Origin of the sequence: Mesorhizobium sp. M6A.T.Ce.TU.016.01.1.1, from assembly GCF_003997065.1 — a bacterium.
Lineage (GTDB): Bacteria > Pseudomonadota > Alphaproteobacteria > Rhizobiales > Rhizobiaceae > Mesorhizobium > Mesorhizobium mediterraneum.
The window spans coordinates 57488-172830 of record NZ_RZTJ01000003.1 but is presented as its reverse complement, the minus strand read 5'-3'; the positions used below and the strand labels follow the sequence as shown (position 1 = coordinate 172830).

At 61.4% G+C, this 115343-nt stretch carries 93 protein-coding genes and 1 pseudogene (2 of these 94 running past the window's edge); 57 read left to right on the top strand and 37 right to left on the bottom strand.

All coding sequences use genetic code 11. From position 1 onward, the window contains the following. The 6 genes from EOC94_RS06960 to EOC94_RS06935 all read left to right on the top strand — a co-directional run. A protein-coding gene (locus EOC94_RS06960) for a biotin-dependent carboxyltransferase family protein (RefSeq protein ID WP_127289384.1) crosses the window boundary here: on the top strand, window positions 1-838 show its 3' portion. Its footprint begins 134 nt before the window's first position; the window shows 838 of its 972 coding nt (coding positions 135-972); its start codon lies off the left edge, out of view; the stop codon is at window positions 836-838. Between the two features lie 249 nt (window positions 839-1087). Beyond that, entirely contained in the window at window positions 1088-1840 is a 753-nt protein-coding gene (locus EOC94_RS06955) for an ABC transporter ATP-binding protein (protein ID WP_095483665.1), read from the top strand. Beyond that, on the top strand, window positions 1837-2571 hold the full coding sequence (locus EOC94_RS06950) for an ABC transporter ATP-binding protein (protein WP_013533157.1): 735 nt from the start codon (window positions 1837-1839) through the stop codon (window positions 2569-2571). Before EOC94_RS06955 ends, EOC94_RS06950 begins: the two co-directional genes overlap by 4 nt. Before the next feature lies 1 nt (window position 2572). Beyond that, window positions 2573-3478: a branched-chain amino acid ABC transporter permease gene (locus EOC94_RS06945; RefSeq protein ID WP_095483664.1), complete on the top strand. Its 906-nt coding sequence runs from the start codon at window positions 2573-2575 to the stop codon at window positions 3476-3478. A gap of 4 nt (window positions 3479-3482) precedes the next feature. After that, a complete protein-coding gene (locus EOC94_RS06940) occupies window positions 3483-4574 on the top strand; it encodes a branched-chain amino acid ABC transporter permease (protein WP_095483663.1) in 1092 nt (363 codons plus the stop codon). A 43-nt stretch (window positions 4575-4617) separates the two neighbouring features. Then, window positions 4618-5811 (top strand): ABC transporter substrate-binding protein, encoded by a 1194-nt coding sequence (locus tag EOC94_RS06935; RefSeq protein ID WP_095483662.1) that lies wholly within the window; start codon window positions 4618-4620, stop codon window positions 5809-5811. Window positions 5812-5966: 155 nt separating this feature from the next. Here the strand turns inward: EOC94_RS06935 and EOC94_RS06930 are convergent, their stop codons facing one another. The 9 genes from EOC94_RS06930 to EOC94_RS06890 all read right to left on the bottom strand — a co-directional run bounded on the left by EOC94_RS06930 (window position 5967) and on the right by EOC94_RS06890 (window position 17780). Beyond that, a complete protein-coding gene (locus tag EOC94_RS06930) occupies window positions 5967-6635 on the bottom strand; it encodes a nuclear transport factor 2 family protein (protein WP_127203904.1) in 669 nt (222 codons plus the stop codon). Further along, window positions 6632-8014: an aspartate aminotransferase family protein gene (locus EOC94_RS06925; protein ID WP_127289382.1), complete on the bottom strand. Its 1383-nt coding sequence runs from the start codon at window positions 8012-8014 to the stop codon at window positions 6632-6634. The genes EOC94_RS06930 and EOC94_RS06925 overlap by 4 nt, the downstream gene beginning before the upstream one ends. A 95-nt stretch (window positions 8015-8109) precedes the next feature. Beyond that, the gene (locus EOC94_RS06920; protein ID WP_127289380.1) at window positions 8110-8841 is read right to left on the bottom strand and encodes a LamB/YcsF family protein; all 732 of its coding nucleotides are present in this window, start codon (window positions 8839-8841) and stop codon (window positions 8110-8112) included. A gap of 12 nt (window positions 8842-8853) precedes the next feature. Then, on the bottom strand, window positions 8854-11202 hold the full coding sequence (locus EOC94_RS06915) for a xanthine dehydrogenase family protein molybdopterin-binding subunit (RefSeq protein WP_127289378.1): 2349 nt from the start codon (window positions 11200-11202) through the stop codon (window positions 8854-8856). After that, window positions 11195-11692 carry a (2Fe-2S)-binding protein gene (locus EOC94_RS06910; protein WP_127289376.1) on the bottom strand — a complete coding sequence of 166 codons (498 nt, stop codon included), beginning with the start codon at window positions 11690-11692 and terminating at the stop codon, window positions 11195-11197. The genes EOC94_RS06915 and EOC94_RS06910 overlap by 8 nt, the downstream gene beginning before the upstream one ends. Next, window positions 11689-12540 carry an FAD binding domain-containing protein gene (locus EOC94_RS06905; protein WP_127289374.1) on the bottom strand — a complete coding sequence of 284 codons (852 nt, stop codon included), beginning with the start codon at window positions 12538-12540 and terminating at the stop codon, window positions 11689-11691. Before EOC94_RS06905 ends, EOC94_RS06910 begins: the two co-directional genes overlap by 4 nt. A 157-nt stretch (window positions 12541-12697) precedes the next feature. Next, a complete protein-coding gene (locus EOC94_RS06900; protein ID WP_095483655.1) occupies window positions 12698-14665 on the bottom strand; it encodes a hydantoinase B/oxoprolinase family protein in 1968 nt (655 codons plus the stop codon). Between the two features lie 3 nt (window positions 14666-14668). Next, complete coding sequence (locus tag EOC94_RS06895; protein WP_127289372.1) at window positions 14669-16696, bottom strand: hydantoinase/oxoprolinase family protein; 2028 nt, start codon at window positions 16694-16696, stop codon at window positions 14669-14671. A 103-nt stretch (window positions 16697-16799) separates the two neighbouring features. After that, window positions 16800-17780 (bottom strand): helix-turn-helix domain-containing protein, encoded by a 981-nt coding sequence (locus EOC94_RS06890; protein WP_127289370.1) that lies wholly within the window; start codon window positions 17778-17780, stop codon window positions 16800-16802. Window positions 17781-18284: 504 nt separating this feature from the next. On the opposite strand from EOC94_RS06890, the gene EOC94_RS06885 reads away from it, so the two are divergent. The 4 genes from EOC94_RS06885 to EOC94_RS06870 all read left to right on the top strand — a co-directional run bounded on the left by EOC94_RS06885 (window position 18285) and on the right by EOC94_RS06870 (window position 28321). Continuing rightward, window positions 18285-18986 (top strand): 4'-phosphopantetheinyl transferase superfamily protein, encoded by a 702-nt coding sequence (locus EOC94_RS06885; RefSeq protein ID WP_164897473.1) that lies wholly within the window; start codon window positions 18285-18287, stop codon window positions 18984-18986. Window positions 18987-19066: 80 nt separating this feature from the next. After that, window positions 19067-25390: a non-ribosomal peptide synthetase gene (locus EOC94_RS06880; protein WP_127289366.1), complete on the top strand. Its 6324-nt coding sequence runs from the start codon at window positions 19067-19069 to the stop codon at window positions 25388-25390. After that, entirely contained in the window at window positions 25383-27077 is a 1695-nt protein-coding gene (locus EOC94_RS06875) for an AMP-binding protein (protein ID WP_127289364.1), read from the top strand. Before EOC94_RS06880 ends, EOC94_RS06875 begins: the two co-directional genes overlap by 8 nt. A 185-nt stretch (window positions 27078-27262) precedes the next feature. Further along, a complete protein-coding gene (locus EOC94_RS06870) occupies window positions 27263-28321 on the top strand; it encodes an alpha/beta fold hydrolase (RefSeq protein ID WP_127289362.1) in 1059 nt (352 codons plus the stop codon). 341 nt (window positions 28322-28662) lie between these two features. Here the strand turns inward: EOC94_RS06870 and EOC94_RS06865 are convergent, their stop codons facing one another. The 3 genes from EOC94_RS06865 to EOC94_RS06855 all read right to left on the bottom strand — a co-directional run bounded on the left by EOC94_RS06865 (window position 28663) and on the right by EOC94_RS06855 (window position 31612). Beyond that, the gene (locus EOC94_RS06865; protein ID WP_095483648.1) at window positions 28663-29496 is read right to left on the bottom strand and encodes a DeoR/GlpR family DNA-binding transcription regulator; all 834 of its coding nucleotides are present in this window, start codon (window positions 29494-29496) and stop codon (window positions 28663-28665) included. Between the two features lie 61 nt (window positions 29497-29557). Continuing rightward, window positions 29558-30331, bottom strand: a complete 774-nt coding sequence (locus EOC94_RS06860) for an SDR family oxidoreductase (RefSeq protein WP_127289360.1) — start codon at window positions 30329-30331, stop codon at window positions 29558-29560. Window positions 30332-30343: 12 nt separating this feature from the next. Continuing rightward, entirely contained in the window at window positions 30344-31612 is a 1269-nt protein-coding gene (locus EOC94_RS06855; RefSeq protein ID WP_127289358.1) for an ADP-dependent glucokinase/phosphofructokinase, read from the bottom strand. 398 nt (window positions 31613-32010) lie between these two features. On the opposite strand from EOC94_RS06855, the gene EOC94_RS06850 reads away from it, so the two are divergent. From EOC94_RS06850 to EOC94_RS06825, 6 genes are all read left to right on the top strand, one after another. Beyond that, complete coding sequence (locus tag EOC94_RS06850; RefSeq protein WP_127289356.1) at window positions 32011-33027, top strand: hypothetical protein; 1017 nt, start codon at window positions 32011-32013, stop codon at window positions 33025-33027. Between the two features lie 128 nt (window positions 33028-33155). After that, window positions 33156-34439 carry an extracellular solute-binding protein gene (locus EOC94_RS06845; RefSeq protein ID WP_127289354.1) on the top strand — a complete coding sequence of 428 codons (1284 nt, stop codon included), beginning with the start codon at window positions 33156-33158 and terminating at the stop codon, window positions 34437-34439. Between the two features lie 62 nt (window positions 34440-34501). Beyond that, window positions 34502-35440, top strand: a complete 939-nt coding sequence (locus tag EOC94_RS06840) for a sugar ABC transporter permease (protein WP_095483991.1) — start codon at window positions 34502-34504, stop codon at window positions 35438-35440. Beyond that, window positions 35440-36273: a carbohydrate ABC transporter permease gene (locus EOC94_RS06835; RefSeq protein WP_127289352.1), complete on the top strand. Its 834-nt coding sequence runs from the start codon at window positions 35440-35442 to the stop codon at window positions 36271-36273. Before EOC94_RS06840 ends, EOC94_RS06835 begins: the two co-directional genes overlap by 1 nt. A 4-nt stretch (window positions 36274-36277) precedes the next feature. Then, entirely contained in the window at window positions 36278-37408 is a 1131-nt protein-coding gene (ugpC, locus tag EOC94_RS06830; protein ID WP_127289350.1) for a sn-glycerol-3-phosphate ABC transporter ATP-binding protein UgpC, read from the top strand. A gap of 53 nt (window positions 37409-37461) precedes the next feature. Then, window positions 37462-38190: an SDR family oxidoreductase gene (locus EOC94_RS06825; protein WP_126103579.1), complete on the top strand. Its 729-nt coding sequence runs from the start codon at window positions 37462-37464 to the stop codon at window positions 38188-38190. Window positions 38191-38207: 17 nt separating this feature from the next. On the opposite strand, the gene EOC94_RS06820 is transcribed toward EOC94_RS06825, so the two are convergent. The 5 genes from EOC94_RS06820 to EOC94_RS06800 form a co-directional block, all read right to left on the bottom strand. Continuing rightward, window positions 38208-39029: an ATP-binding cassette domain-containing protein gene (locus EOC94_RS06820; protein WP_095483640.1), complete on the bottom strand. Its 822-nt coding sequence runs from the start codon at window positions 39027-39029 to the stop codon at window positions 38208-38210. Then, on the bottom strand, window positions 39029-40015 hold the full coding sequence (locus tag EOC94_RS06815; RefSeq protein ID WP_095483639.1) for an ABC transporter permease: 987 nt from the start codon (window positions 40013-40015) through the stop codon (window positions 39029-39031). Before EOC94_RS06815 ends, EOC94_RS06820 begins: the two co-directional genes overlap by 1 nt. Window positions 40016-40154: 139 nt before the next feature. Beyond that, complete coding sequence (locus EOC94_RS06810; RefSeq protein ID WP_348627391.1) at window positions 40155-41126, bottom strand: substrate-binding domain-containing protein; 972 nt, start codon at window positions 41124-41126, stop codon at window positions 40155-40157. Between the two features lie 244 nt (window positions 41127-41370). Next, complete coding sequence (locus EOC94_RS06805; RefSeq protein WP_127289348.1) at window positions 41371-42966, bottom strand: FGGY-family carbohydrate kinase; 1596 nt, start codon at window positions 42964-42966, stop codon at window positions 41371-41373. Continuing rightward, window positions 42963-43169: a hypothetical protein gene (locus tag EOC94_RS06800; RefSeq protein WP_095483636.1), complete on the bottom strand. Its 207-nt coding sequence runs from the start codon at window positions 43167-43169 to the stop codon at window positions 42963-42965. Before EOC94_RS06800 ends, EOC94_RS06805 begins: the two co-directional genes overlap by 4 nt. A gap of 223 nt (window positions 43170-43392) precedes the next feature. Between EOC94_RS06800 and EOC94_RS06795 the strand changes: the two genes are divergently transcribed. Both EOC94_RS06795 and EOC94_RS06790 read left to right on the top strand, forming a co-directional pair. Continuing rightward, on the top strand, window positions 43393-44634 hold the full coding sequence (locus tag EOC94_RS06795) for an ROK family transcriptional regulator (protein WP_095483635.1): 1242 nt from the start codon (window positions 43393-43395) through the stop codon (window positions 44632-44634). Between the two features lie 80 nt (window positions 44635-44714). Continuing rightward, window positions 44715-45266 (top strand): iron-containing alcohol dehydrogenase, encoded by a 552-nt coding sequence (locus EOC94_RS06790; RefSeq protein WP_127289346.1) that lies wholly within the window; start codon window positions 44715-44717, stop codon window positions 45264-45266. 162 nt (window positions 45267-45428) lie between these two features. Here the strand turns inward: EOC94_RS06790 and EOC94_RS06785 are convergent, their stop codons facing one another. After that, window positions 45429-45995, bottom strand: a complete 567-nt coding sequence (locus tag EOC94_RS06785) for a TetR/AcrR family transcriptional regulator (RefSeq protein WP_126103584.1) — start codon at window positions 45993-45995, stop codon at window positions 45429-45431. A 111-nt stretch (window positions 45996-46106) separates the two neighbouring features. On the opposite strand from EOC94_RS06785, the gene EOC94_RS06780 reads away from it, so the two are divergent. The 6 genes from EOC94_RS06780 to EOC94_RS06755 all read left to right on the top strand — a co-directional run bounded on the left by EOC94_RS06780 (window position 46107) and on the right by EOC94_RS06755 (window position 53422). Next, the gene (locus tag EOC94_RS06780) at window positions 46107-46952 is read left to right on the top strand and encodes an SDR family oxidoreductase (protein WP_127289344.1); all 846 of its coding nucleotides are present in this window, start codon (window positions 46107-46109) and stop codon (window positions 46950-46952) included. 3 nt (window positions 46953-46955) lie between these two features. Beyond that, window positions 46956-48050, top strand: a complete 1095-nt coding sequence (locus tag EOC94_RS06775; protein WP_127289342.1) for an alkene reductase — start codon at window positions 46956-46958, stop codon at window positions 48048-48050. After that, on the top strand, window positions 48047-48580 hold the full coding sequence (locus EOC94_RS06770) for a DUF2147 domain-containing protein (protein ID WP_245465513.1): 534 nt from the start codon (window positions 48047-48049) through the stop codon (window positions 48578-48580). Before EOC94_RS06775 ends, EOC94_RS06770 begins: the two co-directional genes overlap by 4 nt. Window positions 48581-49789: 1209 nt before the next feature. Further along, window positions 49790-51004 carry a glycosyltransferase family protein gene (locus EOC94_RS06765; RefSeq protein WP_095483629.1) on the top strand — a complete coding sequence of 405 codons (1215 nt, stop codon included), beginning with the start codon at window positions 49790-49792 and terminating at the stop codon, window positions 51002-51004. A gap of 1 nt (window position 51005) precedes the next feature. Beyond that, a complete protein-coding gene (locus EOC94_RS06760) occupies window positions 51006-52250 on the top strand; it encodes a glycosyltransferase (protein WP_095483628.1) in 1245 nt (414 codons plus the stop codon). Beyond that, complete coding sequence (locus tag EOC94_RS06755) at window positions 52247-53422, top strand: glycosyltransferase family protein (protein WP_127289340.1); 1176 nt, start codon at window positions 52247-52249, stop codon at window positions 53420-53422. Before EOC94_RS06760 ends, EOC94_RS06755 begins: the two co-directional genes overlap by 4 nt. Before the next feature lie 111 nt (window positions 53423-53533). On the opposite strand, the gene EOC94_RS06750 is transcribed toward EOC94_RS06755, so the two are convergent. After that, window positions 53534-54205 (bottom strand): class I SAM-dependent methyltransferase, encoded by a 672-nt coding sequence (locus EOC94_RS06750; protein ID WP_127203924.1) that lies wholly within the window; start codon window positions 54203-54205, stop codon window positions 53534-53536. Window positions 54206-54329: 124 nt separating this feature from the next. Between EOC94_RS06750 and EOC94_RS06745 the strand changes: the two genes are divergently transcribed. The 4 genes from EOC94_RS06745 to EOC94_RS06730 all read left to right on the top strand — a co-directional run bounded on the left by EOC94_RS06745 (window position 54330) and on the right by EOC94_RS06730 (window position 59002). Then, window positions 54330-54653: a hypothetical protein gene (locus tag EOC94_RS06745; protein WP_127289338.1), complete on the top strand. Its 324-nt coding sequence runs from the start codon at window positions 54330-54332 to the stop codon at window positions 54651-54653. A 17-nt stretch (window positions 54654-54670) separates the two neighbouring features. After that, on the top strand, window positions 54671-57385 hold the full coding sequence (locus EOC94_RS06740) for an ABC transporter ATP-binding protein (protein WP_127289336.1): 2715 nt from the start codon (window positions 54671-54673) through the stop codon (window positions 57383-57385). 191 nt (window positions 57386-57576) lie between these two features. Then, window positions 57577-58026 carry a cyclic nucleotide-binding domain-containing protein gene (locus EOC94_RS06735; RefSeq protein ID WP_095483624.1) on the top strand — a complete coding sequence of 150 codons (450 nt, stop codon included), beginning with the start codon at window positions 57577-57579 and terminating at the stop codon, window positions 58024-58026. Window positions 58027-58147: 121 nt separating this feature from the next. Further along, on the top strand, window positions 58148-59002 hold the full coding sequence (locus EOC94_RS06730) for an MBL fold metallo-hydrolase (protein WP_127289334.1): 855 nt from the start codon (window positions 58148-58150) through the stop codon (window positions 59000-59002). A 114-nt stretch (window positions 59003-59116) separates the two neighbouring features. On the opposite strand, the gene EOC94_RS06725 is transcribed toward EOC94_RS06730, so the two are convergent. Both EOC94_RS06725 and EOC94_RS06720 read right to left on the bottom strand, forming a co-directional pair. Further along, window positions 59117-59893 (bottom strand): polysaccharide deacetylase family protein, encoded by a 777-nt coding sequence (locus tag EOC94_RS06725; RefSeq protein WP_127289332.1) that lies wholly within the window; start codon window positions 59891-59893, stop codon window positions 59117-59119. After that, window positions 59890-60978 carry a glycosyltransferase family 4 protein gene (locus EOC94_RS06720; RefSeq protein ID WP_127289330.1) on the bottom strand — a complete coding sequence of 363 codons (1089 nt, stop codon included), beginning with the start codon at window positions 60976-60978 and terminating at the stop codon, window positions 59890-59892. The genes EOC94_RS06725 and EOC94_RS06720 overlap by 4 nt, the downstream gene beginning before the upstream one ends. A 92-nt stretch (window positions 60979-61070) precedes the next feature. Between EOC94_RS06720 and EOC94_RS06715 the strand changes: the two genes are divergently transcribed. The 8 genes from EOC94_RS06715 to EOC94_RS06680 all read left to right on the top strand — a co-directional run bounded on the left by EOC94_RS06715 (window position 61071) and on the right by EOC94_RS06680 (window position 71888). After that, complete coding sequence (locus tag EOC94_RS06715) at window positions 61071-62231, top strand: DUF3095 domain-containing protein (RefSeq protein WP_127289797.1); 1161 nt, start codon at window positions 61071-61073, stop codon at window positions 62229-62231. 114 nt (window positions 62232-62345) lie between these two features. Beyond that, on the top strand, window positions 62346-63689 hold the full coding sequence (locus EOC94_RS06710) for a nucleotide sugar dehydrogenase (protein WP_127289328.1): 1344 nt from the start codon (window positions 62346-62348) through the stop codon (window positions 63687-63689). Window positions 63690-63786: 97 nt separating this feature from the next. After that, window positions 63787-65127, top strand: coding sequence for an adenylate/guanylate cyclase domain-containing protein (locus EOC94_RS06705; RefSeq protein WP_095483620.1), 1341 nt, complete (start codon window positions 63787-63789; stop codon window positions 65125-65127). Between the two features lie 163 nt (window positions 65128-65290). Continuing rightward, window positions 65291-67186 carry an ABC transporter ATP-binding protein gene (locus EOC94_RS06700; protein ID WP_127289326.1) on the top strand — a complete coding sequence of 632 codons (1896 nt, stop codon included), beginning with the start codon at window positions 65291-65293 and terminating at the stop codon, window positions 67184-67186. Further along, window positions 67183-69081, top strand: a complete 1899-nt coding sequence (locus EOC94_RS06695) for an ABC transporter substrate-binding protein (RefSeq protein ID WP_126103593.1) — start codon at window positions 67183-67185, stop codon at window positions 69079-69081. The genes EOC94_RS06700 and EOC94_RS06695 overlap by 4 nt, the downstream gene beginning before the upstream one ends. Before the next feature lie 2 nt (window positions 69082-69083). After that, window positions 69084-70082, top strand: a complete 999-nt coding sequence (locus EOC94_RS06690; protein ID WP_095483617.1) for an ABC transporter permease — start codon at window positions 69084-69086, stop codon at window positions 70080-70082. After that, window positions 70079-71260 carry an ABC transporter permease gene (locus tag EOC94_RS06685; RefSeq protein ID WP_095483616.1) on the top strand — a complete coding sequence of 394 codons (1182 nt, stop codon included), beginning with the start codon at window positions 70079-70081 and terminating at the stop codon, window positions 71258-71260. The genes EOC94_RS06690 and EOC94_RS06685 overlap by 4 nt, the downstream gene beginning before the upstream one ends. Before the next feature lie 148 nt (window positions 71261-71408). After that, complete coding sequence (locus EOC94_RS06680) at window positions 71409-71888, top strand: class I SAM-dependent methyltransferase (RefSeq protein ID WP_127289795.1); 480 nt, start codon at window positions 71409-71411, stop codon at window positions 71886-71888. A gap of 82 nt (window positions 71889-71970) precedes the next feature. Here EOC94_RS06680 and EOC94_RS06675 read toward each other — a convergent pair whose 3' ends face one another. Then, window positions 71971-73386, bottom strand: a complete 1416-nt coding sequence (locus tag EOC94_RS06675) for an adenylate/guanylate cyclase domain-containing protein (RefSeq protein WP_127289324.1) — start codon at window positions 73384-73386, stop codon at window positions 71971-71973. 206 nt (window positions 73387-73592) lie between these two features. On the opposite strand from EOC94_RS06675, the gene EOC94_RS06670 reads away from it, so the two are divergent. The 5 genes from EOC94_RS06670 to EOC94_RS06650 all read left to right on the top strand — a co-directional run bounded on the left by EOC94_RS06670 (window position 73593) and on the right by EOC94_RS06650 (window position 80890). Next, window positions 73593-74438: a hypothetical protein gene (locus EOC94_RS06670; protein WP_095483613.1), complete on the top strand. Its 846-nt coding sequence runs from the start codon at window positions 73593-73595 to the stop codon at window positions 74436-74438. Window positions 74439-74486: 48 nt separating this feature from the next. Further along, a complete protein-coding gene (locus tag EOC94_RS06665; protein WP_127289322.1) occupies window positions 74487-75011 on the top strand; it encodes a GNAT family N-acetyltransferase in 525 nt (174 codons plus the stop codon). A gap of 203 nt (window positions 75012-75214) precedes the next feature. Beyond that, window positions 75215-76600 (top strand): hypothetical protein, encoded by a 1386-nt coding sequence (locus EOC94_RS06660; RefSeq protein ID WP_127289320.1) that lies wholly within the window; start codon window positions 75215-75217, stop codon window positions 76598-76600. Between the two features lie 291 nt (window positions 76601-76891). Then, window positions 76892-80191, top strand: coding sequence for an adenylate/guanylate cyclase domain-containing protein (locus tag EOC94_RS06655; protein ID WP_127289318.1), 3300 nt, complete (start codon window positions 76892-76894; stop codon window positions 80189-80191). An 18-nt stretch (window positions 80192-80209) separates the two neighbouring features. Continuing rightward, window positions 80210-80890, top strand: a complete 681-nt coding sequence (locus EOC94_RS06650) for a redoxin domain-containing protein (RefSeq protein WP_095483609.1) — start codon at window positions 80210-80212, stop codon at window positions 80888-80890. Window positions 80891-80939: 49 nt separating this feature from the next. Here the strand turns inward: EOC94_RS06650 and EOC94_RS06645 are convergent, their stop codons facing one another. Beyond that, the gene (locus tag EOC94_RS06645; protein ID WP_127289316.1) at window positions 80940-83801 is read right to left on the bottom strand and encodes a trifunctional glycosyltransferase/class I SAM-dependent methyltransferase/polysaccharide deacetylase; all 2862 of its coding nucleotides are present in this window, start codon (window positions 83799-83801) and stop codon (window positions 80940-80942) included. Between the two features lie 909 nt (window positions 83802-84710). Here EOC94_RS06645 and EOC94_RS06635 point away from each other — a divergent pair. From EOC94_RS06635 to EOC94_RS06620, 4 genes are read left to right on the top strand one after another with little or no spacing between them, the layout of a single operon-like run. Then, the gene (locus EOC94_RS06635) at window positions 84711-85376 is read left to right on the top strand and encodes a hypothetical protein (protein WP_095483607.1); all 666 of its coding nucleotides are present in this window, start codon (window positions 84711-84713) and stop codon (window positions 85374-85376) included. A 7-nt stretch (window positions 85377-85383) separates the two neighbouring features. Beyond that, the gene (locus EOC94_RS06630) at window positions 85384-88038 is read left to right on the top strand and encodes an OmpA family protein (RefSeq protein WP_127289314.1); all 2655 of its coding nucleotides are present in this window, start codon (window positions 85384-85386) and stop codon (window positions 88036-88038) included. Window positions 88039-88053: 15 nt separating this feature from the next. Continuing rightward, complete coding sequence (locus EOC94_RS06625) at window positions 88054-88545, top strand: Rab family GTPase (RefSeq protein WP_245465512.1); 492 nt, start codon at window positions 88054-88056, stop codon at window positions 88543-88545. 3 nt (window positions 88546-88548) lie between these two features. After that, complete coding sequence (locus EOC94_RS06620) at window positions 88549-89619, top strand: adenylate/guanylate cyclase domain-containing protein (protein WP_127289310.1); 1071 nt, start codon at window positions 88549-88551, stop codon at window positions 89617-89619. Between the two features lie 511 nt (window positions 89620-90130). Here the strand turns inward: EOC94_RS06620 and EOC94_RS06615 are convergent. Then, window positions 90131-91027 (bottom strand): LysR family transcriptional regulator, encoded by an 897-nt coding sequence (locus EOC94_RS06615; protein ID WP_127289308.1) that lies wholly within the window; start codon window positions 91025-91027, stop codon window positions 90131-90133. Between the two features lie 268 nt (window positions 91028-91295). Between EOC94_RS06615 and EOC94_RS06610 the strand changes: the two genes are divergently transcribed. From EOC94_RS06610 to EOC94_RS06580, 6 genes and pseudogenes are all read left to right on the top strand, one after another. Then, entirely contained in the window at window positions 91296-92030 is a 735-nt protein-coding gene (locus EOC94_RS06610; RefSeq protein WP_127289306.1) for an SDR family oxidoreductase, read from the top strand. Window positions 92031-92157: 127 nt separating this feature from the next. Continuing rightward, window positions 92158-92787 (top strand): NADPH-dependent F420 reductase, encoded by a 630-nt coding sequence (locus EOC94_RS06605; protein WP_281032963.1) that lies wholly within the window; start codon window positions 92158-92160, stop codon window positions 92785-92787. A gap of 235 nt (window positions 92788-93022) precedes the next feature. Next, complete coding sequence (locus tag EOC94_RS06595) at window positions 93023-93526, top strand: SRPBCC domain-containing protein (protein WP_095483601.1); 504 nt, start codon at window positions 93023-93025, stop codon at window positions 93524-93526. A gap of 143 nt (window positions 93527-93669) precedes the next feature. Continuing rightward, the gene (locus EOC94_RS06590) at window positions 93670-94482 is read left to right on the top strand and encodes an SDR family oxidoreductase (protein WP_127289302.1); all 813 of its coding nucleotides are present in this window, start codon (window positions 93670-93672) and stop codon (window positions 94480-94482) included. 10 nt (window positions 94483-94492) lie between these two features. After that, window positions 94493-94620: pseudogene (locus EOC94_RS34495) on the top strand (alpha/beta hydrolase); the annotation flags it as partial. A gap of 798 nt (window positions 94621-95418) precedes the next feature. After that, window positions 95419-95790: an AlpA family phage regulatory protein gene (locus EOC94_RS06580; protein WP_127289300.1), complete on the top strand. Its 372-nt coding sequence runs from the start codon at window positions 95419-95421 to the stop codon at window positions 95788-95790. 34 nt (window positions 95791-95824) lie between these two features. Here the strand turns inward: EOC94_RS06580 and EOC94_RS06575 are convergent, their stop codons facing one another. The 5 genes from EOC94_RS06575 to EOC94_RS06550 all read right to left on the bottom strand — a co-directional run bounded on the left by EOC94_RS06575 (window position 95825) and on the right by EOC94_RS06550 (window position 99880). Beyond that, window positions 95825-96163 (bottom strand): hypothetical protein, encoded by a 339-nt coding sequence (locus EOC94_RS06575; protein WP_127289298.1) that lies wholly within the window; start codon window positions 96161-96163, stop codon window positions 95825-95827. 10 nt (window positions 96164-96173) lie between these two features. Continuing rightward, a complete protein-coding gene (locus EOC94_RS06570; protein ID WP_127289296.1) occupies window positions 96174-97283 on the bottom strand; it encodes an epoxide hydrolase family protein in 1110 nt (369 codons plus the stop codon). A gap of 260 nt (window positions 97284-97543) precedes the next feature. Continuing rightward, window positions 97544-98164 carry an NAD(P)-binding domain-containing protein gene (locus tag EOC94_RS06560; RefSeq protein ID WP_027152442.1) on the bottom strand — a complete coding sequence of 207 codons (621 nt, stop codon included), beginning with the start codon at window positions 98162-98164 and terminating at the stop codon, window positions 97544-97546. Window positions 98165-98238: 74 nt separating this feature from the next. Then, window positions 98239-99192 (bottom strand): SDR family oxidoreductase, encoded by a 954-nt coding sequence (locus EOC94_RS06555; protein ID WP_127289294.1) that lies wholly within the window; start codon window positions 99190-99192, stop codon window positions 98239-98241. A gap of 46 nt (window positions 99193-99238) precedes the next feature. Then, on the bottom strand, window positions 99239-99880 hold the full coding sequence (locus tag EOC94_RS06550) for an NADPH-dependent F420 reductase (RefSeq protein ID WP_348627390.1): 642 nt from the start codon (window positions 99878-99880) through the stop codon (window positions 99239-99241). Window positions 99881-100014: 134 nt separating this feature from the next. On the opposite strand from EOC94_RS06550, the gene EOC94_RS06545 reads away from it, so the two are divergent. Beyond that, window positions 100015-100602, top strand: a complete 588-nt coding sequence (locus tag EOC94_RS06545; protein WP_127289290.1) for a TetR/AcrR family transcriptional regulator — start codon at window positions 100015-100017, stop codon at window positions 100600-100602. A 133-nt stretch (window positions 100603-100735) separates the two neighbouring features. Here the strand turns inward: EOC94_RS06545 and EOC94_RS06540 are convergent, their stop codons facing one another. After that, on the bottom strand, window positions 100736-101335 hold the full coding sequence (locus EOC94_RS06540; RefSeq protein WP_127289288.1) for an NADPH-dependent F420 reductase: 600 nt from the start codon (window positions 101333-101335) through the stop codon (window positions 100736-100738). A 72-nt stretch (window positions 101336-101407) separates the two neighbouring features. Continuing rightward, complete coding sequence (locus tag EOC94_RS06535; protein ID WP_095483593.1) at window positions 101408-102142, bottom strand: SDR family oxidoreductase; 735 nt, start codon at window positions 102140-102142, stop codon at window positions 101408-101410. Window positions 102143-102370: 228 nt separating this feature from the next. Between EOC94_RS06535 and EOC94_RS06530 the strand changes: the two genes are divergently transcribed. Then, window positions 102371-103264 (top strand): LysR family transcriptional regulator, encoded by an 894-nt coding sequence (locus EOC94_RS06530; RefSeq protein WP_095483592.1) that lies wholly within the window; start codon window positions 102371-102373, stop codon window positions 103262-103264. Window positions 103265-103705: 441 nt separating this feature from the next. Here EOC94_RS06530 and guaA read toward each other — a convergent pair whose 3' ends face one another. The 4 genes from guaA to EOC94_RS06510 all read right to left on the bottom strand — a co-directional run bounded on the left by guaA (window position 103706) and on the right by EOC94_RS06510 (window position 107837). After that, window positions 103706-105268 carry a glutamine-hydrolyzing GMP synthase gene (gene guaA / locus EOC94_RS06525; RefSeq protein WP_127289286.1) on the bottom strand — a complete coding sequence of 521 codons (1563 nt, stop codon included), beginning with the start codon at window positions 105266-105268 and terminating at the stop codon, window positions 103706-103708. A gap of 53 nt (window positions 105269-105321) precedes the next feature. Next, a complete protein-coding gene (locus EOC94_RS06520) occupies window positions 105322-105987 on the bottom strand; it encodes a 5'-methylthioadenosine/S-adenosylhomocysteine nucleosidase (RefSeq protein WP_126107241.1) in 666 nt (221 codons plus the stop codon). A gap of 4 nt (window positions 105988-105991) precedes the next feature. Next, window positions 105992-106450: a PaaI family thioesterase gene (locus EOC94_RS06515; RefSeq protein ID WP_126103611.1), complete on the bottom strand. Its 459-nt coding sequence runs from the start codon at window positions 106448-106450 to the stop codon at window positions 105992-105994. 97 nt (window positions 106451-106547) lie between these two features. Then, window positions 106548-107837, bottom strand: a complete 1290-nt coding sequence (locus tag EOC94_RS06510) for an RsmB/NOP family class I SAM-dependent RNA methyltransferase (protein WP_127289284.1) — start codon at window positions 107835-107837, stop codon at window positions 106548-106550. Between the two features lie 337 nt (window positions 107838-108174). Between EOC94_RS06510 and EOC94_RS06505 the strand changes: the two genes are divergently transcribed. Then, on the top strand, window positions 108175-108852 hold the full coding sequence (locus EOC94_RS06505) for an aquaporin (RefSeq protein ID WP_127289282.1): 678 nt from the start codon (window positions 108175-108177) through the stop codon (window positions 108850-108852). 77 nt (window positions 108853-108929) lie between these two features. Here the strand turns inward: EOC94_RS06505 and katG are convergent, their stop codons facing one another. Beyond that, entirely contained in the window at window positions 108930-111131 is a 2202-nt protein-coding gene (gene katG / locus EOC94_RS06500; protein WP_127289280.1) for a catalase/peroxidase HPI, read from the bottom strand. A gap of 144 nt (window positions 111132-111275) precedes the next feature. On the opposite strand from katG, the gene EOC94_RS06495 reads away from it, so the two are divergent. The 3 genes from EOC94_RS06495 to EOC94_RS06485 all read left to right on the top strand — a co-directional run bounded on the left by EOC94_RS06495 (window position 111276) and on the right by EOC94_RS06485 (window position 114017). After that, window positions 111276-112184, top strand: coding sequence for a hydrogen peroxide-inducible genes activator (locus EOC94_RS06495; RefSeq protein ID WP_127289278.1), 909 nt, complete (start codon window positions 111276-111278; stop codon window positions 112182-112184). Window positions 112185-112370: 186 nt separating this feature from the next. After that, a complete protein-coding gene (locus EOC94_RS06490) occupies window positions 112371-112895 on the top strand; it encodes a hypothetical protein (protein ID WP_127289276.1) in 525 nt (174 codons plus the stop codon). 255 nt (window positions 112896-113150) lie between these two features. After that, window positions 113151-114017, top strand: coding sequence for a haloacid dehalogenase type II (locus EOC94_RS06485; protein WP_127289274.1), 867 nt, complete (start codon window positions 113151-113153; stop codon window positions 114015-114017). 26 nt (window positions 114018-114043) lie between these two features. On the opposite strand, the gene EOC94_RS06480 is transcribed toward EOC94_RS06485, so the two are convergent. Continuing rightward, window positions 114044-115343 carry the 3' portion of an AMP-binding protein gene (locus EOC94_RS06480; protein ID WP_127289272.1) on the bottom strand. Its footprint extends 473 nt past the window's final position, so only the last 1300 of its 1773 coding nucleotides appear in the window; the start codon falls outside the window, past its right edge; it ends in the stop codon at window positions 114044-114046.

Genomic DNA, 115343 nt, shown 5'->3' with positions numbered 1-115343 from the left:
CGGCAACGATCCGGATGCTGCGGTGCTCGAAGCCACCTTCATGGGCCCCGAACTCGAATTCACCCAATCCGCAATCATCGCCGTCACGGGAGGAGACCTCCCACCCAAACTTAATGGCGAGGAACGGCCGACCTGGGAAAGTTTTCCGGTGAAGGCGGGTGACCGGCTTTCCTTTGGCTTCCTCAAGGGCGGCGCGCGCGCTTATCTGGCCGTCTCCGGCGGCATCGACGTACCGGTGGTTCTCGGTTCGCGCTCAACTTACATTCTGGGCGCACTCGGCGGCCATCAGGGCCGCACGCTGAAGGCGGGCGATGAGCTTCCCGTCGGCGAAGGTTTCGGCAAAGCCGGTCTTTCGCTGCCTGCAAATCTGCGCCGCGCGCGGAGTAGTTTGGCGGAACTCAGAATGCTGCCCGGCATGTACTGGCATCGGATCACTGAAGCTGCCGGCAACCGGTTCTTTGAGGAAACCTGGAAGGTCGCGCCCGAAGCTGACCGCATCGGCTATCGCTTCCGTGGCGGAACGGCGCTGGAGTTCGTTGAGCGCGAGCAGCCTTTCGGTGCAGGCTCCGACCCCTCGAACATCGTCGATGCCTGCTATCCTTATGGATCCGTCCAGGTGCCGAGTGGCACAGAGCCGATCGTTCTTCACCGGGACGCAGTTTCGGGTGGCGGGTACATGATGCTGGGCGTGGTAATATCGGCCGACATGGACCTGATCGCCCAGCTCCAGCCGCACACTCCGGCGCGCTTCGTTCCGGTGACGCTGGAAGACGCGCTTGCCGCGCGAACCGAACAGCGCGCCGCGCTGGCGCGTGCTGAAGGGCATCTGGCCGGCTGACGTCAGCCGGGAAAATGCCGGCAGAGGAGCCGGAGGCGAGGAGATCGGTCGGCCAAAACCGACCGCGCGTGGCGGAAGACAAAATCCGGTGCGCGAAACGACAAGACGACGCCGGGCAACGGCGTGAATTTGGCATCCGAGCAGTCCGCTAGAGACCGCCGGAACCGACAGGGGAAGACATTTGCAACGTGACTGGCCGCAAGGCTGGATGCTTCGCGCCTTTCCGTCGGTAAAAAGAAGGAAAGGGACATGAGTCATCTGAGCGCGGAGAACGTCTCGGTATCGTTTGCGGGGCTGAAGGCCCTGTCATCGGTAGACCTCCAAATCACGCCCGGCCGCATCAGTGGCCTTATCGGCCCGAATGGCGCCGGCAAGACCACGCTCGTCAACGTGCTGACCGGCTTCCAGGCACCGACGGAAGGCACCATCAAGCTCGACGGGGCAGCACTCACGGGTCTCAAGCCGCATCAGGTCCGGCGGCGCGGCATTGCCCGCACCTTCCAGGGTGGGCGGCTCTTCCGCGACCTGCCTGTGCTGGACAACCTGGAGGTAACCGGCGTTGGTCTGGGAATGAGCCGGCGCGCTGCCATCGCCGAAGCGGAAGCGATGCTCGACTGGATAGGCATCGGTGCGCTGGGCACCCGCATCGCCGGGACGTTGCCATATACGGACGAGCGCCGCGTCGCCATTGGCCGCGCCCTGATGGGACGGCCCGCATACATCCTGCTCGACGAACCCGCGGCTGGCATGAGCGCGTTGGAGGCGCGGGAGCTTTCGGCCCTGATAAGACACATCGCCGCCGATCTCGGCTGCGGTGTCCTGCTCATCGAGCACAATGTTGGGCTGGTGCTCGGCCTTTGCGAGCATATCGTCGTGCTCGATTCCGGAGCGATCATCGAGGAAGGCCCGCCTGCCGCGATCCGCGACAGCGAGAAGGTGCGCCACGCCTATATGGGCACGGCCGCGAACACCGACCTGCCTGTGCTGGAGGCGATGGAATGAGCCTGCTCGCCCTTTCCGATATCACCATCCGCTACAGCCGTCTCACGGCGGTCCGCAATGTCTCCTTCTCCATGGACGAGGGAGAAATCCTGTTCATCACCGGCCCGAACGGAGCCGGGAAGTCTTCACTGCTGCGCGCGATCGCCGGTGTTACGCCGGTTGCGGGCGGCCGAATCGATCTTGCAGGTCATGAGATCACCGGCCAGGCGCCGGAGAACATCGCCCGGCTCGGATTCTCCATGGTGCCGGAGGGGCGCGATGTCTTCGGCTCGCTGACGACCGAAGAGAACCTCCTGGTCGGAACTGGCATGCATGCCCGCGAACGCGGCTGGCGCAGCCGAGCTGCCGACGAGCTCGAGGCCGTCTACGCAACCTTCCCGATGCTGAAAGAGAGGCGGCACGGGCAGGCGGGATTGCTGTCCGGCGGGCAGCAGCAAATGCTGGTCATCGGACGCGCGCTGATGACCAATCCGCGGCTTGTAGCCATCGACGAGCCTTCGCTGGGCCTCGCCCCCAACATCAACGACCAGGTCTACGAGCGGCTGATCGCGCTGCGTGCGCAGCGCCAGCTCACGCTCCTGATCGTTGAGCAGAGCTCGGCCCGGGCGATGATGGTGGGCGGGCGGATGATCCTGATGCGTGGCGGACAGATCGTGCTCGATGGCGACGCCCGGACGCTCGGCAACGGCGAGGCGATCCAGGCTGCTTATTTCGGTTACGAGGACAATTGAGATGCTTCAGATCCTGTTCGACGCACTCTCGCTTGGTTCGCTCTACGCGCTCGGGGCGCTCGGCATTGCCCTCATCTTCGGCGTCATGCGGCTCGTGAACTTCGCGCATGGCGACGTCATCGCGTTCTGCGTCTTCGCCCTGTTGTGGCCGTCTACGGACGCAATGGCCATCGTCTTCGCTGGCCAATTGCCGTGGTACCTGCTGGTGCCCTTCGTGCTCCTCTGCGGGGCCGGGCTGTCGGTGCTGTGCGAAATCGTCGTTTTCAGGCGGTTCCGCCAGGCAAATCCGGCAACCATGATGATCGCCTCCTTCGCGCTCGGTTTCGTAATTCGCTACTTCCTGCTCATGCTTTTCTCCAGTCGGCCGAAATCGATCTCGCTGTTGCCCGAACTGTCCCAACCGGTGGAGATCCTTGGTGCCCGGCTTCCCCTCCTCCAGCTCATAACGATCGTCACTACGATGGTCATCCTGATCGGCCTGACACTGTTCCTGCGTCAAACCCGCTTCGGCCTGGAGATGCGGGCGGCGGCCGAGAACTTCTCGATGGCCCGCATGCTGGGTGTGCGTGCGAACCGGGTTATCATGGGAGCGTTCGCCCTCTCCGGCGCGTTGGCCGCCGCCATTGCGCTGATCTTTGGCGCCCAGACAGGCACGCTGGACATCCAGATGGGCGCCTCGATCATGTTGATGGCCTTCATCGCCACCGTCATTGGCGGCCTCGGCAGCCTCGGGGGGGCCGTGCTCGCCGGCTTCCTGCTGGGTGCCGCCTCGGTGATCATGCAGGTCATGCTGCCCATCGACGCCCGGCCATTCCGCGATGCCTTTGTCTATGGAGCGGTCATCCTCGTTCTCCTCTTCCGCCCGCAAGGGCTCATTGCCGCGCGCGGCACCAAGGAAAGGGTCTGATTTCATGGCTGTCGCCGCCTCCCTTGCCAACTCTACCGCTGCCGGTGCCGCGGCTGCCGAGCGAAAGCCCGCCCGCTTCGCGCTTGCCCGCCGCACAATCCTGACGCCGGTCCTGCTTTCTCTGCTGCTGCTGGCCATCGCGCTGATCACGGTGACGACCGGATCGCGGCCCTTCAACCAGACTGTGATCGACGTGTTCGTCCGTGTCATCCTCGTCGTGGGCCTATACATCTTTATCGGAAATTCGGGCGTTCTCAGCTTCGGGCATATCGGCTTCACCTGCCTTGGCGCCTACGCGGCCGCGTGGCTCACCATCAATCCGATGATGAAACGCGGTTCGTTGCCGGGACTGCCCGAATGGCTGCTGGCGACCCGTTTGCCGTACTGGCAATCGGCTGTGCTGGCGGCGTTGTTCGCCGCCCTCGCCGCTCTCATTTTCGGGCGGGTGCTGATGCGGCTATCGGGCATCGCAGCATCGATCGCGACCTTCGCGATGCTCGCCATGATCAACACAATTTATTCCAACTGGGAGAGCGTGACCGGAGCGACCTCATCGGTCGTCGGCATTCCGATCGTGCGCGTGATCTGGCCGTATCTCATCGGCGCCGTGGTCGCAATCTTCATCGCCTGGGCGCACGCGATCTCCCGGTCCGGCCTGGCCCTTCGTGCTGCCCGCGACGAGCCCACCGCCGCCGCGGCTTCCGGAGTCGACATTCCCAGGGAAAGACTGGTGGCGTTCGTCGTATCAGGCGCGGTGATGGGACTGGGCGGTGCGCTCATGGCTCATTCCATCGGCGTGGTCACACCCGATACATTCTATCTCGGTCTCACCTTCATCACCCTTTCCATGCTCGTCGTCGGCGGCATGGGCAGCCTGTCGGGGGGTGTGGTGGGTGTCGTCCTGCTGTCCGCCCTCATCCAGGCGCTGCGCTGGCTGGAGGCAGGCGTATCGCTCGGCGAGTCCACTTTCGCCCTCCCGAAAGGGGTTCAGGAAATAGCCCTCGGCGTCATCATGATCGTGATCCTCGCGCTTCGCCCATCCGGACTCATGGGCAACCGCGAGCTCGCCTTACCCCGCAGCAGTCGCAACAAGTGACCGGCGGCACAAGCCCGACCGGAAAACAAAAAAGGAGACGTGCATGACATACAAAATGAGAATTGTCGCAACCGCTCTGGCCTCGATGTCCATCGCATACCCGGCCCTGGCCGATGACGAGACTATCGTCATCGGCTTCGCCACTGCGGAGTCGGGCTTCATGGAAGCCTATGACAAGCCTGCCCAAGAGGCGGCCTTGATTCGCATCGACGAGATCAATGCGGCTGGCGGTCTGCTTGGAAAGCAGATCAAGGTTGTCAAGGCCGACACCAAGTCCGACCGGGCCGAAGGCGCCAAGGCGGGCCTCTCCGTGCTCGACCAGGACGCCGATCTCGTGGTCGTCTCCTGCGACTACGACTTCGGATCGCCGGCTGCGCTCGCGGCCGAGGACGCGGGCAATATCTCCTTCTTCCTGTGCGCGGAATCGGTCAAGGCCGGTATCCAGGGTGTCGGCCCGCACAGCTTCTCTGCGTCGGTGCTGGCGGCAGTGCAGGGAGCGACCATGGCCGAGTGGGCATTCAAGGAAAAGGGCGCAAAGGACTTCTACCGTCTGCTCGATACCTGGACGGCCTACAACAAGGGCATCTGCGACGGCTTCGACTGGATGATGCCGAAGCTCGAAGCCCAGGGCGCGAAGCTTGTCGGTGAAGACACCTTCAAGAACGAGGACGCCTCCATCGCCGCGCAGATCACCCGCATCAAGTCTCTGCCGAAGGAGCCGGATGCGATCATGCTTTGCACGATGATGCCGGGCGCTGTCTCGGCCATCAAGCAGCTTCGCGCCGCGGGTATCAACTCCATGATCCTGAACGGCTCGGGCGTCGACGGTAGCTATTGGCTCTCGGCCGTGTCCGATCTGACGAACTTCTACGTCCCCGTTCAGGGATCGATCTATGGCGACGATCCCAATCCGGCCGTGCTGAAGTTCAATGCCTCATACAAGGAGAAGACAGGCGCCGATCCCTCGAGCCAGTATGTCTTTCCGGGCTACGTCATGGTCGACGTCTGGGCCAAGGCGGTGGAGCGTGCAGGCACGACCGATGCCGACGCAGTCGTCGCGGAACTGGAAAAGATGAAGGATGAGCCGACGCTGTTCGGGCCTCGCACCTTCACGCCGGAACTGCATCACCAGAACCAGACGCGCTACCTGATCGTCGAGACCAAGGCCGGCAAGCCGGGTGTTGTAGGCAACTGGACGATTTCCGAGCCGGTACCGATGGAAGCCTTGCTCAAGTAGGAGAAGATGGGGCGGATAATCCCGCCCTTGATATGCGAAAGGCCCTGTTGCTTTGGGACTACAGGGCCTTTCGTCTTTTGAGTATCTTGCCTTTGAACAAAAAAGGAGGGCGGCCCGCTTGGACCGCCCTCATTGCCGATGAATTCAGATTTTCGCTACCCTCGCGCTTTGCGGTAGGAATCCTTGAGCGCTATGAGCTCCCCCGAGAAAGCGAAGATATCGCAGCCGTCGACTTCGATTTGCGGCCCGGCTGCCGTGGTGCCGACGAAGCGCCATGATGAAAGTCCGGTGTCGCCCGTCACGACGTGCCGTCCCCTGGTCCACACGGCTTTCGGGAAGGCATCGAACAGCGCTGCATAGGCGACGCGCACGGCGTCACGCCCCATATGCTTGCGCCCTTCGGCATCGGGGCCGGCCGAGCCGTGGAAAGCGCAATTCTCAGCCATGCAGTCCATCAGCGCGCCCACGTCGCGGGCGTTCCAGGCCGCGAGGAACCGGTCGAGCACGGCGAGCCGCCTGGCTGTGAGGTCGCCAGCCTCCACGACCTCAACCTCCAAGAATGCGAGCGGCGCATTGCCGGCATTGATGACGTTGTGAGCCACACCTGTCCGCCGCGAATAGGGCACCCCTTGGGTGAGAGCGGCTTGCGATTGCGCGCCGTCCGGGCCTTCGAGACCGAGCTTGCCGTCCGTAAGCGGCACGATGACGTAGTCATAGCCATGGATGTGCCAGCCGGTCTCGGCCCCGGTGGCAAACCGCCATTCGGTGACCCGGAAGCGTTCGTCGTCGATATGGACGACCGGTTCGGCTTTCATACGGGTCATTCAAGTCCCTCCTTGGCAACCGCACCGGTCAGGCGCTCAAGCGTCCGGCCCATGCGCGTCATGATTTCCTTCACATCGTCTTCTGTCGAGATCATCGGCGGACAGAGCGCGAGCTGGTCGCCGATGGCGCGGAAGATGAGGCCTTCCTCGTGGCCGATCCCTCCTGCGATAGTCCCTGCGCACCCAACCTTGGCGAAGGGGCGTTTCGTCGCCTTGTCTGCCACCAACTCAACGGCGCCGATAAGACCGGTGCCCCGCGCTTCGCCGACAAGTGGGTGATCGGCGAATGAGCGGATGCCGAGCTGGAACGACGTCTCAAGGCGGGCCGCGTTTCCGATCAAGTCCCGCTCCTCGAAGATGGCGAGGTTTTCGAGACCCACTGCCGTGGCGACCGGATGACCCGACGCCGTGAAGCCGTGGCCGAAATTGCCGATCGTTGCGGTGTTGTCGGCGATCGCCTGGTAGATCGCCTCCGAGAACACCACCGCGGCCAGCGGCATGTAGGAGGAGGTGATCTGCTTGGAAAGCGTCATGATATCAGGCGTGAAGCTGAATTTCTGGCAGCCAAAGGGCGTGCCGAGCCGCCCGAAGCCACAGATCACCTCATCTGCTATCAGAATGATATCATTTGCCCGGCAGATTTTCTCCACGCCTTCCCAGTACCCGACCGGCGGCGGCAGAACGCCGCCGGCTGCCATAAGCGGCTCTCCTATGAAGGCTGCGATGGTATCAGCCCCTTCTTCCGCGATCACCGCCTCCAGCTCGGCGAGCAGACGCGCCGTGAAGGCGGCCTCGTCTTCGCCTTCCATGCCGAAACGATAGAAGTGCGGGCAGGTCAGGTGGCGAACGGGAAGCGCCGGCAGGTCGAAGTCGCGATGGTTGATCGGCAGGCCCGTCAGGCTGCCGGAGGCGACGGTGATACCGTGATAGCCCTTGGTCCGCGCCAAGAATTTCTTCTTCTTGGGCCGGCCGAGCGCGTTGTTCATGAACCACATCATCTTGACGATGCTGTCGTTGGCTTCCGAACCCGACGACGTGAAGAAAACACGTGTCAGGTTTTCCGGCGTCATCTCCACGAGTTTCTCCGCGAGCCGGATGGACGGCTCATGCGCCTTGGAGGAGAAGGTGTGGTAGTAGGGCAGCTTCAGCATCTGCTGATAGGCAGCGTCGGCCAACCGTTTTTCCGAAAAGCCGACGGCCACCGACCAGAGCCCGGCGAGCCCTTCGATATATTCCTTGCCGCGTTCGTCATACACACGGATGCCGTCGCCGCGGCTGATGATCAGCGGCCCGGCTTTTTCGTGCTGACGCAGGTTGGTGTAAGGATGCATGGTGGTAGCGATGTCGGCGGCGGCGAGAGAGTTGGAAAGCGCTTCCATGGAAGTCCTCAGCGGCTTGTGGAAATGGTTTGGGCTGTGAGTTCGAGATAGTCCTCGATCCCATGCGTGGAGCTTTCACGATTCGGAAAAATGAATCATGGGAGGCTTTTGGAATGGGTGTCGATGATCCGCCGCATCAGCGCGGCGACGTCGCGCGCATTCGGCGGATCGGAGTGGATGCAGACGGTGTCGAAGTCGACCGGGCGGACCGTGCCGTCTGTGGTGACGAGTTCGCGTCGGGTAAGCGCCCCCACCATGCGGTGCTCGGCAAGCGTCAGGTCGATGGCCGACTGTACGCGCGGGATGATCAGGCTGCCGCCGGGAGCGTAGGCAAGATCGGGAAAGAACTCGCCCACGAAGGCAACGCCGAGTTCAGTTGCTGCCGTCTCGTGACAGGTTCCTGCCATGCCGAAGAGCGGGATGCCGAACGGCTTGACCGCCGCGGCAATCGCCCGGGCAGTGTCCATGTCGTGCGCGGCCATGCCGTAGATGATGCCATGCGGTTTGACATGGCTGAGTTGCCCGCCCTCGGCGGCCAGCATTCCTGTCAGCGCACCGATTTGGTAGAGGAAGGCGGCTGTCAGTTCCTCCGGCTGAAGTTTCATTTCGCGCCGACCGAACCCCTCGCGATCGGGAAGGGAAGGATGCGCGCCAACCTGCTTTCCATGAGAAAGCGCGAGCCGCACGGTCTTCAGCATCGTCCATGGATCGGAGGCGTGGAAGCCGCAGGCGATGTTGGCGCAATCGATATGAGGCATGATGCCGGCATCGTCGCCGAAGCGCCAGTTGCCGTAACTTTCCCCCATGTCGCAGTTCAGGGTGACCATGGTTTGCTTGCCTCAGCCCAGAGTGTTTGCTGCCCAGCCGGGGGCGATGTGCGGGAATTCCGGCGGTGGTTCGCGCTCGTGCAGCAGTCGAAGCACGCGCGGCGGCGTCAGTGGCAGTTGCTGCACCGGCTTGCCGATGGCGCGCGCCACCGCACAGCCGATCGCCGCGCCCACGGCCAGGATTGGGACCTCGCCCGCGCCCTTGGTGCCTAGAGGCCCCATCGACGGCGCGCCCTCGTAGAGGTCGGCGGCGACCGGAACCACGTCCTGCACCAGCGGCAGGCGATAGGTCTCGAAATCGTCCTGTGCGATGCGTCCGTCGGCGGTGAGCGTCACCTCCTCATGCAACGCATAGCCCAGCCCCTGCACCACGCCGCCCTGTATCTGGCCCAGGATGGCGCGTGGGTTGAGCGCGCGGCCGACATCTTGAACCACGCGATAGGCCAGCACCTCGACATGACCGGTGTCCGGATCAACCGCCACCTCGGCCTCGTGAACGACGAAGACGGGGATGTCGAGCGCATCGATGAAATGCCCCATGGCGCAGCCGGACATTGCCGGAGTGTTCCTGGCGGTAAAGGCTCCACTTCCTGTGATCGGGCCGATGGTGGCCTGCGCATGGGCGACGACGGCGGGGATCGACATGCCGGAACCGGGACGTCCGGTGATCTCGACACGACCGTCCCGCAGCACCAGGTCTTCCGGTCGGGTCTGGAGCATCTCGCCGGCGGTCCGCAGCAGCTTCTCCCGCACCTCTGCACAGGCGGCGATGCTCGCAGCACCAATGGACACGGTGGTGCGCCCACCGCCAACGCCGACATCGAGGCCGGCGGCATCTGTATCGGCTTCGCGCACGATCACCTGGTCGGGAGCGAGGCCAAGCTGCCCAGCCACCATCTGCGGCAGGGATTGCACCATCGTGCCCGATCCGATCTCCACACCCGACGTGACCAGCGTTGCGCTGCCGTCGGCGTTCAAGTTCACCGTTGCCGCCGAGGGTCCGACAAACACGAACCATGTGCCGACCGTGGTCGCAATTCCATAGAGCCTGCCGTCGGCCTTCGCTTCGGATGTGCCGGTACTGGCACGCAACGCCTCCATACGATCGAGCATCGGACCCAGCACGTCGGCCTCGAAAACCTGGCCCGTGGCACCGAGATCACCATCTCCCAGGACATTTTTCTTCCGGAACTCCATTGGGTCGAAGCCTAGCGCACCGCAGATTTCGTCGGTGTGTCGCTCCAACGCGAATGTGTTGTAGACGCCGTTGCAAGCTCGGAAAGCACCGTTGGGTGGTGTGTTGGTGTATACGGCGCGGCTGACGAGCCGCGTTGCGCCAACCCTGTAATTGCCGCCCAGCGTGTGCGCCGTCATCGTCGTCAGGAAGACCTGCTCACCGCCATACGCGCCGCAATCCATTAGCACGACCGCTTCGCGCCCGGCGATGTATCCTTCGGCGGTGACAGCGGACCGAATGCGGATTTCCGCATTCTCGCGGCAGAGGCAGGTTGCCATCTCTTCCTGCCGGGTGTTTTCCAGGACCACCGTGCGCCCGGTCATCCGCGCCAGAAGTGCCGTGATAGGCTCGATGGACGCATCGAACTTCAGGCCGAACCCGCCACCGACAGGGGGTACAGTGACCCGCACACGCCCGGGTGGAAGCTGCATGACCCTTCCGGTGACGTTGCGCACGGTCCAAGGCACCTGCGTCGAGGTCTGGATGTGAGCACGGCCGTCCTCCCAGGAGCCGATGGCAACGCGCGGTTCGAAGGGCACATGGCTCTGCCGACCGACGGTGAAGCTGCTCTCGACAATGCGTATATCGGGACGGGCGAAGGCTGCATCGACGTCACCGCGGCTGGATTTTGCCTCCCATGCGATGTTACCGGCACGTGCACCGCCCTCCGTGATCACCTCATAGCCGCGCCAGCCCTCGTGGACGAGGCGGGCGGCGGGCTGGAGCGCTTCGGCCATGGCGAACACCGGTGCCAGCGGCTCCACCTCGAGCATGATGGCGGCAAGTGCCGCCCGCGCCTGCTTCTCCGTCTCGGCGGCGATGACGGCGATTGGCTCGCCGTGATAGCGGATCGTGTCGACCGCCAAGAGCGGATGATCGGCAATGCCGATGCCGTAGAGTCCCGGCGCATCGGCGCCGGTCGCCACCGCGCGCACGCCAGGACAGCGCAGTGCCGCCGAAACATCGAGCTTGCGGATACGCCCCGCGGGAACGGTCGACCGCAGCAGCACGGCATGCAACATGTCGGGGCGAATCCGGTCGTTGGTGTATTTCGTCCGCCCGCGCAGCTTGTCCTGCGCATCGCGGCGGGGAAGATTCATCACCGTGGCGGACAGCTCAGACATGGATGCCTCCCACCAACTGGCCAGCCTTCCGCGCTTGGTCGAGGCATTCGGCCACGGCGTCGACGATCCGCTCATATCCTGTGCAGCGGCAGATGTTGCCGACCATCGCCGCCTTGATTTCGGGACGGCTCGCATGCGGATTGTCACGCACGAACGCCGAAAGGCTCATGACCATTCCCGGAAAACACATGCCGCATTGCACGGCATCGGCCGCCTCGAAATTGACCTGGAGCGGGTGCAGCGCCTGGTTTCCAGAACTCATTCCCTCGATGGTCGTCACCGCGCATCCATGGACGAGTCCAACCGGCTTCAGGCAGGACGGCACCGCTTCGTCGTCGACATGCACCGTGCACGCGCCGCAAAAGCCTTCGCGGCACACGGCTTTGGTCCCCGTCAGGAATCGTTCCTGCCGCAAGATGTCGACGAGCGGCGTCATCGGATCGCCATCAAAGCGGCAGTCCTCGCCATTCAGCTGGAATCTCACGGTCATGCCACGCCCCCGGTCTTGAGAAGTGCGGCAACACCGCGCTTGACCAGCGACGGAAGAACCTGGCGCCGGTACCAACCCTCCGCTTCCTTGCCGTCGCGGCCCTGAAAATCATTGTGCTCCAGTGCAAGCTCGGCGGCGCGTTCCGGATCGAGCGCGGAGGCCGGGCCTGCCCTCATGGCCTGTTCGAGCGCCGTCCAGCGCCGCGCTACCGGCTCCACCGAGCCGACGGCGATGCGACATCGTTTGTCCTTGTCCACCCCGAGGGAGACGATGGCGACCGGATAGTCGCCGGCTTTCCGAAGCGGCAGGCGGATATGAGCACTTGCGACCAGGTCGCGGCGCAGATGAATTTTCGTCACAATCGCTTCGGCCAGCAGCGTATGCCTGTCTTTGAGGAAATCCGAAATGCCAAGGAGTTTTGGCCCTTTGAACGTCTCCAGTTCCACCGTCGCCTCACAGACGAGAAGCACAGGGGCGAGATCGGCGGCGGCAAAGTCGAGGGCACAAAGGTTGCCGCCCACGGTGGCGACCCTTCGGATGCCGGGATTGGCCGCACCCTCCGCCGCTGCAACCAAACCTTCGAAACCCGCTGCCCCGTGCAACTCGCGACCAAGTACTGCGTGGGTAACAGCTGCGCCGATCACGACATGGTCCGAGCCGATTTCGACCTTGGACAAGGCCGGTATTCGGTGGAGTGCGACCACCGCCTCGGGAAGGTCGACCCCACGCCGTGGATCACGCATCATCCAGGTGCCGCCGGCAAGCACCGCCGCACCTTGCCGGCGTGCGGCCATTGCCTCTTCAATAGTGCTGGCTGCGGTGAACAATCGTCCCACGCTTGTTGCCATCTGTCATACCCCTCGGAAGCAGCCGACTTTCGCAGCGTTGCAACATTGTTGCTCCAGCTTTAGGCTCCTGTGAAATAGTAATTCCTTGAAAATGGTATCTAAAAAACAGATAACTCCCTGCGAGCGCCCGCAAGGTTTGGGGCGCGCTCTCTAGCGCTCAGGCCCAGTGACTGACCGTCCGTTTCTCAAAGCTCTCACGGAACTGGGCGGTGGTTTTGGGAAGGAGTTCGCCAGTCTCCCAATCGAGGATCACGGCATAGTGCCGAACCGCATCGAGCGTATCGATCTCGCCGGAGCGGTATTTGCGCGCGACCTCCTCAGGATCCATGCGTGCCCAGTCCTTCCGTTTCGCCCGAATGTCGGCACGGCAGGCTTCGGTAGCCATATCGTCGATTTCGTACTGGCACAGGTCGCGGTCGATTTCGCGGATCACCACGCCGTAGTCAATTTTGGCGCGCTCCAGAGAAACGTAGTCGTCGATCACGTCCTCCATCACCTTGCGGGGCTCGCGCTCCAGTGGATCGCCGAAACCGCCGCCGCCGGCCGTCGGACGAGCGAACTGGTCGCCTGTGTGGACGGAGTAATCGGAGAACACGGAGCCGAGCCAGATCTCGGTCTCTTCTCCCGCGCGCTTCATGGTCAAGCCGTGTGGCATCGACGGCAGGCCTCCTTCGACACCCCAGACGACAGCGCGCTCGCGGTCGCAAATATAGGACATGACGGCATTTTCAGCCTCAAGCAACAACGAGGTTTTCTGCACGCCGACGCCGCCCCGCCATTTGCCGGGCCCGGCTGAATCCTGCTTGATCTGGAACTCGATCGTCCGAGTCGGATTCACCCGCTCGTTGCCTTCGTTCGGTTGCGACATCAGCCCGGTTCCGAAGCAGGCGGTGGTGACATCGGCACCATCCTTGCCGTTGCGCCCGCCCCAACCGCCGGGCAGCCATTCGTAGAACATGAAGATCGGCTTTTCGGGTTTGCGCGCGTCCCGTCCCCCGGCCAGCAGATATTCTAGGTTGAAGGCGCAGGCGATAGCGCGTTCGGGCATGATCTTCGACCACATCTCGAAGATCGCGTTCATGATCTTTTCGAACGGCATCAGGAACCCGGTCACCGCCACCGGCCATTCCGCGCTGACGACGCTGTTCTTCGGCGCGGTCACCTCGATCATCCGGTAAAACCCACTGTTGAGTGGAAGGTCCGGGAAGAAGGTCTTCATGCCGGCGACCACGGCCGAGAAGGTCGCGCCCGGCGCGGAATTGTACATCGAGGCAATGGTCGAATGGCTTCCCGTAAAATCGTAGTGGATCGTGTCGCCCTTGATCGTCATCTTGATGCGGATCGGGATCATGCCTTCGCCGGCACCGAGATCCCGGTCGATGTAGTCGACCGTCTCCCAGGTGCCGTCGGGCAGCTCCGCGAGACGCTTTCGCACGGCACGTTCGACGTAGTCCTGAACCTCCTCCATACCGCGCATGACCTGGCCGCGCCCGTACTTCTTGACCAGCCGCAACAGCTCGCGTTCGGCAGCCTGCGTCGCCTGCGCCTGGGAATGGATGTCGCCAATGATCGATGCCGGATCGCGCGTGTTGGCCGCAATCATGTTGGCAACGTCGGAGCAGAAGCGGCCGCGCTGGAAAAGGCGCAACGGCGTGATCCGCAGGCCTTCGCGGAACATGTCTCGGGCGGTGACGTCGAAGGAACCCGGCACCGAGCCGCCGAGATCCGACCAGTGTCCGTTCGACTGAGAAAAGCCGATCAGTTTGTCTTCGTCGAAGATCGGCCGGACGAGCCGAACATCGCTGAAATGCGTACCGCCGGCATAAGGATCGTTGATTGCGTAGACGTCGCCGGGTGCCATATCGCCTTCGAAGACTCGGATCACCTCCTTGCACGTGTTGTGAAGCGTGCCGACATGGACCGCGATGTCATAGTTGCCCTGGGCGACTGAGTTGCCATCGGCGTCGTGCAGGGCGTTCGAAAAGTCTCGGTTGTAGATGACGAAGGAATAGCAGGTGCGAAGCATCTGTTCGGCCATCTGGTCGACAGTGGTGATGAAGGAGTTCTTCAGCACCTCGAACGTTACCGGATCGAGGCCAGGGCTCGTTTCAATCAGCTTTGTCATGTCTCAGCCTTTCGTCACGATGAGAATGTTCAGGAAGCCATCGACGGTCGCGCTCATTCCCGGCGGAACCACGGTGGTGGAATCGAACTGTTCGACAATGGCGGGCCCTGTGAAGGCAGCGCCGGCGCTGAGTTGCTCACGCTCATACACGGCCGCGTCATGGGATGCGCCGTCGAACCAGACGCTGCGGCGGCCAACCGGATCTGGCTCATGCGGCGAGACTTCGTGCCGCGGAATCTCGGCTTTCGGAACGATGCCGATCGCCTTGACCGCGATGCGGAAGATCGACACCGGCGCCTCTTCGCGGCGGTAGTTGAACTCGCGTTCGTGCTCGTTGTGGAATGCCTCGATCAGCGAGCAGATGCTCTCGATCCGCGCCGGCGCTGACACCGCAAGCGAGCGCCACTGTCCCTGGTACATCATCTCGACCGTGCGCTGCAGCGCCATGTCTTCCCGCGCCACGCCCTCATGGGTCAGACGCTCAACGGCCTGTTCTTCCATCAGAACAAAGGCTGTCTGCATCTCGGCGGGCGAGACCGTCGAAGCATCGGCCATGAAGCTTTCGGAGAAATCGTGCTGCACGTCGACGAGAAGGCAACCGAGCGCGGAGGTGACGCCGGGATTGGGCGGCACGATCACGGTTGGAATCGAAAGCTCCTTCGCCACGGCAGCTCCGTGCAAGGCGCCTGCACCGCCGAATGCGACGAGCGCAAAGTCGCGCGGGTCATAGCCTCGGCTGATGGAGAGAAGCCGGACGGCATTGCCCATATTGGCGTTGGCGACGGCGATGATCGCCTCGGCCGCTTTGTGGATTTCCATGCCGAAGGGTGCCGCCACCGTCTCCTGCACCGCCTGGGCGGCCAAGGCGGGGTCGAGCGTGATCTTGCCGCCCGCAAGGCTGGTGCCGAGACGGCCGAGCACGACATTGGCGTCGGTGTTGGTGGCAGTGCGGTTGCCATTCTTGTAGCAGGCCGGACCTGGAAAAGCGCCGGCAGACTGCGGTCCGTTGCGTAAGCTGCCGCCTTCGTCCTGCCATGCCAACGACCCGCCGCCTGCACCGATGGTCAGCACCTCGATGGAGGGGAAGCGGATCGGATATCCGAATTCGATGTACCAGTCTTTTGTGATGCGCGACTCCCCGTTCCATGCGAGCGAGACGTCGGTGCTGGTACCGCCCATGTCGAAGCCGATCGAGTTCGGGAAGCCACAGAGATTTCCGATGAAGCGGCTTGCGATCGCGCCGGCAGCGATGCCCGATCCTGCGAGCCGAGCTGAGAAATCCCTGACGCTTGCGGGTGTCATGACCCCGCCACCGCTGTGCAGCAACAGGAGATCTCGCTTGTATCCGGCCGCTGCAAGCTTTTCTCCGAGACGCGACACGTAGTCGACGACGACCGGGGCGCAGACGGCGTTCGCCATGGTGGTGGAAAAACGCTCGTGCTCGAAGATTTCCGGCATCACCTCCGAGGAGATCGAGACCGGCAGATCCGGCATGGCCTCCTTCAGGATCTCACGCATGCGGCGCTCATTGGCGCCGTTGACATAGGAGTTCATGAAGCAGACGGCTACGGACTTGACCTGCCGTTTCACGAGAATTTCCGCGACGCGGCGCGCAGCCTCTTCGTCCAGCGCTTCCAGGATCGTGCCCTCGGCACTGACCCGTTCCCGGACTGTCAGCCGGTCGCGGCGCGGGATATAGGGCTTGGCGACATCCTTGTAGGTGTCCCAGAGGTCTTCCTTGTTGGCGCGACGGATCTCGACAACGTCACGGAAACCCTCGGTGCAGACCATTGCGGTGCGTGGCAGGCGGCGGGTGATCAGCGCATTGGTGGCAACCGTCGTGCCATGAGAGAACATCGTCACCTCGGAAAGATCGATGCGGCCCTGCTCCACGCCATTCATGATGGCCTGCATGGGATCATCAGGCGTGGAGGCGGTCTTCTCGATGCGGATCGCGCCGCTATCTTCGTCCATGATACAGATGTCGGTGAAGGTCCCTCCGACATCGACGGCAACTCTTATTCGGCTCATGACAGTTCCTTCGTAGGGTCTTTGCGGGCAAAGCCCGGCCCCATCGCCCCTTGCCGGGGTGACGTCGCAGTAAATGGTGGAATTGGCCCAGACTTCGTCGGGTCTAGTGCCGCTCTCTCGAGGTCGAAGCGCGACCCGCCCGGCTCGCTGCTTCGCGACGGGTATCGGTCGGTGCGCAGCCGAACCGCGTCCGGTAGTGCTTGCAGAACTGAGACTGGTCGGCGAAGCCCCAGCGGTAAGCGATCTCGGCAACGCTGCTGATGTTGGTCACCGACATCAGCTCCTCGGCGCAAAGTTCAAGCCGGGCGTCGCGGATGAAGCCGTTGATCGACTGGTTGCTGTCCTGAAAAAGAACCTGCAGGTAACGCAGGGAGATGCCGCAGGCATCAGCCACAGCCTGCGGGCCGAGGCCGGAATTCTTCAGGTTGTCGCGAATATACTGCTCGGCGCGATGCAAATGGCCGGCCCGGATCGACGAGATGCTGCTGTCCAGCACGCGATCGTCACTCACGATCGACAGGCACAGCATTTCCAGGATGTGCCTGCCCATCATCTCACGGGCAGCTTCACTAATGTCATCGACATGGCCGATCGTGGTTCGCACCGTGTCGAGGAAGAGCGCGGCGATGCCTTTGGTCGCGTCGAAACTGAGCGCGCTGAGCCGTTCGGCGGATCCGATCCGTGCCCGAACGCTCGATGACGGCACCTTCAGGACCCACAGCGCGTTTGGCTTGCCGTGCCAGAATTCGTAAGGCGCATCTCCCCTCTCAACGAGGAAGCCCCCCGGACCGCAATTGACGGTCCTCGACCCTTGCGAGAAATTCACCTCCGATATCTCCGGGATGGTGATGAGCAGGCTGGCGTCACGCTCGTTGAGGAAGTGGCGGCGATGGCGACGATAGCTTACAGCATCGCAGCGCATTTTAGACACGCTGACGAGCCCGAGAGAGAAGGTTTCCAGCGTGCCTGAAAATTCGCGACGGTTCCGATACTCGGTGTCGAGCGGAAAATAGGCTTCGGTAACAGCGGCTTGCCAGGCATCACCGCCTGCGGGACCGCCGATCGTATCGACGACGTATTTCATTCCCCGACCTTTCTGGTTGGCCCGGTTAGCCCGGTGTTTTTCTGAAGATTACAGGAATTCGCCGGCGCGTATTGGTCAAAAACGAATAAACTTATGTGGTCGTTTGGCAGTTGGCTCGCTTTCGGCAGGTTCGCGTGGAGAGCAGTATCCCGGCTTGGTTCCCTGCGGCTACGCTCCCAGGAAAGTCCCGGGACCGAAGCCAGCAGGGCACGCGTGTAGTCGGATTGAGGATGCGCAAGCACCCGCTCCACGGACCCGTTCTCCACGATCTTTCCACCTTGCATGACGACAACGCGGCTGGCGATTACCGACGCCACGCGAAGATCGTGGGCGATGAAAAGCATCGACAGGCCGATTGCGTCATAACCGATCCACTACGATGACGCGCACCTTGGCGGGCGGGCCTCGCTAAACGGGTGCCCTGGGCAACCTGGCGTTGCCCGGTTCGTCGACGTTCTGTTACAACGCAAGACAGCAGCAGTTTGGATCGGTGAAGGAGTGGTATTGCCTGGTGAACCGAAAGTCCGCGACGACTCTTCGCCAGTCCGCCTGATAGCAGCCATTCGACAATTGGTTGCGGATGGCATCGTCATCGAGGGCGGCGATTTCAAACCAGCAGATCGAGATTGGCTGCTCGAAGAAGAACTGTCTCTGGGCAATGTCGTGCCGGCGCGACGTCGTGAGTTTCGCGCCGGACGCATTTACGCAAGGCAGGCATTGCGGGGCCTGGGCATTCCTGAAAGCGTCATCCCGATTGGACACGATCGGGCGCCGGTCTGGCCGACAGGTATTGTCGGTTCAATCTCTCATACCCGAAGCCTGTGCGCTGTCGCCGTCGGATTGTCCGCCGATTGCCTCGGCATCGGAATCGACATCGAGGAAGATTCTCCGCTTTCCGACGAACTGACAAAACTGGTGTCGCTTGCTTCGGAATTGAAAGAGCGGGACGTGATCGAAGGGCGCCTAGGCTACGACCTGCCAAAGCTTCTGTTCGTGATAAAGGAAGCCTTCTACAAAATGCATTTCCCGCTCAACCGGCGCTTTTTGACGTTTCATGATGTTCGTATCGAACTGGATGTGGAGAACGCCAAAGCCATGGTCATTCGATCAAGCCGCCTGGCGGCGGCCGACAATGGCTGCTTTGAAGGCCGCTTCGGCAACAGCGATGGAACCTTGTTCTCGTGTTTTGACGTCTCTGCGCATTGACAGCCACGCAGCCAGCCAGCACTCAGTGAACCCGGCATGGGCTCTATTCCTAATCAACCTCGATCCCGGAGCGGTATCTGATGGACACTATACGTGGCCATGTGGACCGCCATGCCGGACACAATCCGCAATCGGTGGCCGTTCTGGCCGCGGGACGCCCACCCCTCACCTATGAAGGGCTGGGGCGCCAGATCCACTATGTCGGCGAAAAGCTGGCGCTGGAAGCTGTCGGGCCAACGGGCCGCGTCGCGCTCATCCTGCCCGAAGGAGCGGAAGCAGCGGTTGCGATCGTGGCGGTGGCAGCCAATGCGGCATGCGCTCCGCTGAACCCGGCATGGCCCGCATCTGAGCTTGAAGCACAGCTCAGCGCGCTAGGTGCCCAAGTCCTGATCGTGCCGCACGGCTGGGAATCGCCGTTGCTCGCCTTGGCGGCGTCTCTGAACATCCGGATCCTGCAACTCGTTTCGCAGCCCGATGCGGCGGCCGGGACCTTCTCGCTGACAGCCGCTGGTCGAGGGCATCGCGGTGACCAGCCGTTGGCTGCGCCTGACGATGCCGCACTGCTCTTGTTCACATCGGGCACGTCTGCGCGGCCCAAGCTGGTACCGCTGACACATCGAAACCTTTGCGTTTCGGCGCGCAACATTTGCGCGGCGGTGGATCTCCGGCACACCGACCGGTGCTTGGGCATGATGCCCCTGTTTCATATCCATGGCATCAGCAGCCTTTTGTCATCGCTGGTATGCGGAGGCTCTTATATCAGCGTGGAGGGCTTTTCCGCCGACCGCTTCTTTAGCTGTCTCAGCGACCTCAAGCCGACCTGGTATACGGCTTCCCCGGCCGTGCATCGCACGATCCTCGATCAGATCCGTCTCTGCCGCGAAGACCCGCGCCAGAGCGGATTGCGCTTCATTCGCTCGGCTTCGGCGCCAATGCCGCCACAGCTGATCGCGGATACCGAAAGCGCGTTCGGCGTACCGTTTGTCGAAGCCTACGGGATGACCGAGGCGGCGCCGCAGATTGCGAGCAATCGCCTTCCGCCGTTCGAACGCAAGCCAGGCTCCGTGGGCAAGGCTGCCGGTCCAGAAATTGCCATTATGGATGAAGCCGGACGTCTGTTGCCGCCCGGCGGGAGTGGCGAGGTGGTCATTCGCGGCCCAAATGTCATGCACGATTATGATGATCGCACTGACAACCAAGCCGCTTTCATCGATGGCTGGCTGCGGACAGGCGACATAGGCCACCTCGATGCCGAAGGTTATCTGTTCGTCACCGGCCGCCTGAAGGATATCATCAATCACGGCGGCGAAAAGATCTCGCCGCGGCTGGTGGAGCAGATCCTGCTCCAGCATGCCGCGATCGGACAGGCGGTTGTTTTCGGCGTTCCCCACCCGGTGCTCGGCGAGACGGTCGCCGCAGCGGTCGTGCTCAAGGCGGGGCAGAAACAATTTACGCCGGTTCAGCAGATCCGCGGCTTTGTCGCCGAGCGGCTGGCACGCTCGAAGGTGCCGCAGTGGATCGTTGTGGTGGATGAGATCCCCGCCGATTCCAGCGGAAAGGTCAATCGCAAACATCTGGCCCTGACGCTCGATCCGCAACAACAGAACGCTCAACGCGATCCGCCACGGACTGGCAAAGTGATTGCCCGAACCGCCACTGAGCGCCGGGTGGCGGCGGTTTTTGCCGAAGTTCTGGGAATCGAACCGCCCGGCATTCATGACGATTTCCTCGACCTGGGCGGTCATTCACTTATCGCCATGCAGGTTCTCGCCAGGTTGCAGGAGATATTCCAGGTTACGTTGCCGATCGATTGCATGTTTGAACGCCCGACCACTGCGCGACTTTCGGAGCGCATCGGCGAGCAGATGGCCGATCTCGTCGCGGATGGCAGAGCGCGACTGGAGCAAGGATCGACGACCCGTGCGCAGGCCACGAAACACATTCCCCGGCGCCAAGAGGGCACGCTCGCACGGCTCTCCTCCGCACAACAGCGCGTCTATTTTCTCGATCGAATGGGTGCCGGCGGCGCCTACAACATGTCGGCCTCGCTCCGGCTGACAGGACCGCTCGACGAGCGTGCATTGGCACAGAGCCTCGATGAAATTCGCCGACGTCACGACATCCTGCGCACGACCTTTTACATGCGCGAGGGCGGACCAGTGCAAGTGGTTTCCGAATTTCAGGAAACCAGGCTGGTGACGATTGATCTGTCCGGCCACAAAGCGGACGCACGAACCGCCGAGGCAAAGCACCTCGCCAGCCAGGACGCTGGCGAACCGTTCGACCTGGCGCAAGGTCCCCTGTTTCGCGCCAAGCTGATCCGGCTGACATCCGACGAGCACGTCCTGCTTCTGACGATGCACCACATCGTTTCCGACGGCTGGTCGATCGGCGTGCTCTACACCGAGTTGAGGCAACTGTACGAAGCATTTTATGACGACAGGGCGTCGCCGCTCGACGACTTGCCGCTTCAGTACGGCGACTTCGCAGCCTGGCAGCAGCACGGCGTCGAGGCCGGCGAATTCGAGCGCCAGACCGGTTACTGGATCCGGCAGCTCAACGAGATGCCGCCGGCCTTCACGCTTCCGACGGACCGCCCTCGCCCGGCCATTCAATCCTATCGCGGCGGCACCATACAGGCCCTGATCGACCGTCAAACGACGGATCGACTGAAGGCGCTGGGTCAAAGCCATAACGCGACCGTGTTCATGACGTTTCTGGCGGCCTTCAAGACATTGCTCCATCGCTACAACGGGCAAGACGATTGCGCCGTCGGCGTGCCGATCGCAAACCGCCCGAGCAAGGAGTTGGAGCCGCTGATCGGGCTCTTCGCCAACACGCTGGTTTTGCGAACGCCGCTTGCGGGCGACCCGTCATTCCTGGAATTGCTCGGCCGCGTCCGGTCGACGGCGCTTGACGCCTACGCGCACCAGGATGTTCCTCTCGAGCGCATCGTTGAACAGTTGAATATCCCGCGCGATCCCCGCCACGCGCCGTTGTTCCAAGTCATGTTCGCGTTTCAGAACATCCCGGGGTTGCCAGGCTCGGTCTTGCCCGCTCAGTCGGCAACTGATCACGTGGCGGGACCTTGCTTCGATCTCGCGCAAGGTCTCTCAGCGCAACCTGTGCGCATCGACAAAGTGACGGCGAAGTTCGACCTCACTCTGTACCTGTCGGAAACCCCGGAAGGGATGTCCGCGACTTGGCAATTCAACGCTGATCTGTACGAGCCGGCCACGATCGACCGGCTGGCACGGCATTTCCAGACCTTGCTCGAAAGCATAGGAAGCGATCCCGGGCAAAGACTGTCGGAACTGTCCCTGTTGCCTGAGGTCGACCGCCGCCAGATCGAAATCGACTGGAACCACACCGAAGCCAGCGAATTGCTGGGGCAGGATTATGTCCAGCTGTTCGAGGCGCAGGTCGAGCGAACACCTGATGCCACAGCCGTGCTGGGCGGGGACCGGCAGTTCACTTATCGGGAGCTCAACGAGCGAGCCAGCCGGTTCGCGCGGTATTTTCGCAGCCGCGGCGTTGCCCGCGAGACATTGACAGCGATCTGCCTGCCGAGGTCTGCCGAGATGCTGGCGGTGCTGCTCGGGGTGTGGAAGGCCGGCGGTGCGTTTCTGCCCCTCGACCCCGAACATCCGTCCGAACGTATTGCTTTTATGCTGCGTGACGCCGGCGTGAGCTTGCTCATCACCGAGACATCGCTGCTGGCAAAGTTCCCCGCCGCGTTCCAGATGGCGAGCGATCATCCAGAGCCGGGCCGGACGATCTGCCTGGACGCCTGCCAAGCCGGCGTGGCGCAGGAGAATCCGCGCAATCCCGGCGTCCTCTCCGCGCCGAATGCACTTGCCTATGTGATCTACACGTCTGGCTCGACCGGTGAACCCAAGGGCGCGATGATCACGCAGCCCAATGTCGGCCACTACGCGCAGGCGATGGTCCGCGCTGTCGCAATCCGTCCGGACGACATCTACCTGCACACGGCTTCGTTCTCGTTCTCCTCCTCGATACGGCAGTTTGCCGTTCCGCTCTCCTGCGGTGCGGCCGTGGCCGTTGCTTCGGCCGAGGAACTCCGCGATCCGCATTTGCTGTTCGAGATGGTACGCCACCAGCGCGTATCAGTGCTGGACCTTGTTCCATCATTCTCGGCCGGCTGCCTGCAGGTCTTGATGTCGCTCGATCAACCCGTGCGGGCAAGCTTGCTCGACAATCAGCTACGGCTCGTGCTTTCAGCCAGCGAGCCCTTGCCCAGCGCCTTGATCGAAAAATGGCGGCACCTCTGCAGACCCGGGACAAGATTCATCAATATGTTCGGCCAGACCGAGACGACAGGGATCGTGATGATCTATCCCGTCCCGACCGAGGGCGGCGCGGCGAAGGTCGTCCCGATCGGTCGGCCGATTGCCAATACGCAGGCCTATGTGCTGGACACGTCCCGCCGCCCGGTGCCGGTTGGCATCGGCGGTCACTTGTATGTCGGCGGCGCCGGTATAGGAGCCGGCTACATCAATCATTCGGAGCATACGGCGAAGAACTTCGTCCGAAATCCGTTCAGCCCGCATGACGGTGCGCGGCTCCATCGAACCGGCGATCTGGCCCGATACCGGCCTGACGGGACGATCGAAATTCTCGGCCGCGCCGACGAACAGGTGAAGATTCGCGGTTTCCGTATCGAACTGGGCGAGATCGAGGCTGCGATTCACACACACCCGGACGTGCGCGAATGTGTCGTCGGCGTGGTGGAGGATGCTGCCACAGACGATAATATCGGCGATCGCAAACGTCTGGTGGCCTTCGTTGCGGCCAATGAGCAGCATGATGCGCAAGTGCCTGCTCTGTCCGGGCGCCTGCGCGAATTTCTGAAGCAGCAGCTCCCGGAATACATGCTGCCGCAACGCATCGTCATGCTGCAGCGCTTGCCTCGCACGTCGAACGGAAAAGTCGACCGACGGGCACTGCTCAGCAAGGAGGCGCAGACGGCTCGGTCAACTGTCGTGACGCATCCCTCCAGCCGGGTCGATCTGCGCGTGGTCGCGCCAACCGACGACGAGACGATCCTGACGGGGGTCTGGAAAAAGGTGTTGCGGCTCGATGAGGTTGGGTTACACGACAACTTCTTCGACCTGGGCGGCAATTCCATCCTGAGCATCAATGTTGTTGTCGAAGCCAGCAGGGCCGGTCTGCACGTCGATCTGCGTCAGCTCTATCAGCATCAGACGATCACCGATCTGACTCGCGCCGTCGCCCAGGCGCGGCATGACATCGGGCCAACCGTCGCGGCTGCACCGGCATCGAGCGGAAATGGCGGGAAAATTCTGGTGACGATTGAAAGCCTTCGCGCCTACGGTCGCGAAGCGCTGACACGGGCTGGATTGAGCCTCAAGGGTGCGGAAATCGTCGCGGAAGTCCAACTCGAGGCGAGCCTGCGCGGACAGCCGACGCACGACATGGTCAGCATTCCGCGTTATGCCGTGCGGATTGCCTCGGGCAAGATCAACGCCGATCCTCAAATACGGATCGAGCACGAGACCGCCGCCATCGCGCGGATCGATGGCGACAACGGCCCGGGCCAGTGGGTCAGCACGGTGGCGATGGACCTCGCCATTCAAAAGGCGGGCAGGCACGGCGTTGGAATTGTCGGCGTCCGCCGCTCCAACCATTTCGGCGCCGCCGGCCACTATGTCTGGCAGGCAGCGAAGAACGGTCTCATTGGGCTCTGCACGACCAACGGACCGCTGATCCTGGCACCGACGGGCGGGGTCACGCCGACATTCGGCAACAATCCGCTCGGTGTCGGCATTCCGGCAGGGCGACATTTCCCTATCCTTCTCGACGTCGCCATGAGCGTCGCGCCTCGCGGCAAGATCGGCCTGTCCGTGGCGGAAGGCAGTCCGTTGCCGCCGGGCTGGATACTCGACCGGTCGGGGCGCCCTTCGACCGATCTCGGCGATCTCGCCGCAGGGCTTGGCGTGCCGATCGGCGGACACAAGGGATATGGCCTGGCCCTGGTGATGGAGGTGCTTGCGGGCGTGCTCAGCGGCGCGGGTTTTGGCAGCGATCACCATCAGGACAGATTGCGCGAGAGCGCCCAGGCGCCCGACTACGGCCATTTCTTCATGGCGCTGGATCCACAGCGATTCATGCCGGCGTCGGAATTCACCGAGCGCGTCGACCGCCTGATCGAGCAGACCAGGAACGGCGAACGTGCCGAAGGCGCCACCGAAATCCTGATCCCCGGCGAAATGGAATTGCGCGCCCGCGAGGAGAGCCTGAGGGAAGGAGTGCAGTTGCGCTCATCAACTTACAGGGCTCTCGTCGCCTATGGACGGAAGGCAAAGCTCGACGCCGAACTGAGTGCCGTGACCGAAAACCAGCTTGCAGAGGGCCATGGCTGAACACTTGCACGATCCCGCGCCCGATCTGAATGGTCGCATGATGGCGTTCGACCGGGCCGAGCTGGAGCAGACCATCCCGGCGCGTTTCGACACAGTGGTCCGCAGGTATGGCTCGCACGTGGCGATTGGCGGCGACCGGCATCGATGGACATACGACGACGTTGAACGACGTTCCAATCAGCTGGCCCGGGCAATCCTCGAGCACACGCAGCCCGGGCGCGGATGCGTCGCCTATCTTGTCGATCATTCGCCGGACATGGTGATCTGCGCGCTGGCGGCGCTCAAGGCGGCAAAGGCATTCCTTTGCGTCCATCCTGGTATGCCGCTTGCAGCACAGCGCGACATACTCAGCGATGCGGCGCCGGATCTGCTGCTTACCGATGCGTCTCACGCGCCTGCCGCGCATGACCTTGTCGATGACCACAGGCGGGTTCTCCTGGTTGAGGACATCGACGCGCGTTATTCGGCTGATGCGTTGCATATTCCGATGGACCCGGGTGACCCGGCCGCAATCTTCTACACCTCTGGAAGCACCGGGCGGCCGAAGGGGGTCGTGAAAAGCCATCGCACCGTGCTGCATCGGGCCTGGCTTTGTGCCCGGTATGACGGGGTGAACTCCACAGACCGGCAGTCCCTCCTGACATATTGCAGTTTCGCCTCATCGGAGGCGGACGTCTTCGGCGCGCTTCTCAACGGGGCCACGCTGGAACTCTACGATGCTGCATCGGGTGGTCTCGGTGGTCTCGGGGCGTGGATTGATAAGCGTCGCGTAACCTTACTGCACCCTCCGGTGATGTTGTTTCGCAAGTATCTGTCGATGCTCGCGGGCTCGGGCCTGCATCCATCGGTACGCTTGGTGGCGCTGGCGGGTCAAACGGTCGTTGCCTCGGACGTCGAGCAATGGCGCCATCACTTCGCGACGTCCTGTGCCTTGCGCCATCGCTTCTCTTCCACCGAAGCCGGTCACATCGCGGTGGCTTCGGTAGCTCCGGGCGAGTTGCTCGCGCCAGGCACGGTACCGGCGCCGCGACCAGTCGCGGACAAGTCTCTCCTGGTCGTCGATGAAGATGGCCAGCCGGTCGAACAGGGAGGCGTCGGCGAACTCGTCGTCCGCAGCGCTTTCCTGGCAGACGGTTATTGGCGGCAGGCGTCCGAAACGGCAAAGCATTTCGGCAACGACCTCAATTTTCCCGATCAGCGTGTGTTTCACACCGGCGATATCGGGCGTTTATCGAGCAACGGTCTTGAATTCCTCGGACGGCGCGACGACCAGGTCAAGATTCGCGGGTATCGCGTTGAAACGCGGGAAATCGAGCAGGCTTTCCTGCTGCTTCCAGTGGTGAATGAAGTCGCGGTCATCACCGAACTTCGCCAGGATGCGCACTCCCTTGCCGCCTTCGTCGTGATAAAACAGGGAGCCTTGTTTCAGACTGACGCATTAAGGGCCAGCTTGAGGTCGATCCTCCCACAGTGGAAAATTCCGGGCCGAATCCACGCGATCGAGTCGCTGCCGCTGACGCCAACCGGCAAGATAGACAGGCTGCTTCTGCAGCAATATTTGCAGGCACCTAGTGGCCCCACCAACAACGGCCAGACCGCGCAATCGTCCGACAGGAAAGTGAACGGGCCAACTGCAAAACTGATCAAGAGATGGAAAGGGCTTTTTGCCTGGGCTGGTATTCGGTGAAAGGCGAGCGACCATTCAGGATCGGCATACCTGCTGCGTCTCTCGATCAAAGGAACAGCGCCCGCTTGGTCGCTGCGATGAGTCCTTGTTAGCCGCACAGGCTGTGAGTTAAAAGCACGCAAGCATTCGATGTACCGCCACGCTTTCCCAAAAGGCGGACGATCATCGATCCAGGGGGCTTGCCGATGAGCGTGCGGCCAATTATCCAGCCTATCCGTGCGATACCGAGCGACGGTCCCGCGCATGTTATTGCCGGCATCTTCGCCACGGAACTGCAAATTCCGACTGCGGACATCGACGATAGTTTCTTCGATCTCGGGGGCGATTCGCTGACCGCCGAAACTCTCGTTCTTGCCGTCCAAAACCGGTTCGGCATCAAGCTCCAGACTTCGGTCCTGCTGGCGGCGCCGACGCCGCGTGAATTTGGCAGGCTGGTCGCGTCCTTGACGCCAACCCACCCCGCACGGCAACTCATTGTGCCGGTATCCGGCGGTTCCGGCCATGAGCCGATCGCAATGATCCACGGCATTTCGGGATCGGCGCTGTTCGCCAATCGCTTCGGAAAGCGCCTCAAGGAGAAATACGCGGTGATGGCCGTGCGCGGCATGGGTCTTGAGCCCGGCGAAACACCGTATTCCAATCTGGACGAGATAAGCGCCAACTATTTTGAAGGCCTGACCTCAGTGACAGGCCGACACCCACATATAATCGGCGGCATCTGCCTTGGCGGTTTGCTTGCGATCGAGGTCGGGCGCCTCACCTATGAAGTGACTGGCGAGCGGCCTGCGCTGCTGCTCATCGATCCGCCGCCGCTCGGTTCGGCCTGGCTGAAGCCGATACCGGACGACCGCATGACCGCCAGCAGGCGGCGCCAGATCACGCGCAAGGTCGTCTATTGGCGCCTGCTTCGCGACGGCTTGCATGCCGCTGGGCTGGGACAAACGCGCATCGGGCGTCACACCCGGCAGAAAGCATTCAAGAGCGCCCTCGTCCGCGCCGCTGCCGGATTCTCGCCTTCGTCTTACCCCTGCGATATCCTGGTTCTCGCCAGTTCGGAATGGAGCGCCGCAACGGTGGAGCAATACAGGGGCTGGGCGTCTGAAAAAACCAGGATAAAAACCGTTGTCGTCCCGGGCACGCACGACAAGTTTCGCGAAGCCAACATGGAGGCGATCGACGACGAGATCATCGCATTCCTCGCGGCCAGAGATGTTGCCGTGATGCGCGAACCCGCCTCGCTATAGCATCGCGGGGGATCAGCGCCCAAGCCTTCCCGATGACAAGCCTTCCCGATGAAAGGATGGAAGGATTCGAAGGTCGGCGAGACGGGCTGCAGCTGCCCGGCGACGGTGTGGAAACCGACCAGCGCCATTTCAAGCCTCAACAACTACGAGATGGAGAAGCGCGGCGAATTTCCCGCGTCGTTTCAATGTGCCAATCGACATGCAACTTACGCCTGCGCGCGGCGAGGCGCACTCTACGGGACAACGAAATTCCTGCCTGCAGCGAACAGGTCGCGACCGCTAACGCTCACTTTGCCGCGTCGGATGCACTCGAATCAACCGAGCGTCCCGTCGTCAGGCCATCACAATTTGGAACGCCCTGAAGCCGGCAAAGAGCTGGCGCTAACCACCGTCACTTTTCGCTCAGCGGAGCGCAAGGACGAAAGTGCGTCCTGGGAAATGCCCTCGTCGGTGATCACCTCGTCGATTTCGGAAATATCCGAAAGCGTGCAGAAACCAGGTGCGGTGAACTTCGAGCTGTCGACGAGCAGGATCGTCTTGCGGGCGGAAGAGATCATGGCGCGCTTGAGCGACGCCACCTCGAGCGAGGTTTCCGTCAGCAGCGTGCCCGTGACGGCCGAAGCGCCGGTCATGCAGAGGTCGGCATGAAGCGTTCTGATGAAACTCTCGCCCGGCTCACCGGCAAGGTGCCGATAGCCAGGACGGACAGTGCCGCCCGGCAGGATGATGCGCCAGGATTTGATGTCGGCCGCGAAATCGGCGATCTGGAGACTGTTCGTCACCACGGTCAGCGGCAAATCCCGCTCGGCGGCGGCGCGCACCACCTCCATCACGGTCGAGGAACTGTCGAAGATGACGCTGTCGCGAGCACTCAGCCGCTGCGCGGCCTCGCGGCCGATCGCTACCTTCTCGGCGTGCTGCAGCTCTGCATTGACGGTCATCTCGCGTTCGAAGGTGGCGCGCATCGGCTGCAGCAAATGTGCGCCACCGTGGGTGCGTTCGAGATACCCCTTTTCCACCAGGTGTTCGAGATCGCGCCTTACCGTTGATTGCGATCCGCCAATCGTGTCGGCGAGCTCCTGGATGCTGGCCGCCCCGCTGACCCGCAGGTGCTCCAGGATGAGAGCCCGCCGCTTGGCGGGAAGCATCTCGACGCGTCTGCTTGGAGAGTCCATGCTTCACCCGCTCGGTAGCCGACGGCGAGGTCGACGGATTTCAGGCCAGATCGTTCAATCTCTACCAAATCGTATAGCCGCAATCCACAACCACAACCGCGCCGGTCATAGCGCTCGCAGCATCCGAGGCAAGGAAGAGGATGGAAGCGGCAATCTCGTCGGGGCGCGCAACGCGCTTCATCGGCGTCATCTCCATCCACACCGGCATCAGCTTGTTGTCAGTGAAGCCGCCGCGCGACATGACAGTATCGACATAGGTCGGCGCGACACAGTTTATCCTCACGCCGCGCTCGGCCCATTCTCCGGCAAGGCTGCGTGTCATGTGGTGAACGGCGGCCTTTGCGGTGTTGTAGTGCACCTGACGCTGCGGCTTGTTGGAAATCAATCCGGACATGGAACCCAGCGTGACGATCGCGCCACGGCCACGTTCGAGCATGGGTCTTGCGAATTCCCGGCATGACCAATAGGCGCCATTCAGGTCGACGTCGATCACCTTCAGCCATACGTCGTCGCTCATATCCTCCCCGCCTGTGTCGGGCCAGGCGATTCCCGCATTGGCGATCAGGATATCGACCGCGCCGTGACGCTCATTGGCAGATCGAGCGGCTGCGGCAACGGCCTTGGAATCGGTTACGTCGAGCTGTACCGCTTCGACCTGGTGGCCCTTCCGCTTTAGCTCGTCACGCCCCGCCTCCAACACCCGAGGATCCATGTCCGATATGGTAACCCGTGCGCCAGCCTCCGCGAGCGCTTCGGCCGTCGACAGGCCGATGCCGCGGCCGCCGCCGGTGATGAAGGCAGTTTTACCGTCAAGTCGGAACCGTTCGAGAAACATGGAATTTGTCCTTCAGGCGCGTTGGAGTGCGGGACCGGCGTCGGCGTGGCGGTGTTGTCCGAGGATGAGCAGACAGCCTGCGGTGAAGCTGTCACCCAGGCCGAGCGTCGTCACTGGCTTCTCCAAGTAGGGAGAAGCGCAGGCAACGAAGGTCCAGCGTCCCTTGCGGACGGGCGTTTCGAAAGGAAGTGGATGGAATTCGGCCGTCGGTGCGATCGCGATGGTTCGTGCGGGTTCTCCATTCGCCGCCCTGGCGCTGGCGATAGCGCAGCCTGCCATCAGTGCGCGTTCCTCTTCCTTTGGATCGTTCAAGGTTGCGGCGGCGGCCCATGTATCGGCATGCACGCACACCCGCTCGAGATCGAGACGCTCGCCTAGCGCCACAAGAGCCTCCATGGGATGGTGGGCGGACGGGCTCATGGCGAGCAGTTCGGAATGGCTCATTCCGAGCGAGGTGATCGCACCGCGGGAATGGGAAAAAAGCTCCTCGACTGCCTGCTGCGTGGCATAGCCCGCCAGCTCGAAATGGATCGTCTTGAGGCCGGCTGCCTTCCAGTCGCGGCTGAGAGCGAAGACGTGCCGGCTGGCGGCGCCGACATTCTCCACCGCCTCGTCGTTCAGCCCGGCAAGAAGCCCGGCTGCGGCTGACGGCGCCAGCCGGCGCGACATGGTCTCGAAATCCTGGTCATGCTGAATTCCGCGGTCGCAGAAGCGGACGATGACACGTGAGGAGCGGGTCGGCACGACGGCGCCGATCGCGCGGCCGGCGGTGAATTCGAAAATGAAGATTTCCGGGATGTGCGGACCAGCCGGGGACACTGCATCCGGCGTCTTGAGCGTCCCGCTTTCCGCCAGCAGAACGCCGGCCGGTATCAACCGCAGCATTGCCGCGTGACGATCCTCGATGGCGACCAGGGAGCGGACCCCAAGTTGCCCTAGCACCCAAGCCGCCTGAGGACCGGTTCCGCCCAGTGCATAGCGCAGCGGCAAGCGCTCGCGCAGCCACGCCGGGCCTTCCGGCCAGTCGAACCGCACCTCGCCGCCCACCCCGCGCGTGGCACGCGAAAGAAGAAGATCGGCGAGTTGCGCCGCAGGGCTGCCGTTCGGTGCGCCCAGAAGCGGCTGCATGTCGTGCATCTCGACCCGCGCATCGATACATGCGCTGATGCCGCACAGGAACAGGCCCGCCGACGCAAGGGCATCCGCGCCAAGCGAACCGGACCGCGGATCGATCAGGGCGCGATAGCGTTCTGCGCACGATGCGACGAAACCATCACTCACGGCCGCGCTCCTCCTCACCTCTGCCGACACTGCCAATTGCTATCATTATCTTCCACAGCGTCAATGCAATTCTGTAGTTTCGCGCCGGAATTGCGCAGAAATGGCGTTGCGGAGCCGGCTCATGGGCATCGCAGCACGCAATTCGTGCAAATGCTCAGAGTGCGCCATTCATTGGGGCTTCTGAATATTTTATAATGAAAACAATACGTTAATTCTAGGCAAATCCCAACTTATGGCAGATGAATGAGATTGGCGCGGCGCCACGTCGCTCCAAATACGCGATTTAGAAAGATTTAGGTAGCTATTGACAGATTGTGAGAAATATCTGCCTATGATGTTGGAACGACGAAGGAAGAGCGCGGCAGCAGAGCCGCACAACATATCCACCGAGGAACACTATGGTCACGAGACTCGACAGGAAGCTGGCGAACATTCGCGCCGGCCGCTACAAGCCGACCGATTTCGTCATTGCCGATGCCAAGGACAGCGACGTCGGCGCCGGCGTGACCGCTACAGGCTTCGACTATTCGGTCAAGCCGCCGCGCCGCCGCAGCCGCCAGGAATTCATCGCCCAGATCGAGGAGATCATCAAACAGGACATCGTCGACATCATGCTGGTGTCGCAGTCCAACCTTGATCTTCTCGACGAGCGTGGCGCCTTCTTCGGCAGTGAGATGAAACCGGCGATCCGCGGCAATCTGGAAACGATGTGCTGGGGCGCCGTGCGCCACGGCGTCTATACCCAGAAGCCGTCGGTGCCCTTCCGCGATGCCAATCTTTCGCGCGCTATCGCCAACTATCCGACGCGCGGCACGGACCTTGCCCTCTATTCGGTTTCCTTCAGCAACGATGTCGAACTCGACATCCGCACGTTGAAGGCCTTTGCCGAGTTCCGTGCCGAGGCGGCCCGCACCAACTTCAAATATTTCTACGAGGTCTTCAATCCAAGCGTCGATATCGGTCTCAGCACTGAGCAAATCGGCGAATTCGTCAACGACAACATCATCAAGTCATTGGCGAGCGTGCCGAAGGCCGAGCGTCCGCTGTTCCTGAAGACGCCATATAATGGGCCGAAGGCGATGGAAGAACTCGCCAATTTCGATTCCGAGTTGATCGTGGGCGTGCTCGGCGGCGGGGCTGGCACCACCCGCGACACGTTCGAGCTAGTCGCCCAGTCGCAGCGTTACGGTGCTCGCCTGGCGCTCTTCGGCCGCAAGATCAACCTCGCCGAGGCGCCGCTTCACCTCATCGTTTTGATGCGGGCGGTTGCCGACGGCGCAATTGGCCCGGAGGAAGCCGTGCGCGCCTATCACGGCGACCTGCAGAAGCTCGGCCTGACGCCAAACCGCCCGCTCGCGGACGACCGGGTGATCACGGAAGACGTGTTGACGGTCGCAGCCGCCAAGGCCGCCTGACGCCGGAACTGATGAGCGGCGCATGCAAACCGCTGCTCGGCTAGGAAAGCGACCCTCCAATGGGTCACTGCGCCCGCGAGTAGGAGGCTCGCGACGCGTACTATGTGGTAGAAAAAGGGAGGAATACTATGAGGAAGATGCTGTTTCTTGCGACGACGATCCTCGCCGCCGCTCTTTCTGCTTCGGCGAATGCCGAGCAGAAAGAGGTGACCGTCTGGTCATGGTTCGTGCAGAGCACGATGAACAAGTCCATCGCCGCCTTCGAGAAGGCACATCCGGACGTCAAGGTGAAATATACCTATTACAACTATTCGCCTGAATACATCACGGCCCTGAAGGCGGCGGCGGCGTCCGGGAGCCTGCCTGACGTGATCGGCCTGCAGCCAGGATCGCTCACCCAACAATATCGCGAAAATCTTGAAGCGGTGAACGAGCGCGCCGCCAAGCAGTGGGGCGACAAGTGGGCGGAAAAGATCTTCCCGGTCAACCGCAAGCAGATGCTGATGGGCAATCCGAAGGGCGACGAAAATTATTATATCATCCCCCAGGAATCCCAGGTTCTGTGCATCTGGTACAACCGCAAGGTCTTCGAAAAGCTCAATCTTTCGGCACCAAAGACCTATGACGAGTTGAAAGCTGCGGCCAAGGCGCTGACCGATAACGGCTATATTCCGATGTTCCAGGGCGCGGCCGACGGCTGGCAGAACGAGAACGTTTTCCTCATGCTCGCCAACCAGTTCTCGCCGGGCATCGTCGACAAGGCCCAGGCGGGCGAAACGCCCTGGACAGCACCGGAACTCGTCGAGGCGATGAAGGCCTGGAAAGGCCTTTTCGACGACGGCATCTTCCAACAGGGAGCGCTTGGGGCGCATGCCTATCCGACGGGCGCTCAGCTCTTTGCACAGGGCAGGGTCGGGATGATGGTGCTCGGCTCCTGGTGGATGCAGGAAAGCAAGTTCCCTCCCCCACTGTCCGAGTTTGTCCAGAACATGGACGGCTTCGACTTTTTTTATCTGCCTCCTGTCAAGGACGGCAATCCAGCGAGCCCGCCCGTCGGCGGCATCGACATCGGCTACGGCCTGACCAAGAATGGTGGCAAGAACCCCGAAGCCTGGACTTTTCTTGCCGAACTCACCAACGGCGTTGGCCTTCAGGAGGCGTTGAATGACCTCAACGACCTCCCGGCGTTCGAGGGCTATTCGCCGAAGGGCGACATTACCGATCACGTGAAGGAGATGTCGGCCCGCTTCATGGCAGACCTGCCCAAGGCGGAAAACCAGCGCTTTGCCTCGCCGGCAGTCGCCGAGGCGCTCGACAATGCGCTTGCCGGCGTCGCGGCTGGCAGCATCGAGCCGGAAGCAGCGCTCGCCACCGTGCAGGCGGCGACCGAGAAGGCACTTGCTGCAAAGTAACCTGGGACGAACGACCGGGCGCAGACGCGCCCGGTCGCTTTCATTCTGAAATGGCAAGCATCATGAGCACAGAAGCTATGCGAGCCGGATCCACCATCGCGAAGGTCGGGCGGCGATCGGCATCCAGAGCTTCGCGGCTCTATCTTTTCGTGCTTCCGGCGACGCTTCTGTTTGTCGTCTTCATCGCCTATCCGATTCTCTGGGTCGCCGGGCAGAGCCTCTATGTCGGCACAAGCGCCGGAGCGGTCTTTGCCGGACTTGCCAACTACAGGACGGTTCTCGGCGATCCGACCTTCTGGACCGTGGTGCGCAACATGTTTCTGTGGGGCGTCATCACCATACCGGTGCAGATGCTGATTGGCGGGCTGCTCGCCTATTTCATCGAGCGCCATACCCACGCCCTTCGCGGCTTCTTTCGCACCATGTTCTTCCTGCCCGTGGTGACCTCGGTTTCGGTCATCAGCCTGGTTTGGGTGCAAATTTACGCGCCCTACTATGGCATTGCCCAGGAGTATTTGAAGCGCGTCGGCATCGTCATGGCGACGTCACCGATCGGCGACCCGGAGACGGCGATCTATGCGCTGATCATCGTCAACATCTGGCAATGGACCGGCTTCTCGATGCTCATGTACATCGCCGGCATCGCCAACCTGCCCAGCGAAGTGCTCGATGCCGCCCGCATAGACGGAGCGAAGGGCTGGCGGCTTGCCGTGCATGTGATCGTGCCGATGCTTGCCCCTGCAACGAAATCCCTGCTGCTCCTGGGCGTTATCGGCACATTGCAGACCTTCCCCATCGTGCACCTGATGACCGGCGGCGGACCGAACCGGGCCAGCGAGGTCTTCGGCACATTCATCTTCAAGCAGAGCTTCGTGCTGGGCGACACAGGCAGCGGGGCCGCGCTCTCCGTCATCGTGCTGGTCATCGCGCTCACCCTCTCGCTGATCCAGATCGCAGCGCTGGGCGCCCGCCTGACGCCCGCGGCAAGGCAGCATCCGTGATGATGCCCCTCACCCGCCTCCGAATCCGCGGCGTGCTCATCCATGCCGTCCTCTTCATCGTGCTCGGCTTCTGGATGGTGCCCCAGATCTACATGCTGTCGATCGGGCTGCGCACCCCGGCTCAGGCCTTCGACGCAGAGCTCTTCACCTGGCCGGTGACCTTCGACAACTTCGTCACCGTCATTCGCGACAATCCGCTGGGGGCCATTTTTCTGAACAGCCTGATCATCACGGTTGCGACAGTGGTGATCGTGGTCGCGGTCTCCTCGCTGTTCGCCTTCGCCTGCGCAATCCTGAGGCTGAAGGGCTCGATCTTCCTCTACACCACGCTGCTCACGACCTTGATGGTTCCGCTCGCCTCCATGGTCCTGCCGCTCGCCATCCTCCTTCAGAATTTCGGCTGGGTGAACACCTATATCGGACTCATCCTGCCCTACGCGGCGCTCGGCGTGCCGTTTGCCATGGTCATCCTCAAGTCCTTCATGGAAGATGCCCCGCGTGAACTCTTCGAGGCGGCGCGGGTAGATGGCTGCAACGCCTGGCAAACCTATTGGCACGTGGCCTTGCCGCTGGTGCGGCCGGCCCTGGCCTTCGTCACGATCTGGCAGTTCATCGTGACGTGGAACGAGTTCTTCCTCGCCCTCATCGTTCTCACTAAGAGCGAGATGAAGACGCTCACCATCGTGCCCATGCAGTACTCCGGCCTCTATATGGCCAATCCCGGCGCCCTCTTCGCAATCCTTACGCTCATCGCACTTCCCCTCATCCTCCTTTATGTGCTGGTGCAGCGCGCCTTCGTGCGGGGCCTGCTCGCCGGTGCGGTCAAAGGCTAGACCCATGGCAACGCTTTCGATCGACAAAGTCACCAAGGCCTTCGGCAATACGACCGTCATTCCGGAACTGTCGCTGACAATCGAGGACGGCGAGTTCTGCGTCCTGGTGGGACCGTCGGGCTGCGGCAAGTCCACACTGCTTCGGATCATCGCCGGGCTGGAGCCGATCAGCTCCGGCCGTATCCTGATCGATGGCGCGGATATGAGCGGTGCCGAGCCACCGGCAAGAGGCGTGGCCATGGTGTTCCAGTCCTACGCGCTCTATCCGCACATGGATGTCGGCCGCAACATCGGTTTCGGCCTGAAGATCGCACGGACGCCCGCCGCCGAAATCGTTGAACGCGTAAGGCGTGCTGCCGAGAAACTGCGGCTCGGTTCCTATCTCAAGCGCAAGCCACGAGAGCTTTCCGGCGGACAGCGCCAGCGTGTCGCGATCGGCCGCGCCATGACACGCAAGCCGAAACTCTTCTTGCTCGATGAGCCACTTTCCAATCTCGACGCGGCATTGCGTGTCGGCATGCGGGTGGAGATCGCGCGGCTGAAGGCTGAACTGGCATCCACCATGGTCTACGTCACGCACGATCAGGTGGAAGCCATGACGCTTGCCGACCGCATCGTGGTGATGAATGGCGGGCGCATCGAACAGGTCGGCACACCGCTCGAGCTTTACCATCGGCCAGCCAATTTGTTCGTTGCCGGATTCATTGGTTCGCCGGCGATGAATTTCCTGAACGGCAAGGTTGCTGCCATTCGCGAGATGGTCGTGACCGTGGCTCTTTCCTGGGGATCGGTACTAGACATTCCGGTCGAGCGGCATGTCGAGCCCGGCGATCGCGTTACGCTGGGCATTCGGCCGGAACATGTCGTGCTTGCGGGCCACGGACAGGCCGATGCCCATGTCGTGCAGGCTTCCATGGTCGAACTGCTTGGCAGCGACACATTCATACATGCCAATGAACGCGAGGAAAGCCTGATCATTCGTGACAGCCGAGGCCGGATCGTGCGGGCGGGCGAACGCATCGCAATCACGCTGCCGGCTGACGTCTGCCACCTTTTCAACGAGGCCGGAGACAGAATTTCCAATGCAGCCGCCGCGCATGCGGAACGCGTCCTGCTCAAGGAGCGTGTCAACTGATCGGGCTGCCGCGACACAAGCTTAAAACTTCAAACAGGGGCTAAGAGGAAATCATGACGGATTTTCAGGGAAGAAAGATTCTGGTGACGGGCGGCAGCGGCGGCATCGGCGGCGCCACCGTTCGGCACCTGGCGCGGGCGAACGCCGACGTGATTGCTGCCGGACGCTCCCGCGAAGCGCTTGATGCCATCGCCAAGGAGACGGGTTGCCGCACCGTGACCTTCGACCTTGCCTCGGAAGACGATATCCGAACTGCCCTGGAAGGCCTCGAACTCTGGGGAGTGGTCAATTGCGGCGGCTTCGGCGGCGAGATCGCAACGCCCATGGACACCGACATCGCGATTTTCGACAAGGCCATCACCATCAATGCGCGTGGCGCGTTGTTGGTCACCAAATATGCAACGCAGCAAATGGTGCGCATCGGCAAGGGCGGCGCGATCGTCAACGTCTCCAGCCAGGCAGCGCTCGTCGCGCTCGAGGGGCACATTTCCTACGGCTCTTCGAAGGCGGCGCTCGAAAACATCACGCGCTGTTCGGCCTTGGAGTTGGGCAAATACGGAATTCGGGTCAATAGCGTTAATCCAACGGTCGTCATGACACCAATCTCATCCGGCCACTGGAGCCAGCCGCATGTCGCCGAACCGTTCCTGAAGCAGATGCCGCTCGGCCGGTGGGCAACAGAGGACGAAATCGCCGGCCCGATCGTGTTCCTGCTCAGCGATACGGCCTCGATGATCACCGGCGTGTCGCTACCCATCGATGGCGGCTATACCTGCCGATGAGGCCTATGACGGCGGTCCTACCGAGAAGCTGATGCTGCCGGTTCTTCGAACTTCGCCGCGCCGGTCATGATGGCGACGACATCGGCCATGGTGTGGGTTTTCGGACTGACCACGGCCGCACGTTTGCCGAGCCGCATGATGTGGATGCGGTCGGCGATTTCGAAGACGTTCGGCATGTTGTGGCTGATCAGGACTACCGGCAGTCCACGCTGCCGGATTGCCTGGATCAGGTCGAGAACCTGGCCAGTTTCCCGCACGCCGAGTGCTGCTGTGGGCTCATCCATGATCGCAAGCTTCTTGGCGAATAGTGCCGCTCTGGCAACAGCGACGCCCTGACGCTGACCGCCTGACAGCGCTTCCACGGCGCTGCCGATCGACGGCAGGCGGAATTTCAGTTCCGCCATGCTGCGTTCTGCCTCTGCTCGCATCCCCTTCTTGTCGAGCATGCGCAGGACATTGCCGAGGAATCCGGGGCGGCGGCGTTCCCGACCCAGAAACAGATTGCTGGCGATATCGAGCGCGGCCGCAACGGCGAGATCCTGGTAGACCGTCTCGATGCCCAGCTTGCGTGCGTCCAGCGGACCCTTGAAGTGGACGGGTTGGCCGTCCAGCAGGATGTCGCCGTTGTCAGGGACGATCGCTCCGGTCAGCGCCTTGATCAGCGAGCTCTTTCCAGCGCCGTTGTCGCCGACGACCGCCAGGATTTCGCCGGAGCGCAGTTCGAAATCGACACCGTCGAGAGCGGTGATGTGCCCGTAGCGTTTGATCACGTTGCGCGCTTCGAGGACGACGCCAACTGGAGCGGTCGCCACCGGCTCTCTCGGCTCGACAGGCGTCATCACCGCCTCCCTCTGGTCAATTGATCTAGCGCGACCGCCACGATCACGAGAATGCCTGTGACCAGATCCTGCCAGAGCGGATCAATGCCGGCGAGCGTCAGCCCGTTGCGCAGGACGCCGACGATCAGCGCGCCTATCAGTGTGCCGATCAATCCGCCCCGGCCACCGAACAGGCTGGTGCCGCCGATGACGACGGCGGTGATGGAATCGAGATTGGCGGTCTGCAAGGCATTGGGGTCGGCGTTGGGGATCCGGCCGAGCGCCAGCCAGGCCGCGATCCCATAAATGAACGCCGCAAGGACGTAGACCGAGAGGAGAAGTCGGCCGACCGGTATGCCGACAAGCCTGGCGGCTTCCGGATTGTTGCCGACCGCGTAGACATGTCGCCCCCATTGGGTCTGGTTGAGAAGGAACCAGACCATTCCATAGAGGAGGAGCATGATGATGACGCCGTAGGTGACGATGAAGCCGTTCAGGCGGACGGTGTTTCCCGTCCAGCCGAGAAATTCGTCGGTGACCGGAAATGCCCCGCCCGCCGAAATCAGCCTGAGCGCGGCGGTGATGATGCCCAATATACCGAGCGTCACGATGAAGGGCGGCAGGCGCAGACCGCTGATCAGGCTTCCAGCCGCGACACCGGCCGCCGAGCAGGCGAGAACGGCCAAGCCCATGGCCGCAATCGGATCATAGCCGCTGTTGGCCAGTTTTCCGGCAAGGATGGTGCCCAATACGCATATCGCCCCCACTGCGAGGTCGATGCCGGCCGTCAGGATGATCAAGGTTTGGCCAATGGCCAAGGTACCGATGATCACCGTCTGCTGGAGAATGATCGACAGGTTTTGTGTGGCGAGAAAACGCGGATTGGTCAGGGAAAAGATCAGGCCGAAAGCGAGCAGTACAAGCAGTGGACCAACCGATGGCGTGCCGACGAACCTCGCGGCAATCTTGGACATCCTGCCGAAAGAGAGTGCTGATGCCGAATTCATAGTGCCCTCGCCCTCTGGAACGGTCGCCACGTTTCCCGACCTCAAGGGTTGGGCCGGAAACGAACGGGACCATGCCGATACAGATACACCGCCTTGTCGACGGCCTGTCCAACATGGTCCCGCCGGGAGGATTCAGAAATCAGTCGCCCCAGCAGTTCTTGAGGCCCCATTCGGTATTTTTGGAGTCAATCCCTTCAACCGGCTTGTCGGTGATCAGGAACGACCCCGTATTGACGAACCCACTCGGCTTCTTGCCGTTGGTCGCATAGTCCACGATCGCATCGACACCCATGGCCGCCATCTTGTAGGGGAACTGCATCACGGTCGCGGCGATCTTGCCGGCTTTGACGTCGCGAACGCCGGCACAGCCGCCGTCGATCGAGGTCAGCATGACATCGGCCTCTTTGCCGAAGGATTTCAACGCCGCGTAGGCGCCGGCGGCGGCTGGCTCGTTGATGGTGTAGACGGCATTGATCTCGCCATTCTTCGAGAGCAGGTTTTCCATGCCGACCTGGCCCTTGTCCTGCGCACCGTTGGTAATGGCCGAGCCGGCAATAGCCGGATCACCTTCGGCGAGCCCGAAGCCCTTCAGATATCCATTGTGCCGAAACGTATCGACCGTGCCGCCAGGCGTTCCATCGAGCATGGCAAGCACCGGCTTCTTGTCGCCGAGCGCCTTGCGGGCATAGGCGCCCTGCTCCACGCCGGCTTCGAAATTGTCCGTGGCAAACGTCGCGTCGACGGCATCGGCCGGCTCGGTCGCGGTATCGAGCGCGATCACGAGGACCCCTGCATCGCGCGCCTTCTTGATGACACCCAGCATGCCGGTCGAATTGTTCGGCGTCACCAATATGCCTTTGGCGCCCGCGCTGATCAGATCCTCGATCGCAGTGACCTGGCCTTCATTGTCGCCGTCGAACTTGCCGGCGCGGGCGATCAACTTGACGCCCTTGGCCTTGGCCGCCTCTTCGGCAGCCTGACGCATTTTTACAAAGAACGGGTTGACCTCCGTCTTGGTGACGAGGCCAACAATGACTTCCTCGGCCGAGGCATGGGCGGTCACTGCAAAGGCAGTCCCGAAGAACACAAGGCCCGCAACGGTTGATCTCACGACGGTTCCGGATTTGGTGCCGGTCGACATAGGCAAAGTGGACATGAAACTCCTCCCGAGTTGTTGAACCCTTCTCCCAAAGGCCCCTTGAGTAACGCATACGTTTTGCATACCGTCAAACATTATATCCATAATTATGTATGTTTTTATACATTATTGTAGGTGTTAGCCGCGCCTCAGGGCGCGCTCTGCATGACGAGGATGCGATTCCGCAACAGAAATCGACGGGGTGGCAATCGTCCTTTCAGGCCACCGATTTCGTTTCTTCCGCCGGCCGGTCGAGAGACGCCGCCCTGTTCAGATCGTGCATGGCCTTGCGCACGGCCTGGCTGTCGCTGAGCTGCCGATAATTCTTGTAGAGAGACCGGTAGGCGGCCGCGCTTTCGCGACAGGGCCGATAGGGCGTGAAGGTGCGCGCGCCGAACCGGGCCGTGCCCTCGGCGAAACCGTTCACCAGTTCGGCCGCGACCGCACCATGGACCGCCGCGCCGACGGCCGTTGCATGGGCAATGCTTGGAACCTCTACGACACGCCCCAGCACGTCGGCCATGATCTGCACCAGCAATGGATTGTTCTGAGCCAGCCCGCTCGTCAGGATCACGCGGTTGATAGCAAAATCGCCGGCCTCGAAGAGGTCGACCACCGTGCGAGCGCCAAAACACAGTGACTCGATCAGTGCGCGGTAGATGCCGACGCCCGTGGTCTCGGTGGTGAGGCCGACAAGCATGCCGCTGAGGTCTGAATCCGCGAGCGGCACGCGGTTGCCGTTCCACCAGTCGAGCCCTACGAGATGGTTAGCGCCGGGTTCGAGCCCGGCCGCCTCGCGATTGTAGACACGGAAACTTTCTGCTTCGTCGGCACCACGCGGAAAGGCCTTCACGAACCAGGCGAGCGTGTCGCCGAACCCGGCCTGCCCGGCCTCGTAGCACCAGAGATCACGAACCGATCCATCCTTGGCCACGCCTTCAATGCCGGGCGGCAAAGGACGGAACTGTTCGTTCAACAAGAGATAGACAGCCGAAGTCCCGAGCGCACCGACGAGACAGCCGGACGACACGGCCCCAACCGCGGGCAGCACGACGTGTGAATCAATGACCGCCACCGCGACGATCGCGCGACCGCCGACTCCGGTGCGCGCCCGCCATGCCTCAGACAGGCTTCCAGCCGGCGTGCCAATACGGTGCGGCACCGAGAGCTTTTCGGACAGGCCGGGCACGATGCCCTGCGGATAGCCTTCAGTCTCGGAATACTGGGCCTTGTAGGCTGCAAATCCCAGACTTCGCACTTCGCGGCCGGTCAGCTGCCAGACAAGCCAATCGCCGGACTCGATAAACCGGCCGGCCGCGCTCCATATGTGCGGTGCTTCGCCCGCGATCTGGGCGGCCTTTGGAAGCAGCCATTCCCCGGAAAGCTTGCCGCCGAAATTGCGCAGGAAGGATCCGCCGACACGGTTGATCGCGTCCGCGTAGGGCTGCGCGGCGCGATGCTTCCACAGTTTTACATAGGCATGGGGCTCGCCAGGATGAAGTTCGGAGAGGGCTGTGCCGTCGGTGGTGGTCGGCATCGGGGAGCTTGCCGAGAAGCCCAGCCCGATCGACTCGATGACCCGTCCGCGCCCCAACACACCTAGAATTTCTTCCGCCGCATCGAGATAGTCGGCGGCGTTCTGCAACGCCCATGACCGCTGCAAGGGCGTGCCGTCAAGAAGGCTTTGCGTCATGACGTCATGGCGATAGGCATGCGTGTGGCTGCCGATCTGCTCGCCGGTTGCGGCGTCAAGCAGAACGCCGCGGGCTGACCCGGTGCCGTAGTCCAGTCCGATGACGTAGGTTGCGGTCATCTCGCCTGCTGTTTCTCGAGTGGCCTGTAAACCGCCTTCTCGACTGCCTGGAGCAGCATCGAGCCGTGGCCATTGCTGAGCACGACGCGATCACGGTCAGGCCAGACGGGATTGGTGGCGTTCTCGACTGCATCCACTGACAGCGCGCGAATGGCGTTCGCCAGGAGATCCGGGTGGGCGAAGTCCTTCTGCGCTGACAACATGTGAGGGCCCGTTTGATCGAGTGACGTAGAAACGTCGGAACAGCGCGGGTCAGCCACGCAAGTTTGTTGGTTCTCCCAGAAGGCGCCCTCTTAGCCATAGATATGTCTATAAGTCAACGTAGTATTGTATATTTTTATTCAAAATATACAAGGCTTTCTTGCGGACAAGCCTTTATCTCCCTTGGGTTTGTGGCTAAATCTCGGGCAAACAGGGAAGACCGGAATGGCCAGGACAAATGGTACGGCGGAGCATCCCGCCCTTGCGAACAGCGGTGAAATTCTCTCGCTTATTGCTACCGGTGCTGCCACGTCTCGGTCGGCGTTGCTCGACGCGTCGGGATTGTCGCGAGTGACTGTCACCCAGCGCCTGAATGCGCTGATTGACTCGGGCCTGATCCGCGAGACGGCGCGCACCATGCCGAGTGGCGGGAGGCCGACGCGCGTGCTTGGGATCAATGAACGGGCGGGTTTCTTTCTCGTCGCCAATATTGGCGAAGCCTACATCCATCTCGCCGCCATGGACCTCGAACCCGCGATTGTCTCGCAAAGTACAATACCGTTCAACGCGTCGGACGGACCGGCGGCTTCCCTTGAGCAGATTGCCGATGGGTTCGACGTCCTGGCAGCGAAGGCCCGAACCAGCCACGGCTCCCTTTTTGGGGTCAGCCTCAGCATGCCCACGCCGGTCGATTTCAAACGCGGTCGCGTCGTCGGTCCTTCGGTCCTTCACGGGTGGGATGAATTCGACATCATAGGCTGGCTGCGCCGTCGCTTCGATGTGCCAATCTATGTCGAAAATGACGTTAACCTGATGGCGATCCACGAGCATCGCCAGAATTTCCCGCATGTGGATGACATGTTCTTCATCAAAGCGGGAACGGGTATCGGCAGCGGCATTATCGCAGGCGGCAGGATCTTTCGTGGCGCTCAGGGCGCGGCCGGCGACATCGGCCATATCCAGTTCAATTCCGAGAACGCGCCTTTGTGCCGCTGTGGCAAGCTCGGTTGTGTCGAAGCCCGCGCCGGTGGCTGGGCGATTGCCCGGGACCTCTCGAGCAAAGGCTTCCAGGCGGAGAACGCCCGTGATGTCATATCGCTTGTTGAAATGCAGAAGCCGGAAGCCCTGATGCTGCTGCGCAGCGCTGGGCGGGTGATCGGGGAAGTCGCCTCCGATGTCGTCAGTATTCTCAACCCAAGCCTGATCGTGGTGGGCGGCACACTCGCCAAGGGTGGAGAGTTTCTGCTGTCGGGTATCCGCGAGCTTGTCTACCAGCGATGCCTTCCACTTGCCACGCGCGAGTTGCAGATCGTACTTGCCAATCCGCAGAAGGACAGTGCGCTTTTTGGCGCTGCTTATTTGGCGCTTGAGGATATCTTCAGCCTCGGGAAAGTGGAGGAACTCATCGATCGACTTTCCATCGACCGCGCCAATCCACTTTCACAAAGCAGCATGATTTCTGGATGACGCTGTTTCAGTGACACCCATGATCATCGCGACAATATCCTTCTGAACTCCTTGGCGTACAGTCATCTCGCCCACATTTCTTGCCGCATGACGACAGCACCTACGCCAATATCAAGGCTCATCCGCTGATCGACGGCTATGCCCGCCTCGGCATCGACCTGGCGGGCCGCTACCTGGTGCGCCGTCGCCGACGGGGCGGATACCGAAGCGCGGGCCGGGATGATGCTGACCTCTTCCTACGGTGGGGTGTGCTTGGGCCGGTCAATACCGCCGGTGGCCATGCTTTGGCCTATCCTCTGGGCACGCGGCTCAAGCTTCCCCATGGGCTGGCCAACGCCATCATCTTCCCGCACGTGCTGGCCTTCAACGCGTCTGCCTGCCCAGACAAGACTGCTGGCGTTGCCTCTATGCTGGGCCTCGGCGCCGGTGCGCGTGCCAACGACATTCTGACGAGCGCCATGGACTATTGCCAGGCGCTCGGCATCGAAATGCGTCTGTCGCGCCATGGCGCACAGGGGCAAGATTTGCCGATTTGGGCCGAGGAGGCCTTTGCCATAAAGCGCCTGATCGACAACAACCCCCGGCCGCTCGGGAGCCAGGACATTCTGTCGATCTATCGAAGCGCGCTCTGATCGACCTGTGGGCCTGCTCGGCGCGTCGGTGCCGGCCTTGCCGGCTGCGGCGCGTAGAACCAGCGCTGTCTTTTGGAGTGCGGATGGAAGGCCCCATTCGTGAGGTCCGTGTCGCTCGCTATGCCTGCCAGGCCGTGGCAGCGACACTAAGGGCTCCCGGCTTCATGCAGAGGCAAACTGTTGACCAAGCCCGGCATTGATCCAGGCACGTGTCTGTTCCAGCACCTCATCCGAAAGCGTGGGATCGTCGATCGCCCGAGCGATAATCACTGCTCCTACCATCGCCGCCCAGCTTCCGATCGCCACGCGGCGTCTGTCTGCCGCATCAAACTCCGGGAGCGCCTTGCCGATACGGTCGATCTGCGAGCGAAGGCCTTCGGTCATGGCCGAGCGTGCAGCCGGGGTCTGATGGCGGATGGCCGCAACAAGGCCCGCCGTTGGGCAACCACCGGCGGCATTATCGCGATGACGGGGCGAAAGATAGGCATCGACATAAGCGCGAAGATCGCCCTCTCCACCTGCGTCCAGGGCGAGGACATGGGCAAGGGTCTGCGCGATCAGGTCGTCCTTCGAACTGAAATGGCCATAGAAGCCGCCATGGGTGAGCCCGGCGGCTTTCATCACCTCCGCCACGCTGACTGCATCGAACCCCTTGTCGCGAAACAGCCGGCTGGCGACATCCAGAATTCGGCGACGGTTCTCCGCCATCTGTTCTCGACTGACCTTCATTTCAAATTCTCCGCCGGACCCCTGTTGACATTTACATGATGGCCATCATATTTAACTTCAATCATGATGATCGTCATGAATATAGGTTCCATCAGAGAAAAGAGCAATGCCATGACCACCATCCCGTCAGTCCTCATTACCGGCGCCTCCACCGGCATCGGAGCCGCCTATGCCGAGCGCTTCGCGCGCCGCGGGCACGACCTCGTGCTGGTTGCCCGTGACATGGCACGAATGGAGGCTCTGGGGACCCGTCTGCGTCAGGAAAATGGCGTGGCGATCGACATCATCCAGGCTGATCTTACGCAGCCTGCCGAGCTTGCAACGGTGGAGACGAGGCTGCGCGATGACGCCCGCATCGGGATCCTCGTCAACAATGCCGGAACGGCCATCGGCGGAAGTTTCATCGAGCAGGGCACCGACGACGTCGCGCGGCTCGTTGCGCTCAACACGACCGCACTTTTGCGACTTGCCAGCGCCATGGCCCCGCGTCTTGCGAAGGCCGGCGAAGGAGCGATCGTCAACATCGGCTCCGTGGTCAGCCTGGCGCCGGAGTTCGGCATGACGGTCTACGGCGCAACCAAAGCCTTCGTGCTGTTTCTGTCGCAGGGGCTCAGCCTCGAGCTCGCGCCGAAGGGTGTCTACGTCCAGGCCGTGCTTCCCGCCACGACGCGAACGGAGATCTGGGACCACGTCGGCGCCGACATCAACACGCTTTCCAACGTGATGGAGGTGGGCGATCTGGTTGATGCGGCGCTGGTCGGCTTCGACCGCCGCGAACCGGTGACCATTCCGCCGCTTCCCGATGCCGGGCAGTGGGACGCGCTTCAGGCCGCGCGCCAAGCCATGCTTCCGAACTATCGGAACGAACATCCCGCCGAGCGGTACCGCACGGTCCTGAGCACCAACGCAGCCACTTCGATAAACGACCCCGCCGCGGCGGGGACAAAACAAAGGTGACCTATGACAAGCAAAACGCTGTTTGAGCCCTATACTCTCGGCTCGCTGACCCTCTCCAATCGTATCGTCATGGCGCCCCTGACGCGCAATCGCGCTGGCCCAGGCTTCGTTCCAGGCGATCTCGCCGCGGAGTATTACGGCCAGCGCGCGTCGGCCGGCCTGCTGATTTCCGAGGCTACGCAGATCTCGCAGCAGGGACAGGGCTACCAGGACACGCCCGGCATCTACTCCCAGGCGCAGATCGACGGCTGGCGCAAGGTCACCGACGCCGTGCACACCAAGGGTGGCCGGATCTTCCTGCAGCTCTGGCATGTCGGCCGCGTCTCGCACGTCGACCTTCAGGAGCATGGCGCCGCGCCCGTCGCGCCCTCGGCGATCCGGGCCGCGACCAAGACGTTCGTGAACAACGGCTTCGTCGAGGTTTCGGAGCCCCGAGCGCTGGCGCTCGACGAGCTTGCGGGGATCGTCAACGATTTCCGGCAAGCAGCCGCGAACGCCATTGAGGCCGGCTTCGATGGCGTCGAGATTCACGGCGCCAACGGCTATCTGCTGGACCAATTCGCCAAGGACGGCGCCAATGTCCGCACGGATGCTTATGGCGGATCGGTCGAGAACCGCGCCCGGCTGATGCTGGACGTTACGGCTGCGGTGGTCGAGGAGATCGGCGCTGAGCGTACCGGCATCCGGATTTCGCCCATCTCGCCCGCCAACGGCGTCTCGAGCGGCGCCCCCCAGGCGCAGTTCGACTATATCGTCGATCAACTCGACGCCTTGGGCATCGTCTACATCCATGTCGTCGAGGGCGCCACGGGCGGACCGCGCGATGTCGCGCCGTTCGACTTCGGATCGCTCCGCCGGCGCTTCAACAACACCTATATCGCCAACAACGGCTATGACCTTGACCTCGCTGCGTCGCAGCTCGCCGACGGCAAGGCGGACCTGTTCGCCTTCGGGCGCCCGTTCATCGCCAATCCTGACCTTGTGGAACGGCTGAGGACGCGCGCGCCGCTGGCGGAGTTCAACCCGGCGACGCTCTATGGCGGCGGCTCCGCCGGCTATACCGACTATCCCGCGATCGCCGCCTCAAGCCACCCATGAGCCCATCGGAGCGCCGCGCCTGCGCGGCAGCCATCCCAACTCGACGGCAGCACCTTATCCTCTCGGAGAGCATCGCAATGCGTATTCTGAAACAATCTGCCGTTATCGCGCTCACCGTGGTCGCCGCGCTCGCGTCCTCGGCAGCGAGGGCGGACAATGCCTCGCCAGTCGGTTTGTGGAGGAACGTCGACGACGTCAGCGGCAAACCAAGGGCGCTGATCCGCATCACGGAAGCGAATGTGAGCTTGCAGGGCAAGATCGAGAAAGTCTTCCTAGCCCCGAACGAAAGCCCGACCTGTACGAAGTGCGAAGGCGCGCTCAAGAATGCGCCCGTCGTCGGCCTGGTGATCCTGTCCGGCCTGAAAAAGGATGGCGCCGGATTTACCGGCGGCCAAATCCTCGATCCGGATAATGGCAAAACCTATAGCAGCAAGATCTACGTGACCGATGGCGGCAAGAAGCTAAACGTGCGCGGCTACATAGGCGTGTCATTGCTGGGTCGTTCGCAGATTTGGCAGCGCCAGGAATAAGCGGCCGAGATCGACAGGGAAAGTGCTCGATCCAGAGAAAACCTCTTAGAAAGGAAAAACGGCTTAGCGAGATGCCGGAGCCAGCAGTGCGGACTGACAATGTACTGATCGAGATCGACGCGGCCAGCTCAATCTTCTGGATTCCAGATTCGCGCTCCCTCATTCCCATTCGATTGTTCAAACAGCATATAACTCATTGACAAAAAATTACGCTCTTGATTTTAAAGGGAAAATCGCCACAAAAAGATATTTTGAGATTTCGCCAACTATCGGGGCCAATCGGCCGATTTTTTTGCACCTTTCGGCGTTCGACGCAGCGCCCAAGCCGTCTCGAAAAGCACCGTCACCGCCCCAGCTAAGGCATTAGCCAGAAGCCATCGCGATCGACAAGCAACCGGTGTTGCACAGATCCTACTGCAGGCGGTGTGCTGTGAGCGCTGGCATCCACTCGATTCCTGCCGAATTTCCGGCTAGCCTGGGTGATAGATGGCTCAGTTCTGGTGGGTGATTCATAATCAGACCGCCCATCAAGAGATTGATGGGCAGCACCTTTGGTCCCCCAAGACCGAGAGCAATGGCGCGCGAAGTGAGTTCTACAACAATATGCGCCGTGCGACGCCCGGCGACCTTGTCGTTTCGTATGCCGATCAAGCAATTAGGTATATTGGCAGGATAGCGGAATTCGTCTTCACCGCTCCGAAACCAATGGAGTTCGGAGAGACCGGGGCTTATTGGAATCAAGAGGGATGGCTTCTGCCGAACTTTGGGACACCGGGTTTCCCTTCGATCCATCCCCAAGACAATAATACGGAATCTAGGCCCGCTCCTGCCGAGGCGATATTCGCCATTCCATCTAGTTTCGGGCTCAGGCAATCAGAAAGCCTATCCAACAGGCATTCCACAGAATACCTTCGAGTTGGTGATAGCTTGCGCCACTTTCGGCCGCGAGGCGCTGTCACGCGGCGGCTTGAATAGCCCGAACTTTGAGGTGATTAATGAGCTTGGACGACATTGTCGAACGTCGTATAGCGGACGACGATCAGCTTGAAGACACGATCAAAAAGAGCGGCATCCTTGGACCTCCTGGGTAGTACAAATTGAAAATTGCGGCCTCATGTTTCAAACAGGTCGGTGGATGACCCGCGAGGATGGTTTCGAAGCGGGGTCGCCTACGGTCCTCAAGGCGAGAATTCTAGAAGACGTTCAGCAATGACCCATCACGTACAAAACGCTCGAATTCTCATGTACAGCCACGACACGTTCGGGCTCGGCCACTTGCAGCGCTGCCGGACAATCGCGCATTCGCTGGTCGAGGATTTCCGCGGACTTCAGGTGCTTATCATTTCGGGTGCGACTATCGCTGGCGCCTTCGACTACCGCGCCCGTGTCGACTTCGTGAAGATCCCCAGCGTCATCAAGTTGCGCAACGGCGAATACACCTCGCTGGAAAAGGATATCGATCTGCATGAGACGCTAAGGATGCGCCAGTCGATCATCCGCCACACCGCCGAGACCTTCCGGCCGGATATCTTCATCGTCGACAAGGAACCGCTCGGCCTGCGCGGTGAGATTGAGGACACTCTGTCCTACCTCAAGACGCGGGGCACCACGCTCGTGCTTGGCCTGCGCGAGGTGATGGACGCGCCGCATCTGCTCGAAGCGGAGTGGGCACGCAAAGATGTGATGCGCAAGATAGGCCTGTTCTACGACAAGGTCTGGGCCTATGGTCCGCCGGATTTCTACGATCCGTTGACTGGCTTGGATGTGCCGCCGGCTATCAGGGCAAAGATGAGGTTCGTCGGGTTCCTGCAACGGAGCCTGCAGCGGAACGAGTTGCCCGGCCACCGGCCCGAGGGCGACTATATCCTCGTTACCACCGGTGGCGGCGGTGACGGCGCCGACCTGATCCACGACGTCATCGATGCCTATCACCAGGATCCGCAATTGCAGCATAGGGCGCTGATCGTGCTTGGGCCTTACATGCCGGCGCGCAAGCGCAACAAGCTGCTCAAGAAGGGGTGCAAGATCCCCTACATCAAGATGATCGAGTTCGACAACCGCATGGAAGACCTGATTGCCGGCGCCAAGGCGGTAGTGGCGATGGGCGGTTACAACACCTATTGCGAGATACTATCTTTCGACAAGCCGGCGCTGATCGTGCCGCGCGTCACGCCCCGCGAGGAACAACTGATCCGCGCACGGCGCGCAGCCGAACTCGGCCTTATCGAGATGCTTTTGCCGGAAGAAGCCGAGGATTCCCAGCGGTTTGCCAATGCACTGAAGGTGCTGCCGGAGCGGCCCCGCCCATCGCAGAGCAATCCGCATCTGACGCTGGAAGGGCTGCCTCATATTTCCGAAATCGTCGCGGAACTGCTCGACCGGCGGGCCGGCCATCACCTTTCGGTCATTGAAGGCATGAACTGAGTTGCAACATCGCAAGATCGTCGTGGTTCTGAAGGGCTATCCACGGCTGTCGGAAACCTTCATCGCGCAGGAACTGCTCGGTCTGGAGCGTGCGGGGTTCGACCTGATACTCGTCGCGCTCAGGCGGCCGACCGACTCAAAACGCCACCCCGTGCATGACGAGATCAAAGCGCTCGTCCACTATCTGCCGGAATATCTGCATGAAGAGCCGCTGCGCGTGGTTCGCTCGCTGTTTGCCTGTATGCTGTGGCCGGGCTTCTGGCGCGCGCTCGGATCGCTGGCTAGCGATATCCCCCGCGACTTTACGCGCAATCGCGCGCGCCGCTTCGGGCAAGCGCTCGTGCTGGCGGCCGAATGGCCGGAAGGCGCGGGCTGGCTGCATGCACATTTCGCGCATACGCCGGCATCGGTGACGCGCTATGCCAGCCAGCTTCGTGGACTGCCCTGGAGCTGCTCGGCCCATGCCAAGGACATCTGGACTTCGGCGGACTGGGATCTGGCCGGCAAGCTTTCCTCGGCGCGCTGGACAGTCACTTGCACGAAAACCGGCTTCGACCGTCTGAAAAAACTCGCTAACGGCAGCTCCTCTGTGCATCTGAGCTATCATGGGCTCGACCTTGATCGCTTCGGCAGTTTCGGCGAGGCGCGAAAACAGCATGATGGCTCGGCGCCGGACGAACCGGTTATCGTTTTGAGTGTCGGGCGCGCCGTTGAAAAGAAAGGTTACGATACGTTGCTGGAGGCCCTCGCCCTGTTGCCTGGTGATTTGGCGTGGCGTTTCGAGCATATCGGCGGTGGCGAGGAACTGGAACGGCTCAAGGCGCTGGCGCAAAAGCTCGGACTGGATGGTCGCGTCTCTTGGAAAGGCGCGCTTGCGCAGGAGGAGGTGCTCGAGCACTACCGAGGCGCCGACATCTTCGCCCTGGCCTGCAGGATCACCGCAAATGGCGACCGGGACGGTCTGCCGAATGTTCTGGTGGAGGCGGCCAGCCAGAGGCTTGCCTGCGTGTCGACCGATATTTCCGGCGTGCCGGAGCTTTTATCGCCGGATGAAACCGGGCTGCTGGTTCCGACGGAAAACCCAATTGCCCTGGCACAGGCGCTGGAGCGCCTGATCCGTGATCCCGTGCTGCGCGCCCGCCTCGGCGAGGCCGCAGAGCGGCGCGTGCGCGGCAATTTCGATCATATGGCAAGCATTGGACAGCTCAAGGAACTGTTCGAGCGGGAGTGGCGGGCCGCCGAATGAAGCGGCTGCGCGCTTTCTTCTATGTCCAGCACCTGCTCGGCATCGGCCATCTCGCGCGCGCCAGCCGCATTGCGGCGGCTCTGGTCGATGACGGGTTTGACGTAACCGTCGTGACCGGCGGGGCGCCGATCGCGGGGTTTCCGGGACGGGGTGTAAAATCTGTAACCCTGCCACCTGTCACCTCCGGTGATGAAGGATTTTCCGGACTCGTCGACCTGCAGGGCAAACCCATCGATGATGATTTCAAGAAATGGCGTTCGGAGCTGCTGCTGCAGGCATTCCGGGATTGCAGGCCTGATATTGTCATTGTCGAGGCGTTTCCATTTGGACGCCGGCAGATGCGTTTCGAACTCTTGCCGCTGATCGAGGCCATCGACGCGACGTCGCCCAGACCGCTGCTGGCGACGTCCGTCCGTGATATCCTTCAGGAGCGCGTCAAGCCGGGCCGAAACGAGGAAACGGTCGATCTCATCAACAGGCATTTCGACCTTGTCATGGTCCACGGCGATCCGGCTTTCGCAACCATCGACAAGACATTTCCACTGGCTGGGGCGATCAGGACCGAGGTCACCTACACAGGGCTCGTTGCCGCGCCGCCATCGCCCGCGACCTCCGAGCGCTTCGACGTTCTGGTGTCGGTTGGCGGCGGGGCTGCCGGAAAGAGCCTTGTCAGCTCCACCATCGCAGCGGCGCGGAATGCTAACAACGGTTGGAAATGGTGTTTGATCACCGGCCCAAACCTGCCGAAAGACGAGTTTGACGCGATCGCACACGATGCCACGCCGGGCCTGTCCATCTTCCGGTTCCGCGAGGATTTCGCCAGCCTGCTGACCGGCGCCCGCCTGTCAGCCTCGCAGGCGGGTTACAACACGGTCTGCGATGTCCTGCGCGCGGGTTGTCGCTCCCTGCTCGTTCCATTTGCAGCCGGCGGGGAAACCGAACAGACGGTTCGCGCCCTGATGCTCGAAGAACTCGGTCTTGCAACGGTGCTGATGGAAAATGACCTGACGCCTGAAGGTTTGGCGCAAGCGATCGAACAGGCGCTTGTGGGACCGACGCCATCCGCGCATCGTCTCGATCTGGAAGGCGCGCGTCACTCGGCGCAAATCCTGCGTGAGCGGTATCGAACCCTGGTCCCTAAAAGTGAGGCCCGGTTTCGGAAAAGTATATGATCAAACAGACGATGGATTCTAACGCGCGTCTGGCGAGGTTCGTGCGACGCGCTTCAAGTCCTTGTTTTTATCCACGTCGTTGTCCCAAAACCGCTACGCGGGCGAAATGCATTAAACAGTTCCAATCAGCATGAAGCGCGTATAATTTTTTGTCGGTAGTTCGCCGGAGAACCGCACCTCCCGTAGCGCCGCCATTGCTTCGAAGGCTGCAAGTGAGGCCACGCAGTTGATGTGCGTTGGCTCGCTGAAATAATCGTTCGATTGCAGCAGCACATTCATGCCCCGCGGAAGCAGAGCAAGCCAGGCGCGCAGGTCGGCTATGTGTTCACAGCTCGTATTGACCGTCAGGTCGGGCCGCCCGGCCGCATAGTCGAGTGCGTACATATCTGCCGTCAGCGCCCGGAACCGGTCGCCTGCTTCCCGGTTGAGGGTCCGGGCGACCGGAGCGACCTCGGGATCGATGTCGATGCTATCGACCGCCGCGATGTCGAAGCGGGCGTCGTTGAAAAGCATTGCCGGCAATATGCCGTACCATCCACCCAGAACCCATATGCGCTCGAACCGGCCGCCGCAGCTTTCGAACAGCCTATCAAGCGCCCACATCTTGCAGGCGACCTGCTTGTGGTTGAAGGCGTTGGCGATATCGGCCTTCGGATGCTTGGTAACGACGCGCGCCAGCCCTGCCACGAGAGGGCAGTTGACATAGGCAGCAATTCCCCGCGTGAGGTCCAAGGCTTGCTCGTGCCAGTCCATGCCGGCATTGCGTGGTTGCGTGACATCCATCATATTCGCCTTGTATGTTGGGATTTCGGGCGACACAACGCAATCTTGCCTCGCGCAAGGCTGTTGATTCGCGGATGTGATTATGCTGCAAGCTGCTTCGCCATTGCCCGGTGCCGGAGAGAGCATGTTGCATCTGTCCGGAGCAGCGGCGTCCATCTGGCAGCACCAGCCGCGCAGCCGGGGCCTCGTGCCGCTCGGCTATTCGCCAAAACCCTACGGAAGCCGCGAACCGTTCGGCCAGCTGCAGTCTTCGCGGATCGCCAATTCCCACGTCGTTGTCATCGACCATGCGCCGGAACTGGATCGCGCCGCCTCGCAGGTTCCGTCCATCGTTGAGCGCAGGACAATCTCCGTGCACTGCAGCTTCGAGCTTGCCGCTGGCGACGAAGAAATCGCCGATATGCTATTCGCCAGCAGGTGCTTTTACATCCTGCATCTTTCCAACTGAAGGGTCCACAGCCGCATATGGAACCCAGCCTAGCCCGCTATATCTGGACGCACACCAAGAAGCAGCAACTCTGGATATTGATGATCGTCGTGCTTTCGATGATCCCGTATTTCATGTCCTTCGACCTGCCGAAACTGATCGTCAACGGCCCGATCCAAGGTGGCGGCTTCGAGCAACCGGGCGCGACCCAGCCATTCATGAGGCTACACTATAACTTGCCGTTCATTGGAGAGGTCCAGTTCTTCTCCGGTTTTCAGCTCGACCGCAAGGAGACGCTGTTTGCCCTGAGCGTTGTGTTTCTCTTGCTAGTCATCATCAACGGCCTGTTCAAACTCTACATCAACACCTACAAGGGCCGCCTCGGCGAACGCATGCTGCGGCGTATCCGTTTCGATCTGGTCGATCGTGTGCTGCGGTTTCCGCCGGTTTACTTCAAGCGGGTGAAATCCGCCGAAGTGGCGACCATGGTGAAGGACGAGGTGGAGCCGCTGGGCGGCTTCATCGGCGATGCCTTCGTGCAGCCGGTGCTGCTCGGCGGCCAGGCGCTGACGGCCATGCTGTTCATCATGGTTCAGAACGTCTGGCTCGGCATGATAGCGGCTGTGATCGTGGGGATCCAGATCGTGCTTATCCCGCGAATGCGGCGGCGGCTGATCGTGCTCGGGCGCGAGCGGCAGTTGACGGCGCGCGCGCTTTCGGGCCGGGTTGGCGAAATCGTCGACGGCATCGGCGCGGTTCACGTCCACGATACATCAAACTACGAGCGCGCCGACATAGCTGCCCGGCTCGGGCTCATCTTTAAGATCCGCTTCGATCTTTACCAATGGAAATTCATGGTGAAGTTCCTCAACAATTTTCTCGCGCAGGTCACGCCCTTTTTGTTCTACATGATCGGCGGGTACCTGGTCATCCAGGGCCGGTTGGACGTCGGCCAGCTCGTGGCCGTGATCGGCGCCTACAAGGACCTGCCCGGACCGATGAAGGAACTGATCGATTGGGATCAGGCGCGGCAGGATGTCCAGGTCAAATATCAGCAGGTCGTTGAACAGTTTACCGCCGAGGGTCTCATTGCGCCGACAATCGGGGCATTGACGATCGACGATCCCGCTCCGATGACCAACCCCCTGTCGGCCATCAATCTGTCCATGGCAGACGATGGCGGTGCAATGCTCCTCGATCGTATCTCCCTCCAGGTCAGGCCGGGTGAGACGGTGGCGCTGGTCAGCACCACAACAGGTGGAGCGGAGGCGCTTGCAGAAGCCTTCGCGCGGCTGAATCGGCCGGACAGCGGAAGGGTCGCTTCGGGCGCCGACGACCTGCTTGAACTCCCCGAAGCAGTGACCGGCCGGCGCATGTCCTATGCCTCGTCGGATGTTTTCCTGTTCCAGGCAAGCCTCCGCGATAACCTGCTCTACGGGTTGAAGCACGCGCCGCTGACATCGGTGACTTATGAGGGTGCTGCGGCAGACCAGCGCCGCTGGAACATCGACGAGGCGCGTCGGTCGGGCAATCCGGAGCTTGATATCCACAGCGACTGGATCAACTATGCTTCCGCTGGCGCTACCGGCCCGCACGACCTCTTTGAAGCCGTGCGCCGGGTGCTCGACGCGGTTGTTCTGTCGCGCGACATTCTGGATCTTGGCTTGCGCTCTTCGGCCGACCTCACGCGTCACACGGAGCTTGCCAGGCGGATCGTCGAACTGCGTGCGGCGCTGCGAACCCGGCTGGAACACGAAGGGCTGAGCGGACTGGTGGCTCCTTTCGAACCGGGCGCGTACAACAAGGAAGCAACGATCGGCCAAAACCTGCTCTTCGGCGCTGCCGCCGGCCCCGAACTGGCCGACAGGGCTCTGGCGGCCAATCCCTATTTTGCTTCTGTGCTGAAGCAAGCCGGCCTCGACCGCACGTTCTACGAAATGGGCATGGAGATCGCCGAACAGGCGATCGAGCTGTTCGCCGACCTGCCGCCCGATCACCAGTTCTTCCAGCAGCTCGCCTTCATGAGCGCCGAGGAGATACCCGCCTACGAAAGCTTGCTGCAACGGCTCAAAAACCGTCCCTACGAGGCGGTTTCGGAGAACGACCGCGCCATGATCATCACCTTGAGCTTTAACTATATCGAGCCCCGGCACCGCTTCGGCCTGCTGAGCGACGAGCTCATGAGCAAGATCGTCGCTGCACGCAACCAGTTCTATGAAAACCTGCCGCCCGAGCTGCAAAATGCAGTCGAACGATATGATCCTGCCAAATACATTGCCGCGGCTACCGTCATGGACAATGTCCTGTTCGGGCGTGTGGGCACCAACCATCCCGACGCGCCGGACCGTATACGGTCTATCGTCTATGACATCCTTGACGAACTGGGGCTTTATGACGAACTTCTGGATGTCGGCCTGGACTTCAACGTCGGCTCCGGTGGCAGGCGGCTGACCGGTGGACAGCGACAGAAGCTCGATGTTGCCCGGGCCCTGATCAAGCGTCCCGATTTTCTCATTCTCAACCGGCCGCTGTCGGCGCTCGACCAGCGCATGCAGGATAAGGTGCTGCGAAACGTGCTCGAGGAAGCCAGACGCGACGGCCATTCGCCGGCAATTGTGTGGGTCGTGACGAATCCGGCAATGGCGATGATGTTCGATCGCGTTGTCGTCTTCGACTCGGGTCGTTTGGTGGAAGACGGAACACACGAGACACTTTTGGCAGGGAACGGTATCTTCAAGGAACTGCTGTCATAGAGCTTTGGACATTCCGATGGGATCATTCTGCCGGTGGGAACTTGTTGCAAGGTCAAGGGATTGAGGTTTGCACCTGATCCGGGCTCGCTACCATTCGCGTGGTTCGTCTCGCCATCCCGGAAACAGAATTGATTCCATCTGGGCGTCCGTTGGTCTAGTCTGGCAAACGCGAATTGGGAAGGTTTGCGACAATGCTGCTCAAGGATGAAGTTGGAATGCTGCAACGCGTTCCCTTGTTCGCTGCCATCGAGCCGACAAAGCTCAAGCTGCTTGCGTTCACATCCGATCGTGTGAGCTACAGCGCCGGCCAGATCCTTTTCCGGCAGGGCGACGAGGGAGACGCCGCCTATGTCATCCTTTCAGGCAGGGCGGATATTCTGGTCGATTCCGACAGCGGACCGATAAAAGTTGCCGAACTGGAGTCAAATTCGATTGTTGGCGAGATCGCCATATTGTGCAACAGCTCCCGCACTGCCACCGTCAGAGCGGCAAGTCCGCTGGAAGTCTTGAGAATCCGTAAGGATCATTTCCTGAGGCTTATGAGGGAGTTCCCGGAAATGACCATCGAGATATTGCGGGTTCTTGCCGATCGCCTAAGCCATACGACCGCGGATCTGATCGACGCACGAAGCGCCAAATAACGAAGACGTGCACTCAATTCTCGCCGTCGTGATGGCATTGTCCTCTTGCTGAGAAGGTCGCCCGGAGAAAGCCTGTCTCGCATAGCAGCAGTTGTTTGGCTAAGATGGGCGAAGGGGTAGCATGGACGACGACGTTTTCCTGGTCAGGTTTTGGGGTGTGCGCGGCAGCATTTCGGTATCAGGACCAGAATTCTCTCGCTATGGCGGCAACACAATCTGCATTGAGATGCGATGCGGTAAGCATACGCTTCTGTTCGACGCGGGCTCTGGCCTACGGCCTGCCGGCGGGGCGCTTCAGGCGTTGGCCGTGACCGATTTCGACCTGCTTTTCACCCATTGCCACTACGATCACATCATCGGGTTGCCTTCTTTTGCGCCGATCTATGACCGGAGCGCCAAGGTTACGCTTTGGTCCGGGCATCTTGCAGGACACATGACGACCCGGCAGATGGTCGATGAGTTCATGCGGCCGCCGTGGTTTCCGGTGAAATTGGAGATCTGCAAGGCAAGCCTCGACTATCGCGATTTCGTATCCGGAGACGTGCTTCGGCCGCGCGAAGGGGTGGTGGTCCGAACCGGCAGTCTTATCCATCCGGGCGGCTGCATAGGCTACCGAGTCGAATGGGGCGGCCGCGTCGTGGCGGTGATCACAGACACTGAGCACGAGCCGGACAAACTCGATCAGGCGGTGCTCGCCCTGATCGAAGATGCCGACCTCGTCATTTACGATTGCACCTACACCGAGGAGGAAATGGAACGCCGCCGCGGTTATGGGCACTCGACATGGCAACAGGGCGTCAAGCTCTGTGAGGCGGCCGGTGCGCGGGGGCTTGCGCTGTTTCACCATGATCCGACGCGGACCGACGAGGAACTGGACGAGATCGAGAAACTGGCCAAAGACAGGTTTACCGGCGCTTTTGCCGCGCGGGATGGCCAGACGCTCAAATTTCCAGTCTCATTGCGCAAAAAGCGCTGAGCTATTTTCCTCTAGAGCGGTTCACCGTTTCACAGAAACGGCGAACCGCTCTATCTCTTTGTTTTGACGCAATTCCCAAGGGAAAGCGCTACGCGCTTTTCCCGGGAAAACCGCTCACACTTTTCCTGGAATTGCTCTAGCAGCGCTGCGCCCGATCAATGTCCTGATCGGAAGCCATGCGCAGGCTTCAGTCTGTGCGGTGACTGTGAACAGCCGTTCGAGGAAGAGCCAGGCCGATTCATCATGCACGAGATGGTGGGTGAGCAGGCCGACCGGTTCGCCGCCGTCGATTGCATGCTGCAATTGCGCGATGATAGCCTGAACCAATAGGCCATGATCGCGGCAGCCGCGCGTGCCATGCCAATCCATGATGTCGACATTGCTGTTGATGACTGCAAGTGAAGCCGGCCTCGGCGGCCCATAGACCGACAATGCCGAAAATCCTATCGATCCAAGGTCGGATACCAAGCCGGCGTCGATCCTGTTCCAAGGTGGCACCAGCATCGGAACGGCACGTGCGCGGTGCAGTTCGGTTACGTGCGTCAGCCCGCGAGCCAGATCATCGAGCACCGCCTCGCGTGGCCGATGCGCGCCGAGTTCCTGCTTTTTCTGGTGCTCGGGCGCATGATTTCGGTGCGCCCAGCCATGGATGGCGACCGTGGCATGCGGCGCCTCGCCAAGCCGGACGACAAGCTTCTCATCAGTCAGGGCCGGAATGACGGCCAGAGTGACCGGAACCGCGAATTTACCGGTAAGGTCGAGCAGCCGATCAAGCGCAGGCGTCGGATCCACGGCGTCGTCGTCGCGCAGCCAGAACTCTGCCTTACGGTCCGCCCGTTGCAGGCACGCCAGTTCTTCCACCAAGGGCTGCCAGACCTGATCGGATGTCATGAAACCGGGATCTTCGCAAGAAGTTTGGCCAGGCGCGCCGCTGCAACACCGAGGGAACGTTCTTCGAGGATGAAACGCCTGGCTTCCGCGGCCATGATGGTTCTTTCGTCGTTGCCGGCCAGAAGCCTTTCAATGGCAGAAGCGAACGCCGCCACATCGCCCGGCGGGGTGAGAAACCCGGTCTGGCCATCCCGCACGACCTCCGGCACGCCGGCGATGTCCTGAGCCACCACCGGAAGGCCGGCGGCCTGCGCTTCAAGATAGGCAACGCCATAGGCCTCGCCATAACCCGGCCAGACGTAAACTCCCCCACGGTAGAGGACATCCGGCACGGCGGCTGGCTCAATCGCGCCAAGCCATTCGATACGGTCGGCGGGCAAGCCGGCGAATTGCGCTTTGACCTCGTCACGGGCAGGGCCATCCCCGACGACCGACATGGTCCAGGGCAGGTGGCCGATCGGACCGAGCGCCTGCGCCAGCATGCGATAGCTTTCGACTTTGTCGCCCGGGCGCATCATGGCGACGGTAACGAGGCGCGTCGGACAACCCCGTGCCTGCAGTTCCCGGAATACCGATGTGTCGATGAAGGGCGAAAGCATGCCGAGAGCGGCGTCGGGAATCGCATCTGTCAGTCCCTGACGATCCCTTTGCGTGAAGCAAATGTTCAGCGCTGCCTGTTCGACGGCTCGCGCCACCAACGCTTGCGTATCGGCCCACAAGCCGGTGTTGCGCCGCCTCGAATAGGAGGCTTCCGCTGTCACATAGGGGATAGCAAAGGCCGACGCCAGCTCGGGCCCGATCAGGTCGGGCGCCTTGTAATAGAGATGATAGGAGAACCAGAGATCGGGCTTGCCGTCACGATCCCAAAGCTTGGTCAGCCGCGCGGTCTCCTCTCGGGCCTCGGTCTTGAGCGCATCGAAACTCTTCGACTCCGGTTCGCGTAGATACAAGCGCAATTCGGATGCCAGTTCGACGCTATGCCCACCATGCTCCAGCGCCTTGACCAGCATCCGTGCCATCTGGCGGTCGCCGGAGGCAACGGGATGATTGGGTGACTTCAGCGGCGCGTAGAAAGCAATTCGCATCGCCGGACCCTATCATCGGAAAGCCTGCGCAAGTCAATTTCGAACCATGATCGACTTCACCTTCAAGCACTGGAATGTGCTATCTGATGCTCATGGAAACAGCTGCCGCGTCCGACCCGTTTGTCGCTTCTTTGCCGGTCTTCGCAAGGTTCGAAAGCGTTGCCGATATCGATAACTATCGGCCTCTCCCCGATGGCTGGGCGCTGGCCACCGCAGACATCGTCGGCTCGACCAAGGCGATCGAGGCGGGGCGCTATAAAACCGTCAATATGGCCGGTGCCAGCGTCATTTCGGCGCTGCTCAATGCGCTGGGTAGGCAAGATCTTCCCTTTGTCTTCGGCGGCGACGGCGCGCTCGTGGCGTTTCCTGGCTCGGCGCTGGAGATCGTCCGCAACGCGCTGGCGGCTGTCCAGAGATGGGTGGCGGACGAACTGGATCTGACCTTGCGTGCCGCAATCGTGCCGATAAAGGATATAAGAGCGCAAGGCCTCGACGTTCGCGTGGCGAGGTTCCAGGCCTCCGAAGCGGTCTTCTATGCCATGTTCGCCGGAGGTGGCGGCAGTTGGGCGGAAGCCGAGATGAAAGCCGGGCGCTACCGCATCGATCCTGCGCCGGCCGGCGCGCGGCCGGATCTGACCGGCCTCTCCTGCCGCTGGAACCCGATCGAAGCCCGGCATGGCGAAATCGTCTCGATCATAGCCGTACCGGGGGCGTTGCGCGACCTGCGCGGTTTTCAGTTTCTGGCTTCCGACATCATCGCCCTTGCCGGCAGGCAGGAACGCGATGGCCACCCGGTGCCGGTGAACGGGCCGAGCTACAGTTTTCTGCCCGCCGGCCTCGATATCGAGGCGCGGGCCATGGCACCCGCAGGATGGCGGTGGCTATCGAAGCTGTGGGTAGTGTTCCTGATGACGCTTACGGCTGTTACGGATAGATATGGCTGGACGATCGGCAGTTTCGATCCGAAGATCTACAAACGCGACGTGGCCAGCAATTCGGATTTCCGGAAGTTCGACGACGGCTTGAAGATGACCATCGACGTTGACGCGGATGTGATGCAACGGATCGAGAACCGGCTTAAACAGGCGGAAGAGGCGGGCATCTGCAACTATGGCCTGCACCGCCAGAAATCGGCCTTGATGACATGCCTCGTCGCATCGCCGCTGCAGCGCGATCACGTTCATTTCATCGATGGCGCCGCCGGCGGCTATGCGATTGCTGCCGCAAGCCTGAAGGCGAAGGTGCCGGTCTGATGACGGCTTGCGGAAACCGATTTTCCGCAATATGCCTCGGCAATGGTTCTTGGGACCATGGTGCGCCTCGCCATGGGCGCGGACAGCCTGTCCGAATTGACGGGAAGCAGATTTTTGGACGCCTCACGATCGACATATGACCGTCTTCTGAACCGGATTTCGACGCGTGCCGCGCAAGTCGGCGTGATCGGACTGGGCTATGTCGGGTTGCCGCTGGCGGTTGCGATCGCACGCGCCGGATTCCCGGTTTCCGGCTTCGACGTCGAAGCCCAGAAGGTCGAGAGCCTGAACAACGGCCAGTCCTATATTGAGGCGGTGACGTCCACAGCCCTTGCCAGCGAGGTGGCGATCGGACGGTTCCGCGCCACTGCGGATTTTGCCGAACTGGCCGTCTGCGATGTCATCATCATCTGCGTTCCGACACCGCTGACGAAACACCGAGAGCCGGACCTCTCCTTTGTCCGGAACACGGCAGGCACCATCGCGAAGCATTTACGTCTCGGCCAGCTGATCGTGCTGGAATCGACCACCTATCCTGGCACCACCGACGACGTGATCAAGCCCATACTGGAAAAGACCGGCTTGCTTTCGAAGATAGACTTCTTCCTCGGCTTCTCGCCCGAGCGCGAGGATCCCGGCAACCGCAGCTTTGAAGTCGCGACGATCCCCAAGGTCGTGGCAGGTGACGGCATTGAAGCGGCGACGCTCGTGCAGGCTTTCTACCAGGGCGTGGTCAAGACCGTCGTTCCGGTTTCCACCACGGCGACCGCCGAGGCGGTCAAGCTGACGGAAAACATCTTCCGCTCGGTCAACATAGCCCTCGTCAACGAGTTGAAGGTCGTGCTCGGTGCGATGGGCATCGACATCTGGGAGGTGATCGAGGCGGCAAAGACCAAGCCCTTCGGCTACATGCCTTTCTATCCTGGCCCTGGACTTGGCGGGCACTGCGTTCCGATCGATCCCTTCTACCTGACGTGGAAGGCGCGCGAATACGAACTGCCGACCCGCTTCATCGAGCTGGCCGCAGAGATCAACACGGCTATGCCGCGTCATGTCGTCGATGAACTGGCGAAGGCGCTGGACCGGCGCCACGGCAAGGCGCTCAGCCGCTCGCGCATTCTCATCATCGGGCTCGCCTATAAGAAGAATGTGCCCGACATCCGCGAAAGCCCCTCATTGCGGCTCATTGAACTCATCGAGGAATGGGGCGGCAAGGCGGAATTCCACGATCCGCATGTTACCGAAATCCCGACCACACGGGAGCATATGGCGATCAAGGGGCGTCGCTCGGTCGACTTGACCGAGGCGGCCTTGAAGGATTTCGACGCTGTCGTCGTTGCAACCGACCACGACGCGATCGACTATCAGGCGATCGCTGATCACGCTCCTCTGATCGTCGACACACGCAATGTTTTTGGCCGCCTCGGGCTAGCCCGAGAGACGGTGGTGAAGGCCTGATGGCGTCCGAGCCGGCGAATTTTTTGCCCGCTGTCAGGATCGTGATTGCATCCCGCCGGCAGCCTCGCCACATGAGGCCCAAGAGTTCGGAGACAGCATGAGCACAGCGCAAGCAGAAATTTCTGCCATTCTCATGGATAAGGTTGCCGATTGGCTGACCCAATCGGCGCTGGCGGGCGACGACCTGGAAACATTGGTAAAGGGCTTTTGTGAACGGCTGGCTGCTGCCGGCCTGCCGTTGAAGCGGGTGCATTTGAGCTTTTCGATGCTTCATCCGCTTTATGACGCGCTTGGCTTCACCTGGCTCCGCGGCCAGGGCCTGGAAGTGGAAGGCTTCCGCAAGGAGGACGGCGTTCATTCTGACAGATTCCTGACCAGCCCATACTATCATCTGCTCAGCAACAAGCTCGACCATCTGCGGCGCCGGCTCGACCCGTCAGTGTCGTCGGAATTTCCTGTTTTCGATGACCTCAGGCTTATGGGCGTCACCGATTACATGGCTTTCGTGCATCCCTTCAGCGGCAATACCAGTCAGGGCATGCTGGGATCTTGGTCCACCGACAGTGCTGCAGGCTTCAGCGACAGCATGATTTCGGCGCTGCTGCGCATCCAGAACCATCTCGCCATCGCAACCAAGATGGCGGTGCTCACCAAGCTCGCCGACAACATGATGACCACTTATCTCGGCGGCGACGCCGGCAGGCGCGTGCTGGACGGCCAGATCAAGCGCGGCGAGGGCGATACAATCCGGGCCGCACTGGTCATGGCCGATATGCGCGGGTCGTCAAGGCTTGCCGAAACCTCCGGCCGCGAAATCTATATCGATACGCTGAACCAGTTTTTCGACGCCGTTGCCGCACCTTTCAATCGCAGCGGCGGGCAGATCATGAGTTTCATAGGTGATGGCTTCATTGCCGTCTACCCTTGCGAAAGGCATCGCTCGCAGTCCGAGATCGCTTGCCAGGCTGCTCTTGCGGCAGCGCACAAGGCTAGCGCGCGCATAATGGATCTCAATCTGCGCAGAAAGGAGCAGGGGTTAGGCGACATAAAGTTTGGTATCGGCCTGCATGTCGGCAATGTGATGTTTGGCAATGTCGGGCTTACAGACCGGCTCACATTCTCTGTCTTCGGCTCGGCTGTAAACGAGGTCCAGCGCCTCCAGACCCTGACCAAGAAACATCCGCACAGCGTTCTCGCCAGCAAAGACTTCGCCAGCTATTGCGGCGCCAACAGCTGGCTGACGCTCGGCAAGGAGGAACTGGCGGGCATCAAGCAGAAGCTGACGGTGCTTTCACCCGATCTGTCGGGTGCTCTCGCGCTCGATGAAGACGGTGCGCTGGAGCCGATTTACGACCGAATATCGGACGCCGAGCAGGTCATGCTGCTTCATCGCGATGCCGCGCGGCTGTCGGCGGCCGACCCGAGGAAGCTCCAGTAACCGCCGCGATCTGATCCGAACGCCTTGGTATGCAGTCCGGTCGCCGGTTCCGCCAGGGAACTGGCGACCGTTTCGAATCCAAGTTGCTCTAGGCTGGCAATACGCTAGTCTCGCTTTTTGGGCCTGCCGCCTGGCAGGCCGCCAGAGTGGGGCTGGTCTGAGAATGAATTCGGGTGTTGATCTGCTGCGGATCGAGGATGTTGGCATCTCTTTTGCCATTATCGGGGGACCCTTGCATGCCGTCAGGCGTGCAAATCTTCGCGTCCTGCCCGGCAAGGTTACCGCGCTTGTGGGCGAGTCCGGTTCCGGAAAATCGGTTCTCAGCCAGGCAGTGATGGGCATTTTGCCGAACACAGCCCATGTTCGCGGCCGTATCCTGTTTTCCGATCCTGAAAAGCCCGGCACGACGCAGGATATCCTGCAGATGCCGCGTGACGGACCCGAAATCCGGGCGTTGAGAGGCAGCCGCATCGGCAAGATCTTTCAGGAGCCGATGACATCACTGTCGCCGCTGCACACGATCGGCAATCAGGTCAGCGAATCCCTGCAGATTCATACGCCCATGGCTCGGGTGGAGCGCAAGGCGCGGACCGAGAAAATGCTCGGCCTTGTCGGCTTTCCCAACCCCAAGCGCGCCTATGACATGTATCCCTTTGAACTTTCGGGAGGATTGCGTCAACGCGCCATGATCGCCATGGCGCTTATCTGCCGGCCCGCCCTGTTGATCGCCGACGAGCCGACGACGGCGTTGGACGTCACCATCCAGGCGCAAATCCTGCAATTGCTGCGCGAGCTTCAGACGAAGCTGAACATGGCGATGCTGCTGATCACGCACGACCTTGGCGTGGTCGCCAATGTCGCCGACGAGGTGGTGGTCATGTACCATGGCGAGATCATGGAAGCGGGACCTGTGGAGGCGATATTCCGCCGGCCAGGCCACCCTTACCTGAAGGGCCTGATGGCAGCCGTTCCGCATTTCGACCTGAAGCCTGGCGAAAGGCTAAAGGCGCTCCGCGAGGTGCCGGTGAATGTCGGGAACCTGCTCGGCAAGCAGACGGCGCCGGCATCGAAGGGGCCGGACGACATCCTGCTGTCGGTCAGGGATCTGACAAAGACCTTCACCATCCGCAAGTCCGGATGGTTCGGCGGAGATCATCAAGCCTCTGTTCGCGCCGTGGACGGCGTGAGCTTCGATATCAGGCGGGGTGAGTGCCTGGGTCTTGTCGGCGAAAGCGGCTGCGGCAAAACCACCGTCAGCAAGATCCTCATGCGGGCTGTCACCCCTAGCGGCGGCTCTGTGATCTTCAACGGCCGCGATGGTCCGATCGACGTCTTGGAAGCCGAGGGAGACGCCCTGCGCATGCTGCGCGCGAAAATCCAGATGGTCTTCCAGGATCCGGTTTCGTCGCTTTCACCTCGTATGACGGTGGAGAACATCTTGAGCGAGCCGCTGGAAATCCATCAACGTGGCAATGCCGCGTCCCGACTCGCCACGGTCAAGAGTCTGATGCAGGCAATCGGGCTAGATCCGCGCTTCATCAAGCGTTATCCGCACAGTTTCTCCGGCGGGCAGCGTCAGCGTATCGGCATCGCGCGCGCGTTGGCGCTGGGGCCTGAACTCCTGATCTGCGACGAGCCGGTTTCGGCACTCGATGTCTCTGTCCAGGCGCAAATCCTGAACCTTCTGAAGGACCTGCAGACGGAACTGGGCCTGACCTACCTGTTCATATCCCACAACCTGGCGGTGGTGGACTACATGGCAGACCGCATCGCGGTGATGTGCGGCGGGCGTATCGTCGAGCTCGCGCCGCGCGAAATTCTGCTTAGGAAACCGGTCCACCCCTACACGCGCTCACTAGTAGCTGCAGTACCTTTCCCCGATCTCGACAGGCCGATGGATTTCAAGACGCTGCAGCTCGGCGGCGCTTCCGACACCAGCGCATGGGGACCGCAATTCCGCGACGAAGGCGACGAGGGTATGCTGTCGCCGCTCGACCTTGGCGGCGGCCACCTCGTGCTGGCCCGGCGTACGGCCGATGTCAGCGAGTTACGCCATTGATCAGCCGGCGCACCGTCCTTGGACTCATGGCTTCGGCATTTCTGCCGGGCACGTCGCGCGCCGGCGATCTGGAGCCGGAATTTCTTCAGCCGCGGCTGAAGGCCAGGGCGCTGCCGGCACTCGCCGAACGCTTGCCCAAGAGCCCGCGCGCGTTGAACCTCGCCGCGATGGGCCGGCAGCCCGGCCAGTATGGCGGCACGCTACGCACGATCATCGGCAGCCAGAAAGATATCCGGATGATGACGATCTACGGATATGCTCGCCTGGTCGGCTATGACGAAAAGCTTAACTTGCAACCCGACATTCTCGAAAGTTTCGACGTAGCGGATGATCGCGTCTTCACTTTCAAGATTCGGGAAGGGCATAAATGGTCTGACGGTAGCCTGCTGACGCCGGAGGATTTTCGCTATTGCTGGGAAGATGTCTGGCTGAATGATGAGCTTTCGCAGGGCGGGCTTGCCCCGACCCTGCTGGCGGACGGCAGGCCGCCACGCTTCGAGATCGTCGATCCGTTGACGGTCCGCTATAGTTGGAATGCGCCCAATCCCGACTTCCTGCCCAAGCTCGCTGCTGCTTCGCCGCTATCGCTTGTTCTGCCGGCCGCCTATCTCAAGCAGTTCCACAAGAAATACCAGGATCCATTCCGGCTCGCCGGCCTGATGAAGGAGAACCGGGCCAAGAAATGGACGCTCCTGCATATCCGCATGTCGCGGCAGTATCGCCCGGAGAACCCGGAACTGCCGACGCTCGATCCCTGGCAGAACCGGACCAAACCGCCGGCCGAGCAATTCGTCTTCGAGCGCAACCCGTTCTTTCATCGAATGGACGAGAATGGCCGGCAACTGCCCTATGTTGACCGGATCGTCATGAATGTCAGCTCGTCGGCGATCATCTCGGCCAAGACCGGTGCGGGCGAGAGCGACCTGCAATGCATGGGAATTGACTTCAGCGATTACTCCTTCCTGAAGGACGCGGAGAAGCGCTACCCGGTGAAGATGCATCTCTGGAAACGCACACAGGGTTCGCGGCTGGCGCTGCTGCCCAATCTGAATTGTTCCGACCAGGTGTGGCGTGGCCTTTTTCGTGACGTGCGCGTGCGCCGTGCCCTTTCGCTCGCTGTGGACAGGCGCGAGATCAATATGGCTGTGTTCTACGGATTGGCACAGGAAAGTGCCGATACGGTCCTGCCGGAGAGCCCGCTCTACCGGCCGGAATTCGCGAAAGCCTGGGTCGCCCATGATCCAGATCAGGCCAACGCCCTGCTCGACGAGGTCGGGCTTCAGACGCGTGACGATGACGGCCTGCGGATACTTCCCGATGGACGCCCTGCGCAGATCATAGTGGAAACGGCCGGCGAAAGCACGCTGGAAACCGACGCGCTCGAACTCATCACCGATCACTGGCGCAAGATCGGCATCGCCCTGTTCATCCGGACTTCGCAGCGCGATATCTTCCGCAGCCGCGCGCTTGGCGGCCAGGTCATGATGTCGATGTGGTCGGGCATCGACAATGGCGTGCCGACCGCCGACATGAACCCGTACCAGCTGGCCCCCACCATCGACGACCAGCTGCAATGGCCGCTCTGGGGTGCCCACTACTTGTCTCATGGCAAGGTCGGTGAGGCGCCCGATCTTCCGCCTGTGGTCGAGTTGATGGCTTTACTCAAGCGCTGGAACGCATCTACCGAAGCCACGGAGCGCGCCGAAATCTGGAACTCGATGCTGTCGATCTACACCGATCAGGTGTTTTCCATCGGCACCGTGAACGGAACGCATCAGCCGGTTCTGGCGTCCTCGCGGCTGCGCAATCTGCCTGACAAGGCTCTCTACGGCTACGACCCGACCGCCTATTTCGGTGTCTACATGCCGGATACATTCTGGCTTGGAGACTCCTGAGCGTGCTTCGATATCTTGTCTGGCGCATTGCCGTGATGGTTCCAACGCTGCTGGTCATATCGGCACTGGTGTTCACGATCATCGAACTTCCACCAGGCGACTATTTCGACAGCTATGTTGCCGAGCTTCGGGCTCAGGGCGAAGCGGTGGATTCCGACCGCATCGAGATGATGCGCGAGGAATATGGTTTCGACCAGCCACCGCTCATTCGCTACTTCTACTGGGTCGGCGGGATGCTACACGGCGATTTCGGCTATTCCTTCGAATATGAGCTGCCGGTTCGCGATGTCGTCGGGGACCGAATGTGGCTCACGGTGCTGGTTTCCTTCGTCACGATCATCTTCACCTGGCTCATCGCCTTTCCGATCGGCATGTACTCCGCCACGCATCAATACAGCTGGGGCGACTACGGCCTGACTTTCTTCGGCCTTCTCGGCCTTGCGATTCCGAACTTCATGCTGGCGCTGATCCTGATGTATTTCGCCAACATCTGGTTCGGCACATCCATCGGCCATCTCATGGACCAGCAATATCTCGGCGAGCCGATGAGCTGGGCCAAGGCGAAGTCGATCCTCGCCCATCTCTGGATTCCGGTTTTGATCATCGGCACCGGAGGCACGGCAAGCATGATCCGGCGGCTGCGCGCCAATCTTCTCGACGAGCTACACAAGCAATATGTCGTGACCGCGCGCGCCAAAGGACTTCATCCGTTCAAGGCGCTGGTCAAATATCCGCTGCGCATGGCGCTCAATTTCTTCATTTCCGACATCGGCTCTATCCTGCCGGCCATCATCTCCGGCGCCGAAATCACCGCGATAGTGCTGTCTTTGGAAACGACCGGGCCGATGCTGATCAAGGCGCTGCAAAGCCAGGACATGTATCTGGCAGGGTCGTTCCTCATGTTCCTCGCCTTCCTGACGGTCATCGGTGTCCTGATTTCCGACCTAGCGCTGGCGCTGCTTGATCCACGAATTCGTTTGCAGGGCGGCAGCACCAAATGAACACGCATTCGCCCCTGCCCGCTCCGGGTGCTCCACTGCAGCACTATGTTTCCACCGCGCCCTTTGACCTGCAGTCGGTCGAGGCGATGACGCCGGAGCAGTCGAAAGTCTTTCAGGCGTCGCAGTTGCGGCTGATGTGGTGGAAATTCCGGAAGCACCGGCTTGCCGTTATATCAGGCATATTCCTGGCGGCGCTTTATTTCGGGATACTGATCTGCGAGTTCCTGGCGCCCTACAATCTGCACACGCGCAACATGGACTACATCTATTCGCCGCCGCAGCGGGTGCACCTGTTCCACGACGGCCAGTTCGTCGGTCCGTTCGTCTATGGCCGCCAGATGACGCTGGATATGGACACGCTCAAGCGGAACTACATCGAGAAAAAGGATGATGTTCAGCGGATCCGTTTCTTCTGCAAGGGCGACAGTTATCAGTTCTGGGGCTTGATCGAAGGTGACAGGCATTTTGTCTGCCCTGCCGAAAACGGCCAGCTCTTTCTAGCCGGCACTGACAGGCTGGGGCGCGATGTGCTCTCGCGCATGATCTATGGCGCACGCATTTCACTGACAATCGGCCTCGTCGGCATCAGTTTCAGCTTCCTGCTCGGCATTGTCATCGGCGGACTGGCCGGCTATCACGGCGGTATCTTCGACCTGATCGTTCAACGGATAATCGAAGTTCTGCAATCGATCCCCAGCATTCCGCTGTGGCTGGCTCTGGCGGCGATCATGCCGATAACCTGGAGTCCGATCCTGATCTATTTCGGCATCACCGTCATCCTCGGGCTGCTCGACTGGACCGGACTGGCGCGCGCCGTGCGTTCAAAGCTTCTAGCCTTGCGCGAGGAGGATTACGTTCTGGCCGCGCAATTGATGGGCGCCAGAAGCAGCCGCATCATCGGGCGGCATCTCATTCCCGGCTTCATGTCGCATCTGATCGCGACGGCGACGATCTCCATACCCGGCATGATCCTGGGCGAGACGGCGCTAAGCTTCCTCGGGCTCGGTCTGAGGGCCCCGATAACCAGCTGGGGCATCCTGCTCACCGAGGCGCGCAGCGTCAGCGTCATCGCTTTCTATCCATGGCTGCTTTTGCCGATGCTCCCCGTCATTCTCGTCATCATGGCGTTCAACTTCCTCGGCGACGGCTTGCGGGACGCCGCGGATCCCTACAAGTGAGATCGCTGTTCCGCCGCGCGGCCCTGCCGACGACCCCACCCGGTATGACGCTTGTCGGCGGCCGGTTGGCTTATTGCAGGGTTTGTCGTTCGCCTCTATATGCGACAAGCCTCGATCGGGGCTGCTGGTTCAGGACATAAAATCGCATATGAGTCGCCTTGATAATTTCATCAGCAGGATGACCGCACAGCGCGACATTCTCAATCAAATCTGCCCCGAGGTGGCGAAGATGGAGGGGCTTGTGCTCGAGCTCGGCCTCGGCAATGGCCGGACGTTCCACCATCTGCGCGAGCGCCTGCCCGGGCGCCGGATCGTGGTGTTCGACCGCGAAGTTGGCGCACACGCCAGCTCAATTCCCGAAGCTGAAAACCTCGTGCTCGGCGAAATACGCGAGACGGCCCGCAAGTTCATTGGCATCGACGCCGCTCTTGTTCATGCCGACATCGGCACCGGCTATGACGATCGCGATGCAGTGACCGCTACCTGGCTTCCCGATCTGATTGCGCGCCTGCTTCGCGTCGACGGCTTCGCGGTCAGTGGCACGCCGCTCGATCACCCGCTGCTGCAACGCCTCCCGCCGCCGACTTCGGAGCCCGCCGATCGTTATTTCCTCTGCAGGCGCGTCTGAGGGGCCGAGACGACCCAAATCTTCAGGGGCCAAATCTTCAGGGGCCAAGTCTTCAGGGGCCAAGTCTTCAGGGGCCAAGTCTTCAGGGGATCGTATAGACTGCTATCTCGCGCTCAATGCCGCGCAGCGAGACCTCGTGGGGCACGGGCGTCAGCGCGTTCCTGTGCAACAGATCGGCGGTGAGATTGTCGTCGACCACCGCACGAGTGGCGAAGATCGCCTGTGCGTTGGCAAGGTTCTGAACCCGTGAAGCAATGTTGACCGTCTGGCCGAAATAGTCCTGTCGCTCGTTCATGGACACGGCGATGCAGGGGCCGGCATGGACTCCGATCTTGAGCAGCAGATCCTCGCGCCCGCTCTTGTCGTTGAGCTCACGCATGGCATCGCGCATCCTGAGGGCCGCGGCAATCGCACGATCAGGCGTCGCGAAGGTCGCCATCACCGCATCACCGATCGTCTTCACCACCGCGCCTGCCTCCGCCGCGACGATCTCATGCAGAACCTGGAAATGCTCGCGCACGAGATCGAAGGCTGAAAGATCGCCCACCCGCTCGTAAAGCTCGGTCGATCCGCGCAGGTCGGTGAACAGGAAGGTCAGGCTGGTGATTTTCAGGCGCTGGTTGATGTCGAGCGTATCCGTGCGATAGAGATCGCGAAAAGTCTGGTTGGTGAGCAGGCGCTTGGCGGTCAGGAAGGGCCGGCGTTTGCCCAGGAAATCATGCAATTCCTGGCCGGCGATGAAGACCGTCGGCAGCACGCGGGCATCGGTCCTGTTCTCCAGCGAAATGCGCAACGGGCCGGGTTGCATCTCCAGCGTCTGGTTCTGGACATGGTCGCGGTCGAACACCAAAGAGAGGCTTCGGCGCTCTTTTGTTGGTTCGCCCTTCCCGTCGATGAACTGCACTGAATGGGTGACCGGCTCGAAGACGATGACGAATTCAGACGGAAGCTGTATGGGCAGAACCGCCTTTTCACCAGGGGCAAGCTCGATATCCTCCAGCGAGAATGCTTCCATCTTCTTCGCGAAATCCTCTTCCGGCAGATCGACGCCGGACGCCCAGTAGATCTGGCGAAAATATTCCATCAACGGCAATTCGTGTGGATTGTGAGCGGCAATCCTGCGCACGCGGGGGCTGACGGTGAATGTCACCTCGACCATCTCGTCGAGGGTCGGCGAATAGCCCTCGGAGCATAGCGCGCAGGTGTATTCGTCCTTCTGCAGGGTTTTCAGCGTGGCGTTGGTGTCGAGCACGCCGCCACAGCCAGGGCACAGAACATTCCAGGAAATGTCGAAGATGCCCACCCGCGCCGCATGGAGAAAGGCGCTTATGGCGCGCTCCTCGTCGAGGCCATGCTTGCTGGCGAAGGCTGGCACATTGATGCGGCAAAGCTCGCGGTCCTTGCCCTCCGCGATGGTTCGACTGATCGCGTCGATTGCCTGGGGATCGACATCGGTCGATTGCCGCAGAAGCGAGAACAGATCCTGAGCTTCGTTCATCGTGCAGGCTCCGGGAAATGCACCCTAGAGGCGTGTTGGCCGGACCGGTTTTCGGTCCGAGCGCTCCATCTTACTTCGAAACGGACCGTACGGCCATTCGAATGGATAAGCCGGTGACAGTTCAATTTCCATTCGGGCGGATTTTCACCGGCCGCAAGCGGCACTATGATGGGTCCATGAGGCATTCATCTTTGGGACTTTCTCCCATGCCGACATCCGACAACCCGCCATTTCCCGCGGCCCTGCGCCTTTTCTCGGTGGTGGTCATCATCGTCCTGATCGTAGGCGCCGGCCTGTTCTTCGCGCCGGTGCTGGTCAAGCCGCGCTGGCCTTGGGCCGTCACGCCGTTCAATGCTCGCTTCCTCGGCGGCTTCTACACCGCCGAAATGGTCATGATGGTGGCGTTGCTGGTCTGGAACCGCTGGTCGCCCGGCAGGCTCGTGCTCGTCATGGCCTTCATCTTCACCGTCATCGTGTCGGTGGCTTCGTTCATCAATCTCGGCTATTTCAACTTCGAGCGCAAAGCGCCCTGGCTCTGGTTTTTGGTCTATCTTGCTTCGGTCGCGGTATCCGGGCTGTTCCTGTGGCGGACCAGGGCCCGTCCTTCTGCAAAAGGCGTGATCTTAAACCCCGCATGGCGCGGCTACATGCCGGTGGAATCGGCGATCCTTGGGCTCTATGGAGTCGGCCTGTTGCTGTTTCCCCTGACATTCAGCGGCTTCTGGCCATGGCCGATCGATGCCTTCCACGCTCAGGTCTACAGCGCTATCTTCCTCGCCGGTGCGGGCGGTGTGTATCTCGTCTGGAGAAGCGCGCCGCGCGAGGAACTGCTGGTGCTCGGCTTGGCGCAGTTTCTGGTTGGCCTGCTTGCCATCCTTGGCCTCGTCATCACCGACGCTGCGGTGCACCGGATCGACTGGACGGCGACCGGGACATTGCGCTGGCTCGCCCTTTTCGGCTGGATCGGCATCAGCGGCGTCTTCAAACTCTACGCCGCCTCCCGGTTTTTAGCTCGCAATCGGCATAGGTTGCGGAGACGGCTGGATTTTTAGGTGACGTCCGGTGCATCGTGCCGGGCCGATTGCTTTGCCGGGAGCGCCATGACCAGCACGACCTCGCCATCTTCCGAGAAAATCCAGCCGCAGCTCCGGTCCGTCCGGCTAAGCGATGCGGAGGCGCTTTGCGCTATCTTCAACATGCCGGGGTTCCGCTGGGGCACGCTCAGGATGCCCTTCGAGATGGTGGAGCAGGTGGAGCGGCGCATCGCCAAGTCCGGCCAGGAAACCACCTGGATCGTTGCGGAGTTGGAGGGCAAAGTCGTCGGCCATGGCAGCCTAGTCGTGCAGGGTTCGCCGCGCCGTTCGCATATCGGCGAGATCAATATCGGCCTTGACGATGCCTTTGTCGGCAAGGGCATCGGCTCTGCCATACTTGGCGCGCTGCTTGAAGTGGCCGACAACTGGCGCGCCCTGAAGCGGGTCGAATTGACCGTCTATGCCGACAACGAACCGGCCGTCCGTCTCTACACAAGCCACGGCTTCGAGGTCGAAGGCCGGCATGTGAAGGCCGGTTTTACCGACGGGCAGTACCACGACCTGCTGAGCATGGCCCGGCTGCGGTTCTGAGATCCGCTGCTTGGCCTTAACTGTTTGGCCAATCTAACAATTCGTGCCGGCGAACAGGTGATTGCTCATGGAGAGTTCCGTAGGATACGGTCAATTTCGTCTCACACCATTTTGATCGAGTTGACAGTCTACGTGTGGGCCGGCTGCATCCAGCAAGTCTGGTCTCCCTTGGCGTTTGCGCCGCAAGTGGCTAGACGGGACCAATGACCGCTGTCTTTGACCCAACCCCTACGCCTCCGGTGGAAATTCTGGCAGTGCTGTCGCTGCTCTGCCCGGAAGTTGTGCGTGACATAGAGCAGAACTGGAATGCACCGGTTTCCGATTATGCCCGCCATCTGTGGCGGCCGGTGGCAAGGCCTGCATCGGGCCCGGCGATCGCTGCCCGCTCGATCCTGCGCGAAGTCCTGCGTCAGCGCCTTGGGGTGATCATGCAGCCTGAAGAGATCGGCAAGGCCCTCGAAGAGTTCGAGCACAGACCGGTGATTCAGTCCGGCCTGCACTGCCTGCTTCTGATGGACCGGATCACCTTCGATGCCCTCCTGCTTGCCTGGCTCGGCGCGGTCGAAAACGGGCTCTCGGCCTTCTTCAGCTTCATGGGAACGACGATGACCATGGAGACAATTGGCCGGGAGGGGCCGGGATGGCTCGATGTCGGTGACGACAAGGTCAACCTGTTTGGCATGGGGCGCCACAAACTGTGCCGCAAAAGCGCCTGCGTGGTCGGTCCCGTCACCCTCAACAAGCGCGCGCTCGAAGCGGTGGGCGACGAAACGGATGCCAGCCGCTGGCTGGGCACACTGCTTGCCAGCCAGGACAAGGTGTTTGGAACCGCCGCCGATGCGCTGACAGCCCTCAACGAGGATCTGGTCGCCGATTGGGATCGTTCCGGCATGGCCCTGCCGGTTTTCATCGATGATCGGCTCGCCGCGGCTGCGGTGGCGCGGCATCTAGAACATGATGGCAGCCTTCTTTCCGGGCTGCTCATTGAGCCCGCAAGGCGCCAGCGTCTGGAATGTGCCTTGCAAGCGGCCGCATCGAGCCCATTTGGCAGATTCCTGCCCAATGCCACGGCCTATTTCTGGGGCATCCGCGAGGAGCGCGTGCGCAAGCTCGTCCTCGAGAACGGGCACCTGATCGAGCCTGACAGGCCGAATGGTCTTTCCATCCCGTTCGAGCGGCCGCATCTCAGGCAGGCGCTGCTGGACGGCGTGCTGCTGCCGAACTTGTTCCTGATGTTCCTCGTCCTTGCCATATTGCCGCGCGTGCGGGTTGTGGGCGGCCTGAGACAGATTGGTTATGTAGCGCTTTTCCACTCTATCCTGCTGGCTGCGCTAGATGAAAACTCGCCGGAAGAGCGCGATCTGGCTGCGGAGCTGCAGGTTCGGGAAAATGCCTGGGGCATGCGGGTCATCGATGAAAAGATCTCGGTCCGCGAGCAGCTTGCCGGCCTACCGGAAGGGGCGCTCTTCCCGAACCTGCTCCGGCAATACCGCTTGCGGACACTTGCCGAGACGACCGACGACCTGAAACTGGTTCGCGAAAACGCCCGATGGCGCAAGATCGGCCAGGCAGAGATCAAGGCGAGCTGAGCCTCGCTTCAGGTTGATTTTCTGGTCCGCAACCCCAAGCGACGGCGATCTATGGGTGAGCCTCTGGTGTCTGATCCGGCCGCTTCCTTGACGCTGATGCCTTTCGGGATTTCGACGACGGCTTCCGCCTTGATCGGCAGCGCTCTGCCACCGGACCCACACTGACCGTTCGATGCCCATTTGCGCTGCCGCTTGCTGGTCGACGGTTATCGGTTCATCCTTGTGAAATACCCTGGCCGTGAAGTGCGTAGTGAGATCACGCCGGCACGGCCCCTAGTGAGGTCTTGTCCTATGGACTGCTCGGGCTGCGGTTTCGAGGTTGAGGGCGGTTACGCTTTCTGTCCGAGGTGTGGCAGGCGCCAGCCCGTGCCATGCGCCAGTTGCGGCTACCCCTGCGCACCTGATTTCGAGTTCTGTCCGAAATGCGGGGCAAGCGTCGGTGCGCCCGCAAAAACCGTCGAACGGCCTGCTCCGACACCAAGCCGGACCGTTGTGCCGCCTTCTCGAACTCCGTCGCTGCTTCCGAACATCGAAAGCGAAGATGGGCTGCATCCCGTCTCTGACGCCGATCGCCGGACGGTAACAGTCCTGTTCGCCGACCTTTGCGGCTTCACGACACTCAGCGAGCAGCTCGACCCCGAGGTCATGCAAGCGCTGCAGAACGAACTGTTCAAGGAATGGACGGCGGCCGTGCGAAACTTTGGTGGTTTCGTCGACAAATTCATCGGCGATGCACTGCTCGCCTTGTTCGGTGCGCCGGTTGCGCATGAGGACGATCCGGAACGTGCGCTTCGCGCCGCTCTCGACATGATCGCCCGGACGGCGCGGCTCGGCGAAAGCACCCCCCACTCCGGCTCGCCTCTGTTACTCCACATCGGCATAAACACTGGTCCGGTCGTTACTGGTGGATTGGGCATCGGCACCGCCAAATCCTATTCGGTGACCGGCGACACAGTGAATACGGCGCAACGCCTGCAATCGCTGGCCGCACCGGGTGAGGTGCTGGTAGGCGAGCTCACTCACAGGCTGACCCGGCATGCCTTCTCTTACGAGCCGCTGGGTGATGTCGTGTTTCGTGGCAAGGCTGGCAGTGTGCTCGTCCATCGACTGGATGCACCGCTTGCGGCGCCGCGTGCAGCGCGTGGGCTCGAGGCGCTCGGCCTCAGTGCGCCGATAATAGGTCGTGGTGCGGAGCTCAATAGAATGCTGGCGAGCCTTGACCAGGCCTGCGGCGGCTCGGCCCAACTTGTCCGCCTCGTCGGAGAAGCCGGTATCGGGAAATCGCGGCTGGTGAAGGAGTTCGTCGCCCGCGTCGGCGACGACGATCGTTTTCGCAACGTCGCCGTGCGGCTGGCCACCTGCTCACCGCTGGGCGAACAATCATTTGGCGCCTTGGGCGCAGTGGTGCGCAGCGCTGCCGGGATGATGCAAAATGACAGTGGGGACGAAGTGCGGGGGAAGCTCGCAGGCTTGCTTACCGATCTCGGCCTACAGGGCGAGGAGGCGAAGCGGCTGATGCCTTTGCTCTACCATGTGCTCGGCCTTGGCGACCCGGACGCCACCTTGCAGCATGTCGAGCCCGAGCAGTTGCGGCGGCAAATTCTCTACGCAGTCCGCACAATCATCGAACGGCGGCTTGCGTTGTCGCCGCTGTTAATTGTCGTCGAAGACCTGCACTGGGCCGACGCCGTGTCGCTCGAGGCACTACGTTTCGTGATGGATCGGTTGGAACGCACGCGGTTGATGTTGCTGGTCACGCATCGTCCGGCGCCGGACAACGGCCAGCTCGACTCTAGTCGGGTCAGTCACACAGCGCTCAGGCTTTCGCCGCTCAACAATGATGACGGACGCAGCCTGCTGGCGGCGCTTTTCGGCGAGAGCTGGGTAAACTCCGCAGGAGGGCTTCTCGACCAGATCCTCGAGCGCGCGGGCGGCAACCCCCTTTTTGTAGAGGAGATCGTTCGCGGCCTTATCGATCGCGGTGTACTGATGCGCGAGGGCCAGCGATGGCGGACTGTGGCAGGCGAAGTGGCAACCGGCATTCCCGCCACTATCCAGGCAATGTTGCTTGCTCGCGTCGACCGGCTGCCCCAAGAAGTGCGCCGGTTGGCCCAGGAAGCCGCGGTAATCGGCCCGCGCTTCGATGCCACACTTCTGAAAGCCGTGACAGCCGACCCCGGTCGGCTAGAAGCCGGCTGCGAACTGCTTTGCGATGCGGAAATCATCGAGGAAGTTGCCGGATCAGGCTCGGTCTCGTCGCAAAGCTACCGCTTTACGCAAACATTGCTGCAGGACGTGATCTACCAGAATCTGCTCCTGCAACGCCGGACCGACATCCATGGGCGGGTCGGTGCTGCCTTGGAGCAACTGTGCGGCGACAAGCCGGAACGGCTCGAGGATTTGACCGTGCTCGGTCATCATTTCGCACAGAGCGCCGAGCGGGAGAGGGGCGCGCATTACCTGCAGGCGGCGGGCGATCGCGCTCGCATGATATACGCCAACGACGACGCCCTTCGTTTCTACGAGCGAGCACTGGCTGCGTTGGGCGCGATCGGGCAAACACCGCTCAAACTGGCAATTGCAGAGCGCATTGCCGATTTGAGCGGCCCGGTAGGCCGCCGCGAGATCGCGCACCACCACTACGAGACGGTGTTGCAGGCATACCGCGAGTCAGCCGATCGTGTCGCTTCGGCGCGCGTTTTACGCAAGATCGGTCGGCTGCTCTGGGACGTCGGCAAGCGGGACAACGCAGAATCCCGCTATGCTGAAGCGGCAGCGCTCCTCGATGGAGCGGATGCCCCGATCGAGCAGGCGCATCTCTGGCAAGAACGTGGCCGACAGGCGTTCCGTAGCGGAGATCACGCTCTCGCGGCAAAATGGGCAGACGCGGCGCTGGATTGCGTACGCTCTCTGACAACGGAGCATGTCTCCGAGGTAGGGTGTGATGCCACTCTCGTGACCGCCGAGGCACTTAATACCAAGGCTGTCGCGCTGGCTCGCCTTGGGCAAAACCGTGAAGCCGTGCGTCAGGTTGAGCGTAGCATTGAATTGGCCGAAGCCGCCGGTCTACTGGGCGCGGCGTGCCGCGGCTACACCAATCTCGGCGTGCTTTACACGACCATCGATCCGGCACAGGCGATGGAGGTCTGTAGGCGCGGTCTTGAAGTGGCGCGCCATATTGGTGATTTGGGTTTCCAGGCGCGCCTCCTCGCCAATCTGGCGGTCGCTTGTTGTACTTTCACGGATCGCTGTCCAAGGGAGGGCGTGCCTGCTGCCGAGAAGGCCATCGAGATCGACCGGGCGCTCGACCAGCGCGAGCACCTGCCGGTGCCGTTGATCGTGCTTGGGCAGATCCACCAGTGCAACGGCCGTCCGGAACTGGCGATTGGCTTGTTCCACGAAGCACTCGACGTAGCCCGCGAAACGGGCGAGCCCCAACTGCTGTTTCCGTGCTATGATGGGCTCGCAACGCTTAATCTCGACCTCGACAATCTGGCCGAGGCCGAACGCTACTTTTCCCTGGCGCAGGGAATATGCGCCCAGCACGGGCTCGACCCGGAAGCGCTTGTGGTGCTGCCTTTTCTCGACTAGCCGGGTTGGAGGTTGGAAATGTCCGCGCGTGCTGACTTGGTGCCGCTTCAACCGGGCGACCGTGCGCCGAACTTGGTTCTCGACGCCATTACCCAGGAAGGCAAGATTGCGCTTGACGACTTTCGCGGACAAAAACCGGTGCTGGTCGGCCTGTTTCGAGGTCTGCATTGTGCGTTTTGCCGGCGCCATATCGCCGCCCAGGCGCGGCTTGATCCGGAGCTGCGCGAAAAGGGCGTGGAGAGCCTCACGGTGGTCAACACGCCGATCGAACGGGCGCGTCTCTATTTCCGCTACCACCCGATACCGAATCTGCTCGCGGCCTCCGACCCTGAACGCGCTTCACATCGTGCTTTTGGACTGCCCAATCTCGAATTCACCCAAAACGAGACGAAATGGCCGTACAAGGTCTCGATGGCAGCGGTAATGGATATGCGGGTCGACATACCAAGCGAGTTGCCCGGTCCTATGGATCCTCTTGCGGCCGGCGAAATCCTCGACAAGAAGGACAATTACGAAATGACCGAAGCCGACGAGCAGATGATGGCAACGGGACACGGACAACTGGTCGGTCAGTTCCTGCTGGACCGGCAGGGGATCGTCCGCTGGAGCTTCACGGAGGTTCCAGAGGGTGGGCGATACATGTTTGGGGCGCCAAACCCGCAGGAGCTGATGTCAGCCGTGTCCCAAGTCGCCCAATAGATTTGCGAACGAGGTAAACGAGCGGGACACTGAAATGACACTGACAAGTTCACCGCTCTTCGAGCACAGCCTCGACAATGGCAACAAAGTCATCGAGTGAGCGGTCTCCGCGAATCTCGATGCGCGGAAGGTCGATGGGATCGCAGTCGAGGCCCGCCGGCCCGTGTCTGCCGCCGAAGCCGATTCGATAGCCGCACTCCTTGGCCAGCCTGCCAAGCCGTCGGTCAGTGACAGAGAAGGGTGCCGCGAACGCCGTGGTTGGCCGACCGGTCCACCGTTCGATAAACATACGAGAGCGCAGGAGCTCAGCGGCTAAGTCAGAACTCGACAGACCATCGATTGCGCGATGCGTCGCCAGATGGCTTCCGAAGAACGCACCTTCGGCGGAGAGGCGCCGCACCGTCCCGGCGTCCATAAGCTGCGTCGGCGGACCGGTATAGGCGTCCCACTGTGCACTTTCACCCACCAAGTCCGTCACCAGGAACACTTCCGCGGTCAGGTCGTTCGTGCGCAAGGTCGGCCAGGCGTGGTCAGCAAAGTTCTGGAAGCCGTCATCGAAGGTGATGAGCACTGGGCGACCAACGAAAGGGCGACGGTTGGCGATGAACTCTTCCAACTGCTCAGACCCAATCGCGTGAAAGCCATTGGAGCGCAGCCATGCCATCTGGCTGCCGAATGCGGCGGGCGTGAGCCGAAAACGGGCGAGAGCGGCCGGACCATCATCGGAGACGCTGTGATACATGAGGACAGGAATACGCTGCCGCCGCTCGCTACGCGCAACGTCGCGGCGCAAGGCCCGCGCGCCGCCCCAGACGATATTTCGCGCGACCCCGATTTCGATGCGCGCGCGGATTGGCACATGATCTATCATCGGTTCCGTAGCCACGTCGTCGGGTGACAGGCGGCGGAAGCGGTCTATGCGATAGAGCTCGGTCTGGATCGATTGCTCCAAGACGAGGCCTTCAGTCGCTGCCAGCGTCTCCGAGATCGCTTGTGCACCGAATGTGTTCCAGTCGAAGCCCGTCCTTTCAACATTGTCACGCAGCACGAATGCGTGTGCGCTGATGAAACTGCCGCCAGGCGCCAACGCCTCTGCGAATTTTTTGGCGATGCGCCGCAACTCGGCCAGATCATCCAGATAGTAAAGCACTTCCGAACAGAAGATCAGATCCATCTCACCCGGCAGCGTGTCGGCAGAGAAATCCAGTACGCCGAATTCAATATTCGGCTGATCGCCGCATCGCGCGCGGGCCCGTTCGATGGCTATGGCGGAGATGTCGGTTGCGGTCAAATGGCCCACTCGCGGCGCCAGCTGCCGCGTGAAATGGCCCTCCGCGCAGGCCAGCTCAAGCGCCCGTTCGATGGGACCGGCAGGCAGAATTTCGAGTTGCCGCTGATATTTTTCCTGCTCATAGGGCGAACCGTAGTTCCAGGGATCCTCGGTCGCGAAATAGCCATTCCAGAACGACGTGCGATCCTTGTCGTGCCTGACCCGTGCGCGGCGCGGCGCCGCGGGAGGCTCCGCAGGTTCGGCGCTCGACCTAACCAGCTCCCGCGCTTCCTCGGCCAATTGGGCGAGTCTGCCGAAGTGACTGTCCGGATCGGACCGGCGTTCAAGCCGCTCAGGGGGCACGACATTCAGGAGCAATTCAATCCAATGACGCCTTGTCACTGTCCCGAGCACGCCGAATTGCACGACAGCCTCGATCTGGCCATCCATCATCAGATAGGCATAGATTTGATCGATTCCTTGCGGAATTTCGGTCGAGGCCGGATTTCGACCGTCGACGCGAATTCCAAGTGTCCGCGCCAGCCTGCGCGGCGCGGCAAGATCGTCGACGTCGAGAAGCATTTGCTCAAGGTGATACTGGACGCGGCGACCCGCGACGGGGTTGTCCCAGAGCTTGCCGAGTTCGATGATCAACTCGGTGAAGGAGCCGCCGAACCTGTCCCACCTGGCAGCCAATTGCGCTGGCACCGATAAGCTTCCTACCATAAGGCCATCGAAGGCCACCTTGGCGATCTCACGCGCCCACTTACGTCCTGCCGGGAGCGCGCGCAGCGACTGCGGGTTGATCGAGCGTGAGCCGCAGCCGCAATCCGACGCGGCGTTCCACAACGCGAACCACGCGAGTGCCTCGGAAGCGGTGTGGCCGCTCGCCTCGATCGCTCCATTGGCGTGTGCTGATGCTGGGTGTTTGACCCTGGGATCAGGAGAAAAGCCGCGGGTGATCACGATTTCCGCATCTACCAGCATCTGCGCCGAATTGCGGCTGAGCGAGTTGGGGCTGGCTCGATAGAAAGCGAGCGGCTCGTCGACCATCACCCAATTTTTGCCTAGACGCGCGAGGCGCTGCCACAGATCCCAGTCCTCGCAGGTGCGCAGCGACACATCGAAACTGCCCAACTCGACAATTGTCTCCCGGTCGACAAGCAGCGCGTGAGTGCGGATGGCACACCGACGGGCGAGTGTTTCGAAGGGCTGGGTCGCAACCTCCGTCGAGATGCTCGGCGGGGTGAGTTCGCCATCGGGCATCACGCGCCGAGAACCGCAATAGGCCGCCACTGCATCGGGAGCTGTTTTCAGCGCGGCCAGCATTTTCGCAAGGAAGCTGGCATCCACCCAATCGTCCGCATCCAGAAACATCAGCCAATGGCCGCGCGCTGTCGAAATCCCGCTATTGCGCGCGCCGGCGGCGCTATACGCGCAAGAGTTCAATGTCCGAAATCGGGCATCGCGCTCCACATAACCGGCGATGATCGCGGAGGTGCGGTCAGTGGAGGCGTCGTCGATGATGATCGCCTCCCAATCCACTATTTCCTGATCGAGAAGGCAATCGAGTGCGCGCGCCAGCGTTGCCTCCGCGTTGTGCGCAGGAACCACGATTGAAACCAAGGGATTATGCGCCACGCCGTCTTACCCGCGCCGAAGATACAACGAGAGTCCCGAAACATAGCCGGCGATTTCTTGCCAAAGGGAACGGTCCTCAGGCACGCTGCGTCCAAACAGTCTCCTGCGAACTCTTCCGAGCCGCCGCGACGCCGCCATTTGGCTGCAGAGCGAGCTTGCTCCTGTCGTGCTACTGATGTTGGAAGCCTGGCGCAGCATTCGCATCCGTGCCGCCGAGCTTGGGCGCCAGCTGTCGCAGATGCACGTCAAAGCAAGCACGCCGCATACTCATGTCGATCCCCGGAATCGGCGCCATGACCAAAAGCTGCGGTCCCTGGCGCCGTACGACTGCAATAGCTATGGCAAACTGACGTCCTTTGCAATCGGGGGGCGCATTAAAGCAAGCCACTGAAGCCTTGGTGTGAATGACTGCAGTTATCGGGACTACTGCTCCCTTCTTATCGACCGAAATGCCTCGATACCGAGGTGCACTCTCGAACAGCCATTCTCCGTGCGAAGAACACCTTCCTTCTACCGTTGGGGCCGCACCGGAAGCTGGTCATCGCAGTATACAGCCGGACGCGAGGCAATATGTGTACCGCCATGTCATCTAATTTAGATATTTCTAATGAGTCCGCGCTACTTAATTGCACTCCAGTAGCTATAGCCCGATATTGTATTGCTCATTTCGATAGTAGATTTCATCCAATGGTTGATTAGACTAGCCGATTATGGCCTCTATAACAATAGATGCGAAAGCTACACCAGTCGGAACTCGTTTATTTGCTGCTAGTCCAAGAGATGTAAAAGGGATGCACGAATTGGTTTAAGCCAAGAAGATTCCGGCTTGCGAGCCGGGTATTTTGCTGACATTCTTATCCGTTTCTGAGTTTCGCACTGTGGCAGTTGTTCAAAAGAAGGGGCATAAGGATGGCCAAGGAATCTTCGAATAGCGCATCTCCAGCAAATAAAGCGGACGTAAATCTAATAGGTAATGCAGACGGAAACGGGCTGGCCTTCATGGCGGCCCAGGCTCGCGAGAGCGGAGGCCCCGGCGACGCTGTAGGTGTCGACAAGATACGTGATCTGCTGTTCGGCAACCAGATGCAGGACTATGACCGCCGTTTTTCCAAGCTTGAAGAACGGTTCTTGCAGCGCTTCAAGGATGTCGAATCCGAGGCCAAGCGCAATCTTGAAATGTACGAGTCAAATGCAAAGAAGCAGGTCGAATCGCTTGCGGGGCAATTGCGAAACGAAAAAGATGCACGAGCCGAGGCCGACAAGGAGATTGACCGGAATCTTCGCGAGCAAAATCAGGCGCTTGAAAAGCAGGTGCGCGCGTTGTCGGATCAATTGAGCGAGCTTGAGCGCGAAGTTGCGGACCGGATAAATCGAAGCGATCAATTGCTGCGTGAGGAAATCAAGCAAAAGAATGAAACCATTCAGATGGTAATGGAGAAAATGTTTTCCGATCTCAGCAACGTCAAGACCGACCGAAATCTTTTGGCTGGCCTGTTTGTCGAGGTTGCAAAATGTCTAAATCAGGATCCCGTCGGCAGCAAGAGCAACTCGGAACGTAGCTGGAAAGTGAGTTGATCGGAACTTGACGTCGACCGTCGACCCAATCAGCCTTCCTCAAGCGGCTTCGAACGATACAGAGATTGATCGCGAGGCTCTGGCTAGTCTTTTGGTCGAAATTGCCCGGAACGTTGATCCGGACTATCGTGCGCGTTTCGACGGAGTTCCAACCGCCGATCCTCGCATGGAAACGCTGCGCCAGTTGCTGGTCGGCCGCGAAATTTCGGAGCTTTCACGAGTTACGCACCTGCTCGACGAACCTGAGCAGCTTGCGTCTGCAGTTGGGGGTGTTCTCCCCAGTGCAGCCGCACGCGCGCCTTATGCGCAACTCGGCGAGGCCCTTGCGCCAGCTGTCGAGAGGGCCGTGCAACGGTCCATCCAGAAGAGCCCGCGCACGCTTACGGATATATTATACCCGGTGTTTCTGCCGGCAATTCGCAAGTCGATCGGGGAAAAGATCGATCAGACCTTTCAGTCGCTGAATGAAACTTTAAGACATATATTTACCTGGCATGGGCTCAAGTGGAGATTTGAAGCTTGGAGAACTGGTGCAAGCTTCTCAGAAGTTGTTCTTAAGCATTCACTTGTCTACCGTGTAGAACATGTCTTTCTCATTAACCGCAATTCCGGGCTTTTGATAGCGCATGTAACTGCCGATAATGCAACTAGCGAAGATCCTCAACTCATTTCTTCGATGCTTAGTGCAATTCAAGATTTTGTGAAAGATTCATTTAACGAGAAAGAACAGAGCGGCCTGGACACTATCCGTTTTGGGGAGCTTCGTCTCTGGTCAGAAGTTGGACCGTTTGCGACGTTGGTTGCGGTGATCCGGGGAAATCCGCCAGAGGAATTACATGAAATAATTCGCGATGTGTTGCTTCGCATCCATGATGAATGCTCACAGGCTTTAGAGCAGTTTGACGGCGACAGTTCGCAGCTGGCCGGCGTAGAGACGCAGTTGCAGACCTGCGTTGAACTGAAGCAGGAGGACTCAAACCAGGGATTTCCGTGGCTGGTGGTGGCTGCAGTCCTGCTGGTTTTGATTCCGGCAGGCGGTTGGTTCTTTCTTTCCTGGCAATCCGGGCAGCGCTGGCAGGCCTATGTGTCGCGGCTGAGTACCCAGCCGGGCATCATCGTTGCCGAACAAAAAATGCGCGATGGCCAATTCTATATTGCCGGCCTGAGAGACCCGCTTGCCGCCGACCCGCAGTCACTGTTGTCCGGAACGCAGGTCGATCCCGCCCGCGTTCATTCACACTGGCAATTCTATCAGAGCCTTGAGCCGGAGTTCGTGCTGAAGCGGCTGACGGCGTCGCTGGCTCCGCTGGATTCAGTACGACTTTCGATCGTCAATGATCGCATCATTGCCGAGGGTGAGGCTCCCGACACCTGGATAGATCGGGCACGCGCAGCGGCCCGACAGCTTTCGGCAGGCGGACCGGTATTCGACATCTCCAAGGTTCGTGATGTGAGCCCCGAAGCACGCGCGGCGGAGCGCTGGCAGGCCTATGTGTCGCGGCTGAGTACCCAGCCGGGCATCATCGTTGCCGAACAAAAGGTGCGCGATGGCCAATTCTATATTGCCGGCCTGAGAGACCCGCTTGCCGCCGACCCGCAGTCGCTGTTGTCCGGAACGCAGGTCGATCCCGCTCGCGTTCATTCGCAGTGGCAATTCTATCAGAGCCTTGAGCCGGAGTTCGTGCTGAAGCGGCTAACGGAGTCGCTGACCCCACCGAAATCAGTTCGACTTTCGATCGTCAATGATCGCATCATTGCCGAGGGTGAGGCTCCCGACACCTGGATAGATCGGGCACGCGCAGCGGCCCGGCAGCTTTCGGCAGGCGGACCGGAATTCGACATCTCCAAGGTTCGTGATGTGAGCCCCGAAGCACGCGCGGCGGAGCACTGGCAGCATTATGTGTCGCGACTTGAGGCCCAAGCGGGGATCATCGTCGCCCAACAAACGGCGAGGGGCGGACATTTCTACATTTCCGGCCTGAGAGACCCGCAAGCCGCCGACCCGCAGGCTCTGCTGTCCGGAACAGGGGTTGATCCGGCTCGCGTTCATTCGCAGTGGCAATTCTATCAGAGCCTTGATCCGAAGTTCGTGGTGAAGCGGCTGATGGCATCGCTGGCCCCGCCGGATTCAGTACGATTTTCGATCATCAAGGATCGCATCGTTCTCGTGGGTGAGGCTCCTGCCGCCTGGATAGATCGGGCGCGGGTCGCCGCCCAACAACTGGCCGCGGACGGACTCTCTCTAGAAATTTCCGAGCTGCGCGAGTTGACCCCTCAGGAACTCACTCGTTTGAGGGAGGCTATCCAAGCGGTCGACATTTTCTTCGATTCTGGCAAGGCTGTACCGGGACCAGAGCAACTGCCAGTTCTCGACAAATTGGCGAATCAGTTGAAGGAATTGGCCAAGGACGCCCGCAAGGCGGGCGTAACAGCACAGTTCATGTTGACTGGCCATTCGGACGCCGTGGGCCGTGAGACGACCAACGCGTCAATCAGCGCCGCCCGCGCCGAGACAGTTCGTGCGCTTCTCAAGAAGCGCGGCGTCGCTCCGGAATCGCTTTTGGTTCGCGGCGCGGGCACCTTTGAGCCGGCGGAGACTGAGAATAGCCGAACCGGGAGCTCCGCCAATCGCAGAGTTTCGGTTACGGTAAACTTCCACTAGGCGGAGCCCAGGATATTGCAAAAGAAGATCTGCATGTTGGGCGGGTTCGCTGTCGGAAAGACGAGTCTGGTTCGCAGGTTTGTGCAAAGCATCTTTTCAGAAACCTACTTGACCACGGTGGGAGTGAAAATCGACAAGAAGAGCGTCGCATTCCCGGACAAAACCGTGGATCTGATTCTGTGGGATTTGGCCGGCGAAGACGATATCGGCTCATTTCGCGTCAGCTATGTGCGAGGTGCGAGTGGGCTCGTGCTTGTCGTCGATGGAACCCGCGCCGCTACACTTGCCGTGGCGCTCACGCTGCGCGAGCGGGCCGAGGCCGAATTCGGCGCTATGCCGTTTGTATTGCTGTTCAACAAATCCGATCTGGCCGATCGGTGGGCAATAACGGATAGTGAGATTGACGAACTGAGGCAACTTGGATGGCAAATCTATCTAACAAGCGCGCTTTCGGGTGAACATGTTGATGATGCATTTCGTCAGCTTGCTTCGATGGTCACCAAATAAACCATGCATGGATTGCCAAGAGAAGTCAGAAACTGGATTTACGATTTCTTCTACAACGAGCACTCTGTCGCATACCTGAAAATTGACGCCCAGCTTTGCATCGCTGCGAAGGGCGGTAGTGTTGAACATTACGGACTCTCATCACTTCGCATTGGTAGGCCTGTTGCCGAGCAACTTGAATTCATGGAAGGCTTGCTGCCTTGCCCGGAGCTGCCATATCATATGGCCATGGTCGAACTGCCCAGCGGGCGTGTCGCGGACCTTCATCTTTTTGCTGACAATGCCTGCGTGTGGCTGCTCTTTCTTGACGCCACCGCCGAACGCGACAATAGGCAGCGGCTTCAACAGAAGGCTTATGAAATGACACTCCTGCAAGAGAGGGAGCGTCAACTCAACGAAAAATTACAATTGGCGAACGAGGCGTTGAGGCAGAGCCAAGAGGGATTGTCGCGTGAATACCAGCGCGCCGAAAGCCTACTCCTCAACATTCTTCCAGCGTCGATCGCGGAGCGGTTAAAAGCGGACGAACAAATTGCAGACAACCACGCTGAGGTGAGTGTGCTTTTTGCCGACATCGTCGGCTTTACGGAAAGAGCGCGGAGCGTCGGAGCCGAGACAACGCTCGCTATTTTAAATTACTTCTTCAAGGCGGCGGATCTGCTCTCGGAACGATACGGCTGCGAAAAGATCAAGACAATTGGCGATTGTGTGATGGTGGTCGCTGGCCTCCCCGTCGCGCGATCCGATCATGCGGAAGCCCTTGCGCACTATGCACTTGAACTGCGGAAGGCGGTTAAGCTCGAGCGCTTCGCAGGAGAACCGCTAAGACTCAGAATTGGAATTCACTCAGGACCAATCGTCGCGGGCGTCATAGGCAAAAGGCGGTTTGCCTACGACCTGTGGGGCGAGACCGTTAATCTCGCAGCACGTATTCAAACGTCCGCGGAGCCCGATGAAATCCGTATTTCGGATGCAACTCACAAACTGCTTGGACCGGATTTTGCTTGCGACCCACTCGCGGAAACGGAATTGCGTGGTACAGGTCGTGTACGAATGTGGCGGCTCCCGGCCTGATTTGCCGCTTGGCAATGCCGACCCTGGAGCGCAGCTTGCTCGATCCATCGGCATCAGAACCGCCGAAATGCGGACGGAACGGAGCTTAAAGTCCGCCGAACCTACGCTATCGCCGCCGATTCCCCCTACTCCCACTCGATTGTTCTGAAGCAGAACGCATTGACCCATCGAGGAAAATCTTTCCGCTGACGATGAAGAACCGTATCCCGGATCCGTCAGAAATTCTCGCTCTTGAATTCAAAGGAGAATTTCGGCGATCCGCGATTTGCTCGGTTTCACAAACTATCGATATCGGTTGGTCTATTCTCCTCGGAGTTCTCCGCAAAAGCGGCGTCTCCAGCCTGGCAAAAAAACCGTCAGCGATGATGAAGTCCGTCGTCCGTCGGTAGTGTGGCCCTCGCGCCGGTTGCGATACGGCGCACCATTCGCGGATTGAACGACGCCGCTTCAAGCGATCGCAGGTCGGCTTCCGACCGGACTACGGCAAGCGTCGCCGGCGACCTGCCGGGCGTCAGTCGCGCGATATGGACAGCCCCGTGAGAAGCGGAGCGTACGCGGCGAGCCTGCGGGATACGAACTCCGTGAAGAGCCGCACGCGCTTCGTCTTGCGTGTTTCCCCCTGTGTGAGAAGCCAGAGCGTTCCGTACATGTGCAGATCTGTGCCCGGCACCCTCACCAGCAGGGGGTCGGCATCTCCGACGAAGCACGGCAGTGTCGTGATCCCGAGGCCCTGCCGTACAGCAACGATCTGCGCGTCGGCGCCCGTAGTCCTGAACGGAACCTCCGTGGTGCGAACCTCACCCTCGCTGGCCCAATCCGGAATTCCATGCATGCTTATGACGATCCACCGGATGGGATCAAGCGCGCCCGCACGCCATGCGGCTAGTCTATCCCGGGACATGTAGACGCCGCCGAACACCTCCGGTCCCTTCAGGCCGTGAAGATTGAGCGGCAGGGTTTTGCGGTCGTAAACGACGCGGATCGCGACATCGGCCTCTCGGTTGGTCAGATTTGCCAGCTCGCCGGACGACACGATTTCCATCTCGATGTCCGGATGCAGAAGCGCGAAATCGGCGAGATCCGGCATGAGCAGATGTGTCGCAAGGGTCGGAGCCAACGTCACCCGCAGAAGCCCGCGCACGCTCTGGTCGCGACCGAAGACGCGCGTCTCCAACTGGTGCGACGACGCTTCCATCTGGTTCGCGAGCTCGAGGACCTCCTCGCCCGCAGCCGTCAGGCGGTAACCCGAAGGCAGCTTTTCGAACATGTGCGCCCCGAGGCGTTCCTCGAGTTGTGCGATGCGTCGCAGCACGGTCGAGTGATTCACCCCGAGGCGCTCGGCGGCAGCCCGCACTGAGCCTCCGCGCGCGACGGCAAGAAAGTAGCGAATGTCATCCCAGTCGATCATGGTGCAATCCGGCACCGCGCGGTGCGCCTTCCAAAGTCTGTATCTAACACATCGAACAGCAATACAGGCGGTCGTCATAGCCTATGTCGACGAGCGCGGCCCAATTGCGAAAAGCGGACACCGATCGTCGCGGCTGGCGTCGGTCGTCCAGCCGGATCGATTTTGCACCACCGATGTGCGCGCTTCCGCACTCAACAACTGACGCCGGCGGACCCATTTCGAGGGTCTCGGAGGCAGATGCTGTCCCGACACCACGACAGGAGAAGTCATGGGAAAGCTCGAGGGTAAGGTTGCAGTCATCACGGGTGGATCGAGCGGCATGGCGCTGGCGAGCGCCAAGCGGTTCGTCGAAGAAGGCGCCTATGTTTTCATCACGGGCCGGAGACAGGAGGCGCTGGACGAGGCCGTCAAGCTGATCGGCCGGAACGTGACCGGCGTGCGCGGCGACGCTGCCAATCTCGACGACCTCGACCGCCTGTTCGATACAGTCAAGCGGGAAAAGGGCAAGATCGACATCCTGTACGCGAGCGCCGGCACGGGCGAAGCCGTCCCACTGGGCGAGATTACCGAGCAGCATTTCGATGCGACCTTCGGGCTGAATTCGCGTGGCACGCTGTTTACGGTTCAGAAGTTGTTGCCGCTGTTCAACGATGGCGGATCGATCTTCATGACCGGGTCAGTTGCTTCGATCAAAGGTTTTCCTGGTTACAGCGTGTATGCGGCGAGCAAGGCGGCGCTGCACGCATTCGCACGCGGGTGGCTCAACGAGCTCAAGGGCAGGAATATCCGGGTGAACGTGCTGCACCCGGGGCCGATCGCCACACCGATGCAGGACCAAGTTCTCACCGAGGAGGCGAAGCAGATGTTCGAATCCCTGATCCCGCGGGGAAAGATGGGTCGTCCTGAGGAAATTGCGGCGGTCGCGCTGTTTCTTGCTTCAGACGATTCGAGCTTCGTGAACGGGGTGGAGTTGTCTGTCGACGGCGGCTTCTCGGCTATCTGAAATCGCGCCGGATCGCGGGAGGCGGCTGACCGGCGGGAACTAGCGTGTCCATGGTTCACGACGCGACGTCTACGCAAAGGTCGCCACACAGCAGAACGGATAACCCAGCGCCGTTGAAGGCCGGGGAATCAATACCAACACGGATCGGAGAAGTATTATGAGCTACGCAATTGTAGGATTCGGTAAGGTAGGCCAGGCCCTCGCCCACGCCTTTGCCCGTAAAAACATCAAGGTGACCGTCGCGAGCCGCCGTCCGCCCGAGGCGTTGGCGCCGCAAGCTCGGGCGATCGGACCCACGGTCGTCGCCAAGTCGCTGCGGGATGCGCTTGAGGCCGACACAATCATCTTGGCGGTCCCGTTCGGGGAGCCTCGCGAGGTTGCGAAAGCCCTGCCGAGCTGGGAAGGCAAGACAGTCATCGACGCGATGAACGCGTTAGTTCCCCCCGAGGAACTGGACGGTCTCCCATCCTCCGCCTTCGTCGCGAAGGCGTTCACCGGCGCCAAATTCGTGAAAGGTTTCAATCACCTGATTGCGGCCACCTTGGCTGCCGATCCGATCGTCGAGGGCGGCCACAGGGTCGTCTTTCTGTCGAGCGACGACGAGGACGCGATCGCTCCCGTGGCGACCTTGGCCAAACAACTCGGGTTCGCACCCGTCAAGCTGGGAAAGCTCAACGAGGGTGGCGCGCTGGTGCACGCACGCGGCCGCACTTGGGGCCAGCTCATCTTCCAGGATTTGTTCAAGAAGGAGCAGTAATCGATCTACGACCGTGCGATCGGCGCCGAGAACTGGTCGCGCGCGCCAATTTCTTCGAGCAGCGCGCGACCGAATATTTGAACGCCACAAAGTCGCGAAGGTTGGGCTGGGCCTGACGGCGTATGGGCCGGTTAGCCTCGGCAAGATCGCGGAAGGCGGTCAGCTAGTGCAGGCGCGGGACAAGAGCTGGGCGCCATTGATCTTCCAGGACCTGTTCAAAAAGGACAAATGAACCATGTACGACCATGTAATCTGGCCGGAGCGGTATGACCCCAGAACGTCGGCCATCTATGCGCTGAACGACATCGACGTTAAGGCGCCGCCTGAAGTGGTCTGGAAGCTGCTCGTCGATGCCGAGAATTGGCTGAGCTACTTTCCTGCCGAAGACCAGGTCAAGATCCTGACAGGTGAGGCGGAACTGGCGCTCGGAACCACGTACAGTCGAGTCACCGTCGGATTCCCGATGAGCCTTGTCGTGACCGAGTTCGAGCCCTTGCGCCGGCTCGCTTGGGCGACGACAGTCGACGGCGATGAGACCGGCTCGAGCGCATATCACGGCTGGGTTATCACGCCGACTAACGATGGCTGCCATGTCCTGACCGAGGAGACGCAACAGGGAGCCTGGTTTCTGGACCTTCTCGGGCACAAGCATCCCGGCGCGCTCTACCGCTATCACCAGGAGTGGGTCGAAAGCCTCGCCCGCGCAGCGGAGGCTGAAGCAGCAAAGAAAGCGAGCTGACGCCCCTGTCCTGGCGCTATCCACGCTTCCCAACGCTGCCTTCGTCCGGATGTTGCCCGTACTCGACGGGCGACAATCTGCGCTTCCAGCCTGGATCAGTGGATCGATCGCCTTGTTCACCTATAATTTGGAGATGAAATAACATGAATATCGAACTGAAGGGCCGCAAGGCGATCGTTACGGGGTCAACGGCAGGCATCGGCCGTGCTACCGCGGAGGGACTAGCCCGTGCCGGCGCATCGGTCGTCATCAACGGCCGTGGATACGTCCGGATTGACGAGGCGGTACGGCAGATGCGACAGGCCTTTCCCGGAAGCGACATCTCGGGTATCGCCGCCGATCTTGCGACAACGGAGGGTGCCGAAGCCTTGATCGCGCAGGCGCCGGACGCCGATATCCTTGTGAACAACGTGGGCACGGCTCACATCCGGGGCTACAGTGGCGTCGAGGACATCGCGAGGATCCCGGACGAGGACTGGCTTGGTCTCTTCCAGTTGAATGTAATGAGTGGCGTGCGCGTGACCCGTCATTATCTGCCGCGGATGGTGGCGAAAGGCTGGGGCCGCGTCGTGTTTGTAAGTAGCGAGTCCGCAGTCAACATCCCCAAGGAAATGCTTGACTACGGCATGACTAAGACAGCTCAACTCGCGGTCTCGCGCGGGCTTGCCGAGGCGGTCGCGGGCACGGGCGTCACCGTCAACGCCGTCCTGCCGGGACCCACCCGCTCTGAGATCCTGGGCGACTTCATGGCGAAGCAGGCTGACGCAAACGGGATCACGCTTCAGGAAGCCGAGCAGGGCTTCCTGAAGGCGATGCGTCCGACCACCCTCATCCAACGCTTCGCGACCACCGACGAGGTAGCCAACATGATCATCTACGCATGCTCGGAGCAGGCTTCGGCGACAACCGGCGCGGCTTTACGGGTGGATGGCGGCGTGGTCCGTTTCGTCGCGTAGCAGGACGCTCGCCGACTTAGGTCCGCCGTCGGCCAAGCTGCTGAAGAACGGCACGCCGAAGGTCTACAAGGATCTGCCGCACGGCAGCCCACGACCCACGCAGACATCATCAAGGCGGACCTGCTGGCCTTCTTTAAGGCCCGATGCCGCGGTTGCCGACTTCAACGTTCGCCGCGGATTTTGTGCCAGAGCATCTGCGGGCAAGCGGCATTGGCTGGTACAGCACGACGGTCGGCGTCATGCAGCTCGTCGCCAGCCTCATTGCGGGAGCACTCTGGAACTACGGGGCCACGAGAGCGTATTCAGCTATGGCGCCCTTTTCGCTGTGCTCGGCGGCCTTGTGCTCGTCTCGTTGGTCTCGACCGGGCTTAGACCCTGATACAAATCCCCGGAACATGAGGTCTATTGTCCGAGGATTTTTATCGGCGCTCCAATCCCAATCCGAAGCATGTGCCGTGAACGGCGCGGTGTATCGATCCCCTTGAACATCTCGACACACAATCGCAAGGTCTATCGCCGATCTGCAAAACTGCTGCTCGTTCTTGCAGAATCGCCCGCGAACTATCGCCCACTATCGGGGACCAACAATTTCCGAATGTATCCGACAGTACTCCAATCTACTCCACGGTACTTCACTCCCACTCGATCGTTCGGCCCTATGCAACTAATTGAATTTTCTCAAGAAAATATTTTTCCGTCCAAATACTACCGGCCTAGGACCCGTCAGGATCCTACCGTTCTGATTTAGTTGGCGAATTTTGGCCAACCGCCACGAGCGATCTATCGACTACTATCGGCTCTCGGCCCGCCTTTCCAGGCCTGACATTCGAAACGTGAGCACACCCAAAAGTACCGTCAGGTTCCCGACCAACGATAGCTACGCGACTAGGCAAAGCCGCAGCGGCATCAAACATCCTTCAACCACGGAGGATAAACATGACCAAGAAGCCAGATCGCGTTCGCATCCTGACGATACCGTATCAGGATTACGACGACAAAGACCCGGTGGGATATTTCGGTCCCGCCACCGTGCTGACCGGGCTACCGCGAAACATCCGACGGAATGAGCTCCGGCTCATCGTACCGCTCGCCGACAGCACGATCTATGAAATGGAAAAACGCGAGGAATTCCCTCGCCGCTTCAATCTCACGCCGCGATGCATCGTGTGGGACCTGGAGGAGGTCGAAGCGTGGCTGGAGCAGCGCCGCCAGACCTGTCTTGAGGGCCGAGCGAAGATCGCGCCCGGGCCGGATGTCCATCAGCGCAAAGCCCGGCCGGTCAAACAGACTGATAGGTCATCGGACTAACACTGAAGCCATCGCATCCCATGGATGCGATGGCTTATCGTTGCAGACCGTTGGCATCGTCAGTTGGTGCGAAGGCTTCCATTTCCGCCGCCTCAGCGGCAATCGTCGCGAGTTGCAGTTGGGCGTCCATCTTCTTCAGCCGCGGTTGGGCCCATTCGATGAAAGCATGAAAGGCAGACGCTTCCTCGGAGACGGGGTCAGCGGGAAGCGTCGTCAGAAACGTCCGTAGTCGATCACGCGGCTCTGCCTGCGCGAGCTTGCGATCGAGATATTCCACCCGCTGTTCTTCGAGCTTGGCCAGCCGCGCCTGCTCGGCACACCGCTGGCGGGCAATCTCCACGAGCCGTGCCCGCTCGTGAGTGAAGCGGAACACGCTTGTTCGTTCAGATCGCGGCGAGCGCGATCTTTCGCAAATCGTCGGCGTAGAGTTCCGGCGTTTCCCAGGCCGGAAAATGCCCGCCACGCGGAAAGACGGTGTAGCTCCGCACATTGTAGAGCCGCTCGGCCCGCTCGCGCGGCGCGAGCGTCAGATCATGTGGCCACATAGCGACGGCGGTGGGGACATGCACGAAGTCATCTGCCCGCAGCGGCGGCCGCAGCCGGGCGGCGTCGTAATAGTAGCGGACAGACGACCCGATCGTGTTGGTCATCCAGTAAATCGTCAGAGTGTCAGTCAAGGCTTCGAGTGGCCAGACAGAGAGGATGTCGCCATCGCAGTCCGTCCAGGCCCGGAATTTCTCGACAATCCACGAGGCGAGGCCAACAGGACTGTCGGCAAGCCCAAAGGCGAGAGTTTGTGGCCTCGAGCTCTGGATCGCCTGATAGCCCCCTTCCTCCCGGCTCCACAGTTGGAGGCGCTCGTCATAGTCGATCTCGGCTTTCGACAGGGGCGACGCATCTTCTGGAATCGGCTTCAGCGCGACCGCCGAGACATGCAGAGCCAGCAAACGCGCCGCATGCCGAAGGGCTATCCGGGTGGCAAGGCCGGAGCCGATGTCAGTCCCGGCCACGACGAACCGCCCATAGCCCAGCATCGTCATTAGCTTCGGATAAAGGTCACTGGGCTCCGCCTCGTAGGGCCGGGTTGGCCTGTCCGAGTAGCCGAAGCCGGGCATGGTGGGGATCACGACATCGAATGCCGGCGTTCCCTGGGTAAGCAGCGGCGCTATACGCTGAAACTCCACGAAGCTGGACGGCCACCCGTTCATCAGCAGTAGCGGGATAGATCCACTTTGTCCGCTGCGAAAATGCAGAAAGTGTATGCCATGGCCGTCGACCGTCGTCCAGAAATGGGGAAGCTGGTTAAGCCGGTCTCGCCGCTGCGCCCAGTCATAGCCGTCACGCCAGAAATCGATGAACTGGTTGAGGACGCCGCGCTCGGTTCCCATGGTCCAGTCGTCAGTTACCGCGTCGGCCCAACGCGTCCGTGCGAGGCGGCTACGAAGGTCAGCGGCCTGGTCCGCATCATAGGGAATCTGGAAGGGAGTGATCATGATCGATTCCTTGGCTGTAGTGCAGCAGAAGACCGGCCGACCGGTCTAATTCGAATTGACCTCCGATGTGCGCTTCAGCCTATTAGCATGGCTCGAACGTCGGGGCAGTGTTATTGCCGACTATGTGTTTCCGAGCCGCATTGACCATGCGAACCACATGGCACCCGACAGCACGCCCGACTCATCGGGTGACGACAGCCATCGGATGACTTGCTTCCAGTGGTGTTGCGGATCTGCCGGTGAGGGCTGATGTCGGTGATTCAGCCGATATCGACGTTCATGGCGAAGTCCCAGGTGCCAGCGCCGTTTTTGGCGAGGCCAATCATCATCAAACCGAGCGCCTCCAGCGTCTGGGCCATGTGCAAGCCGCCCACGTCGAGCGGACGCAGCCCGAGACTTTCGAGGAACGTCGAGACGCGCGCTTTCGCCTCCGCATCGTCGGCTGCGATGAACGCGTCGAGGCGTCCACCCTTCGCAAGCACGTGACCAAAGATCGTGTTGAACGCCTTCACAACATGCGCGCCGGCGGGGAGGCCCTTTGCGGTCTCCTGCGCGCCAGAGCTGCCGTGGGGCGTGACGAGGCCCGAGAGGTCGGGGGCAACCGGGTTGGCGATGTCGACGATCACCTTGCCATCGAGCGCTTTCCCAAAGTCGGCCACCGCCGCCGCTGCACCGCTGTACGGCACGGCGAGGATGACGATGTCGCCCGCGGGGGCGGCTCCGTATGTCCCAGTGGTCGCTCCGGCTCCAAGTTGGTCGGCGAGCGCCCGCGCCTTGGCGGGGTCGCGGCCGACCACCTCGACAGTGTGTCCAGCCTTGGCGACACGGCCGGCAATCGCCGTGGCCATAGTTCCAGAGCCAATGATGCTGATAATGCTCATGTGCAGTCTCCTATTGAGATGGGGTTATTGCTGGTGGTCTCTAGACGGGGGATCCCGTTTATTGGTTTGACGAATTACGGGATCGCGATACGGCCCGCCGGGAAGTAATGGCCGTTGTCGAGGTCCTCGATCAGGCCCGGCTGAACTGGATCCCAGGCGAGAGTCTGGCGGGTGATGGCGTTGGACGCCGGAAGGTTCAGCGTGACCAAATTCGCGAGAAAGCCGAAGAAGCCAGGCAACATCAGTACGTCCGCAGGGATGGGCACGGCGGGTACGCCCATACGGCTGCCAATGGCCTCAGCGATCTCGCGGAACCGGATGCCGTCGCGCTCAATCCCGTGCCAATATTTGCCAGCCGGCCCCTTCTCCAGCGCCAGGCGGAACAGGGAGGCCAAGTCGCGGGCATGCACAGCCGGCCAGAGGTTCGCGCCGTCTCCGGGGTAACCGATAACGCCCTTCTCCTTCGCGAGACCGATCAGCAGCTGGAGGAAGCCGGCATCGGTCGTGCTGTGCGCGATGGGAGGAATTCGGACGACCGAAGACCGCACGCCCCGTCCCGCTAAGCCGATCACGGCGAGTTCCACGGCGTTACGAACCCGCAGGGTGCCCTTGTATGCATCGCCGCCGGGAAGAGCCGGATCTTCCTCGGTGGCTGGCCGGCCCAGGTTTTCCCACCCCGGCGAGCCGATGCTCCCCGAGACGACGAGCGGCTTTCCGGTCCCCGCCAGCGCCTCGCCGTAGGCGAGCATGATTTGGAGTTCCGCGGCGGCCACGGCGTCGATCCCGCCAGAGGGCAGCAGGTCTTGCCGGTGCGCGACGTGGATGACGCCGTCGGACTCCGCCGCCGCGGCCTTGAGCCCGTCGAGGTCGGTGATATCCCCGCGACGTGCCTTGGCGCCGAGCGCCGACACCGCAGTCGCGGATGTGTCCGACCGGGCCAGGCCAATGACCTCATGTCCGGCCGCGATGAGCTCGGGGATGATATACGAACCGATATGGCCGGTCCCGCCAGTAACTAAAACGCGCATACTGCTGCTCCTTGGGTAATGTGATGCGAGACGTGGTGCCGTGGGCTCAGCCGAGGAGGCTGACGCGGATTGATAAGTTGGTGTGTTTGATGGAGTGGGTCATGAGGCCCAGCCACAGCATGCAGGCGTGCTCTAACGTCCGCGCCATAATCAGCCGCCCGGTATCCATCGGACGTAGTCCGAGGCTGTCGATGAACGCCGAGACGCGCGCCTTCGCCTGAGAGTCGTCCCCGGCGATGAACACGTCCAATGGATGGCCCCCGATTGGACCGGCAGCCAGGACCTGGGCGTTCTGGGTGTTGAACGCCTTGACGATAGTGGCATTGGCAGGAGCAACCTTGGCGATCTCCTGCGCGCCGAAACTGTCTTCAGAAGTCAAGAAAACCCTGAAGTCGGATTTGATGGGGTTGGTGATGTCGACGAGGAGCTTGCCTGCCAGCTTCTCGCCGTACTGCTTCACCACGTCGAGAACGGCCGAAAAAGGCACCGCCAGGATGACGATGTCCCCGACCGGAGCGGCGCCAAACGTTCCGGTCGTCGCGCCGGCTCCAACCTGCTCGGCCAGCGCCCGCGCCTTGGCGGCGTCGCGACTCATCACCTCGACGCTGTGTCCGGCTTTGGCGGCAAGGCCGCCGATCGCTGCGGCCATACCGCCTGAGCCGATGATGCTGATAGTGCTCATGTTCATTTTCCTCGCGGGGCGGGCAGCGCCTTTGTTGCCATTTGTGCAGACGCACTCTATTTAGTGGTTCACCGATCCGCTTAACAATCGGATCACCGATCCACATATACGGATCACCGATCCGGTTATCAAGGCATCTCATGCGAGCCGACGCAAAAAAAAATTACAACCATATCCTCGCGGTCGCGCGTGACGTCGTCACCGAGCACGGTATCAATGCGTCCATGCGCGATATCGCCCGCCGGGCCGACGTCGGGTTGGCCACGCTGCTGCGTCATTTCCCGACGCGAGAAGCCTTGTTCGAAGCGTTGCTGTGTACGAATCTGGACGCACTGACTCAGAGGGCAGATGAACTCGAAACGTCGAACTCACCTGACGAAGCGCTCATCTCCTGGTTCCAGGAATGGTTGGGGTTCGCCCAAAGCTATAGGGGCATCGTCGCCATGATGGCCGCCGCCCACACGAACCCGGACTCCGCTCTTTATGCTTCATGCGCTGCGGTGCACTCGGCGAGCGCGCGACTGCTGCTCCGTGCACAGGCCGAAGGCGCGGCGCGGCCCGACATGAATGGGGATGACCTGTTCGCCCTGATGACGGCTCTCGGCTGGGCGGTCGACCAACCCTCATTCGCGCCGCGGGCCGATCATCTCTTTCGCATCATTACGGGCGCCATTCTGGCGAACCCGTCGACCGGATCGGCTTCTGCTGCGCTCGACCATCAAAACTGAGTATCCATCATACTGCTGACGAGAGGCGGAGCACTTCATCCTTTGCTTCCAGGCGTCACCTCGGCCGCACGCATCGGATCGAGCACGATCCGATGCGTGCATCGTGTCCCTGCCGGTGGGGACGTCATGTTCATCAGTCGAACTGGACCAGGTCGTTGAAGATCAGCCGGCCCCAGCTGTTCCCGCGCGCCTGCACGAGCAGTCCGCCTTCCGAAAGCCCGCCTAGTTTGATCGGCGCGAAGCCGAGATTTTCCGCGAGTGTACCAATCTGCGCTGCAGCGTCTTCATCATCGCTCGCCAGGAACACGACTCTCCTGCCACCCTTTACGGCCGGATCCTCGTCAACGGTGGCAGCGATCAAATGGTTGAAGCCCTTGACCAGTTTTGCACCTGAGAAGGCTTGCTCAATGAACCTAGAAGACGGCTGTCCGCCCAGTTGCTCAGGGGGCACGCCATAGGCATTGGTCACATCGACGATGGTCTTCCCCTGCCAGGTGGGCAGCGCGTTCGCGACATCAGGGTGCGACTCGAAACGAACTGCCAAAAAGATGATGTCCGCTTTGACTGCCTCCGCCAGCTTCTTGGGGATGATCGTAGGCCCGATCGCAGCCGCATCGGCTGCAAAGCTTTCCGGGTCGCGCTTGGTTGCCACGGATACCTCGATGCCCTTGCGGGCAAACGCCTTAGCCAGGGCTTTGCCGATATTGCCGAAGCCGATAATTGCGTAGCTCATATTTATTCTCCTTTATTTTCCCACGCCGGTCGGGCTCCGAGTATCGAACGGAACCCGTCCAGGTGTAGCGCGTCAGAGTTGCGCTAGGCCGCCGTCAACTGCTACCTCGCTGGCGGTCATGAAGCTGCTGTCCGATGAGGCGAGGAAGGCAGCAGCCGCCCCGAGCTCCGTCGGATTGCCCATGCGCTGGAATGCAGTCATCGAGCCGTAGGCCTTCAGGCCCTCCTCGCCCAACGCTTCGGTCGCGAGTTCGGTCGCTATCGCCCCGGGCGACAGCACGTTTACGCGGATGCCGGTGCCCTTCAGATCCTCCGCCCAGGTCCGCGCGAGGTTGCGCACTGCCGCCTTGCTCGCGCTGTAGGCAGTGAATGCCGGGGCGCCCGTGGTGCCTGCGCTCGATCCGGTCAGGATGATCGAACCGCCTTCGCCCATCAGCGGCAGCGCCTTCTGGATGGTGAAGATCGTACCCTTCACATTGACGTCGAAGGTTTCGTCGATGTGCTCGGCGGTGATCTCGCCGAGCTTAAGCTGGCTTCCTACCCCAGCGTTCGCAAACACGATGTCGAGGGTTCCACGCTCGGTCTTCACCGCCGCGTAAAGCTTGTCGAGATCGGCCTCATCGGAGACCGAGCCCTGCACCGCGCGGGCATTGGACCCGAGCTCGACGAGGGCGGCGTCGAGCGCATCCTGCCGACGGCCGAAGATGAAGACGAAAGCGCCCTCCTCGATGAAGCGCTTTGCAGCGGCGAGGCCGATGCCGGTGGCGCCTCCGGTGATGACGGCGGTCTTTCCATTCAATCTGGTCATATCGTGTATCCTTCGTTTCGCCATCTCGGGACTTTGGCTGTACGGGAGGTCTTTCCGAGAGGCTCAACATGGCCCTGCCGAAGTCAGCCAGGCAGTGAGCAATCGCACACATCGGTGGTGCGAAAACGATCCATACCGATAACCAGACGCCGCGATGTTCGCGCAAAATCCGACTCTGTATGTTAGAGTGAGCTTCGGAAGCCTCACTGCGCGGCGCGGGAATGCACCATGATCGACTGGGATGACGTTCGCTACTTTCTCGCCGCCGCGCAAGGAGGCTCAGTGCGGGCCGCCGCCAAACGTCTCGGAGTGAACCACGCGACCGTGCTGCGACGCATCGCCCAGCTCGAGGACCGCCTCGGGGCGCAGATGTTCGAAAAGCTGCCTTCGGGCTACCGCTTAACAGCTGCGGGCGAGGAGGTCCTCGAGTTCGCGGACCAGATGCAAGCGTCGTCGCACCAGCTGGAAACGCGCGTCTTGGGGCGCGATCAAAGCGTGCGCGGGCTTCTGCGGGTGACGCTGCCGGCGCCCCTCGCAGCACACCTGCTAATGCCGAACTTCGCGGATTTCGTACGCCTGCATCCGGACATCGAGATGGAAATCCTGTCGTCCGGCGAGCTGGCAAATCTGACCAACCGAGAGGCCGACGTGGCGATCCGTGTCGTCTATGACCGCGAAGCCTTGCCGCTCAATCTTCACGGTCTGAAGGGACCGGAGCTGTACGGCGGCTTCTACATGTCCGGCGATCGACTGGCCGAGTGGCAGGCGGGCGGGCCGGATCCCAGGTGGATCGCCATAAGTGGTCATGGAGTACCGGACTGGACCCGCCAGGGAGAACTTCGCACGACTGGGACTCCGTTCCGGACTATGGATTTCGAAGCGCAGATCGCGGCGGTCCGGCAAGGTATAGGCATCACGACGCTCCCGTGTTTCGTCGGAGATGCCGATCCCTTATTGGAGAGGGTGCCAGGTACCAACCTACACCTGTATGGACCGATCTGGGTTCTCACTCAGGGGGAGACACGCAAGACGAAGCGCGTGCGGCTCTTCACCGAGTTCGTATCCCGCAGACTCGCCGCCTACGCCCCACTTTTAGCGGGGCTGTCCATATCGCGCGACTGACGCGCAGTAGATCGCGGCGACGCTTGCCGGGTCTTGCTCGTTTAGGGGAAGAATGGGGGTAAATGCGGGAACGTCGGCTTCTGTCGCAAACCGACGTGCAACGGTGCAAGCGGGAATGGCTGCAAAGTCCAAGCTGAAAACGTGAGTGTACCGCTTCTCAGGCCGCATGCGGAACGGCCGGTTTCGGGATCGCCGTGCACACTCCTGACCGACGACAACAACGGGGCTCGAAGCAGACCCGCCTTTGTGCACGCTATTCTACGCCAGAGCACTCCCGCCAATGGAAGCGGCTTTACACCATCCTGAAGCGGGCGCAGATCGATCCTGTAGGAAAGAAATGGAGTAGGCGAATTCAATGGAAGTGAAAGACGGATGGGAGCGGCAATTAAGCGGAGGCGAAAAGCACCGCCGAAACTACGCTATTGCCGCCGTTTTTATCCCTCACTCCCACTCGATTGTGCCGGGCGGCTTGCTGGTCACGTCGTAGACGACGCGGTTGATGCCGCGCACCTCGTTGATGATGCGGGTGGCGGCGGCGCCCAGGAACGCCATGTCGTAGTGGTAGAAATCCGCGGTCATGCCGTCGACCGAGGTGACGGCGCGCAGCGCGCAGACGAATTCATAGGTGCGGCCATCGCCCATCACGCCGACGGTCTGCACCGGCAGCAGCACGACGAAAGCCTGCCAGATGGCGTCGTAGAGGCCGGCCTTGCGAATCTCGTCGAGATAGATGGCGTCGGCCTCGCGCAGTATCTCCAGCTTTTCGCGAGAGATGCCGCCCGGGCAGCGGATGGCGAGACCAGGACCGGGAAACGGGTGCCGGCCGATGAAGCTGTCGGGCAGGCCGAGCTCCTTGCCGAGCGCCCTCACCTCGTCCTTGAACAGTTCGCGCAGCGGCTCGACCAACTGCATGTTCATGCGCTCGGGCAGGCCGCCGACATTGTGGTGCGACTTGATCGTCACCGACGGGCCGCCGGTGAACGAGACGCTTTCGATGACATCGGGATAGAGCGTGCCCTGCGCCAGGAAATCGGCGCCGCCGAGTTTGTCGGCCTCTTCCTCGAACACCTCGATGAACAGGCGGCCGATGGTTTTGCGCTTCTTTTCCGGGTCCGACTCGCCTTCGAGCGCGCCGATAAAACGGTCCGAAGCGTCGACAAGGATGAGCGGCAGATTGTAGTGCTGGCGAAACATCTCCACCACGCCAGCAGCCTCGTCCTTGCGCATCAGCCCATGGTCGACGAGGATGCAGGTGAGCTGATCGCCGACCGCCTCGTGGATCAGGAGTGCTGCGACCGAGGAATCGACGCCGCCCGAAAGCGCGCAGATGACCTTGCCCTTGCCGACCTGCTTACGGATCGTCTCGACCGCGTGCTCGCGGTAGGCGCGCATGGTCCAGTCGCCTTCGATGCCGGCGATCTTGTGGACGAAGTTTTGGAGCAGCCGGGCGCCGTCCGGCGTGTGCACCACTTCGGGGTGGAACATGATGCCGTACATCTTGCGCTCGATATTGCCGAAGATGGCGAAGGGCGAGCCTTCCGATTTTCCGAACACCTCGAAGCCCTTGGGCAAGGAGATGACGCGGTCGCCGTGGCTCATCCACACCTGATGGCGCTGGCCGGGCGCCCACAGGCCCTCGAACAGCGGGCTGTCCTTCTGGATCTCGACGAAGGCACGGCCGAATTCGCGATGGTCGGAGCTTTCCGCGATGCCGCCCATCTGCACGCACATGGCCATCTGGCCATAGCAGATGCCGAGCACCGGCACGCCGGCGTCGAAGACGATCTGCGGCGCGCGCGGGCTGCCGATGTCGCCGGTCGAGGCCGGGCCGCCGGACAGGATCACCGCCTTCGGCTTGATGCGCTTGAACGCCGCTTCGGCCGACTGGAACGGCACGATCTCGGAAAACACGCCGGCCTCGCGGATGCGCCTGGCGATGAGCTGCGTAAACTGGCTGCCGAAATCGACAATCAGGACGGTGTCGGGATGATTGGCTATCTTCATGGCGAGCGTTTAGAGAAAGAAACGAGTCGGCGCAATGGGCTGAGAGGCGGCTCTCAATCCGATTTCGCGTCCTCATGCGATGGTCCGAATTCCAGCGCGCCGGACCCGATCGCCTGTTCCAGCCGCATGACCGCATCCGCCAGCTTCTCGTCGATGACGTGGAGATACTCCTTCCAGTCGCCGACATGCCTGAGATCGGCAGCCCCGTCGGAAATGCCGCGCAGGCCGACGAGCGGCACGCCGAACAGTTGGCAGGCACGCAGGCAGGCGAAGGTCTCCATGTCGACCATGTCCTGCGCAATCGCATCGTAGGCGCTGCCGGAAATGATCGCCGCGCCGGTCGACAGCGTCGCCTCTCTTATATCAGGAATCCTGAACGGCAGCGGCACGGTCACCGGCAGGTCGAGAAACGGCGTCGCGCCCTTCTCGAACCCCAGTGGCGAGGCGTCGATGTCGCGGTAGGCGACCGAAACGGCCTGGTAGATTTCCGTCTGCTCCAGCGTACGGCTCCCAGCCGAACCGAGCGACACGACGAGGTCCGGCAGCGCCTTTTCAGACTTCAGCCATGACAGTTCCGCGCCCAGCCTGACACCCGCCTCGACCGGCCCCACCCCTGTCATGACAGGCGTGAAAAGCCGCTGCAGATGCGGACCGTATTCGGCCTGCGCCGCCATCACGAAGAGGACGTCCCTACCCGCAATCCTGACCGCCTTGCGCATCGGATCAGCCTTCGATGCCATCGCGACCGACCACCGTCATCATCGTTCCGGTCATAGTGGCGATCAGCTTGGCCTCGCCGTCGACAGCGAAGGCATAGGCCTGGCCGTCGGCGACGATGATGGTGCGGCCGGGCTTTGTCACCGAGCCGCGGAACAGGAAGCGCTCGCCCCGGCCCGGCGCCAGCAGGTTGACCTTGAACTCGATGGTCAGCACGCCGGAGTTCTCCGGCATCAGCGAGAATGCTGCATAGCCGCAGGCCGAGTCCAGCGCCGTCGAAATGACGCCGGCATGGAGGAAGCCATGCTGCTGGGTCAGCGCCGCCGAATAGGGCATCTCGATCTCGATGATGCCGGGCGTCACCAGCGTCAGCTCGGCGCCGATGGTCATCATGGCGTTCTGCCGCGCGAAGGACGTCCTGACGCGATCCTCATAGTCGGGGGCGGGTACGATCTTTGCAGCCATGGCTTGTCACGCTCCTGTCTGAAAAGCTTATTGCAGAGGCATGAGCGGCAGGCAATCGCTATTGCTGCACTGCAACAATCAAGTCCGCTGGCAAGATTCAGCCGCCCTTGCGTAGCGCGCAGACATAAAACCCATCGGTACCGCTCAGCGCCGGCGACAGCGAAATGCCGCCTGCGGCGCCGATCCGCGCGGCCGCCTCGTGGCCCGGAAAGCGGCTGTCCCAGAGCTGGCGGTGATCGACTGGAATAAAGTCGCTGTTACGATCCTGGAAGGCTGCGACCTGTTCTCCATTCTCCTCGTCGAACACCGAGCAGGTGATATAGACCAGCAGCCCGCCCGGTTTGACGAAGGCGTTGGCCGCGTCGAGGATCGCCGATTGCTCGCCTTTGCGTGCATCGAGCTGTCTCTGCGTCAGCCGCCATTTGGCATCGGGCCGGCGCCGCCAAGTGCCGCTGCCGGTGCACGGTGCGTCGACCAGGACGATATCCATGTGGCCCGAGAGGGTGCTGAGCTCCGTCGGCTTGGTGACGATTTGCACGTTGCGGTTTTCCGAGCGGCGGATGCGGTCGAAGATCGGCGCCAGCCGCGCCTTTTCGGCATCATGGGCAAACACCTGGCCGCGATTGTCCATCGCCGCCGACAGTGCCAGCGTCTTGCCGCCGGCGCCGGCGCAAAAGTCGAGAACCTGCATCCCGGCCTCCGCGCCAGCCAGCGTGGCGGCGATCTGCGAGCCTTCATCCTGAACCTCGAACCAGCCTTTCTGGAAGGCCGGTTCCGCCTGCACGTTCGGGTGCCTGCCGTCACCTGCGATCGGCGGGATGCGGATGCCGTGCGGCGCGATCCTTGCAGCCTTGGCATCGGTCTCGGCCAGTTCGGCGAGCACCTTGCTGCGATCGGCCCGCAGCGTGTTGACCCTGAGGTCGAGCGGCGGACGCGTCGCAAGCGCTGCGCCTTCATCGACCCAGTTGGCGCCGAAGGCCCGTTCGAAAAGCGGTTCGCACCAGTCCGGAATGTCGGCGCGCACCGCGGGCGGCGCAACGGCAAGCCTACTATCGGCGACCGCCTTCAGCTCGTCGGCGCTGAGCAGCGGCGGCGCGAATTTGTCGCCGTCGAGCGCTTCGTTCAGCGACTGCGCGGTCTGGTTCCATTCGAGCAGCAGCGCGCCGAAGCCGATGGCGCGCGGCGTGTCCTCGCCCAGCAAAAAGCCGGCCGAGCGCTTCCGGCGCAGCGCGTCATAGACGATGTTGCCGATCGCAGCGCGGTCGCCGCCGCCGGCGAAGCGATGCGATAGGCCCCAGTCCTTCAGCGCATCGGCGACCGGTCGGTGCCGCCGGCCGATATCCTCCAGCACTTCGATGGCCGCCGCCAGCCGTCCGCCCAGTCGCATCTTCTTATTCCGTTATTCAGCAAATTACTTCCGCCCTGCTCTAAAGCGCGCGACTGGCGCACACAAGCGGGGAGAGCCTCGGACACCAGATCGAGCGCAGATATGTCGGCACCCACAGCTCTAGCGCACGACCCCGAAAATCGGAATCGATTTTTCGGTAAGGGATCATGCGCAAAATCAAAGTGCTACAGCGTCCTTTGCGCGTCCCAATGGACGCGCGGCGCTGTAGTCGGCGCAATGCTTGTGCTTCCAAACTTTTGAAGTTGCGATACTCTTTCGCTGCGTGATTCGCCAAGAACTGCAAGCGGATCGGCGGGAAAATTACGAGGAGAGGGCAATGAAGACTTATCTGGCGGAAGTTCTAGGAACATTTCTACTGGTGTTCATCGGCACGGCTTCGGTGGTGACGGGCGGCTTCGGCGGCGCGCTGCCGCTCGGCCAGGAAGGCATCGGTCTTGCATTCGGCATCGGCTTGATTGCGGCTGCCTATGCGATCGGCCCGATCTCGGGCGCGCATCTCAACCCGGCGGTGACGCTCGGCGTGTTCCTTGCCGGCCGAATGCAGGCCAAGGACATCATCCCCTATTGGATCGCGCAGATCATCGGCGCCATCATCGCGTCGCTGGCGCTGTGGATCATCGTCTCCGGACAGGTCGGCGGACACACCGGCGGCTTCGGCGCCAATGGCTGGGATGCGACGAAATGGGGCGTCAGCTCGGCGTTCCTGTGGGAGCTGATCGGAACCTTCACCTTCGTGACGGTGATCCTCGGCGTCACCAGCGGCAGCCACACGACAGCCTTTGCCGGCCTTGTCATCGGCCTGACGCTGGCGGGGCTGCACTTCGCCATCATCCCGGTGACCGGCACGTCGCTCAATCCGGCCCGCTCGATCGGCCCGGCGCTGTTTTCAGGAAGTGTCGCGATTGGCCAGCTCTGGCTGTTCATTGTCGCACCGCTGATCGGCGGCGCCATCGCCGGCGTGGTCGCCAAGACCCGCATCTTCGAGAAAGACTGATTTTCGAAGGCTTCAATACAAAAAGGCGCGGGTCAAGGCCCGCGCCTTTTTGTTAAATTAGAGAATCACTTGCCGCCTCAGCCCCGGGCAAGATCGAAGCGGTCGGCGTTCATCACCTTGGTCCAGGCCGCGACGAAATCCCTAACGAACTTCTGCCCGGCGTCCGCCGACCCGTAGACCTCGGCAAGCGCACGCAACTGCGCGTGCGAGCCGAAGATCAGATCTGCGCGGGTGCCGGTCCACTTGACCGCCTTGGTCTTGCGGTCGCGCGCTTCGTAGACTTCATCGGAGCCGGCGGCCGGATCCCAGACCGTGTTCATGCTGAGCAGGTTGACGAAGAAATCGTTGGTCAACGTGCCCGGCCTGTCGGTGAACACCCCGTGCTTCGACTTGCCGGTGTTGGCGCCGAGCACCCGCAACCCGCCGACGAGCACCGTCATCTCGGGCGCCGTCAAGGTCAGCAGCTGCGCCCGATCGACCAGCATCGCTTCGACCGACATCGGCTGCTTGCCCCTGACATAATTGCGGAAGCCATCGACTTTTGGCTCGATCGCGGCAAAGGACTGGACGTCCGTCTGCTCTTGCGAGGCGTCCATGCGGCCTGGCGTGAAAGGCACCTCCACGTCATGGCCGCCGTCCTTGGCGGCCTTCTCGATCGCGGCGACGCCGCCGAGAACGATCAGGTCGGCAAGCGAGACCTTCTTGTCGCCCGTCTGCCCGGCGTTGAACTCGCTCTGGACGCCTTCGAGCTGCGCAAGCACCTTCGACAGTTCGGTCGGCTGATTGACTTCCCAGTCCTTCTGCGGCGCCAGACGGATGCGTGCGCCGTTGGCGCCGCCGCGCTTGTCGGAACCGCGGAACGTCGAGGCCGAGGCCCAGGCGGTCGAGACCAGTTCGGAAACGGACAGGCCAGAGGTCAGTATCTTCGCCTTCAGCGAGGCGATGTCCTGCTCGCTGATCAGTTCGTGATCGACGGCCGGGATAGGGTCCTGCCAGATCAGCTCTTCCTTCGGCACGAGCGGGCCGAGATAGCGGACAACCGGCCCCATGTCGCGATGGGTCAGCTTGAACCAGGCGCGGGCGAAGGCATCGGCGAACTGATCCGGATTCTCGTGGAAACGCCGCGAGATCTTCTCATAGGCCGGGTCGACCCGCAGCGCGAGGTCGGTGGTCAGCATCGCTGGCGCGCGGCGCTTCGACGGATCGTGCGCGTCCGGCACCGAGCCTGTACCGGCGCCGCCCTTCGGCGTCCACTGATGGGCGCCGGCCGGGCTCTTGGTCAGTTCCCATTCGTAGTTGAACAGATTATCGAAGAAGTTGTTGCTCCATTTGGTCGGCGTCGTGGTCCAGGTCACCTCGAGGCCCGAGGTGATGGCGTCGCCGGCAATGCCGGTGGCGTGCTTGCTCGACCAGCCGAGGCCCTGCGCCTCGATGCCGGCGCCTTCCGGCTCCGCCCCCACCAGCGATGCATCGCCGGCGCCGTGGGTCTTGCCGAAGGTGTGACCGCCGGCGATGAGCGCCACGGTTTCCTCGTCGTTCATGGCCATGCGTGCGAAGGTTTCACGGATGTCGCGTGCCGAGGCCAACGGATCGGGCGTGCCATTCGGCCCTTCCGGGTTGACGTAGATCAGCCCCATCTGCACGGCGCCGAGATGGCCCCGAAGTTCGCGGTCGCCGGAATAACGCTCGTCGCCGAGCCACTTGGTTTCCGACCCCCAGTCCACGTCCTGCTCGGGCTCCCAGACATCGGCGCGCCCGCCGGCGAAGCCGAACGTCTTGAAGCCCATCGATTCCAGCGCGACGTTGCCGGTGAGGATCAACAGATCGGCCCAGGAGATCTTCCTGCCGTATTTCTGCTTGATCGGCCACAGCAGCCGGCGTGCCTTGTCGAGATTGGCGTTGTCCGGCCAGCTGTTGAGCGGCGCGAAACGCTGCTGGCCGGCGCCGGCGCCGCCACGGCCATCGCCTATGCGATAGGTGCCGGCGCTGTGCCAGGCCATGCGGATGAAGAGCGGGCCGTAATGGCCGAAATCGGCCGGCCACCAATCTTGCGAATCGGTCATCACCTGGTGCAGGTCCTTGATCACCGCATCGAGATCGAGGCTCTTGAATTCCTCGGCGTAGTCGAAGTTCTCGCCCATCGGATCCGAGAGGCTCGACTGCTGGTGGAGAACGGCAAGGTCAAGCTGGTTTGGCCACCAGTCACGGTTGGTCCTGCCGGCCGATCCATGCGCGACCGGGCATTTTCCCGCGCTCTTGTCATCGGTCTTTGCGTCCATCGTTCTCTCCGATTTGTTGATTTCCGGGATTTGTTGATTTTCCGGACGGGCCTTGAGCCACGCCATTCTGGAATGGTTCCAGACTAGGCCGCATTGCCGATAAAAACAAATTGCCTTTCCTGTTTGTCGCGATAGGTTTTCCTTATGATTGGTCTCACTGTCCGGCAGATGCAATATTTCGAGGCGCTGGCGCAGACGCTGCATTTCGGCCGCGCCGCGAAGCTCGCCGGCGTCAGCCAGCCGGCGCTGTCTTCGCAGATCGCCGAGATGGAGCTGCGGCTCAACTGCCGGCTGTTCGAGCGCGGCGGCAAATCGGTTCGGATGACCGACGAGGCGCAGGCCATGCTGCCGCGCATCGAGCGTATTCTTGCCGATATCCGCGAGATCGAGACCACGGCCCGGCGCGGGCGTCCCGCCATGGAAGGACGCTTCCGGCTCGGCATAATCCCGACGGTGGCGCCCTATCTCCTGCCGCATGTGCTGCCGGAGCTGAGACGGCATTTTCCGGCCTTGCAGCTCGAATTGCGCGAAGCGGTGACCGCATCGCTGGTCGAGGACACCGCCTTGGGAAAGCTCGACGCCTTCATCGCAGCCCTTCCCCTCGATCAGCCAGGGCTGATCACCGAGGCGCTTTTCTCCGACCGGTTCTTCCTTGCCGTGCCGGCCGGCGATCCCGCCTTCGCCTCGCCGCCGGTTCCGCCGGAAAGCCCGGCGCTGGAAAGGCTGATGCTGCTGGAGGAAGGCCATTGCCTGCGCGAACAGGCGCTTGCCGTCTGCGGCAGCGTGCGGCCGGTGGCAATGGCAAGCTATGGCGCGACCAGCCTGACGACGTTGCTGCAGATGGTGGCGCACGGGCTCGGCGTCACGCTCATCCCGGAAATGGCGGCAGGACCGGCCAGCACTATCCCCGATTTGAAGATCGTGCCTTTCCAGGAGCCAATGCCGCAGCGCACGATCTGCCTTGCCTGGCGGCGCAACAAGGTCCGCCACGACGAATGCGTGGAACTGGCGAAGATTATTCGCGGGCTGGATGCGGCGGTGCTGGCGGCCTGAGGCGAAGTGTACTGTAGTATCTGGCGGAAAGTCTGCTGGCCCATCGCTGGCACCCGCTCGAGTCCGCTCGGCCTGAGAACCCAACTTAATCAAATCCCCGTGAATTGCACCGAACGCCCGGAACCGCCGACGCGCATCCCGCATTGGTTTTATGGAGGAGTCTGCGTTCCAGAAGGGAGCAGTATCATGGCTTACCGTGATTACATCCACACACCAGTGACGCCGCGCGACATCCGATGGGGACTCCAGCAGGGGGCCGTTGCGGGCATTGTCGCCGGCCTCGTCTTTGCGGCGTTCGAAATGACGGCAAGTGCGTTCATGATGGGGGCGGAAGCGTTTTTCATGCCCCTGCGCATGATCGGCGCCATCGCGCTTGGACCGGAAGCTCTCGATCCCGGCTATTCGCTTCTGACGGCCAGCATCGCTGGCGTGATCGTCCATATGATCCTGGCTATCGTCTATGGGATCGTGTTCGGGGAGATTGCCGCAATGCTGCGGGGGTCAGCCGCATTCATTGGTCTCGGCAGCGTCTTTGGCCTCGCCTTGTGGCTCGTCAATTTCTATGTGATCGCGCCGACCGCATTCCCCTGGTTCCTGCAAGCAAGCCCGGTCGTGCAGTTCATTGCCCACACATTCTTCTTCGGTTCCGTCCTTGGCTGGTTCCTGTGGAAATCGCATGAGAGAAGCGGACTCGAAGGACCGGCGGTTTAGACTTTGCCAACGCCGACCTGGCGCCGTCGGATTGAAAGCGGAATGACAGCGGTGGTCACCGGCGCCTCTGCTCGCCCGCCACAACGCGCTCAGCCAGTTGACAGCGGAAATCGAAAGCAAGGGTGGCGAGGGCCTCGCCGTCGCCGCCGATGTTTCCGACGCACTCAAGGTATTCGCAGCGGCCGATAGATCGAATCAGTACTGGGAGGCCGACCGACTGGCAACCGCTCAATGTCATGTCCGGCGATCTGGGTCATGTCCGACGATCTGGCGCTGAAAACAGCGGACGGCTGGCTGCTTTACAACGATCAGGCTTTCACGCATTTCGACTATTTCAAGCGGCAACAAGATCGATCCCTCTTACCGCGACTGACGGACCACCAGACCGACGAGCATGGAGAGCTAAAAGTGACGAAAGTTGAGGTATTGTTCTTCGACGTCTTGGGAACCGTTGTCGATTGGCGCGGCAGCATAGCGGCGGAGGCGAGTTCGTTTCTTAAGCGCCATGACGCCCTGCATATCGACGCCGGTGCTTTTGCCGATGCTTGGGTTGGACGCTATGACCCATCGGTTGAAGCCGTCCGGTGTGGTCAGCGGCCCTTTGTCCCGCTCGATCTGCTCAATATGGAGAACCTGGAAGCGTGCCTGAAGGGGTTTGGGCTGACGCCATCGGCTTTTCCGAGCGCCGAACTGGAAGACCTCAATCTGGCCTGGCACCGCCTCAAGCCGTGGCCGGATTCGGTGGAAGGCCTCTCCAGATTGAAGGAACGCTTCATCGTCGCACCGCTGTCCGATGGGAACACCCGACTTCTGGTGGACATGGCAAAACATGCCGGGCTGCCATGGGATACGATCCTGGGCGCTGATGTCTCCGAGACCTATAAGCCGATGCCACAGGTGTATCTTCGTGCCTGCGAGCTGCTGGGCGTGGAGCCGAACAGGGCGATGCTGGTTGCCGCCCACGACTACGATCTGGACGCCGCGCGTCGATGCGGATTGAAGACGGCATATGTCATTCGCTCAAATGCGCACGACCCGTCGAAGGCTGCCGCCATCGAGCCGCTCGGTGGTTGGGAATACATGGCAAATAACTTGATCGAACTCGCTGCGATTCTGAAGTAGGTTGCGAGGGCGCGCTCCTGCCCCCCTCAAGCCGTCTTCGCCGCCACCAGCCCGAGCTCCTCGACCATCGCATTTCGCATGAGAAATTTCTGCGGCTTGCCGGTCACCGTCATCGGCAATTCGGTGCGGAAGCGGATGTGGCGCGGGATCTTGTAGTGGGCGATCTGGTCCGTACAGAAGGCCTTGATCTCCTGCTCGGTGGCGATCTGGCCGGGCTTGAGCACGATCCAGGCGCAAAGCTCCTCGCCATATTTCGGGTCGGGAATTCCGAACACCTGCACTTCCCTGACCTTGGGATGGCGATAGAGGAATTCCTCGACCTCTCGCGGATAGACGTTCTCGCCGCCGCGGATGACCATGTCCTTGACCCGGCCGACGATGTTGCAATAGCCCTCGGCATCGATGGTGGCGAGGTCGCCTGTGTGCATCCAGCCATCGGCGTCGATCGCCTCGCGGGTCTTTTCGTCGTCGTCCCAATAGCCCTTCATCACGGAATAGCCGCGCGTGCAGAGCTCGCCCGGCGCGCCGACTGCAACGGTGGCGCCGTCGGCATCGATGGCCTTGACCTCGACATGGGGGTGGACGCGCCCGACCGTCGAGACGCGCCTTTCCAGAGGGTCGTCGACGCTGCTCTGGAACGAGACCGGGCTGGTCTCGGTCATGCCATAGGCGATGGTTACCTCCGCCATGTGCATCATCGACACCACCTTCTTCATCACCTCGATCGGGCACGGCGAGCCGGCCATGATACCAGTGCGCAGGCTGGTGAGATCAAACGATCCGAAATCCGGATGGTCGAGCATGCCGACGAACATGGTCGGCACGCCGTAGAGGCCGGTGCAGCGCTCACCCGCCACAGCCTTCAGTGTGGCGCCGGCATCGAACCCCTCGCCTGGGAAAACCATGGTGGCGCCCTTGGTGACGCAGCCGACCGTGCCCATCGACATGCCGAAGCAGTGATAGAGCGGCACCGGGATGCACAGCCGGTCGTCGGCGGTCAGCCTGATCGCCGAGGTGACGAAATTGCCGTTGTTGACGATGTTGTTGTGGGTCAGCGTCGCGCCCTTGGGCGCGCCTGTCGTGCCCGAGGTGAACTGGATGTTGATGGCGTCGCCGGGCTTCAGCCCCTCGGAGATCCGGTCGAGGCTGTCATGCTCGTCGCGCCCGGCCATCGCCAGCACATCGGCGAAATTGAACATGCCGGGCGAATTCTCCTCGCCCATGCAGATAACGATCTTTAGCGCCGGCAGTTTCTTCGCGTCGAGCTTGCCCGGTGTCGCTGTCGCGATCTCCGGCGCCAGTGTCTCGATCATGCCGAGATAGTCG

Coding starts and splice junctions, on each gene's coding strand:
- EOC94_RS06955 (WP_095483665.1), top strand. CDS start 1,088: ATGAGTCATCTGAGCGCGGAGAACGTCTCGGTATCGTTTGCGGGGCTG.
- EOC94_RS06950 (WP_013533157.1), top strand. CDS start 1,837: ATGAGCCTGCTCGCCCTTTCCGATATCACCATCCGCTACAGCCGTCTC.
- EOC94_RS06945 (WP_095483664.1), top strand. CDS start 2,573: ATGCTTCAGATCCTGTTCGACGCACTCTCGCTTGGTTCGCTCTACGCG.
- EOC94_RS06940 (WP_095483663.1), top strand. CDS start 3,483: ATGGCTGTCGCCGCCTCCCTTGCCAACTCTACCGCTGCCGGTGCCGCG.
- EOC94_RS06935 (WP_095483662.1), top strand. CDS start 4,618: ATGACATACAAAATGAGAATTGTCGCAACCGCTCTGGCCTCGATGTCC.
- EOC94_RS06930 (WP_127203904.1), bottom strand. CDS start 6,635: ATGACCCGTATGAAAGCCGAACCGGTCGTCCATATCGACGACGAACGC.
- EOC94_RS06925 (WP_127289382.1), bottom strand. CDS start 8,014: ATGGAAGCGCTTTCCAACTCTCTCGCCGCCGCCGACATCGCTACCACC.
- EOC94_RS06920 (WP_127289380.1), bottom strand. CDS start 8,841: ATGGTCACCCTGAACTGCGACATGGGGGAAAGTTACGGCAACTGGCGC.
- EOC94_RS06915 (WP_127289378.1), bottom strand. CDS start 11,202: ATGTCTGAGCTGTCCGCCACGGTGATGAATCTTCCCCGCCGCGATGCG.
- EOC94_RS06910 (WP_127289376.1), bottom strand. CDS start 11,692: ATGACCGTGAGATTCCAGCTGAATGGCGAGGACTGCCGCTTTGATGGC.
- EOC94_RS06905 (WP_127289374.1), bottom strand. CDS start 12,540: ATGGCAACAAGCGTGGGACGATTGTTCACCGCAGCCAGCACTATTGAA.
- EOC94_RS06900 (WP_095483655.1), bottom strand. CDS start 14,665: ATGACAAAGCTGATTGAAACGAGCCCTGGCCTCGATCCGGTAACGTTC.
- EOC94_RS06895 (WP_127289372.1), bottom strand. CDS start 16,696: ATGAGCCGAATAAGAGTTGCCGTCGATGTCGGAGGGACCTTCACCGAC.
- EOC94_RS06890 (WP_127289370.1), bottom strand. CDS start 17,780: ATGAAATACGTCGTCGATACGATCGGCGGTCCCGCAGGCGGTGATGCC.
- EOC94_RS06880 (WP_127289366.1), top strand. CDS start 19,067: ATGGACACTATACGTGGCCATGTGGACCGCCATGCCGGACACAATCCG.
- EOC94_RS06875 (WP_127289364.1), top strand. CDS start 25,383: ATGGCTGAACACTTGCACGATCCCGCGCCCGATCTGAATGGTCGCATG.
- EOC94_RS06870 (WP_127289362.1), top strand. CDS start 27,263: ATGAGCGTGCGGCCAATTATCCAGCCTATCCGTGCGATACCGAGCGAC.
- EOC94_RS06865 (WP_095483648.1), bottom strand. CDS start 29,496: ATGGACTCTCCAAGCAGACGCGTCGAGATGCTTCCCGCCAAGCGGCGG.
- EOC94_RS06860 (WP_127289360.1), bottom strand. CDS start 30,331: ATGTTTCTCGAACGGTTCCGACTTGACGGTAAAACTGCCTTCATCACC.
- EOC94_RS06850 (WP_127289356.1), top strand. CDS start 32,011: ATGGTCACGAGACTCGACAGGAAGCTGGCGAACATTCGCGCCGGCCGC.
- EOC94_RS06845 (WP_127289354.1), top strand. CDS start 33,156: ATGAGGAAGATGCTGTTTCTTGCGACGACGATCCTCGCCGCCGCTCTT.
- EOC94_RS06840 (WP_095483991.1), top strand. CDS start 34,502: ATGAGCACAGAAGCTATGCGAGCCGGATCCACCATCGCGAAGGTCGGG.
- EOC94_RS06835 (WP_127289352.1), top strand. CDS start 35,440: ATGATGCCCCTCACCCGCCTCCGAATCCGCGGCGTGCTCATCCATGCC.
- ugpC (WP_127289350.1), top strand. CDS start 36,278: ATGGCAACGCTTTCGATCGACAAAGTCACCAAGGCCTTCGGCAATACG.
- EOC94_RS06825 (WP_126103579.1), top strand. CDS start 37,462: ATGACGGATTTTCAGGGAAGAAAGATTCTGGTGACGGGCGGCAGCGGC.
- EOC94_RS06820 (WP_095483640.1), bottom strand. CDS start 39,029: ATGACGCCTGTCGAGCCGAGAGAGCCGGTGGCGACCGCTCCAGTTGGC.
- EOC94_RS06815 (WP_095483639.1), bottom strand. CDS start 40,015: ATGAATTCGGCATCAGCACTCTCTTTCGGCAGGATGTCCAAGATTGCC.
- EOC94_RS06805 (WP_127289348.1), bottom strand. CDS start 42,966: ATGACCGCAACCTACGTCATCGGACTGGACTACGGCACCGGGTCAGCC.
- EOC94_RS06800 (WP_095483636.1), bottom strand. CDS start 43,169: ATGTTGTCAGCGCAGAAGGACTTCGCCCACCCGGATCTCCTGGCGAAC.
- EOC94_RS06795 (WP_095483635.1), top strand. CDS start 43,393: ATGGCCAGGACAAATGGTACGGCGGAGCATCCCGCCCTTGCGAACAGC.
- EOC94_RS06785 (WP_126103584.1), bottom strand. CDS start 45,995: ATGAAGGTCAGTCGAGAACAGATGGCGGAGAACCGTCGCCGAATTCTG.
- EOC94_RS06780 (WP_127289344.1), top strand. CDS start 46,107: ATGACCACCATCCCGTCAGTCCTCATTACCGGCGCCTCCACCGGCATC.
- EOC94_RS06775 (WP_127289342.1), top strand. CDS start 46,956: ATGACAAGCAAAACGCTGTTTGAGCCCTATACTCTCGGCTCGCTGACC.
- EOC94_RS06770 (WP_245465513.1), top strand. CDS start 48,047: ATGAGCCCATCGGAGCGCCGCGCCTGCGCGGCAGCCATCCCAACTCGA.
- EOC94_RS06765 (WP_095483629.1), top strand. CDS start 49,790: ATGACCCATCACGTACAAAACGCTCGAATTCTCATGTACAGCCACGAC.
- EOC94_RS06755 (WP_127289340.1), top strand. CDS start 52,247: ATGAAGCGGCTGCGCGCTTTCTTCTATGTCCAGCACCTGCTCGGCATC.
- EOC94_RS06750 (WP_127203924.1), bottom strand. CDS start 54,205: ATGGATGTCACGCAACCACGCAATGCCGGCATGGACTGGCACGAGCAA.
- EOC94_RS06745 (WP_127289338.1), top strand. CDS start 54,330: ATGTTGCATCTGTCCGGAGCAGCGGCGTCCATCTGGCAGCACCAGCCG.
- EOC94_RS06740 (WP_127289336.1), top strand. CDS start 54,671: ATGGAACCCAGCCTAGCCCGCTATATCTGGACGCACACCAAGAAGCAG.
- EOC94_RS06735 (WP_095483624.1), top strand. CDS start 57,577: ATGCTGCTCAAGGATGAAGTTGGAATGCTGCAACGCGTTCCCTTGTTC.
- EOC94_RS06730 (WP_127289334.1), top strand. CDS start 58,148: ATGGACGACGACGTTTTCCTGGTCAGGTTTTGGGGTGTGCGCGGCAGC.
- EOC94_RS06725 (WP_127289332.1), bottom strand. CDS start 59,893: ATGACATCCGATCAGGTCTGGCAGCCCTTGGTGGAAGAACTGGCGTGC.
- EOC94_RS06720 (WP_127289330.1), bottom strand. CDS start 60,978: ATGCGAATTGCTTTCTACGCGCCGCTGAAGTCACCCAATCATCCCGTT.
- EOC94_RS06715 (WP_127289797.1), top strand. CDS start 61,071: ATGGAAACAGCTGCCGCGTCCGACCCGTTTGTCGCTTCTTTGCCGGTC.
- EOC94_RS06705 (WP_095483620.1), top strand. CDS start 63,787: ATGAGCACAGCGCAAGCAGAAATTTCTGCCATTCTCATGGATAAGGTT.
- EOC94_RS06700 (WP_127289326.1), top strand. CDS start 65,291: ATGAATTCGGGTGTTGATCTGCTGCGGATCGAGGATGTTGGCATCTCT.
- EOC94_RS06685 (WP_095483616.1), top strand. CDS start 70,079: ATGAACACGCATTCGCCCCTGCCCGCTCCGGGTGCTCCACTGCAGCAC.
- EOC94_RS06680 (WP_127289795.1), top strand. CDS start 71,409: ATGAGTCGCCTTGATAATTTCATCAGCAGGATGACCGCACAGCGCGAC.
- EOC94_RS06675 (WP_127289324.1), bottom strand. CDS start 73,386: ATGAACGAAGCTCAGGATCTGTTCTCGCTTCTGCGGCAATCGACCGAT.
- EOC94_RS06670 (WP_095483613.1), top strand. CDS start 73,593: ATGCCGACATCCGACAACCCGCCATTTCCCGCGGCCCTGCGCCTTTTC.
- EOC94_RS06665 (WP_127289322.1), top strand. CDS start 74,487: ATGACCAGCACGACCTCGCCATCTTCCGAGAAAATCCAGCCGCAGCTC.
- EOC94_RS06660 (WP_127289320.1), top strand. CDS start 75,215: ATGACCGCTGTCTTTGACCCAACCCCTACGCCTCCGGTGGAAATTCTG.
- EOC94_RS06655 (WP_127289318.1), top strand. CDS start 76,892: ATGGACTGCTCGGGCTGCGGTTTCGAGGTTGAGGGCGGTTACGCTTTC.
- EOC94_RS06650 (WP_095483609.1), top strand. CDS start 80,210: ATGTCCGCGCGTGCTGACTTGGTGCCGCTTCAACCGGGCGACCGTGCG.
- EOC94_RS06635 (WP_095483607.1), top strand. CDS start 84,711: ATGGCCAAGGAATCTTCGAATAGCGCATCTCCAGCAAATAAAGCGGAC.
- EOC94_RS06620 (WP_127289310.1), top strand. CDS start 88,549: ATGCATGGATTGCCAAGAGAAGTCAGAAACTGGATTTACGATTTCTTC.
- EOC94_RS06615 (WP_127289308.1), bottom strand. CDS start 91,027: ATGATCGACTGGGATGACATTCGCTACTTTCTTGCCGTCGCGCGCGGA.
- EOC94_RS06610 (WP_127289306.1), top strand. CDS start 91,296: ATGGGAAAGCTCGAGGGTAAGGTTGCAGTCATCACGGGTGGATCGAGC.
- EOC94_RS06595 (WP_095483601.1), top strand. CDS start 93,023: ATGTACGACCATGTAATCTGGCCGGAGCGGTATGACCCCAGAACGTCG.
- EOC94_RS06590 (WP_127289302.1), top strand. CDS start 93,670: ATGAATATCGAACTGAAGGGCCGCAAGGCGATCGTTACGGGGTCAACG.
- EOC94_RS06580 (WP_127289300.1), top strand. CDS start 95,419: ATGACCAAGAAGCCAGATCGCGTTCGCATCCTGACGATACCGTATCAG.
- EOC94_RS06570 (WP_127289296.1), bottom strand. CDS start 97,283: ATGATCACTCCCTTCCAGATTCCCTATGATGCGGACCAGGCCGCTGAC.
- EOC94_RS06560 (WP_027152442.1), bottom strand. CDS start 98,164: ATGAGCATTATCAGCATCATTGGCTCTGGAACTATGGCCACGGCGATT.
- EOC94_RS06555 (WP_127289294.1), bottom strand. CDS start 99,192: ATGCGCGTTTTAGTTACTGGCGGGACCGGCCATATCGGTTCGTATATC.
- EOC94_RS06550 (WP_348627390.1), bottom strand. CDS start 99,880: ATGAACATGAGCACTATCAGCATCATCGGCTCAGGCGGTATGGCCGCA.
- EOC94_RS06545 (WP_127289290.1), top strand. CDS start 100,015: ATGCGAGCCGACGCAAAAAAAAATTACAACCATATCCTCGCGGTCGCG.
- EOC94_RS06540 (WP_127289288.1), bottom strand. CDS start 101,335: ATGAGCTACGCAATTATCGGCTTCGGCAATATCGGCAAAGCCCTGGCT.
- EOC94_RS06535 (WP_095483593.1), bottom strand. CDS start 102,142: ATGACCAGATTGAATGGAAAGACCGCCGTCATCACCGGAGGCGCCACC.
- EOC94_RS06530 (WP_095483592.1), top strand. CDS start 102,371: ATGATCGACTGGGATGACGTTCGCTACTTTCTCGCCGCCGCGCAAGGA.
- guaA (WP_127289286.1), bottom strand. CDS start 105,268: ATGAAGATAGCCAATCATCCCGACACCGTCCTGATTGTCGATTTCGGC.
- EOC94_RS06520 (WP_126107241.1), bottom strand. CDS start 105,987: ATGCGCAAGGCGGTCAGGATTGCGGGTAGGGACGTCCTCTTCGTGATG.
- EOC94_RS06515 (WP_126103611.1), bottom strand. CDS start 106,450: ATGGCTGCAAAGATCGTACCCGCCCCCGACTATGAGGATCGCGTCAGG.
- EOC94_RS06510 (WP_127289284.1), bottom strand. CDS start 107,837: ATGCGACTGGGCGGACGGCTGGCGGCGGCCATCGAAGTGCTGGAGGAT.
- EOC94_RS06505 (WP_127289282.1), top strand. CDS start 108,175: ATGAAGACTTATCTGGCGGAAGTTCTAGGAACATTTCTACTGGTGTTC.
- katG (WP_127289280.1), bottom strand. CDS start 111,131: ATGGACGCAAAGACCGATGACAAGAGCGCGGGAAAATGCCCGGTCGCG.
- EOC94_RS06495 (WP_127289278.1), top strand. CDS start 111,276: ATGATTGGTCTCACTGTCCGGCAGATGCAATATTTCGAGGCGCTGGCG.
- EOC94_RS06490 (WP_127289276.1), top strand. CDS start 112,371: ATGGCTTACCGTGATTACATCCACACACCAGTGACGCCGCGCGACATC.
- EOC94_RS06485 (WP_127289274.1), top strand. CDS start 113,151: ATGTCCGACGATCTGGCGCTGAAAACAGCGGACGGCTGGCTGCTTTAC.